The sequence below is a fragment of the Bradyrhizobium zhanjiangense genome, from assembly GCF_004114935.1.
Taxonomy (GTDB): Bacteria; Pseudomonadota; Alphaproteobacteria; order Rhizobiales; family Xanthobacteraceae; genus Bradyrhizobium; species Bradyrhizobium zhanjiangense.
On sequence record NZ_CP022221.1, the window covers coordinates 4,290,176 to 4,402,594 of the forward strand.

Below are 112,419 nucleotides of genomic sequence, written 5' to 3' on the forward strand. Positions count from 1 at the left end.
ACCCTGTTCGTGGCGATCTTCCCGGTGATCGGATTGCTCGCTGCAACCGTCATCCTGCCGGAGGTCTACGGCTACGAGAACGACTGACGAAGCGCGCCCCGGTCGCGGCGTCATCGCCGCGATCGGGGCCTATTTCGGGATGTCGCGCGCCGGCGGCTACGGGCTCAAGAAGACCGGGTCGATCCCGACTCCATGGCCGAGCAGGCCGATCGCCTGAAGCTGGGCGGAGTGGAGGTCGATTTCCACGATGGCGAACAGGGTAAACAACACCACTGCGGAGAAGATCAGCAGCGGATGGGCCGTCTCGGCCCGGCTCTCGTCGCCGCGAATCGGGCGACGCAGGGAGGAGCTCTGCGGCAATGCTTTCGATCGAATCTGCATGATGAACCTTCCTTGTCGGCATATCCGTCTGACCTGCGCGACAATGGAATTCTAGCCGCGGTGTCACCGCCGGCATTGATGCACCGCAAATAGCTTGCACTCGATTTCGAAAGCTGAGCCCGGCGTCTCTTACCGGATTGCCGCCGCCAACGCCGCGATCAGCGCGGGTGGCGTCACCAGCAGGCCGAGCTTGAGGAACAGCCAGGCGCCGACCTCGATCTTCTCGCGCCGGAGCGCGACCAGCCAGAGGATGGTGGCGAGCGAGCCGGTCACCGACAGATTGGGGCCGAGGTCGACGCCGATCAGGATGGCGCTGACAACAGGCACGGGCAGATGATCGCTGGCGGCGACCGAGCCGGCGACGAGGCCGACCGGAAGGTTGTTGGCGATGTTGTCGGCGAGCGCGGTGGCAATGCCGACGCTCCAGGCGGCCTGCGGGACGGATTGTGCCACCGCTTGGTGCAGCAGCCCGCTGAGCTGCGCGATCACACCGGTCTTCACCAGCGCCTCCACCATGACAAAGAGCCCGCCGACCAGCGGCAGCACGCTCCAGGACACGCCGCGCAGCACAGGCATAGGCGATTGACGGTTGATCAGCAGCACGGCGGCCGCCGTCGCGGTCCCGCAGACGAATGTCGGCAAGCCCAATTGCAGATCGAGCGCAGAGGCCCAGATCAGCACGATGCCGATGGCGCCGATGCCATAGGCGGTCAATCGCCCGCCGCGTCCGAGTTTCGGGTGAGGGACACTCTTTTCGATCGTTTCGTCCTTCAACTCGCGGTGCAGCGCAAGGCGCAATGCGACATAGGTGAGACCGATCGAGGCAAGTGACGGCAGCGCGAACTGACGCAGCCACGTTCCGAGATGCGGCATGTGCTTGCCGAACACCACGAGGTTGGCCGGATTGGAGATCGGCAGCACGAAGCTCGCGGCATTGGCAATGAAGGCGCAGACGAACAGATAAGGCAGCGGCTTGGCGCCGGCCGCGCGGGTTGCGGCGTAAACGGCGGGTGTCAGCACGATCGCGGTGGCATCATTCGAAAGCAGCACCGTCACCAGCGTGCCGACGAGGTAGATCAGCAGGAACAACCGCTGCGGAGAGCCGCGCGCATGCTCGACCGCAAAGGCGGCCAGATAGTCGAACAGGCCTTCGAGGCGGGCGAGCTCGGCGATCAGCATCATGCCGATCAGGAAGAGATAGACGTCGACACCCTTCTCGATGCCGGTGAGCGCATCCTGCCAAGGTAGGAATCCGAGCAGCACCAGTGCAACGGCGCCGATCAGGGCCCAGACCGCCTCCGGCAGGCGAAAGGGTCGGATGATGACGCCTGCGGTCGCGGCTACGATGATGCTCCAGGCCCAGATGGCGTCAGACGGCACGGTCAGTCCTCAAGGTGAACCAGATCTATTCGGCAGCGATAGCTGATGCGGGCGCCGGTGTCTTCCCCCGCAGGCACAGATCGCCATCTGCGCTTTGCCGCGTCTCCGGCAGAGCGAAGAAGCAGACCACGGCCCCGATTGCCGCCACGGTGCCGAGCGAGATAAATGCTGCGCTGTAACCTGCGCCGACCACGACCAGGCCGGCAAGCGTCGTCGACAGCGCCGCGCCGATGTTCTGGGCGGTGATGACCGCGCCCTGCGCGACGTTGAAGCGGCCGGTATTGCGCATGAGGTCGGCGACGATGACGGGAAAGATTGCGCCGAAAATGCCGGCTCCGACGCCGTCCAGAAGCTGCACGCCGACCAGCCAGAACGGATTGTCCGAGAGCGTATAGAGGACGCCGCGGATCGGCAGGATCAACAGTGCGGCAAGGAAGAAGCGCTTGTGGCCCCAGCGGTCGGCCTTCGCGCCTACCAGCATTGCGAACGGCACCATCACGACTTGCGCGGCGACGATGCAGGCCGACATCAGGCTGGTGCCCATGTTCTTGTCCTGCAGCGCGAGCTTCTGCCCGACCAGCGGCAGCATGGCCGCGTTGGACAGGTGAAACAGGATCACACAGATTGCGAAGACGAGCAGTGGGCAGCAGGTCAGGAGTACGCTGAGGCCCGAGGGCTGTTCGGGCTCCGTGCTGGCGTTGCTGTCGTGCAGACCGCGGGCGAGATCATGGTCGATGGCCCGTTCGGGGATTGCGACAATGCTGGCGAGGCTCGCAATCGCCATGGCGCCGAGCAGGTAGAACACGACGGTCGGGCCGAACCAATAGGCGAAGACGCCTGCCAGACCCGCCGCGACAGCGTTGCCGGCATGGTTGAAGGTCTCGTTGCGTCCGATCCGCCGGGTGAAGGCGGCATGACCGAAGATGCCGAGCGAGACGGCGGCGATTGCAGGCGGGAAGATGACAGCAGCAGCCTGGGCGATCCCCTGCGAGATCGCGACCAGCCCGAAGTTCGGAAACAACGGTAGCGATAGCGAGGCAAGCGTCACCAAAATCGCGGCTATCGCCATCGCGAGCCGCTTCGCCCGCGTTGCATCGACCAGCGCACCAGCCGGCGTCTGCGCCACGATGCCGGCGATCGTCGCGATCGACATCACGAGGCCGATGCGCGCCTCATCCCAGCGCTGCTCGGTGAGCAGATAGACCGCGAGATAGGGCCCCAGCCCATCGCGGACATCTGCGAGGAAGAAGTTGGCCGCATCCAGCGCGCGGCCGGCGCGCCTCGTCTGATCGGAGTTTGCGCTCGACATCGGGTCTCTCGGTCGAGGCTCAAAGTGGCCCCGGCAGCAACCATCGTGATGTCGGCCTGGTTCCGCGGATCACGTCGGGCTCCTCAAAACTTGACCGCGAGCAGCACCACGCCGCCGCCGATCATGGCGAAGATCACGGTCAGCGCGGCAAAGCAGGCGGAAAGGATCGCCCAGGTCTGCCAGGCGGAGAGGAGCGCGGGTTTCATGTCATCGATATCCGTTGATTAGGACGGCGCGCCCGAGCCGTCATTGCGAGCGCAGCGAAGCAATCCAGAGACTTTCCGCAGAGGTGGCCTGGTTTGCTTCGCTGCGCTCGCAATGACGGAATGCGCGGCAACGCGGTGCGCCCATCAAACTCACCTTACCACCGACAGCTTCTCCGTGATCGCCTTGCGCAGGATACGCGACAGCGATTCCACCGAATAGGGCTTCTGGATCAGCTCGAAACCGCGATGCGCATTCTCGGCGAGCACGTTGCTGTAGCCAGAGGTGAGCACGACGGGCAGGCCCGGATAGCGCTCGCGGATGATGCTGGCGAGCTCGACGCCGTTCATGCCGGGCATGATGACGTCGGAGAAGACGAGATCGACGGCGAATTCGTTTTCACCGAGGATGGTCAGGGCCGCATCGGCGCTGGCGACGCGGCGGACGACATAGCCGAGATCCTCCAGCAGCTCGGTGGAGAAGCGGCCGACCTCGTCGTTGTCCTCGACCACGAGCACGCGGTAGCCGCGCCCGGTGGCCGCGGCCTCGTGGGTCAGTGCCGCGGCTTCCTTGTCCGTCGCAGGGCTTTGTGCCTGCGGCAGATAGATGGTGAAGGTCGCGCCTTTGGCTTGCCTGCTCGTCACCGCAATGTCGCCCTCGGACTGTTTTGCGAAGCCGAAGGCCTGGCTGAGGCCGAGCCCGGTGCCCTTGCCGACCTCCTTGGTGGTGAAGAAGGGCTCGAAGATCAGGTCGAGATGCTCCGGCGCGATGCCGCAGCCGGTGTCGGTGACCGAGATGGCGACATAGTCGCCGCCGCGCGCCGATTGTGCGCGCAGGCTCGGAATCCCAAAGACCTTGCGGACGGCGATAGTGAGGCCGCCTTCGCCGTTCATGGCGTCGCGGGCGTTGACGGCGAGATTGATCAGCGCGCTTTCGAACTGCGCGATGTCGGCCACGGTGAAGCAGCCGGGATCCTCAACCTCGACCGCGATCTCGATGCGGCCTCCGACCAGCGGGCGGATCAGTTGCGCGACGCCCTCGACCTGGCTGCCGACATTGAAGATCTGCGGCTTCAGCGGCTGCCGCCGCGCGAACGCCAGCAGCTGTGCAGTCAGCTTGGAGGCCCGCTCGACCGTCTCGGAGATGGCGTCGACATAGCGGCGGCGGCGCTCCTCCGGCAGCTCACGGCGGCGCAGGAAGTCGGTCGCCGAACGGATAATGGTGAGGAGATTGTTGAAGTCGTGCGCGACGCCGCCGGTGAGCTGGCCGATCGCCTCCATCTTCTGCGACTGTCGCAGCGCTTCCTCGCCGCGCCGGCGCTCGGTGATGTCGACGGCCTCGGGCACGGCGCCGGTGATGTTGCCGTGGCGGTCGAGCACGGGGCGCATGCCGAAGTCGAAATCGCGCTCGCCGATGGGAAGGCGCAGCCGCATCTCCAGCCGCACGGCTTCGCCCTTGAGCACGGCATCGAAGGCGTCGCGCACCAGCGCGCTCATACCCTCCGTTGCGCTGAACCAGGGAGTCTCCCACAACGGCTTTCCGATGACGTCCGAGGAATTCGCCTTGATGCCGTCAAGCGCAGTCTTGTTGGCGTAAAGCAACTCGCCCCTGAGATTGACGAGGCCCTGATACTGGTTGCTGGTCTCCAGGATCGCACGCAGCCGCGCCTCGTTGGATTCGAGCTCGGCGGTGCGCTGGGCGATGCGCTCTTCCAAAGTCTCATTGAGTTGCCGGAGCTCGATCTCGGCCTGCTTGGCCGCGGTGATGTCGTGGGCGACGCCGATGAAGCCGATATGCTTGCCGGTCGGGTCCCAGCGCGGCTGCGATTCCGAGCGCAGCCAGCGCCATTCCCCTTTGGCATTCTTGTAGCGTGCTTCCAGCACGAACGGCTTTAGCGACGCTTCGCCCTGGACGGATTGTTGGAGCACATGCGGCAGGTCGTCCGGATGCAACACCTTGCGCCAGTCGAAGTCGATGGCCTGATCATAGGGCAGGCCGACGAAATCGACATAGGCCTGGTTGGCGAAGGAGCGCTTGCGGTCGAGCTTGGTCACCCAGATCGGCACCGGTGCGCTGTCGGCGATCAGCCGGAAGCGTTCCTCGCTCTCGCGCAGCGTCTCGCGCGCGAGCGCCTGGGCGGTGATGTCGATGTGGGCGCCGACGAGGCGGATGGCGCGGCCGTCCTTGTCGCGCTCGATCTTGGCAACGACCCGAATCCAGCGAGTCTCGCCGTCATTGGGGCGGATGATGCGGTATTCGGCGGTGTAGTCTTCGCTCGTTCCGGCGAGAGCCTCGAAGAAATGTTTGACGGTCGCGTCGCGATCCTCGGGATGGATGCGGTTGACCCAGTCCTCGTGCGTCTCGTCCGCGGCCTCCGGGGGCAACCCATGGATCATCAGATATTCGGGCGAGCGACGGTTCTTGAAGCCCTCACGGAAGTCGACCTCGACGCCGCCGACCTTGCCGATACGCTGGATGCGCGCGAGCTCGGCCTCGCGCTCCTGAAGCGCGCGATAGGCGTTGTCACGCTCGCGCGCGACGTCTTCGAGGTGCTGGCGCAGCCTTTCGGCAGCGATTGTCTCGGGCAAGGGTTTGTTCAAGGCATGGGCCGTTGTCATGCGGGTGCGCACGTGCCGGACCGATATTCACACAGACGGAGCGTGATGGCCATCGCTTAGAAGGGAATATGCAGGGAAGGGCGCGGATTCCGGCGGGTATGAACGAATGCCTCCACCGGCTATTTGTTCCTGACGTTGGAACGATGCGCCCTCTGTGCGCGTATCTGCGAGGCGCGACAACTCTGATTCCACAAGACTCCCTTTGCGAAGAGGCTAAATCTTGAAGCTCTTTGTCTGCCAGGCCTGCGGCAACGTCCTCTATTTCGAGAACCGCGCCTGCGAACGCTGCGGTCACCGCGTGGCCTTCCTGCCGGAGAAGGAGACGATGTCGGCCGTCGAGCCCGACGGCGAGGCCTGGAAGACGCTGACCGACAAGGGCGAAAGCCGCATGCTGTGCCGCAATGCCGAATACGATTCCTGCAACTGGCTGACGGATACGGGCGACGGCACGGGCTACTGCCGCGCCTGTCGTCACAACGGCATCGTGCCGGATCTGTCGGATCCGGCGCAGCTCGCCGGCTGGCGCGAGCTGGAGGTGGCAAAGCACCGCCTGTTTTATTCCCTGATCCGCTGGAAGCTGCCGCTCCAGACCCGGCAGGACAACCCTAAGCATGGGCTGATCTTCAATTTCCTCGCCGACGATCCGCACAGCGGAGAGAAGGTCATGACCGGTCATGACAACGGCCTGATCACGATCGCGCTCACCGAGGCCGACGACATCGAGCGCGAGCGGCGCCGGCTCGAGATGGGCGAGCCCTACCGGACGCTGCTCGGGCATTTCCGCCACGAGGTCGGACACTATTTCTGGGACGTGCTGGTGCGGGACGGCGGCAAGCTCGACCAATGCCGCGCCATGTTCGGCGACGATTCGGCCGATTACGGCCAGGCCTTGCAGCGCCATTATGCCGAAGGCGCGCCGCCGGACTGGCAGCAGAACTACGTCTCCGCCTACGCGACGACGCATCCGTGGGAGGACTTCGCCGAGACTTGGGCGCACTATCTCCACATCGTCGACACGCTGGAGATGACCGCCGAGTTCGGCATGGAGGTACGCCCCAAGGTCGACCGCGACGGGGAGCTGACGACGCGCATTCGTTTCAACCCCTACGAGGCCCGGGATGTGGAGGCGCTGGTCAGCGCATGGCTGCCCTTTACCTTCGCCATGAACAGCGTCAACCGCGCCATGGGCCTGCGCGACCTCTATCCTTTCATCCTGTCGCCCGCCGTGATCGCCAAACTGGGTTTTGTTCACAGCCTCGTGCGGGACGTAGCCAAGGCCGGGAAGCCGTAGGCGGTGCCAGGGCCCGCCGGCCCCGTTCCGCAAGCCCGTTCCGGTCTTGCGCTGGTACGCCAGAGGGGAGGGATTTAGACCGTTGCCTCCGGCCCATTTTGATGTACCACGGGAGCCACACGGCCCATTTCCCATAGGCCCCGACGGCCAGGAAAGGGTCCCCGCCCAAGGTCGAGACTCAAGAAAAGCATGTTCAAACGCATTCTGATCGCCAATCGCGGCGAAATCGCCTGCCGGGTCATCAAGACTGCCCGCCGGATGGGCGTTCAGACGGTTGCGGTCTATTCCGAGGCCGACCGCGATGCCCTCCATGTCGAGATGGCCGACGAGGCCGTGCTGATCGGCCCGCCGGCTGCGGCCGAGAGTTACCTGGTGATCGAGAAGATCGTGGACGCCTGCCGCAAGACCGGCGCCGAGGCCGTGCATCCCGGCTACGGCTTCCTGTCCGAGCGCGAGGCGTTTCCGCGCGCGCTGGAGGCGGCCGGCCTCGTCTTCATCGGCCCGAACCCCGGCGCGATCGCGGCGATGGGCGACAAGATCGAATCCAAGAAGGCGGCCGCCAAGGCCAAGGTCTCGACCGTGCCGGGCTATCTCGGCGTCATCGAGGACGACAAGCACGCGGTCCGCATCGCCGACGAGATCGGTTATCCCGTGATGATCAAGGCCTCCGCCGGCGGCGGCGGCAAGGGCATGCGTATCGCGAACTCCAAGGCGGAGGTCGCCGAAGGCTTCAACCTCGCCAAGGCCGAGGCCAAGGCCTCGTTCGGTGACGACCGCGTCTTCGTCGAGAAGTTCATCGTCGATCCCCGCCACATCGAGATTCAGGTGCTGGGCGACAAGCACGGCAACGTGATCCATCTCGGCGAGCGTGAATGCTCGATCCAGCGTCGCAACCAGAAGGTCATCGAGGAGGCGCCGTCGCCGCTGCTCGACGAGGAAACCCGCCGCAAGATGGGCGAGCAGGCCGTCGCGCTGGCCAAGGCCGTGCACTACGATTCCGCCGGCACCGTCGAGTTCGTCGCAGGGCAGGACAAGAGCTTCTACTTCCTGGAGATGAACACGCGTCTCCAGGTCGAGCATCCCGTCACCGAGCTCGTCACCGGCATCGATCTCGTCGAGCAGATGATCCGCGTTGCCGCCGGCGAGAAGCTCGCCATCGCGCAGAGGGACGTCACGCTCACCGGCTGGGCGGTGGAATCGCGCCTCTATGCCGAAGATCCGTTCCGCAACTTCCTCCCTTCGATCGGGCGCCTGGTGAAATACCGCCCGCCGGCGGAAGCCAGCAAGGATGGCATCACCGTGCGGAACGACACCGGCGTGCAGGAGGGCGGCGAGATCTCGATCCATTATGATCCGATGATCGCCAAGCTGGTCACGCATGCACCCTCGCGCGCCGCCGCGATCGAAGCGCAGGCGACCGCGCTGGACTCGTTCTATGTCGACGGCATCCGTCACAACATCCCGTTCCTGTCCGCGCTGATGCATCATCCGCGCTGGCGCGAAGGCCGGCTCTCGACCGGCTTCATCGCCGAGGAATTCCCGAAGGGCTTTGCGGTGCGCGTGCCGGAAGGCGAGGTCGCGCGGCGGATCGCTGCGGTCGGCGCCGCCATCGATCATGTGCTTGGCGAGCGCAAGCGGCAGATCTCGGGGCAGTTAGGCGGCCGCATCGTACAGCGCGAGCGTCGTCGCGCGGTCTGGCTCGATCACCAGGAGATCCTGCTCGAGGTCGGACGCGAGAGCGAGGCGATCGCGGTGAGCTTCATCGATGCCGAGGGCAAGGCCGGCAATGCGCATCTGTTGCAGTCGCCGTGGAAGCCCGGCGATCCGGTCTGGCAGGGCACCATCGACGGCCAGTTCATCGCGGTGCAGGCGCGGCCGATTGCCAACGGCATCCGCCTCGCGCATCAGGGCGTCGAGGTGCCGGTCTATGTCTGGACCGAGGCGGAAGCGGCCTCGGCACGCTTGATGCCGGTGACGACGGCCTCCGATACCGGCAAGAAGCTGCTCTGTCCGATGCCGGGCCTCGTGGTCTCGATCGCCGTGAACGAAGGGCAGGAGGTCAAGGCCGGCGAGACGCTCGCGGTGGTCGAAGCCATGAAGATGCAGAACGTGCTGCGCGCCGAGCAGGACGGCACCGTGAAGAAGATCCACGCCAGCGCCGGCGCCACGCTCGCGGTGGACGCGCTGATTTTGGAGTTTGCGTAAAGAGTGTGAGTCAAGCGGGCGGTCTGCCGCAACCACCGTCATTGCGAGGAGCGGGCGACAAAATTGCGAAGCAATTTTGCGCTGAAGCGACGAAGCAATCCAGTTTGTTTCCGCGGATACATTTCTGGATTGCTTCGCTTCGCTCGCAATGACGGGGTATGCTGCGGCCTCCGTGATTTAACCGAGACAGCACCATGGCCTTTCGTTCCCGCCGCGAGAAACTGCGATCGATCCTGTCGGGGGGGACTTGCGTCCGTCCCGGCTCGGTCTACGACGCCATCTCGATCCGCATTGCCGAGGACCTCGGCTTTCCGCTCGGCATGTTTGGCGGTTCGGTGGCCTCGCTCGCCGTGCTCGGCGATCCCGATGTCACGCTGATCACGCTCACCGAGCTTGCCGAGCAGATGCGGCGGATGTCGCGCGCCTCCGCGCTCCCCGTCCTCGTCGATGCCGATCACGGCTATGGCAATGCTCTGAACGTGCGCCGAACGGTGCAGGAGCTGGAGACAGCGGGGGCTGCCGGGCTCACCATCGAGGACACGCTGCTGCCGGCGGCGTTCGGCGAGGCGAAGACGCAGCTGATCCCGCTCGAGGAAGGCGTCGGCAAGATGAAGGCGGCGCTCGACGGCCGCAGCGATCCCTCGCTCGTGATCATGGGCCGCACTGGAGCTGCCTCGATCACTTCGATCGAAGATGCGATCCGGCGCGCCGTGGCCTATGAGGCCGCCGGTGTGGACGCGCTGTTCTTCACCGGCATCAAGTCGCGGGCGGAGCTTGCGGCCATCGCATCCGCCACGCACCTGCCGCTCGTGCTCGGCGGCGCTCCGGAGGAATTGAACGCGACCGACTATCTCGAGAGCCGACGCGTGCGCATCGCCCTCCAGGGGCATGCCCCGATCGCGGCCGCAACGCAGGCCGTGTACGAGGTTCAGAAAGCGTTGCGTGACGGCACGGCGCCGAAAGCGCTGAAGGGATTGCCCGCAGCGGAACTGACCAGCGGCGTCATGCGCGAGGCCGACGTGAGGGCGCGCAGCGCCAACTTTCTTGGGCTGAAAAAATGAGCAGGGCGATCCTCCAGGTCATGATCCGCGGTCGCGTCCAGGGCGTCGGCTACCGCGCCTGGGTCGAGTACCAGGCGACCACCAGCGGTCTCGAAGGCTGGGTCCGCAACCGCCGCGACGGCAGCGTCGAGGCGCTGTTCGCGGGCGCGCCCAAGCACGTCGCCGACATGGTGGCACTGTGCCGCCACGGCCCGCCGTCCTCACGCGTCGACAGCGTCACCAGCGAGACCGCCGGTGCGGATGAGCTGAACCTGCGCCGGGCAGGGGAGGCGTTTTCGGTGTTGCCGACGGTGTAGGTGTATCGACTCCCTCGCCCGCGCGCGGAGAGAGGCGAACGACGCCTTCACCGTGGCAGCTTGGCAATGGCCTCGCTCAGCTCGTGGATCTCATAGGGCTTGCGCAGGATCGGGAAATCGCCACGCACGCCTGCGGCGACCTCGCTATAGCCGGTGGCGAGCAGGATCGGCAGGCCGGGGCGGATCTGGCGCAGATGCTGGGCGAGGCTGAGCCCGTCCATCTTGCCGGGCATGACGATGTCCGAGAAGACGAAGTCGACGCCGTTCGTCTCGATCTCGCGCAATGCGGCTTCGGCATCAGCGACCCTGCGCACGCTGTAGCCGAGCTGTTCCAGCAGGCCGACGCTGACGGATGCGACCTCGGGATTGTCCTCGACCAGCAGCACCGTGCCGCTGCCGCGGAACGGTGATGCTCCCGCCGTCTCACGCGATGGCGCGTCGTCTGCGCGCGGCAGGAGGATGGTGAAGGTGGTCCCTTTGCCGAGCTCGCTTGCGACTTTGACCGTTCCCCCCGCCTGATGAGCAAAGCCGTGCACCTGGGAGAGGCCAAGGCCAGTGCCTTTTCCGATGGGCTTGGTCGTAAAGAACGGCTCGAAGATCTTGTCGAGGACATCATCGGGAATGCCAAGCCCGGTATCGGTGACGTTGATCGCGACGAACCTGCCGGCGAAGGGGTCCTCATGCAGCACGACGTTGTGCGCACCGATCGTCACCGTGCCGCCGTCGGGCAGCGCATCGCGGGCATTGATGACGAGATTGAGCAGCGCGGTCTCGAGTTCGGAGACGTCGGTCTTGATCGGCCAGAGATCGGGGCTGATGTCGAAGGCGAGGCGCACGGAGCTGCCGACGCCGGCATCGAGCACCTCGCGGATCGCGGCGATACGCTCGGCGAAGTCGATCGCCTGCGGATTGACGCTCTGTCGCCGCGCGAAGGTGAGCAGCTGGTTGGTCAGCGCCGCGCCGCGCTTGGCGGCGGTCTCGATGGCCGAGATCGCGCGCTGCAGCTTGGCCTCGTCCTTGGCCCCTCTCTTCAGCATGTGGAGGCTGCCGCTGATGATCATCAGGAGATTGTTGAAGTCGTGGGCGACCCCGCCGGTGAGCTGCCCGAGTGCATCGAACTTCTGGGCTTCGGCGAGCTGCTTCTGCATCGTTTCGAGCTTGATCTGCGTATTGCGGCGTTCGGTGATGTCGCGCGTGATCTTGGCGAAGCCGACCAGCTCGCCGTCCTCGTAGATCGGATCGATCACGACGCTGGCCCAGAAGAACGTGCCGTCCTTACGGACGCGCCAGCCTTCCTCCTCGTAGCGGCCCCTTTCCCGCGCGATGCCCAGAGCGCGCGCGGGCTTGCCATTGGCGCGGTCGGTCTCGGTGTAGAAACGGGAAAAATGCTGGCCGAGGATCTCCTCGGGCGCGTAGCCCTTGATGCGCTCGCCGCCGATGTTCCAGCTCGTGATGATCCCGGCGGGATCGAGCATATAGAGGGCGTAGTCCGCAACGCCTTCGACCAACAGCCGGAAACTGCGTTCGCTCTCGAACAAGTCTCTCTGTTGATTAGACTTTTTTACCATTCCGGACCCCGCCTCGACGGGGACAAACGCTGGGGGCGGCGGATTGGTTCCCGGGATCTGGGACATTTTTAGGCAAACATCAGGCGCCGTATGCAGATCGGCCACCACCCCCACGAGACGCCACGCGGCGCGCTCGAAGCGACCTTGTGAGCGTTCGCGGTCTCAAGCCGGCATGCTCCGGAAGGTCGCCGCCACCGCGCGCAGCGCCGCCAGCTTGGCGGGATCGCTGACCTTCGAATGTAGCATCACCTTCGAGCTGCCGAGTTTCGGCAGCTTCTGCGCCGGCCCGATGTCGATCAATCCGGGAGGTGCGATCCGCCGCGCCAGCGGTGCGATGGCGAGCCCGGCAAGCGCGGCCGCCACCACCGCGGCGACGCCGCCGCCGACAAAGCGTTCGCGCCAGGCGATGCCGGCTTTGTCGAGCGCGCGCACGGCGATGGCGCGGACGCCGCAGGGCGGGGCGAGCGTTGCGAGCGGCAGCGGCTCGCCCTTCGGCAGCGTGAGGCGGCGTGCGGCAAACCAGCCAAACTCGTCCTCGGCCAATTTTTCGCCGCCGCGGCGGCTGCCTTCTTGGCGGACGATCACGGCGTCGAGTTCTCCCGCGTCATAAGCATCCTGCATTTCGCGCGAGAAGCCGATGGTGACGGCGAGGGTGAGATTCGCAGACATCGCATGCAGTCGTTCGAGCAGCGGCACCAGCTCAGGGCCCGCGGCGTGGTCGGAGATGCCGAGGGAAAGCGACTGCGCGGTCGCCGCCTCACCCGACAGCGCGCGGTCATGCGCCGCGATCAGCGCGCGGGCGCGATCGAGGAACGCGGCGCCGTCGGCGGTGAGCCGGACCGCGCGCGGCGAACGCTCGACGAGACGTTTTCCCAGTAACGCCTCCAGCCGTTGCAGCTTGAGGCTGACCGCCGCCTGCGTCGTGCCGAGCGCTTCGGCGGCGCGCGTAAAGCTCTGGAGGTCGGCAACCAGCAGAAAAGCCTGAACGGTGGCGATGTCGAGCGTAGCTGTCATTATAAAGCTTTATCACTGGTATCAACAGGGATAAGATACCAAAATGATGAGGGGAGGTCTAGCTTCTCACCGACGCCGCGCAAATCGCGCGACATTCTTGGGAGAACCAGCATGCCCCTGATCACCGTATCCTACACCACGTCCCGCCAGTCGCCGTCGCTGAAGGCCGACATCGCGAACGCCGTGTCCGAGCTCACCGCAAAGATCCTGCACAAGGATCCCGAGGTGACCGCCATCATCGTGAAATCGGTCGATGCGGGCGACTGGTTCGCCGGCGGCAAGTCGCTCGCCGAGCAAAAGCTTGCGAGCTACTGGATCGACATCCACGTCAGCGAAGGCACCAACACCAAGGACGAGAAAGCTGCCTATCTCGCTGCCATGTTCAAGCGCATGGCCGAGATTTTGGGCCCGCTGCATCCCGAGACCTATCTGCACGTCGACGAGGTCAAGGGCGATGCCTATGGCTTTGGCGGCCTGACCCAGGAGCGGCGCTACATCGCCGGCAAGCTCGAGGTTTCGCTTAAGGCGGCGTGAGACAGGAAGCCGCGGGTGATGATCTCACCCGCGGCCCGAATTTCAGCTCGCCGCCCGGAACTGAACCTCGGAATTGTTCAGGAAGCACGTCTTGTCGAACAGCTTCAGGTCCAGCGGATTCGGCAGCCTGACATCGCTGAGATCGGGGCAGGGCTTGACTGAGGGATCATAGGATCGATCGATCTGTGCGATAAAGACGACGATCAATCCCCCGTCGCGTGCGAACGATTTCAGCGCGCGCACCTGAACGGAGAGGTCGGGGTTGTCCCGCCTCTGGTCGAGCAGTTGCAGATAGTCGATCACCACGACTGTGCCGCGGGGAGCTGCGGCCATTTGCTTCACGACGTAGTCGGCGCTGATGGCGTCTGAGCAATCGATCTCGAACAGTTTGTCGAACTGCACGGGGTCTACGCCGATCGCGCTGAGGCGGTCCAGAACGTCTTTCTCGGTATACTCGAGCGAGAAGAACGCAGCGCGATGGCCCGACCGCATGGCTTCGACGGCAAGCTCGAGGCTCATCAGTGTCTTACCTTGCCCGGGGCGCGCGCCGACCAGCACGAGGTCGCCCGGCCGGAATTGCGGAAACAGCCTGTTGGCCGGCGTCACCGCGGCAGCTTTCGCCGCCAGCATGCTCCAGGCGGAAAAGCCTTCCGCCGTGGCGATGCGGTCAAGCGCGGCGTGGAGCGGAATGCCTTGCTCGTGCGACAGGCGCTTTGCGTTTCGCTTCAGACGATAAATGGGTGCAGACAACTTCATCGAGAGAACCTCCCATTGCGAGCAGAAAGCGCAATCCCTCCTTATGCCTGGCGCTCGAACAGTCGGTCCGATGATCGAATCGCCCGGCATGACGTCTGCTTTCCCGGCGGAGGGGGGAGGCGTGGGCGGCACCAGAATCAAACATAGCCGATTCCGCGGCGAGCGGAGAACACGCGCGATCGGCCTCGAACAAATAAATGTTAGACTGCCGCTTCCGGCAGCAGCGCGCGGGTCGGGCCGAACAGCTCCTCGAACGCCTGCCGGAGCGCGATGTCGACATCGGCCATGGTTACGAGCTGGCCGAGATCGACCAGCGAGGTGACGCCGTAGCGGGGATCGGCGACGCCGCAGGGCACGATGCCGTCGAAGTGCGACAGCTCCGGCTCGACGTTGATGGCAATGCCATGGAATGACACCCAGCGCTTCAGTCGGACGCCGATCGCCGCGATCTTGTCCTCGTGCTCAGGCCCCTTGTCGGGCCGCTTCACCCAGACGCCGACCCGGTCCTCGCGCCGCTCGCCGCGGACGTTGAAGGCGGCCAGCGTGCGCAGAATCAGCTCCTCCAGGCTCGCGACATAGGCCCGGACGTCCGGCCGGCGGCGCTTGAGGTCGAGCATGACATAGGCCACCCGCTGGCCGGGGCCGTGGTAGGTGAGCTGGCCGCCCCGTCCAGTCGCAAAGGTCGGGAATCTGGGATCGAGCAGGTCGGATTCCTTGCCCGAGGTGCCGGAGGTGTAGAGCGGGGGATGTTCGAGCAGCCAGACCAACTCGGGAGCCTCGCCCGCGGCGATCGCCGCGACGCGGGCCTCCATGGCGGCCACCGCGTCCGGATAGGGCACCGGAGCGTCCGAGATAAGCCACGCGACGGGCTCGCCGCCGGCGGCGGAAAACGACGTCAAATCCAGCCCTTGACGCTGGTTTTGGCGGGGGCTTTTAGGCGAATTAACCATTAGCTAACCATAACGTGGTGATCATCACGGGAGCAAATACCAAGTCCTTTGGTTCAAAGTCCCAAGTTGCGGCGGTCCTGACAGTGCCCACTCTCGATAAAGTCACCGTGGATCTCATGGTCGTCCTCGGCACGACCACCATGCCGATCCATCAGGTATTACGTCTTTCCCGCGGCGCCATCATCGAGCTGGACGCAACCGAGGCCGACGAGGTCAAGGTCTTGGCCAACAATTTGCCGGTCGCCTCCGGCGTCGTGCTGGTCGATCGCAACCGGATCGCGGTCGAGGTCAAGCAGATGCTGCCGCGCACGCCGGGGACGCGGTAGCGCCCCGGGGACGCGGTCGCGGGCCGGGCACGCGGGAGCGTCCTGGGCGCCCGATAGGGCCGATCCCTGGGGAAGGGGCCGGAAACTTTCCTGCCAAGCTTGTGGAATTCGGGGCCCTTGCAGGCTTGTATCCCCCTGATGGATTTGTTAGATCGGCGGCCGCTGATCCGGCCAGCCTAACGACCTCAGGCCGGCATCTCCTAGCGCTCGTGGCGGAACTGGTAGACGCGCTGCCTTGAGGTGGCAGTGGGTAACACCGTGGGGGTTCGAGTCCCTCCGAGCGCACCAAGCGCGTAAGTCATTGAAATATATGATAGTTTCTTTTTGAAACTACTCGAAGAGCACTTATTCGCCGTCGTAACCCACTGGAAAGTGGTGCGCCGCCCTAAAGAGATAACCGCACGCAGCCTGAAGGCCGCATCGCGCTAAGGTATCCAGCCCTCTAGTTGCGGTCAGCCAGCTAAATCCTTCACAATTGTCTGGCCCATTTCATCACTGTTCTGACGAGCACTGGGATTCTAGTGCGCTCCATGCCGCGTCGTCCTGCCAAGATCACTCAAGGTGAAATTGCTCGCGTGATCCGCGCCGCCAAGGAAGCTGGCGCAGCGGAGGTGGTGATCGACGGTGAGGGGCAAATCCGTATTCCGCTATCATTGAACGGAGTGGCTTCGCCTCCATCACAGGAGTGCGACGACGGTCAAGCCTGGACGCCGTCCGTGCTCGCAAGAAAGAAACGGTGGTCATCTCGAGATGCCACGTCCTGGCCGGATATTCCAAAACAGCTACTCAGACTCGTCGGTCGAGCAGTTGGTAGAGGATGAGAAGGCAGAATGCCTGTGGGCGGAAAGACATCCCAGCCGATCGGCGCAGCAAGCTTGCGCTCTGGATTGTCCTTGTTCATTGCCTTCTGATGAAATCGGTTTTGGTGCGACACCCTTGCTGTAGACGCGAACGTCTGATCGACCATCCAACACCGCTTTGGATTTCCTTGGGCAAAACCTATATTATCGCCTTATGAGAACGGCCGCTAAGCTCGAACTCGATGCCGGCACCAAGACATTTGCCTCGGGCCTCCTGGCTGATTTGATAGACGCGCTGCGCCGCAGCCGTAAGGGCGACTTGGTGGCCTTGATCAGCGGCGATCCAAGCATCGGCCCCGACCTTGAGGCATGGTGTCGCTTCACCCGTAACAGTTTGGTTGACGTGGCGGTCGAACAAGGTCGCACCCGCTGGGTAGTTCGGTACGGAGAGGCTCCTGAAAGCGTCGAAGATCGGCCAGTCGGCTCTCGTCTATGGCTTTATACGAACTTCGACTGCAACCTAAGCTGCGATTACTGCTGCGTGCGCTCCTCACCCAAAGCTCCGCGGCGGGCTCTTGGTATCGAGCGCGTGCGCCGTATCGCTGTCGAGGCGGCCGAGCTCAGTGTGGGGGAAATCTTTGTGACCGGCGGCGAGCCATTCATGTTGCCAGATATCGGCGAGATCCTTGCCGCATGCGCGGCGGCGGCGCCGACCACGGTCCTCACCAACGGCATGCTGTTTGCCGGACGTCGGCTCGCAACGCTGCGCTCATTGCCGCGCGAGCGCGTAACATTTCAGATCAGCCTGGATAGTCCGACGCCGGAGCGCCACGACGGCCACCGTGGAAAGGGAACCTGGGCACGCGCCTTGAGAGGAGTTGAGCTGGCGTGCGCCGAAGGATTCCGGGTGCGATTGGCGGCGACGGTGTCAAGTGACGCGGAAGCCGAGGAATTCCGCAGCTTCCTGGATGCCCATCACGTCAGCGAGGAGAATCGCGTCATCCGGCGGATTGTCCTGCGAGGCTCCGCCACACAGGGCATTGCGTTGGCTAGGGCGGATCTGGTTCCTGAAGTAACGATTACTGCCGAAGGCGTGTTTTGGCATCCGGTCGGCGCAGAGGATAATGACCTGCTGGTCAGCCACGATATCTTTCCGCTCGCCGAATCCTTTGCAGCCGTGCGCCGTGCCTTTGATCGCGAAAATGAGCATCAGCGCCGGTTGGCAATGATCTTCAATTGCGCCTGATAGGGACGGAGCTCTCTATCGCTAAGCCGAGGGGCGCGTTAAGAAGCCTTGTTGCGCCGATGCTTCCCGCAATTCGGCGTAGGCTGCAAGCTGCGGCGCTATCCACTGGCGCAGCCCTTCGGCCTCGAGCACAGCGCGATGCGTCGGGTTTTCGTAGCTCATGGCGAATAGTGCTTTGGCAAAGTGCTGCTCCAACGCGGGGTCCAGATCGGATCGGGCAGTGAACATGCAGTGATTATATGGCGGCGAGGTCCAGATTTCGGTCAGCGCACCTTCCGGCACCAGACGCTCCGTACGCACCGCGTTCCAGAATGGGCTGCCGATTGCGCCGGCATCGGCGCGGCCGTCGAGCACCGCGCGAACGACGTTGGACTCGCTCGTCCCCGTGTCACCGTGCTTACCGAGGTCCGTGTTGAAGCGCAGCGTTCGGTAGTCTTCCCCCTCAATCAGTCCCTCGCGCTCTAGAAAATAAACCGGGAGGATTGCCGCATGGCCGCTGTCGCGGCTGCCGAGCGCCAGGGTCCGGTTCTTGAGATCGCCAAGCGTAGCGACCGGCCCACCGGTGACCGCAACGATCTTGGTCATCCAGCCGACGTCGGTGTCGCGCATCGCGATCGGGCGGCAGCGCTTGTCGCTCCAGGCATCGGCCTGGATATAGGCGAGGTTCGTGTTCCATGCGATGTCGATCCGCGGCAGCCGCTCGCCCGGCAAAGCCAGCAGCGCTGCGACCTGCGCCTCGTAGCTCTGAAACAATACGACCTCGACGGCGAGATGCGCCTCCTCGTGAAAGTAGCGTCGCATGCCCTCCCAGATACTGACCACCTTCGGATCGTATGCGACGGCACCTACCCAGATCGTCTGGCTCATGATTACTCCTCGCCTGTCACGCCTGATTTCAAATGCGATCAATCGCGATCCGAGCGCGGCCAGCAGGGCAACCCTGCTGCGCTCAGAACAGCGGTATTCCCAACACGGCCTTGCCGATGAATTCACGCAGAACATCGCCCGTCGGCGCCATGACCGCGCCTGCATGGGCATCGCGGAACAATCGCTCGATGGCCAGATGCTTGGAAAACGCAGCACCTCCGCACACCCGCATCGCCGCCGAAGTGACGCCGATAGCAACATCACCCGCCGACGCTTTGCACTCGAGCACGCGCAGCATGGTGGTATCTCGGGGGCGCTCGAGGTGACCGACGAGATCGTCGACGCGCGCGGCGAGCCCATCAGTGTCGATTTGCATTGTCGCAAGTTGCGCGCGAAGCGTCGGCAGGCCCTCGCCGAGGGTCTGGCCCAGATGCTCGAAGCGAGCGCTCTTGAGGTGAGCTGTGGTCCCCGCCACGGCGGCCCGGCAAAGGCCTAGCGCGACCGCCGATGTCCCGAGGTTGAACAGCGGAAGCACGATTTCCAGCATCGCCTTGAAGCCCGCTCCGTCGTCGGTCAGCTGAAGACTCGATCCGACCTCGGCGTCCTCAAGGATCATCGGCGCGGAAGCGTTGGCGCGCATCCCGAGACCATCCCAAGGGCCGGCGACCGACAGTCCAGGCGCACCAGCGGCGAAAAGGTAAAGGGTTGAATCGGTCGGACTCTTCCCTTCAGGAGCCAGCGCCGAGACAACATAGCTTTGCGCGTGACCGGCGCTCGTCACCCACGATTTCTTGGCCGTGATGCGCACATTGGTGCCACTACGGATCGCTCGCGACACAGGCGCCCAGAAGTGGCTGCGGGATCCGGCTTCGCTGAATGCCAGCGTGGTGAGGTGCTGACCGGCTGCAATATCTTTCAACGTCTGCACGACGGCTGCACCGGGACGGGCCGCGGCGATCGTCGCGGTGGCGCACATGTGCATCAAATAGACCATCGCGGCCGACGCGTCCGCTTCCGCAAGCGTCGCAATGATGGCAGCGAGGGTCCTTGGTCCGAGAGCCGAGCCGCCGACTTCGGTGGGCAGCATCATCCCCAGCAGTCCGGCCGAGCCGAGCGCCGCGACTGCCTCCGACGAAAATCGAGCATCCTTGTCGTTTTGTCGTGCCGCCGGCGCCAGTATGCGGTCGGCGATCTCCCTGGCCTGCGAAACTGCAGTCTCGTGGTCCATAACAGCCCTCCGTCGTGCTCGGTCGAACTGAACTAGCTGCAGGCGGCTGTATTGCACTGCAGCGGATGTTGTCGGGTCGGAACGCCCAGCGTGTGGCGCAACCGCTTCCGTATACTCGCTGTTGGTTTCTCCACGCCAAAGTACCCCCAAATTATTACGCCGCTCAAAGCGATCTGGTTACGTCACCCGGAGGATATTTTTTAGACGTCGGTCGCACCTTTTGCTTGTTCCGGCTGCGGCCGGCGGAGACAATCATCGCAGCAGGGGGCGGCGCTGGTCCGCTGTCGCGAAAAGCGCTGCGAGCGACCGGCGATTGCGTAAGGAGGTTTGCCTGGCGTGGCGGCAATTGATCGCGATCCCGGCCGATCGCCCGCGGCCCCGGCTCCTGCTATGAGCGTTGCGGCGATTGGGATCATCTGTAAGGCGCCGCAGCCTGGCCGCGCAAAGACCAGGCTTGCGACGGCTATTGGCGCGGTTGCCGCCTCGGAGCTCTCGGCTTGCTTTCTGCGTGACGTCGCCGACGCCATCGAGACGGTCCCGGAGAGCCTCGGCAGGCGCGGCTATGGTGTCTATGCGCCCGCGGGGGTCGAGCACATCATGCGGGAGCTGCTTCCCGCAACGTTCGGGCTTCTGCTGCAAGTCGGTGACGATCTCGGAGATGTGCTGTTCGGTGCCGCGCGCGATCTCCTCGACGGACACGACTGCGTTTTGCTCGTCAATGGCGACAGCCCAACCCTTCCTGCCCGTTTCCTGGTCCGGGCTATCGAAGCTCTTCGCGAGCCCGGCGACAGAATGGTGCTCGGGCCAGCAAGCGATGGCGGTTATTACCTCATTGGGTTAAAGCGCCCACATCGGCAGCTATTCACGCGCATCGCATGGGGGACGGAGACTGTAGCTCGCAGCACATGCGATCGCGCCGCCGAGATCGGACTTGCCACGATACTGCTGCCGGAATGGTACGATATCGACGACATTGAAGGGCTAACTTGGCTTAAGGACGAATTGGCCGGCAATTCGGCGCGCTTTCGCGGCGGTGGTCTGGCGCGGGCGAGCCGAGTTTTTCTCAAGGCTGCGCAGCGGATAGACCCATGAAGCCAATTGCGGGAACCATTGCGAGTCAATTCGGCGGACTGGCGCGCTCGGTCACCACAATGCCTCCGCTTCATCGGCTGGCCGGTATTGGCGTTATCCTGCTTGATCTCACTCTGGTGACCCCCTTTGCCTTCGAGGCAGCCGGTGATAATGCCTTCATTGCTCTGACCATTCTTGCAGGTCTGCTGACGATCTTCGCGACAAGTATTGCCGAACAGGCTCCACCCGATCGCGCGCTATGGCTCATTTTTGGATTGGCGATCGTTCTGAGAGCCTATGTGCTGGCGTTCGATCCCCTTCTGTCCAATGACATCTATCGCTATGTCTGGGATGGCAGGGTTCAGGCCGCAGGTATCAATCCGTACCGCTATTTCCCGGCTCATGAGGCATTGGCATCGCTGCGCGACGGGGCGATCTTGCCGCACATCAACCGGGCCGACTCTGCCGTCACCATCTATCCTCCCGTCGCGCAGTTTTTCTTCCTCGTTGTCACGCGGATTGGTGAAAGCGTGACGACGATGCGCCTCGCACTGTTGGGGTGCGAGGCCGTCACCGTCACGATGATCATGCTGCTGCTGCGGCGCATGCACCGCCCGGTGACGCGCGTGATCGCCTATCTCTGGCATCCGCTGCCGCTGTGGGAGATCGCCAACAGCGGCCACGTCGACGCGCTCATGGTCGCGCTGGTGCTGCTGGGCCTATGGATTGCCCTGACCGGCTCCGCTCTGCGCGGGGCCGCCGTGATCGCGTTATCGACGCTGGTGAAACCGTATGCGGCGCCGGTGCTCGCCGGGATCTGGCGGCCGTGGGACCCTAAAATGCCGCTCGTTGTGATCGCCGTCATCGCGCTTTGTTACCTTCCTTATCTGTCGGTCGGCTGGGGCGTTCTCGGGTTCCTGACCAAGGGCTATTTCAACCAAGAGGGGATCGTTGCCGGCAACGATATCTGGCTGTTGTCGCTCTGGCGGCTTGTGTTCGGCGAGCATGAGCGCGACGTTGCCGTCTACGTGGCACTGGCCGGACTGGTCCTCATGCTCAAGGGGCTCACGGTTGCCCGCAGCTCTGATCACAGCATCGCGTCGCGTGTTGCCGACATTAACATGCTGTTGCTTCTTGCTTTCCTGTTGTGGTCGCCCAACTACCCCTGGTATTTTCTGATTGTTGCGCCGTTTGCCGCCTTGTGCGGCTCCGCGCCCAGCTGGGTCGTTTCGATCGGAGCGCTGTTGCTATCCGAACAACTCGACTGGGACTTCTACATTCCAAGGGTGGTAAGCAAATCAATCCTGTTTGGAGGTCTTTTGCTGGCTTGGGCCTTCGTCGTCTGGAGGACCCGCATGCCGCGGACCATAGAGGCAAGGCTGTTGCAATGAGCCTTTCCCGCGACGCGCAAAACCCTCACGCGCCGTTCGACCCGCGCCGCTACCACGAGTCGGTCGCGGGCGAGCGCACCGAGGTCGCCCAGCGCCCGCCAGTCTGCCTTTATCTGGAGGTGACGAACCGCTGCAATCTTTTGTGCACCACTTGCCCGCGCACCTACGAGCAGCTCGAGCCGCCGGCGGACATGAGCTGGGACTTGTTCGTATCGATTGTCGATCAGGTCCCCGGTCTTGCGCGGGCGGTTCTGCACGGCGTCGGCGAGCCGATGCTGGTCGCTGAACTGCCCCGCATGGTCGGATACCTGAAGGATCGTGGCGTTTATGTCGTCTTCAACACAAATGGAACGGTTCTCAGTGAGCGCAACGGCCGTGCGCTGATCGACGCCTGCCTTGATGAACTGCGCGTCTCTCTCGACGCGTCAAATCGCGAGAGCTTCAAGGCGATCCGCGGCAGAGATTATTTCGGCCGCATCATCCGCAACGTGCGAGCATTTCGCGAACTACAGGAGCGGGAGGGCCACTCTAAGCCGCTGGTATCCTTCTGGCTGACCGGTCTGAGAGAGACTGTCGAGCAGCTTCCGGCCTTTGTGCAAATTGCGGCTGAGATCAGCGTCAAGGAAGTCTATCTGCAACGGCTCGTATTCTTCGATGAATCCGCCATTGGCAAGGCGCGGCCGGATCAGGCGCTGTTCGAGCGCCTGACGGAGGAGGAAGCGGCGTACCTGAAGCAGGCTGAGGAGCTCGCGCGCTCCCTTGGCATGACCTTCAGCGCATCGGGCGCAACGAGCGAGCCCAGCTTAAGCCTCAAGGGTGGCGGAGACCTTTCGCCATGGTCGCTCTGCCGGCGGCCATGGTCGCTGATGTACTTTACGGCCAATGGCCGCGCGCTGCCATGCTGTATCGCGCCGTTCTCGCAGCATGGCTATGACAACTACACCCTCGGTCATGCCCGGCAGCAGGCCCTGCGGGACATCTGGAATGGGCCCGCCTACCAGCACTTTCGGGCAGCGCTCTTGTCAGACGAGCCACCCAAGTGCTGCGCCAATTGCGGCCTGCGCTGGAGCCTGTGAGCCAGGTGATCAAGGAGAGCGAACAGAGCGAGCGCCGGCCGGTGGTTTCGGCGATCATTCCCTGCATTGATGAGGAAGCAGCCATCGGCGGGGTCGTGACGGCGGTGCTCGGCCAGAATGTAAGCGAGGTCATCGTGGTCGACGGGGTCTCGCGAGATCGTACGGTCGAGCGCGCTGAGGCCGCCGGAGCGCGCGTAATTGTCGAGCCGCGACGCGGCTACGGGCGCGCGATCCAGGCTGGCATCGCCGCTGTGCGCGATAACGCCGACATTCTGGTTTTCCTCGACGGCGACGGCAGCGATCCTGCGGAATTCATTCCTGATCTGGTATCGCCGATCATTGCTGGGCAAGCCGACTTCGTACTCGGCTCGCGTGTTCGCGGCCCACGTGAGCCCGGCAGCCTGGCACCACAGCAGGTCATCGCTGCCCACGTCGGCAGGTTTCTGCTGCGCTTCGTCTATGGCGCAAACTTCACGGATCTGTCGCCGTTTCGCGCTATCCGGCGGGATGCGCTCATACGTCTCAATATGAAGGAAGAGACATTTGGCTGGAATCTGGAGATGTTGATGCGGGTCGCCGCGGCGCGTGTACCGAAGCTTGAGATCGCTGTCGGACAGCGGCGCCGAATCGGCGGAGTGTCGAAGGTCTCCGGCAATCTCATCGCCGGCATCAAGGCAGCCTGGTCGATTTCGGCGACGTTTGTTCGTCTCGCGTTCGAGCTGCGAGACCACGGCAAGAGGAGCTAGTCAGTGCGTGCCGGCACGATCTTCACAGGCCCCGATATCCCGGGGAGACTTTCGATTTTCCTTATTCGGCGGGGAGAAGACAGCGAGGTATCCGCCATCGCCTGCGAGCTGATATGTGGCGATCTCGCGATAACCGACGGCGCTCGCTTCGCAACGCAACTGCTCAATTGGCGTGCCATGTTCGGAGGTCGGACGCTCAAGGTCGACAATTCCGATCCGCGCGCCCGGTTTCAAGGCAGGCGCGAGATTATAGAGAAAGGCATAGGGTTGGGCGATCTCGTGATACATGTGCACGAGGATGGCAGCATCCAGCGAGGAGGCGGGCAGGCGTGGGTCGTGCGGTTCGCCCAGCGCTAATGTGACGTTTGTCAGTCGAAGACGCTCGACGCGCTTGGCGAGCTCGATGAGGTAATCTCGGGTGACGTCCTCAGCAATGACGGAGCCTTTGGAGGCGAGGAGGGGCGAGAGCCGAACCGTGTGGTAGCCACGGCCGGCGCCGATATCACCGACTGTCATGCCGGGCTTCAACATAAGACGCCGAGCAATCTCGCCGGTCTCATCCAGGGAGTCACGGTGCCTCTCGTCGGAGCGGCCTGGGCTGACAATCGGCGCAACCGGGCGCTGGGGCGAGGGGAACTCCGATGCCGAGACCCCTGATGGGGCCAGATAACCGATATCGGCCGCGTACGCGCAAGTTGGGCCCAGCATCGCAAGAAGCGAGGCTGCGCGAAATAGAGCGATCAAATGCCCGCCATGCATCTCGTGCGGCTGGTCGGCTCTTGTGAGTTCACGAGGTTGGCTCAACGTCGTCACTCTCTCACTCACACGATCGCAACTACCCCGCCATGTGGAAAAACCTGCCGATTAATCCCTTCCCGTCGCGCACCGCAGGGATTTGGCGGCGCAACCAGGCATCAAGGCCGAGACTGCGGCCGGCGCCATCGAGTGTGAACAGGAACATCAGCATGGCCAAAAACATGTACGTCCACGGCCACTCGGACGAATTGCCATACAGGCCGAGCCAGAGCTGCAGCACATAGGCGATGGCCAGCACGCCCAGCAATCGCACCGCAAGCCCGAGCATCATCGACCCAGCGAATGCCAGCTCGGCAACAAAGACGATTGGCCCAAAGATGGACATGTTCGGGAGCACGACATCTTTCATGAAGCTGCGGTGAAACTCGAACGCCGCGTTGGTCGATTCCTGTTCGGTCCAGTATTGCAGACCGCCCGACAGAGGTAGCGGCAGCTTCCATAACATGCCCTGAAACCACATACAGCCGACCAGCACCCGAACCAGCCAGATTCCGAGATGTCGGCCGGTACGTTGCTCCGAATCCTCCTGCCAATTCCGCAAGGCCACTGCAATGCTGGCGAATAGCAGCGCCCAGAACAGCGCCAGGATCAGATAGCGCCAGTTTCCGAGACTGAGATAGTCGCCCGTCATCGCACTCAGGAAATGACCGATATCGATGAAGGGATTTGTGGGCATAGGCGCATGCTCCGGAGCAGTGCACAGTAACTCCACAGTGTCCGCGTCCGCAACTCCGTCTCGGCGTGCGCGGGTTCACTTCGCCGCGCTCTGTCCGTCGGAGCAACTGGCTGTAGCCAGCGCCTGAAACGCCTCATCCGCGAAGCCGAGACCAAGGGTGGCGATCCGCGTAGTCAGCGTCCAGCCGGAGATCAAGGCGCATATGAGGTTCGGCGTACTCCTGATAGTGGGCACGATAGCGGACCGCGCCAGAGGTCCAAGTTGGGGCCAAGTCCAGGTGCGGACGTTGTATCAGTGGCGTTTCGCGACGCGCTATGTGGATTGTCGGCGCGATGCTCTAAGCGTACCCTCAGTGCTCGTTCAAGGGGACGACGAAATGCGATCATCCGGGCAGATCGTTATCGAAGCGAAGCCTGAGGCTCTTTCCATCAACCCACAGAGCGCCGTCATCGTTGTCGATATGCAGAATGACTTGGCTCTGAGGGCGGGATGTTCGCGCTTGCGGGCGTCGACATTTCCGGCATCCGAAACGCCATTGCGCCCAAAGCTCGCGACTTGGCTGCAGCGCGGCATGCCGGCATCAGCATTATTTACTTGAAAATGGGTTTCCGACCGGATCTTTCGCGATCAGCCACTATTTTGTGATGGACTGGGCCGCGGTGTGGCCCGCCACGCCAAGGTGACTGAAGCATCGATCGCACTCAACTACACCACCGTGTTGAATATCGCCGTTCTCGCGCTAGCAACTGCGCTTGTCTGGAGATTTCTAAGGACCGGCGGTCCGGCAATGCTGCGCATGATGAACGAGCCAAGCCATCGGGCTACTTAGGGAGTGTGAGGCATGATGGATGGCATGATGAACATGATGGGTGGCATGGGTTGGGGGATGGGTCTGATCGGAGTACTCATCCTCATCCTTCTCATTCTCGGCATTGCGGCGCTCGTTAAATACCTCTCGGGACCGTAAGCAGTGCCACCGGGCGCAGATGGGGATCGAAAGCCAGCCTGTTACTGGCAGGATATCGGGCTCACAAACCCGTGAACCGCAGCGCCGGTTGATCTTGCGGCTCCTGCCGATGGCCTAGCTATTCTCGGCGCTGGTCGTTATCTTAGTCGTATGTCGGTGAAGCTCGGCCGCGTCATGAGATTGCTGCTGGCGCTCACGTTCATCGTGGGGCTGGTTCCGCATGGCATACGTGCTGCGCATGCTGACGTGAGCATGGTCATGGCTGCCGCGACCGACATGCCGATGAAAGGCAAATGTCAGGGCTGCGGCGACGATCAGAAGGCCATGACGGCCGCGGCATGCTCCGCCTTTTGCGGAAGTTTCGTGGCCTTGCCCGTCTTTGGACCGCTGTTTGAGCTGTCCTCGGTCGAGACGGCGCGAGATTGCTTCAGCCCAATTCTTGCGGGGCATACGATCCCGCCTGACCCGTATCCTCCCAGACCTGCCGTCCTGAACTAAAGGCGCATCGCTGGTCGCGATGTTGACCTTTGGCGCGCGATGCCCACCGCATCGACAGCGCATCGTGATGACGCACGTGGGCTCTTGGCCACGGGCATCGGATCAACGTCCAGGATCGGCTTTCATGCATTCCGATTTGAGTCCGACGATCAGTCGCCGCGCACTACTGCTAGGCGGTACCGCAGTTGCGGCCTCCGCCCTGTTCCCGGGAATACCGCGAGCCGCACCGGTAGAACCCAAGGTTATTGAGCTCTCCGCGGCGCTCGGTCGCGTGTCCCTCGTTGGCTCGCCTGACACGGAAACAAATGTCTGGTGTTACGGGAATCGCATCCCTGGTCCCGACATCCGGCTCCGCCAAGGCGAGTCCGTTCGGTTGGTGGTGCGAAACCAGTTACCGGAAGATACGACCGTCCACTGGCACGGCATACGTCTGCCGAATGCCATGGACGGCGTTCCCGGCCTGACGCAGCCGCCGATCAAGCCTGGCGAAGCCTTCACCTACGAATTCACGCCGCCCGACGCCGGCACGTTCTGGTATCACCCGCATGCCGACAGCCTGCAGCAACTCGGCCGTGGCCTGGCCGGTGCTCTGATTATTGAAGAGCCGGAACCCGTTCCGGTCGACCGCGACCTTGTTTGGGTGTTGAGCGACTGGCGGCTTAGATCCAACGCGCAGATCGCGCCCGGATTCGGCAACGGCATGGAAGCCGCCATGTCCGGGCGCGTCGGCAACACAGTCACGGTAAACGGCGTGGTCTCGGAAGAGGAGCCGGTACGGGCAGGGGAACGCGTTCGCCTCCGCCTCGTCAACACCTCGCTCGCGCGCATCATGGCCCTACGGTTCGAGGGCCACCGTCCGACAATCGTCGCGATCGACGGCCAGCCCTGCGAACCGCATGAGCCGGACAATGGGCGTCTGCTTCTTGCTCCCGCAATGCGCGTCGACCTTATCCTCGATATGCAGGGTGAACCGGGACGGCGATACCGCGTGGTCGACGATTTCTACGACGACCTGTCCTATTGGCTCACTCAACTCGCTTACAAAGACGAGCCGCCGCTCCGCGCGCATCCACTCGATTCACCGCTCCGTTTGCCGCGCAATCCGTTGCCAGAGCCGGACCTGACCAACGCCGAACTGCGCGAACTCCGGCTGCAGGGCGGCATGATGGGTGGCGGCGGCATGATGGGGATGGGCGGAATGATGGGCATGGACAACCAAGCCAACTGGTCCATCAATGGTCATTCGATGACAGGCGACGGTCACGCTGGGATGCCGCCGCTGTTTACGCTCCGGCGCGGACGAAGCTGCGTGCTGTCGATGCGCAACGAGACCGCTTGGTGGCATCCGATGCACCTCCACGGGCACAGTTTCCGCGTCCTGAGCCGCAACGGCGCACCGGTGCCGCACCGGCAGTGGGCCGATACCGTTCTCGTCCGGCCGAAAGAGACGGTCGAGATCGCTTTTGTCGCCGACAATCCCGGCGACTGGATGCTGCATTGCCATGTCACCGACCACCAGGTGTCGGGAATGATGACGGTGCTGCGCGTTGCATAACCAACCCGCTCTTGCAAAGGAGAAACTACATGAACAGGCGGACATTCTTCCTTGGTACTGCGCTAACGACGCTCCTGCTGCCGCTGCCGGTGGTTGCCGCGCCAACCCCAGCGACCTTGTACAAGAACCCGCAATGCAGTTGCTGCGAGGGGTATGCCGCATACCTGCGGCAGAACGGCTTTACCGTTGATGTGAAGCCCACTAACGACCTCGCCGAGATCAGCGAGAACGCCGGCGTGCCAGCGAAGTATCAGGGCTGTCACACGATGTTCGTTGGCAACTACGTGGTCGATGGGCATGTCCCGGTGGAGGTGGTCCGTAAGCTTCTGTCCGAGCGGCCGCCGATTGCGGGGATCACCCTTCCCGGGATGCCGACCGGCTCCCCCGGCATGACCGGCCCCAAGACGCAGAAATTCGTCATCTACGCCGTGACCAAGGATGGCAAGGCACCGACCGTCTACGCCACCGTGTAGCCAGTCGGTAGCGGGCGGCATCGCCCCACAAGCACGTTGGCCAACGATCGTCCCCAAACGGCTTGTGGATGCGATCCTGCCATCGATCGGAAAGGTTGAGCAGCAATGATGCTTGTCCCCTGTATCGGCCGGATTCAGTCCGCGATCGCTGTCGCAATCGCACTCGCAGCGGCCACTCAATTGGCCGTTGCTCAGGAGCCAGCGAAAAAGGTGGTCCTGCATAACAGCCCAAGACCTGTCGCCGCTGTTCAGTTCAGTGATGAGGAAGGCCGACCGCGAAGTCTGGCTGACTTCAAAGGAAAGGTCGTGGTCCTCAATCTCTGGGCCACCTGGTGCGTGCCCTGCCGAAAGGAAATGCCCGCGCTCGATCGGCTGCAAGCGGCCTTGGGCGGGGCCGAGCTCGAAGTTGTACCTCTCTCGGTGGATCGCGGCGGGCACGAAGCCGTCCGCAAGTTCTACTCCGAGGTCACCATTCGCAACCTTGCCGTTTACACCGACCCTTCCGGGCAGGCGTTGCATGCTGTAGGCGCGATCGGCTTGCCGACGACGCTCATTATCGATCGCGCTGGCCAGGAAGTCGGGCGCGCGCTTGGCCCGGCCGAGTGGGATTCCCCAGAAATCGCCGACACGCTCCGAGCCGTCATGACCAATACCGGCGATCGCTTCGCTCAGCGGCAAGACCCTGATCGATGGCACACGTCGCTCGGCCTGCTCCGGCGTGTGTTCGACTGGCTGATGTCGCCCATTAACGAAGTGATCCTCGATAGAGAAACAGCTGATGACTCCTCAGACGAAAATAAGAGCAGATGATATCTCTGCTGTACGCGCGTGGCGGCCCTGGCGTTATCTTGGGGAGCGGCGCGTACTGGTTGTCCTCGCGGTTATCGCCGTGATCGCCGGCAACCGCGTTCGGATGGAACTGGCTCGTGGCTGCCGGTATTGCGCCCGTCCTGCTGAGCGTACTGCCATGCTTGGTGATGTGCGGGCTCGGTCTGTGCATGAACCGCCTGATCGGCCGCTCTTGCACAACCTCCACATCACAAAGCGCAGCGAATGTCGGCTGGCAGGCAACGAATTCTCCGGTCTTTGACCAGGCAACGGCAGATGTCGCTCAGGGTCGGGGTCCAGACCGAAATCCTGGGGACGCCGCCGAAAGAACGCGCGGCGAGCCTGCGGAAATCGGAAACCGACGAAAGGAGACCGAACATGCAATCAACCGCTAGAACTCTGCTTGTATTCGCCGCGTTCTCGGTCGCCGCGATGACCATGGCTCCGGCTCTCTATGCCGACGATCACGCCTCGTCCAGCTCCACGACGATGGTCGGAATGATGGGGCGGGGGAGCGGAATGATGGAACGGATAGGGATGATGAACCATTGCGGCGCGATGATGGGCAGAGATGACAGCGGTGGCCGACCCAACGACCAGTGGCGCGCTCCTCGATCGCCGGATGCCAAGGCCAAACAGTAGCTGTCGATGAAGACACGAACCAGACGCCTGACCATCATAGCTCTTGTTGCGGCCGCCGGCGCGATCGCGCTGGCTGAGGCATGGTTTGTGGCGACTCCGTATCCGAAGGTCGTCACGTCTGGCACGGCAGCGATTGGCGGGCCGTTCACGCTGGTAACGACCGACGGCAAGACAGTGAGCGATGAGACCTACCGCGGCAAGTGGCTTCTGATCTACTTCGGCTACACCTTCTGCCCGGATGCGTGTCCGACCGCGCTCACCAACATGAGCGCGGCCTTGGAAAAGCTTGGCCCAAATGCCAGCGAGCTCCAACCGCTCTTTATCACGGTCGACCCCCAGCGCGACACCCCTGTCGTCATGACTGATTACCTGAAGTCATTTGATTCTCGCATTGTCGGCCTGACTGGAAACCAGGCGCAGATCGACGGCGTGCTGAAGGCATATCGCGTGTACGCCGAAGCGCAGAAATCCGAAGTGGATAACACCGATTATCCGGTCTCGCACAGCGCGTACCTCTATCTGATGGATCCACAGGGGCGATTCGCGAATGTGATCCAGAGCAGCGAAGGCGGCGAAGAGATTGCTGCTTGGCTGCGCAAGCAAATGACCCACAAGAACGGATAGGATGATTGATGAAACGACCATTCAAGCTGATCTTGAGCATCGCATTGGCTTTGATAGCCGGCGCTCAGGTTAACGGGCAGACCTCAAGCGCGAGTTCAGTCGTAGTCGAGCGCCCATGGGCGCGAGCAACGCCCGGAGGAGCGAAGACCGGCGCAGCCTACTTGACATTGATCAATAACGGCGAAGCCCGAGACCGGCACCCTCGACCAGTGGCTTAAGGACCCGCAACATTTCGTACCCGGCAATGAGATGACGTTCGCAGGGATCAAGAATGATCAGCAACGCGCTGATCTCCTCGCATTTCTCAGACAGGCCACCCAGCGGGGGCTTATCGCAATCGGCACAGCGGGACAGATTGCATCCAACTCTCATCCGGCGAGAAATTGCTTCAGTTTTCGTACTCAATGGTCCCTGTGTGGCGGTCGACTTTCAGGTTTTGCACAAGTGAATTGTCGACAGTAACGATCGCGGCACTAATACTCCCGCCGTCGGCACTGACGTTACCAATCTTCAGCCGCTTATTGTTGAGCCGCTCGAGCTGCACGCCGAGATAGCTTCGCACGTCCTCGACGGACAGGTTCATCATCGGGGTCACGTGCGATCCAAACATTCCGCCTGTGCCGCCGCGCGTCGTGTCGGAGCCCATCATTCCTTGCCCCATCATGTTGGACCCCATCATCCCTTGGCCCATGCCGCCCTGCATCATGCCGCCCATCATCGGACACATCATGCCTTGCTCCATGCCGCGTCGCATCATCCCGGAATCCATCATGCCTTGTCTCATCCCATGCTCGGGCATGTTGGAAGTTGTAGCCCTGGACGCGCTGCCTTCTTGCATCATGTCGGCACCCATGCCTTGCATTCCTTGAGCTATGGCGAGAGTTGAGCTCGAGGTTGCGATGCAGAGAACCAACGCCGCCCCCAAGCACAAATTAGTGGTGGTTTTCATGGTCGTTACTCCTGGTTGTTGAGGGCCTGCCTGATCTCGACCAGTAATCCGACGACGGGACGCACATTCTGCTGACATTTTACACCCGCGCGAAGCGCGAGCGGAATGCTTATGCAGATGCCGCTCCATAGTTTCAGGGACGCGACCGCAATTGCTGCAACGCGCTTGCGCCAAATGGAGGCGGCAATCCGGAGGTGAAGTCCGTCGGTCCAATCGTGCCGGACGGGCAGGGGCCGATGAACCAAGATTAAACTTGCCGTTCCGATCTCGTTCAGCTCGCCTCTTCGAAAATGTCCATCGGATCTCTTACGGTTCCGAGTCAGTTCACGCTTGCGGAGGACGATGATGGACGCGAACGAGCTTCAAAAGAAGAGCCTAAGACCGGTGTTGTGCCTCCTCGGCGCAGCCGCGCTACTTGTGACGTTGACGCACGCCGCGAGTGCCCATGATGAGGAAGGCTGGTACCGACCCCGCGAACACGATTGGCACTCCGGCTGGCACCACGATTGGCACTCCGGACCGCATTATGGTCAGCACAGCGGGTTCCATTGGGATCCGTACTATGGCTGGCACTATGGCAGGCACAACGGCCCGCACGAGGGGCGCCATGACGATTGGCACCGTGGCCCGCACCATGACTGGAATGGTGGCGATCACGATGACTAGGACATGATCCGCAGGCGCCTTGCGCCGCAAATGGATTGTGCCCAGCGAAAAAGGCTGATACGGCGACCGGATTTGGACATAAGGCGATATCCAAACGTGCGCGAATTAGGCCGAACGAGTGCGAATTGGGTAGGAGAGAATGATGCTACGTGTTGTCGCGAGCTTGGCTATTCTTGTGAGTGGTCTCATGGCCGGATCGGCCTACGCTCACCCGGCCCTCCAAGCCAGCAATCCCGGACAGGATGCCACGGTACCGCCTCCGAAAGAGGTTCGATTGACCTTCAGCGAGAATGTCATCCCTAAATTCTCAGGGCTGACAATCAAGGACAGCAGGGGCGCTCTCATCCAGACGGAAAGTCCATCCATCGATCCGAATGATAAGCGACAGCTTGTCGTTCCGATCGTCAAGTCGCTGTCTGCCGGAATTTACGACGTCGAGTGGCATGCTGTTTCAGCCGATACCCACAAGGTGAAGGGCCACTTCTCGTTCAAGGTTTCGCAATGATGCTGGAGGCGGGCCTCGTTGGCGCCCGCTTCGTTCATCTGGCCTGCGTCATTATTTCCTTCGGTGCTGCACTCTTCCCGCTCTATTCGTGCCTGAGCGCCGACAGCTCAGAGCGACTTGGGCGCCAACTGAATCCTATCCTGATCACGGCCGCGCTTGGCGCGCTCTTAAGCGGCCTTGCCTGGTTCGGCTTGACCGTGGCGAACATGTCCGGGGAGCTTGCAGACGCCGTGGATCGTGACACGTTGGCATCAGTGCTATGGGACACCGATTTCGGTCACGTATGGGCGGTGCGCGCACCGCTTATGATTCTCCTCGTTGCGGCGATCCAGTTGCCTGGCGTATCTCACTTGAACCGTCGTGCGATCGCAATTGTGACGTTTCTCGCAGCGATCCTCCTCGCGTCATTGGCCGGAATTGGGCACACCCAGGTCAACGAAGGGACCTCGGCACGCATTCACGTCACTAGCGACGTAGCGCACCTGCTTGCGGCTGGCGCTTGGCTGGGCGGTCTTTTACCTCTAAGTCTCTTTCTCGCTTCCAATCAGAAGGTCAGGGTACCGAATAGAGGAGTCGTGCGCGTCTTGTCGCGCTTCTCAGGAATGGGCTACGCTGCGGTAGCGGTCCTCCTTGCCTCCGGTTCGATCAATAGTTGGTTCCTCGTCGGCTCTCTGTCGCACTTGATCTCTACGACTTACGGTCAGTTGCTGTTGGTGAAATCGGGGCTGTTCGCTCTAATGGTGCTGTTGGCTGCCGCCAACCGGTTCTGGCTTGTTCCGGCTATGGCCCAATCGCCGACTGCGAACGGGTCCGAAAGCATGCTGGCAAAGCTTCGCGGTCACGTTCTTGGGGAGCAGGTGGTGGGCCTAGTCGTCGTAGGCGTCGTCAGCGTGTTGGGGACATTAGACCCCGCCATGCATGGTTCGTGAAGTTAATGCATCGTGGGGACGCCGATCGTGCAATCGCAACGAACCGTTGACGATCAAGGAAGCACCAAGCGTCCGATTCTGCTCCCATAATACTCAGTGAACCACAGCGCGCCATCCGGCCCGGTCGTGATGCTGTGGGTTTCGCTACCGTCCGAAGGAATCGCGAACTCGGTGACTGAACCGCTGGTCGTGATCCGACCGATTCTGTTGCCAACGATGCAGCGCGAAGCTTGCTGGCGAACGCAACTGGCTTCGGTAAACCACAAGGCACCATCCGGCCCCGTCGCGATGCCCCATGGCTGGGCATCAGGATTAGGAAGGGATTCGGTCATCTCGCCATCGGTGGTCATTCGCACGATTTTGCCACTAACCGACTCGGTGAACCACAGTGCGCCATCTGGTCCGCTCGTAATACCCCCGGGGCTACTATTCTCTGGGGAGATCGTGAACTCGGTGACCGCGCCCGTTGTAGTCATCCGCCCGACTTTGCCGCGAAAATATGTGAACCACAGCGCGCCGTCGGGCCCAGTTGCGATCGCGCCGCTCCTGGCGTTGGGAATCCTGAATTCGGTGACCTCGCCGGTCGTCGCGATCCGCCCGATTTTATCTCCAACCGCTTCGGTGAACCACAAGGCGCCATCTGGCCCGGTCGTGATGCCAAGTGGTCCCGTCGATCCAGGGATTGCGAATTCGGTCAGCTTTAGGTTTTCGACGGTGGCGGTCGTCGGAATGCGCCCGATCTTCTTCGCCGTGAACTCGGTGAACCACAGCGCGCCGTCAGGCCCCGTCGTGATGGAATGCAAAACGCCGCCGCCCTTGATCGGGAATTCGGTGATGTTGCCATCGATGGTCATTCGCCCGATCTTGCCCGCTGCCTCGGTGAACCAGAGCGCACCGTCTGGTCCAGTGGTGATTGCGGACGGACGGCTGGCGGGAGGCAGCATGAATTCAGTGAAGGTCTGGGCAGCAGCAGGCATAATTCCAACGGCCGCACCCAATCCAAGCGCAATTGCCAGCAACAATGAAGCGACCGCAAATCTCATGGCCTTCTCCACGTAGGGTGGGCCTTGCGCCGAAGCACGATCTCACGAACTCCGAAACTTAAGTCTAGCAGTCTTTCGGACGCCGTATCGCGTTAATTGCTGGCGCGCCGGAGAAGGGCGGAGCCGATGGCGCAAAGGCGACGCTTGCTGTCGTCGCCGCTACTCGCCCGGCGCGGTTAGCGGGAGCGCTTACCGCGGCGAGAAGGCCGGCGCACATGCCTCAAAAGAAGTTGACCTGGAGCTGAATTAGAACGTCTCAAATTGCACCGATCCGAAACCGGCGGTACGACCGTCCTCGGACCCAACTTCAATTTGGCATCCCGGTGAGCATGCTATCTTTACCGCCGCGTCTCGCAGTGCTTGCCACGCTGGTCGCTCTGGTATTCTGCGGCGCAGCGAGGGCCGAGACGAGCGATGTCGAAACCACGTGGCGACTGTTGGATTACATTGCGGTGGATTACGCCGGCGCCGTATCACATGGCTCGGTATTAAGCCCTTCCGAATATGCCGAGCAGAATGAGTTCGCGGCGACCGTTGCCGCAAAGATCGCTGCACTCCCACCTAAGCCGGAACGGCAAGCGCTTGCGACGGAAGCTGCCCGCCTGCAGCGCGCCATCGCAGACAAGTCTGACGCCGAGCAGGTAGCAGCTATAGCGCATGGCCTGGCGGCTGCGTTGCTGGCGACCTACCCCGTGCCGCTGGCGCCGAACAAGGTTCCGGACTTCGCACGCGGCGCCGCGTTGTTCGGTCAGAACTGCGCCGCCTGCCATGGAGACGCGGGCGACGGCCATGGACCAGATGCCGTCAAGCTTGATACGCCGCCCATAGCGTTCACGGACGCCGAGCGTGCTCGCCAGCGCAGCGTGTTCGCCCTCTATCAGGTGATCACCCAGGGACTTGATGGTGCGGCGATGCCGAGCTTCGACGGCCTTCCGACCGATGACCGTTGGGCGCTGGCCCTCTACGCCAGTCATTTCGCCTTCGTCGATGCCGCTGCGGCCGAAGGCGAGCGGCTGTGGAAGCAGGACGCCTCGCTTCATAGGCTCGTTCCCGATCTGAAGACGCTCGTCGGGACGACGCCCGCAGCGCTCGCGAGCAAGATCGGACAGGACAAGGCCGACGCTCTCATGGCCTATTTGCGTCGCCATCCAGAAACGGTCACGCAGCAGCAGACCGGATCCCTGTCGCTGGTGCGCGGCCGCTTGACCGAGAGCCTTGCCGCCTATCGTGCGGGGGACCGCCAGCATGCGGGCGAGCTGGCTTTGTCTGCCTATCTCGATGGGTTTGAGCCGGTCGAACCGGCGCTGGGGGCGCGCAATCGTGCGCTTCTGGAGCGGATCGAGGGCGCGATGGGCGACTACCGTGCCGCCATCCAGAGCGGAGAAAATGCCGATGCGCTCGCCGATCGCGTACAGGTCCTCGACGATCTTTTCGATGATGCAGAGGCGTCGCTTTCCCCCAATGCGGCAAGCGGCCTCTCAACGTTTCTCGGAGCGGCAACGATCCTGCTGCGCGAAGGACTGGAAGCGCTGCTGATCGTCGTTGCGATGATCGCCTTCCTCCGCAAGGCCGAGCGGATGGAGGTCATGCCCTACGTCCATGCGGGTTGGGTAGGCGCGCTCGTCGCCGGCTTCTTGACCTGGGTCGTTGCGACCTGGGTGGTCGGAATCAGCGGCGCGAGCCGGGAGCTGACGGAGGGATTCGGGTCGGTGATCGCCGCCGTCGTTCTGCTATCGGTTGGCATCTGGATGCACGGCAAGGCACAAGCCGATCAATGGCAGCGCTACATTCGCGAAAGGATGGCAAAGGCGTTGTCCGGTGGTTCGGCCTGGTTTCTGTTCGGGCTCGCTTTCATCGTGGTTTACCGCGAGGTATTCGAGACGATCCTCTTCTACGCGGCGCTATGGACCCAGGGAAACGGCGGCGTGATACTCGCAGGCGCGCTGAGCGCGTGCGCGGCGCTGGCGCTTATCGCGTGGGCGATGCTGCGCTATAGTCGCCGGCTGCCAATCGGCAAGTTCTTCACCTACAGTTCGTGGCTCATGGCGGTTCTGACGGTCGTGCTGGCTGGCAAGGGCATCGCAGCCCTGCAAGAGGCCGGCATCGTTAGCATCGCGCCGTTACGCTTGGTGCCACGCATCTCGTTGGTTGGTCTGTTCCCAACCACGCAAACGGTCGCGGCCCAGCTACTCATGATTGCGGCTCTGGCGATAGGCTTCGGCCTCAATCGTCGAAAGGTCGCATAGGATGAGGCCTGGCGGTGGCAGTGACCAGGATGACGAAGTCGGTTTTGCCCATTTCGATAAGCCGTTGAAATCACAGCAAATGCGACCGCCCTCCGACGCAGATCGCGCAACTGCCAAGGGCGCTCCGGCGGAGCGCCCCATCTTGTGCAGAACGGCGAAGACTAGGCGACCCTTGGGACAGGCAGCTCGGTGACTCCCGGCAACACCGTCTTGATGCGGATGTTGCGGAATTGCACCTTCGATCCATCGTGATGGTTTTGTAGCGCGATGTGGCCGCGAAGAGACCGGGACGTGGGATCCGTGAAGTCGTTCACGAGCACATCGTTAAGCGTCACTTTGATGCGGTTTCCGACCGCCTCAATCAGGAACCTGTTCCATTGCCACGGGCCTTTCGCAACATCGCTGCGGGTCGCGGCACTGATGTTGTAAATGGCGCCCGTGCTTCGCAGCGGATCGTTCTCCATATTCTTTTCGGAGTTGTATCCACGGGGATCGATTTGGATCTCGTAGCTTTGGTCGATTGCGGCCGTCCAATCGTTCGGATTCGAACTGTTCAGGTTGGGCACGCGGATGAAAACGCCGGAGTTGTCCGTGCGGTTGGCGTATTGCCATTCCAGCTCGAGCACGAAGTCGGAGAAGCTCTCGCGCGTGTACCAGAGCAATCCGGGCCCGCCGACGGACTCGAGAATGTCGAACACCTGCAGGAAGCTTCCGGACCCCGACATCTGCCAGTCTGCCAAGCTTCCTGCGTAGAGCGGCTTGAAACGCGCCAAAGGCGTCGGCGTCGATGCCGCAACGACGGCGGCGCTCGTCCGACGCGCGAGCGTAAGGCTGGTCAAAGACGGATTCGCCGAGCCGACGGTGGGGAACACAGCAGGGCCAGCAACATAGGCGTTGGAGATGTGATGGAATCGTCCGTTGGAGTCGGTGATCGATGTGGCCGGATCCTCGCCCATCCACAACGTGCCCGCTTCGTGATGCGTATTGCCCAACTGGTCCTTGGTGGCACCAAACGGATCGGCGGGCGGGGTGCTTTGCCAGCCGCCATTGTACAGGTACTGAACGTCGCCGGCGTTCTTGCCGAGGCGTCCGGCCAGGCTGACCGCCGCGCTGGCTAGTTTGCTCCAGGCCGCGTAGTCGTTTGGCGTCGGCGTGAAATTGACCCACGCGCGCGCGCTCATGCCGTCGTTTTGAAGCGGATCGGCCGCATTGGTGAGGTTCACGAAGCTCGTGACGCCGCCCGGGCCTGCGCTCTTGTCGCCGTCCATTTCACCGAGACCGCGAAAAACGATCGCCACCCAATCCGGGTCCTCGTTCGAAAGCAGGTTCCGCAACAGGTCGATGTCGGGCACCATAGTCCACATCGTTGCTTCCGGGTTCTGTCCTTTCTCTGCCGATGCGAGCACCTGGAAATGATACCGGCGTTTGCTGCCGTCCGGATTCGTGATCTCGCCGCGCACGATGGCTCCGCCCTGCTCAAGTGTGGTGACCGCTCCGAGCCCGAGCGCGCTGCGCTTGACGCGCACGGTCAGATTCGTGCGCAGATGCGCCATAAAGTTGGCGCCCATGCTGTACGCACCACGATTGATCGGGAACGACTCGATCGCCAGCCGTGTCGACTCGATCGTCCCCGCCGCCAGAATGACCTGGCAATCGGGACTGAGGTTTGTCGGAACGGAGAGCGATCGAAACTGACCATTGTAGGTGAGATCGATGCCCGTGACCTTGCCCCCGCTGTTCTGTAGCCGGATCACGTGGCACCGCGGAACGAGGAAGAATCGCCGCCGCGAATTATCGTTCAACGTCCAACGTTTCGCGATATCGTCGCGGATGCTCTCCAGCAGCATGGGTCCGCTGCTGAATTTGTCGAAGGAAAAGAGGCCGGGCCCCGGTGAGCCTGCCTGCACCGCGATCGGGGCCTCTTCGACGACATCGACGGTCACATTGGGAATGTTCGCGCCGCTCGCCACGCTTTGGAGCGCTGCATTGACCGCCGCATTGAGCGGACCCGAGAGGTAGTCCGCCTTGTCCTGAACGCCAATTTCGAACTCGACGTCCGGGTAGTTCGCTGTCAGAAAATCGCGCGCGCCTTTGGGCCACGCAGCCAGATCAGCCGGCGTGAGCCGCGGAGACCAGCCTCCCCAGAACAGCGATCGGCCTCCCGGGCAGTAGGCTAGCCCGGTGAACGGCTCGTTGCTGTGCCAAGGAATGCCCCAGACGCCATTGCGCCCACCCGGATCTTGATCGTTACGTGTGACCAGCGCGGTATCCGGCGCATTCAGCCCGAGATGCGGCATGTTCTGCACGTGCGTTGAAGCAAAATAGCCTCCCGCGTCGAGCAGGAGCACCCGGAGGTTCTGGTCGGCGCTGCCGCGATAGATCTTGTCGGCGACATAGGCGCCGAACATGCCTGCGCCGATGACAACTACATCAAACGGCTTGCCGCCGTTATTCGCTGCTTCGTCATAGGTGCTGCACACGTATCGGCCGAGCAGATCCCGCGTGAACTCGGTGTCTTGAATATCGACCGGAATGGAAGCGTCTTGCCGCAGAAAGGTGAGCATGGAGAGTTCCTTTCGAAGCGTTGAGATCGCCGCGGTGCGCGAGACGGTTTGGTCCGGCCGTGTCGCTTTCGATCGTTAGGCCGCGCCTCCGCAGCAAGGCAGAGGAGGCGCCTCAGGGGTCAAGCGAGACGCGCGACGAAGACCTGCCACACGCTTGGAGCGCGATCTTGGAGAAATGATACGACAAATTGCCGGCACGATTGGTGAGCCGGTTCACACATGAGTGCGATTTCAGCTCCGTGACCCCGCGGGTGATCTCGCAGGGCTGATAGACTTCGCGGCGGTTGCAGTGAGCTGCTCCACAGAAGCAGACCTAAGCGCCAGAACGACAGAAATGCTGCCAGTCGCCTGCGGGTGAAACTGCGACTTGGCCGGGAAGGCCGCTTGGGCGCATAGCGGCCTTGTGAGTGAGCCGCCGGTCAACCGAGAGCCAGACCGAAATGCGTTGCCGCTCGATCGCATCGTCAACGCGAGCGAACAAAGAGACACTCAGCGCCTGCGCTGGCTGCACGCCGGACCCGAGCAGCGTGATGTGGTCAGCTTCCGAAGCTATGACACAGTCGACATTCAGAGCTTCGCCTGCAGTCTATCCGCGACGCGGCGGGCGATCTCTGCCGGCGCGTCATCCGGGATCGGGAAGACTGAACTGACGTTGATCTCGCCGAGCACGTAACTGTCGCTCCCGTTGGAGCAAGGCGGGCCCAGCATGAAGTCTGCATCCCAGATCATCGGGAGATCGCTCCTCGGGATGTCCAGCAAGGAAGTCAGCTGCGGCGTCCACTCGTCTTCCATCAACCGGCGCAGGCCCTGGAAGCGCGGGTCGGCCTTGTTGGCATAGAGCCGCGGTCCGGCTTTCGCGCGCGCGGTCGGTTCGTCAACCAGGGCCTTGACCTTATGATAGCCGAAGCCCGCGCAGCGATCGCCTGCCATATAACAGCGGACCACCCCTTCGCTCAGGCGTGGCTGGAACGGCTGATCGATCACAGGACCGTCTTCGAAATACTCGATGCACCGCTTAAGAAACTCGTCCAATGCGATGTCCTCCGATCCTTCCTTGGTGGCATCAAGCACGCGTACCATCAGCCCGTCGGGTGGACTTGCCAGCGCCTCGACTTTCCAGACACCCTGGCCGCCATTACCGCGGTTGCGCTTGATCACGCGCGGACCTGCGGCGAGTCGCAAGGGCAACTCCACACTCATCTGCTCGAGCGTTCGATAGAGGGCCGTGTCACAGCCCCAGCTCATAATGCGGGTGCGATGGAGCACCTCTTTGGTGCCCATTTTGAGGATGACATCGGGATGGGCGCTCACCCAGACGCCGCGCGCCGCGACCTCGCGCAGCAGCGCGTCAAGATTGGCGCGGTTGCGCCCCTCGTGAATCGGATTGACCCAGACGAGCACGCCATCGAACGTGGCGAGCTGTGTTCGGACGGCGTCGAGGACATCGTCCTCATAGACCACCGGTTCCGCATCAACGCCGACATCGGCGAGCGCCGCGAATACGGCACTGAACCGGCTGGTCTCTGGCGAGGCACTGCGGCGCGCCGCTTCATCTCCGCGCCACAGGATGGCGGTGCGGCCGAGGCAAGCTGTGGGTTCAAGCATGGAAAACGTCTCCTGATTCATTGATCCATCGGCTTCAGTGTTGGTTATGCACAGAAGGTGCGGGCGGATCTGTCGTAACGCTAGACGACTAGGACCGCGCCCGAAGCCAACAGCAGCACCAATACAATCTTGCGGAATGCGGCCTCGCTGACACGGCCGAACAACTTGAGACCAAGCCAAGTGCCGGCGAACAGGGCCGGCAGTCCGATCAGAAAGAGCTTGATCGTCTCCGCGCTCAACGCACCTTTGGCGCCGATCCAAAGCGCACTCAGTAGGAACGTCGCCACCGCAACGGGTTGAAACACCGCACGCTGCACATCCTTGGGCCACCCGCGCAGTCCGCACCAGATTGTGACGAGGATTCCGGCGAGCCCAGTGATGCCGCCCAGCGCCCCGTTGAGGAATCCGACAACGGCATCGACTGCGGTGCCCGGCGATTTCAAGGGCTCGATCGCAGGACGAAACAGGGCATAAAGGCTATAGAGAACGAGAAACACGCCGACACCCGCGCGGACGTGGCCAGGATCGCCCCAGGTCAACATTGTTACCCCAACCGGCACGCCGGGTGCTGCACCAAGGATGAACGGCCAGAGCCGTCTCCAGTCCAGAGCACCACGTAATTTCCATACGGAGTATCCCTGCACGATCAGCCCAAAGGCGATGATCAAGCTGGCGGTTTGCACGGGAGTAAGGATGTAGAGCCAGATCGAGGCGGCGATCAGGCCAAATGCAAACCCGGAAAGGCCGGCAACGAGCGCACCGGCGAAGGTCGCAACGATGAAAAGCGGGAGTTCAAAAGACATCCCATCCATGTGTTCGCTCCAAAACAAAGCGAACAGCTCTTGCATGGGATGACCCACTTGACGGGGAGGCTGCTACATCCCCAGAGGCACACTAGTCCGAACGCCGAGAAAGCTCAATTGACGTTTTCAATGTGCGCGGTGAGCGACCTTTTGTCCCTGAAGGGTCGATTAGTTGATCTGCCTACAAGATGGCATCAGAGAGCAACGCTCGACATATCCCCTCAGGGGGGATAGGATATGTGCATGGCGAAAGAACACGTTCACGAAAGTCATCCGGAGATCGTCAAGCGGCTGAAGCGCGCCGAGGGGCACCTCCACAGAGTCATCGAGATGTTCGGCGAGGGGCGCGGCTGTCTCGATCTCGCTCAGCAGCTTCATGCGGTCGAGAAGGCCATCGGCGAGGCGAAGAGGGCGCTCATCCACGATCACGTGGATAATTGCCTCGACGCGGCAGCGAACGGCGGCTCGTCGAAATCCACGAAGACCGTGCTCGCCGAATTCAAGGCGATCTCGCGTTACCTCTGAGCGGCGGCGCGCCGCGCCGGTATTGAAGAGAAACGTATGTCCTTCCGACCGTTTATCCTGGTCGCGGTGTTCGCAGCGGGCGTCGCATCTGCCCTTTGGGCACCAGGCATGCCGGCCCTGCGGAAAGCCGTGGGAGTTGCCGCCGAGCAGCCGCGGCAGGAGGCCAAAACAGCGGAGGCCGAACGTCGGCCTGTCGTCCGGATGGACGACGAGCGAATTGCTCTCGCCAAAATCGAGCAGGTGCAGGTGGGACCGGGCAGCATCGCCAGGCGACTTTTGGTGCCCGGAACCGTTGCTCCAGACGCGGACCGGGTTGCGCACGTCTCGGTGAAGCTGTCCGGCACAGTTGCCGAGCTTCGCAAGAACATCGGCGATGTCGTCGCACAGGGCGAAATTCTGGCTTCGCTTGAGAGCCGCGAAGTTGCGGACGCCAAGAGCGAATATCTGGCCGCTCGACTTGCGAACGAACTGCAACAAGATCTCGCAGGACGAGACAAGCTATTGTGGGAAGGCCGCGCAGCGCCGGAGCTGCAATATATTCGTTCCCGCAATGCGGCAGCGCAGACCGCCATGCGCCTGGACATCGCCCGCCAAAAGCTGCTGGCGTTGGGCGTGCAGGAAAATGAAATTGCGGGGCTGCCGCAGGCGCCAGAGATCTCGCTGCGGAGCCAAAACGTTCGCGCGCCGATCTCGGGCCGGGTTGCCGCGCGCAGAGTCGAGCTCGGAACGGCAGTCGGCCGCGACAATCTTGAAACCGAGCTCTTTGTCATTGTCGATCTGAGCCGCGTATGGGTCGAACTGGCTGTCTCGTCCAGCGACCTGCCATTGGTGAAAGAGGGCCAAACTGTCCGGATCACGGGGCGGGGAATGCCGGAAACCGCTTTTGGCAAAATCGTGTTCGTGTCGCCGCTGCTTGAGAAGGAGACCCGCAGCGCGCGCGTCGTCGCAGCGCTGGACAATCCGGACGGCCGCTGGCGGCCAGGGTCCTTCGTTACTGCGGCGATTGCGCTGAATGATCACCGGGCAGATGTCGTGGTACCGATCGGCGCGCTTCAGACCGTGAATGGACGGAGGGTGGTCTTCATTCGCAGCAAGGATGGGTTCGAGGTGCGCGGCGTGATGCCCGGCCAGCGCGACGGGGAGGTCATTGAAATCGCCTCTGGCCTCGCTGCCGGTGAGACCATCGCCGTGTCAAACACGTTCTCGCTGAAGGCAGAGCTTTCGAAGCCCCGCGACGAGGACTGAGCAATGATCGCCTGGATTGTCGACTTCTCAGTTCGTCGGCGCTGGCTCGTGGTGCTGGTGACGCTGGTTGCCGCCGGCGCCGGCTTCTGGTCGATGACGAAATTGCCGATCGATGCCGTCCCCGACGTCACGAACGTGCAGGTCCAGGTCAACGCGACCGCCCCGGCCTTGACGCCAACTGAAATCGAAAAGCAGGTGACAGTCGCGCTCGAGACGGCGCTGGCGGGCACGCCAGGCCTGGAGTCGACGCGATCCTTCTCGCGCAACGGCTTTGCGCAGATCACGGCTGTATTCGCCGATCGCACCGATATCTACTTCGCGCGTCAGCAGGTTTCCGAACGGCTGAACGAAGCGAAAGGCAATCTTCCTCCCGCTGTCGACGTTCGCATGGGGCCGATCTCCACCGGCCTTGGTGAGATCTACTGGTGGGCGGTCGAGTATGCCAAGCCGGGCGAGATGGGACCAATCGAGGACGGCAAGCCCGGATGGCAGAGCGATGGCAGCTATCTCACGCCCGAAGGCGAGCGGTTGACGGATGACTTTCAGCGTACCGTCTATCTCCGTACGGTGCAGGACTGGATCATCCGCCCGCAAATGAAGACAGTGCCCGGCGTGGCCGGAGCGGATGCGATCGGCGGGTTCGTTAAACAGTTTCAGGCGCACCCCGATCCGCTCAGGCTGAACGCCTATGGGCTATCGTTCGGCCAGGTGATCGCCGCGATCGAGGCCAACAATGTTAGCCGCGGCGCCAACTTCATCGAGCAGAACGGCGAGGGCGTCGTGGTCCGCGCCAGTGGCCGGGTCGAGAACCTCGAGGACATCAGGCAGATTGTCGTGACGACGCGGGGAGGAATTCCCGTGCGCATCCAGGACGTCGCCAATGTCGAGATCGGGCGCGAGCTGCGGACCGGCAGTGCCAGCGTCGATGGGCAAGAAGTCGTGCTCGGAACAGCGCTTATGCTGATCGGCGGCAATAGCCGCACGGTGGCAGCCGCTGCCGACGCCAAGATCAAGCAGATTAGCCGCACGCTGCCGCCGGGCATCAAGGCGCGGACCGTGCTTAATCGCACGCAGTTGGTTGACGCCACCATTCGGACTGTTGCAACCAACCTCGCCGAAGGTGCGCTGCTGGTGATCGCAGTGCTCTTCCTGATGCTCGGCAATTTCCGTGCGGCGCTGATTACCGCTGGCGTCATCCCAGTCACGATGCTGTTGACGGTAACAGGCATGTTGGGGACCAAGCTCAGCGCGAACCTGATGAGCCTTGGCGCGCTCGACTTCGGCCTGATCGTCGATGGTGCCGTCATCATCACGGAGAACAGCCTGCGCCATCTGGCAGAACGCCAGCGCGAGCTCGGCCGGACCCTTAGGCCTGCCGAGCGCCTCAACACCGTGACAGTATCAGCGATCGAGATGATCAGACCCACGGTCTACGGCCAGCTCATCATCATCCTGGTCTATGTGCCGCTACTGACCTTCACTGGCGTCGAAGGCAAGACGTTCGAGCCGATGGCGTTGACTGTGATGATCGCGCTTGTTGCGGCCTTCGTTCTGTCACTGACCTTCGTGCCTGCGGCGATTGCGATCGCGATGACCAAGCCGGTGCGCGAACAGGAAAACCCAATTGTCCATTGGCTTAAGCAACTCTATGCGCCAGTCCTGGCGAAGGCAGTGGTGTCGCCGCGGCCGATCATGGCCACGGCGGTGGTTCTCTTCGTCGGTGCGGTGATCCTCTTTGGTCGACTTGGTCAAGAGTTCACGCCGACGCTTGACGAAAAGAACATCGTCATGGAGGTCAAGCGCGTGCCCAGCACGGCGCTGTCGCAGGCTCAAGCGATGCAGCTCATGATCGAGCGGACGATCAGCAAATTTCCGCAGGTCTCCTTCGTGTTCTCGCGCACGGGAACGCCCGATCTCGCTGCCGATCCGATGCCCCCGAGCGCCTCCGACACCTACATCATCGTCAAGCCGCAGAGCGAATGGCCGGATCCGTCGCTGTCGAAGGACGACCTGATTCGGCAGATCGAGGCAGAAGCGACCAAGTTGCCGGGCAACAAGGTCGGCTTCTCCCAACCCATCGAAATGCGGTTCAACGAGCTGATCGCGGGCGTCCGGGAAGATCTTGCCGTCAAGGTGTTCGGCGACGATTTCAGCGAAATGCAGCGGACCGCGCAGGAGATCGCCAATGTGCTGCGTCGTATCGAGGGCGCCGAAAGTGTCAAGGTCGAGGAAACGACTGGCCTTCCATTCCTTGAAATCCGCATCGACAAGGCCGAAATCGCCCGCCGCGGCCTCAACCTCGCAACCATCCAGGACTTGATCGAGACGGCCATTGGAGGCCGAGTGGCCGGGCTTGTCTTCGAAGGCGACCGCCGCTTCCAGATTGTGGTTCGGCTCGACGACAAGCTGCGTTCCGACATTACCGCTCTGGAGGCGCTTCCAGTGCCGTTACCGCACGCCGATCCGAATGCGCCGGCCCCCTCCGTTCCGCTGCGCACACTGGCATCCTTCGAGCAGACCGAGGGGCCCAACCAGATCAGCCGCGAAAACGGCAAGCGTCGGGTGGTGACGACGGCCGAGGTTCGCGGCCGGGACATCGGTTCGCTCGTCGCCGAAGCACAGGCCAAGGTCGCAGAACAGGTCAAGCTTCCCCCTGGGACTTATCTGGCCTGGGGAGGACAGTTCGAGAACTTCTCCGTCGCGCGGCAGCGGCTGATGGTCGTGGTGCCCGGCTGCTTCCTTCTCATCTTCCTGTTGCTGTTCGGCGCCTTGGGTTCCGCGCGGGATGCGCTTCTGGTCTTCAGCGCCGTGCCGCTCGCTCTGACCGGCGGTATTGTCACGCTATGGCTGCGTGGCATGCCGTTCTCGATCTCGGCTGCGGTTGGCTTCATCGCGTTGTCGGGTGTCGCCGTCCTGAACGGGCTCGTGATGTTGAGCCAGATCCGCAAACTGGTCGAGGACGGCGCCGAACTTCGGTCCGCGATCGAAGAAGGGGCGTTGATACGCTTCCGACCGGTGATCATGACTGCTTTGGTCGCATCGCTCGGCTTCGTCCCCATGGCGCTCGCCACGGGAACGGGCGCCGAGGTGCAGCGGCCGCTGGCCACTGTGATGATCGGTGGATTGCTCACGGCGACGCTGTTGACGCTCATCGTTCTGCCGGCGCTCTATGCCTATTTCGCGCGACGGCCATTGCGATTGAAGAGATCCGATCAGTTCCTCTCGCGACGCGCAGCCGAATAGACCAGAGGGCCTATCGAGCTTTGAGTCCTTGCCAACCGAACCTATCGCGATGACAACGGCAATACTACTGTCCTTCAGTCTCGCTCCCGGATATGCGGAGGAGTCCGGGTTATGCCGCATGTTGCCGCTACAGAGAGCTGTGAGCGGGAACCCGATCAAGCTGAAGTGAACAAACCGGCAAGTTGGCGAGCCTCGCTTCCGCTGGTTCCTAATTGACAAGCAATTCCGCTTTGCCAAGGTCGCCGCTATGGGGACGGCGATCTCCCCATGAGGCGACATGCCCAAGCATCGCGTCCGGATTTCTGAGAAGGACGCTGCATGCCAACCGTCAACGACGGGTTTTCGCCAGACCGTTCAGCGCCTCTGCTGGGCGTGAGAAACCTGACCAAGCGCTATGGAAGCGATGGCACCGCGATCGACGGTGTGACGTTCTCTGCTGTCGCGGGCGAAATCCTCGGCATCATCGGTCCAAATGGCGCCGGCAAGACGACGTTGCTGGAAGCCGTTGCCGGACTTCTACCGGTGAATTCAGGCGACGTCTTTTGGCGCGGAGAGCCGCTGCACGTGGGCCGTCGACGCGACGTCCTGTTCTACCTGCCTGATGGCGTCCGTCCGTACCAGGACCAATCGGCCCTGCAGGTCGTGTGGTTTGTCGGCAGTGTCTTTCGACGGTCAGAAGCAGACATCAAGTCGACCATCGAAGCGCTCGGGTTACAGCCGGTGCTTCGAAAGCGCGTCCACGCTCTGTCAAAGGGCTATGCCCGACGGCTGATGTTGACCATCGGACTGCTCGCGCCGCATGACCTGTTACTGATGGACGAACCATTTGACGGATTTGACCTGCGGCAAACGCGCCACGTGATGGATCTATTGCGTGACCAGACGGCGCGCGGACGCACGCTGATTCTCTCCATCCATCAATTGCCGGACGCGGAACGGGTCTGTGACCGTTTCATCCTACTCTCGGCAGGGCAGGTGCGCGGATCCGGAGGACTTGCTCAATTGCGTGCGCAGACTGGACTGCCGAGCGGCTCACTGGAGGATATCTTCCTTGCACTCACGTGAGGCATACCTGCGGCCGACCGCACCGATCGTTCCGCTGCTCGCAAAGGAGCTCCGCGAGGTCACGGCCGGGCGGGCACTTTGGACCATGTTGCTGCTGGTCTGTCCGCTCGTCGGATACTCTTTCGTCCAGGCAGTCTCGCTCTACAGCGAGTCAAGCGCCGCGGCACTCCAGTCGCCAGTCCTGGCGAGGAGCCTGTCTCCCCTCGATGGAATCCTCGTTCCGACATTCGGCTCATTCTATGTGGCTGTGACGTTGCTATTCCCTTTCGTGGCGATCCGCGTGCTGGGCCAGGAGAAGGAAAGTGGCGCTTTGCGCCTGCTGGTCCAATTGCCGTACCGACCCTCGACGCTGATCGCCGCAAAATTCTGCGCCGTACTGGCAGCCTGGTTCATGGTGAGCATTCCTGCGCTTTCCGCGCTGGCCGTGTGGGCTATGTTGGGTGGCCATCTGGCTGCGCTCGAGACGCTGAATCTTATATTGGGTCATTTGCTCTACGGTCTTCTGGCCGGCGCCATTGGGCTGCTCGCCGCGGTTATCGCCGACAATTCGGCTACTGCAGCCATCATCGCGCTCGCCGTCACGATAGGATCATGGGTGTTGGATTTCACGCTCGCGGGCCGCTCTGGTCTGTCGGCCTGGCTTGCGCAATTGTCGCTAACCCAAACGCTGCGTCCCTTTGAGCAGGGACTCCTTTCGGCCGGCCTCGTGCTAGGCATAGCGGCCGTCATTGGCGGGCTCGCTGCGCTGACAGTTGTCTGGCTCCCTCCCGGTACATCGGTGCGGACGAAAGTCATCCGCTCTGTGTCTTGTGTGCTTGTGATTGCCGTTGCGCTCACCGCCGCGGCGCAGATTAGGGCATCCGTCGATCTCAGCGAGGATCGTCGCAACTCCTTTTCGTCTGCAGACGAACGTTTGCTCGCATCGCTTCGGCGGCCCTTGGTCATCAAGGTCAATCTCGCTGCCGAGGACCCCCGCTATATCGATCTTCGACGCAACGTCCTCGCGAAGCTCGAGCGCGCCATGCCTGACGTCACCGTTGTTCTCGCAAGCGAGCGGTCGAGCGTTGCCAATCCATCAGACGCCTATGGTCAGATCGAATATGTCTACGGTGATCGAACCGACGTAAGCCGTTCCACCAGTCCGCGGGAGATACTGCCGCTACTATATGCGCTCGCGGGCACGCAGCCGCCGGCGCCTAGCGTCGGCGAAGAGTACCCCGGTTATCCCCTGGTCGTCAGCGCAGACGCGGTGCTGCTGTGGTTCTTCGGCGGATTGCCGCTCCTGATCGTGCTCGCGTGGCGACGGATTCGCCGGCTCCCTCCAGACAAAGGCTCTCTCGTTCATCAAGGAGTTAAGCCATGAGATCCTGCAAGAAACTCGGAATGATCATCCTCGCGGCAATCGGCTTTGCGGTGCCGGCATTGCCCTGTTTAGCCGCGGAGCCAATCAAGATTGACCTCTCGAATGAAACCGTCGGTGGGGAACCAAAGTCGCTGGTGCCAGTGGTGGGCTTCTGGAGGATCGAGCAGGACGGCGGCAAGAAGGTGCTCACTGTCGATGGTCGGCAGTGGAAGGAGGGGCAATCGTCGGCAGGTATCGCCGAGAAGGCACGGGCTCTCTACGGTGAACGTTACGCTGAGTTTCTTGATCGCGTGCAGGCCTACGCCTACTATCCCTACGCGGTCGCGCCAAAAATCGAAAATTTCAGCGATGGCGAGATTTCGGTGCGCTTTGAAGGGTTGTCCGGTCGTATCGACCAGGGCGCCGGCATCCTATTCAATCTCAAGCCAAACGGGGACTACCTGACAGTCCGCGCGAACTGTCTGGAGAATAACATCGTGCTGTGGAAGTTCGAGAACGGCAAGCGCTCTTCCGTCAAATGGGTACGCAATACGCCGACCGCGACACGGCAGTGGCATGACCTCAAGGTCCGCGTCAAAGGCACGAAGGTGGAAGGCTATCTCGATGGCAAGCTCTATCTGGAGCACACGCTGACCCAACCGGTCTCGGGCCGGATCGGGCTCTGGTCGAAGGCCGATAGCCACATGTATTTCGCGGACTACACAGTAGCCGCCGGCGGCAACTGAAAGGATGACAACGGGGAGATTCGTCAGAAAAGGAGATGGATGAACAGGAAATGGATTCTGGCAGGCAGCGGCGCGCTGTTCGGGGCGGGCTGGTTTCGCGTGCGCCCCCTCCGCGCGACGTAGAGGCGTTGCGTCCGCAGCTCCCCTCGAGCGATTCCGCTGCTTCGAAATGAATGTTTATCGGCATTGACAAGTTGTCGCAGCCGGCTCTATTTCTTGGGTATGGGGAAGCGATCTCCCCATGAGGCGACATGCCCAAGAATCGCGTCCGATTTCACCAAGGGCGCATCATGTCTGCCGTTATCCCAATCACATCCAACAAATTCCCAGATCTTACTAGCGCGCTGCCGCCGGTTGGCACTCTGTGCGCCCGGATGCCACCCAGGCCATGCGTCGGGAGGTTGCCATGACCTATGTCGTGAAGCCGTTGTCCTGCGACCCGAGCCGCATCCGTGGGATGTCGGAGCGGATGATTATCAGCCATTACGAGAACAACTATGGCGGCGCGGTCAAACGGTTGAATCTGATCGACGAAAAGCTTGCTGAACTCGACTACGCGAGCGCGCCGGGCTTCCTGATCAATGGGTTGAAGCGCGAGCAGCTTATCGCGACCAACTCGATGATCCTGCATGAAGTGTTCTTTGATGGTCTTGGCGATGAGAGCGAACCGGGCGCAAATCTGAAGGAAGACCTTGCTCGCGACTTCGGTTCGTATGACCGGTGGCGGGCCGAATTCATTGCCATGGGCAAGGCGCTTGGCGGTGGCTCCGGGTGGGTGCTGCTGACTTGGTCACCCCGCGACCGCAAGCTCGTGAATCAGTGGGCGTCGGATCACTGCCACACGCTGGCCGGTGGCACGCCGATACTCGCGCTCGATATGTACGAACACTCGTACCATATCGACTACGGCGCCAAGGCCGCGAACTACGTGGACGTGTTCATGGCGGCGATTAATTGGCCGGCCGTGCAACGTGCTTTTGACGGGATACAGAAATGAGGCACGGCCTACGATGCGTTCGGTGGATTCTCTGTTCGGCCGCGCTGGCTTTCATAGCTGACGCTCGCGCCGAAGATCAGTTCAGGATGCTGGACGGAAAGCAAATCCGCGCTCGCGTTGTCGGCCAGGACATCACGGATGGGGCCCATTGGTTCATGTATCTCCGGCTGGATGGCGCTCTCGTCGGTTCAGAATCGGGAAGCTCTTGGACCGGGAACTGGAAAATTCGGAACGACAAGCTGTGTATGACGACGCCAAGCAGCCCATCGCTCGCGTGCAATGAAGTCTGGATGTCAGGGGCGTACATCAGGATGCGCGCCAACAAGGATGAGGAGACATTCGACGCAAGGGTTATGGCGCACCAAGCCAAGCAATGAACAGTGCGGACTCGCGATGCTCTGAAGCTGGCAAAGGGTCTTCGAGCTGCCTTAGACATGACGGCCAGCATCAAGAAGTCGCAGAACTGATCGATCCCATCGGCCAGACGGTTGGCCCACGTGATCGTGCCCTCAGGAAAGGAAGATCGAATGCGAAATGTGCCTCTTATACTGTCTATATTGGCTGGTCTCTTTGCGCTGAACGCGACGGCGCAGGCTCAAACATCCTGCAAGGTATGCGCGGAGCAGCAAAAGGCGTGCATGAAGAACTACGCCGGACCTGCCTGCAAAACCGAGTACCAAATGTGCCTTAAGGCCTGCAAGAAGTGAACGAGGCTTAAGTTGCGCAGCTTACATACAAGGAGCTTCATCGCGGTACTTGCCGGCATTGGGAGCCTCGTTGCTCTCGATGCCGGATTTGTTGCCGCGGAAAATCTCAAGAAATTATCTGGCGCGCAAATACGAGCAAAATTGTCGGGCAAGGAAGTGACCGACGAGGTCCATTATCGTGATGTCTATGAACACGACGGGACCCTCCGAAGCTATTCGATGGGCAGCAAGAAGCGCGGCAAGTGGACCATTCAAGGGGATGACCTTTGCATCGATCTTCCGGAGCCCGACGGCGGCTGTTTCGAGGTGACCGCGGCGGGAAAGAACGTCGTCCTGACGCCGAAAGGACTTGGCTCGCCGTCGGACGGCATTGTCCAGGCGATCTCCGATCCGAAGTAGTGGTCACCAATAGCCGATTTCTTCGAAGGATTTGAAATGACAACAACCACTATCCCCGAGCGTGGCCGTATGGCGGAGCTTACACTCTACGTCCTGCGTCTCGGCTTTCTTGGCTTCGGCGGTCCGGTTGCGCTCGGCATCGTGGAAATGCCAACGTGCAGGGGGGCATCGTATCTCTCGCGGTGCTCTTCCGCTGGAAGGTAAGCAATCCCGCGCTGATTGCGGCAACTGCAGTCGTTGGGCTTATCGCCCATCCGCTGCTGCAACCTGCGTGGTTGATGGTGAAATAGCAGTTTCTGCAAAGGGCAAGGGGGCACCTCGATCAATGTAAGGCAAAGTGGAACTAACAGGCAGCCATGTCTTTACACTCTGAGACAATCTGACCGACAGGTGCGAATCGAATGGCAAGCGCAAAGGATTGAAGCGGTAGGCAGCCGCCCGGACAAAACTAAGTTCGCTCTGCGGTACACAACCTCTCGCATTGAGCCGTGAGTGCGCTCGGATGGCGAAGAATGGACAACAACAGAGCTTAAGACGGGAGCTCGGGCCGATAACGGCAACCCTCTTCACCGCCGGCATGATGGTTGGCATCGGTATCTTTGCCACGATCGGTGCTGCCACGGCAGCCGCAGGGAGCGGCATCCCGATTGCCATACTCCTCGGTGGCAGCGTTGCCCTTGCCACCGGTATCAGCGCCACACAATTGGGTGTGAACAATCCGACTGAAGGGGGCGCTTTCACATGGGCGCGCGATGTCCACCAGCCTACGCTTGGCTTCATCGCAGGCTGCGGGTATCTCGGGAAGAACCTCATCTCGATGAGTGTGATCGCGCTTGCCTTCGCCACCTACCTGGGACAGGTCATTCCGGGGATTCCTGTTCACTTCGTCGCGGCTGCTGGGGTGGTGGCCATCACCATTCTGAACCTGTTTGGAATCCAGCTGACGTCGCGGGTGCTCATCAGCCTTCTGCTCTTGGTCATCGCTGTGCTCTCGATCTACGGAGCATTCTCGCTACAGGCGATCGAGCAGGGCCATTTTGTACCAGTCTTAGGTGCTAATGGGCTTATGGGCATCGCCAGTGGCGCAGCTATCTTTTTTTGGACCTGGGATGGCTTTATGCGGATGGCCATCATGGCCGGGGAGGTCAAGGAACCGCGTCGCACCATTCCTGTCGCCATCATTGGAGGTGTAACAATCGCGGCAGTCATGTTTGTCGGCGCGGCAGCAGTCACTCTCGGCGTGCTCGGGGCAGATGAGGTCGGCGCGCAGGATACCCCTCTGCTTGGTGCCGCCTTGAAGGCAATCGGCCCGTGGGGCAAATGGGTCATCCTGGCCGGCGCGATCGTCGCTGCGCTTGCGGAGATCCTGGGCGATATGCTGAGTGCTTCGCGTGTCGTTCTGCCGATGGCAGAGGCCCACGAGCTCCCGAGCTGGCTGGGCAAAATTCACCAGCGTTCACGGACGCCTCGTCGTGCAGTCATCGGCCTTGGCCTGCTCAGTGCAAGCGCCGCTCTCATCTTTGATCTTCGGCCACTCATCGAAGTTGGTGGCTCCTTTATGCTCGTCTGGTATTTCATCACGCACTATGCTGCGCTGAATCTGCCGGTCCGGAAGCGCCACTATCCGGCGATCTTCTCGTGGTACGGCATCGTGGGCTGCATCGGATTGACCATAGCGATGCCTCACGCCGCAGTCCTCGCTGCGGTAGGAACCCTGACCATATTAACGCTGGCCCGTCTGGCGCTTCATCGTCTGCACCCGCAATGGCGGTCTGCCTGATCGTCGTCGGCTGAGACGCAAGGCGCTTACGCCAGTTGGCGCAGGGCTCGCGCGGCCGTCGTGTACCTGAGCAGCGGACCTTCCTCCGGATCATCACCTTGGAAATGAATCGCTGCGCCAGCCGGGATTCTGCGTGGCTTTCCGTAGTGCTTCACGGAAGCGGTCTCGACCACTTGTAAACGGGAGTCCTCTGCGAACGCGGTCAGAGCGGCCAGTTCGGCAGTGCTCGCGCCGCCGGAGCGCCAGGACGCCTCGAACACTCCGGATCGCCATTTTCCGGTCCCATCAATGCCTTGTCCAACATCATAGTTTCGGCGTGAGGCCAGGAAGCCCCGATATCTGGCGGCATTCCGATCGTATATTCGAGCTTGATCTACAGCCAGCCTTGCCTCCATCTCCATGGGAAGACTGTCGAGCGCCGACCAGTCGCCGCGAACGCAAATGATGTGCGAGCCGCCATAGACCCGAAGTCCATGATTATTGGTAACCGACCGTTGCGTGCCGTGATAGGCGATCGACCGGTCGCCGATCATCGTGCAACCGACGCTTCGGGTTACGACTTGACGCAGGTTGACCTCGAGCGACAGGCCGTGAGCTGCCAGCTTATCTGTCGGGAATTTCTCCAGGTAAGCTTCCAGTTCATCAATGTTCGTGATGACCGTCTGTCCATGACCTCCGTCGCCCAGCGGCTCCTTCACGCGAACCGGCCCTATCGCCAATAGCCGCTTGACCGCCAGCCTTGCACCGCCGACGTCAAATGCGGTGTAGCCCGGCAGAACCGCATCACGGACACCGTCTCCGAAGGCAAATGACCAGCCGCGCGGCCGGGCCGCGTGCTTTGCGACAAGGGGATGCGTGATGGCCTTCGTCTTGACGAAGGAATATGGCACCACGGCGCCGTAGAGCTGATGCGGAGACTGAATTCCGAGATCTCGCGCCTCGTCGAGCATGAGCGTGTCGCTGGGAACGAAGAAAAGACCAGCGGCCACATGCGTCTTCGGGCCGTATTCGCCTACAAATCGACAGCCTTTAAGGCGCGCGATGCTCTCAGCCACCACGGAAAGCGTGACCTTCTCGTGGGCGTACATCGGCGCGCCCAGACGAGGGAAGAGGCAGGCGACCGCGCAGATTCCGTGCTGTTCGCGCGCAATCTCACGAACCGCGGATGGCCGCGTTTGGCGCGATCGATGCTGAAGCAGATGAGGGAATGTGGGTCGGTCCATGCGCAACCACCTCGACAACCGAGCATTGGCCAGTGCTTGGACGGAACCGTCTGATGGGGAGACTGCACATCCCCATTCAGATAACGTAGATCACTGCAAGATGTGCCAAGGGTAAAAGGTAATATGCTCACTGTCAGCGCGCTGAAGCGCTTGCATATCGTGGTCTCGTTCGAACTCGCGGATGGAGAATGTATTGCGTTGCAGGGCCCGTCGGGCGTCGGCAAGAGTTTGCTGCTCCGCGCCATTGCCGATCTCGATCCGAACGAGGGCTCCGTCGAGCTGGACGGGATGTCGCGGGAAACGATGTCGGCCCCTGTTTGGCGCAGGCAGGTGACCTATGTAGCTGCCGAACCTGGCTGGTGGGCTGACACGGTGCAGGAGCACTTTACCGACTGGGATCTGGCCACTCCGTTGGTGGATCAGTTGGGGCTGCCAGCGAGTTGCGGAACCTGGCCCATCCGGAGACTTTCTACCGGCGAAAAGCAGCGCCTTGGCCTCGTACGGGCTCTGTTGCTGCATTCGCGGGTGCTTCTGTTGGACGAGCCCACGTCGGCGCTTGACGCGGCATCGACCGCATCCGTGGAAGCCCTGGTTGCCGCGCGTGTCTCGGCCGGAACAAGCGTCCTATGGAGCACTCACAACAGTGGCCAGGCTCGTCGCGTCGGATCTCGTCTGTTCGTGATGGCGAGCGGCGGCCACCTCGAGGAGCACTCGCTTTGAGTTACATCCAGCTGGCTTACAGCGACCTCATATTGCCTGCGCTCCTTGTTGTCATGAATGGCGCGCTCTCGCTCGCGCTGCACCTGAAGCTTGAACGACAGCTTGCCCTTGCGACCATGCGAATGGTGATCCAGCTCGTACTCGTTGGATATGTGCTGACGTTTCTGTTTGCCGTGGTCTCTCCGTTCTGGACGGCACTCGCCGCCTTCATCATGGTCTTGTTCGCATCGCGAGAAATCGTCGCCCGTCAGAAGTGACGGCTGGAGGGTCTTTGGACCTACGGCTTGGGGGCAGGCTGCACCCTGCTCGCCGCCGGTACCGTCACGACGTTTTCGCTGCTCTCGCAGCTCCGTCCCGAGCCCTGGTATCATCCACGCTACGCTCTGCCGCTGTTGGGAATGATCCTGGGCAACACCATGACTGGGGTCAGCCTGGGCTTGGATGTGCTCGTCAATGGCGTGGTGCGCGAACGAGCCGCGGTGGAATCCTGCCTCGCCTTGGGAGGTACCCGCTATCAGGCGCTCCTCCCGGTGATCCGCGATGCACTGCGAAGCGGCTTCATGCCGACCATCAACGGCATGGCTGCAATTGGCCTGGTCTCTCTACCAGGGATGATGACCGGCCAGATCCTCGCGGGCGTCGAGCCCGTCGATGCCGTCAAATACCAGCTACTGATCATGTTTCTGATTGCAGGCGGAACGGGTTTGGGCACGCTTGCGGCAGTCATCGGCGGCGGACGTTTGCTAACTGATCATCGACACCGATTGCGCCTGGATCGGATCGCCAGCGAAAAATTGCCGTAAGTCATCGCAAATCAATGAGATGGCGTAACACGTTCGGGATGGATTGCTCACATTCGAACAGATCGATGATGTCGTCGGCGGGGAGTCGGCGGGTCTCCAGCCGAGCATGAAAATGATCCAGGGCCTGACAATCAAAGCCCCAGTGGCCCAGCGCGCTCGGTGCGTTCGACAAGACTTCATGAGCGCGCTCGCGAGCACTTTCGGCATGAAGGCCAAAGCGGGCAACCTGTCCCATGTCGTAGATTCGCGTTTGCTCCGTCGCCCGTCCCAGCAAGCTCTCATCAAGAATCAATGCAAGCCACAGCAGAAAATATCCGTGATAGTCGATGCGATATGGAGTCATTTCGAGTGGCTTGAGTTCGAGGCGCAGGTTTTCCTTTGGATGAATAGAAATAGCCGGGGCAATGGTGCTGCGGTGATAGGTGCGCACAGATTTTCCGACCTTACCGCGCATCCGCCAAAGGTCACCGCGATATAACGGCGAGGCAACGGTGAGGGCGGTGAGGGCAGGGGCGTAATAATTCACCTTGCCATGTAGCTCGTGCAGGTCCAATCGTTCCGCCACGTCGGAGGGCACGCTGACATTGATATCCGGCCCGTACGTGGTCATTGCCTCCATGGCCCACTGCCAATGATCGTATCGCCGCTTGTTCTGCGGCCCTTCAAAATGGTCCTCAATCGGATGGAAGGAGAGGATTGCCGCACGGTATCCATGCTCGGACAGTGACCGCTGCATCCGGCCGTGAAGCGTAACGAATCCGTCGATGCACTCTTCGATTGAATTGCACACCGGAGTACGAATCTCGAGCCCCTTCGGCAACAATGCCGTGGGCACCAAATTCGGCCCGGGAAGCTGATAGCCCTCGACAACGAATGGCATTCTCTTGCGGTGAAGGGGGATGAGATCAAGTCCATTTTGATCAAAGTCTCGGACTTCAATTGTCTCCAGAATTGCATTGAGTTCTTCAAACCGAAGTTCGGGATGCCATAGCGGACGGCATGATGCATCCACCAGAAGGAACTCCGTTTCCAAGCCAAAGTGAAAACCTGAACGGTGGCGGGTCATTTGCTCTTGGCTCTGAAGCCATCACAAACCATCGATGCCGGAGCCACTCCTGCGGAGACTGCTGTTCGATAACGGTCGTTACAGGCCGGCCTTCCGCATGCCGCGATCAACTCGTTGTGAAGGGTGAGGGCCCTTTCGGAATGCACGCACCTGCATGAGGGAATTTTCGGCACTACCCGGTCATTCGATTAGGCCTTCGGAATTACATGACCTGGATTACGAGGACGAGGAACCGCCATCGGAACGGCGCATTGGAGTTTTGGCAGAGTGGGAGAGGTACGATGGGAGCAAGTTCAATGTGGTGCTCTCGTTTCCGCCTGGCTGCGCTAATTGCAGCCGTTGCGGTGGTCGGCCTCGTCGCGGCGACCTTTGACGTAAGGGGTGCCACGGATGACTTGTTGGCCCAAGCGCAGCAAGTCTTCCAGCCACTGCCCAAGGATATGGCGACACCGGAGTTCCCGATCGCGCCCGAGCGTGTTGAACTCGGTCGCACGTTGTTTTTTGATCCCCGCGTCTCAGTGGACGGCACCACGAGCTGCGCTCGCTGTCATCAGCCTTCCCTTTACGGAACGGATGGCTTGGCTAAACCGCACGGCGCACACGACAAGATCAATCCACGCAACGCGCCGACCATTCTCAATGCCGCCCTGCAGTTCAATGCACATTGGCGCGGCGACAGGAAGAACGTCGAGGATCAAGCGACACAGGCGTTGGTCGGCCCGACAAGCTTTGGCAACCTCGACTATGCGTCCGCAATGAACAGAATTAAGGGTATTCCCGGTTATCTGGGGATGTTCGAAAGGGCATTTCCGGGAGAAACAGATTCTGTAACGCCGGACAATTGGGGCAAGGCAATCGGCAGCTACGAGCGCGCGCTGGTCACGCCGTCTCGCTTCGACCAATATCTTTCTGGGGATGCTCGGGCCCTTTCAGCTACAGAACAGCGCGGCTTGAGAACCTTCCTCGAGACCGGCTGTACAGCCTGCCACAATGGCCCTGGTGTCGGAGGAGGCAGCTTCCAGAAATTCGGAATTGTCGAAGATTACTGGAATGAGACGAAGAGCGCCGAGATCGACAAGGGCCGCTTCGATGTGACCCATGACGAAGCCGACATGTACGTCTTCAAAGTGCCTGTTCTGCGCAACGTGGCCGTGACGCCGCCTTACTTCCACGACGGATCGGTCAACGCGCTACCTGAAGCGGTGCGGATTATGGCGAAGGTACAGTTGGGCAAGGATCTTGCGGAGCAAGATGTCGCGGACATCGTAGCTTTCCTGGGAAGTCTAACCGGAGAGTTGCCGGATCATTTTCGCAACGCCCCAGTGCTGCCCCCCAACGCCTTCGAAGCTGCAGGGGATCAAGCAACTGGGGAGGGCCGGTGAACGTCAGCCAGACCGCGGACCAACGGTGGATTGAGCAGGTAATTGGCGGAGCTCTCACCAGCTGACGTCGCCGTCTCACGATCACTTCTCTTCAAACTGGAACCCGGCGAGAACCAGGGTGCGCCCATGCTGCGGCCTGATCAACGCCGGCCCGCGGTCTTTCGGTACGAGCCTCAATGCTGCTTGCGATAGTCCGATCTTTCCATTCACTGGCGCGAGGGCTGCTTAGCAGGCGGGCCGCTCTTATTGCCCGGCAGTCCCTTAATGTTCGACGGGTCCTGCATCCGAACCGTCGGGTTCTCCTGGTTCGTCGTCGAGCTAGAACCAACGGTGTCTCCAGGCTTGACGGCAGGACCGCTCTTGTTTCCCGGTTGACCCGGTATTCCTGCGCCGGAGCTCTGTGCGCTCGGAGCACCGGAGACGTCGGGTTTGGTCGTCTGCGCCAACACCGCTGAAGACAGAACCGTCAGCAGAAGGGCGACGGCACTTATAAGCAACTTCATGGCGCTTACCTCCTTACGAAAGGATTGTGTCAGTGCGAACGTGCGCCTGCTCAGCGCGTTCCGACCCCGGGTGAATTTAAAGAGCCGCGCATCCGCGAGTGACGCCAGCGCCTCGGCTCGGCAGAATGGGAGTATTGTCCTAATCGAACGGACAGTGCACTGATATTGTTGTAAGTTCCTTCGAGTTTCAGCTTCGGAACTGACGTTTGGAGGAGATTATCGCGCCTATATCCTGGGGGCGGACGGCCACATTCAGCTTCGCGTCGAACTCCATTGCGCCGACGAAAAAACGGCAAGTGAACGAGCCAAGCAGCTCGCTGATGATCATGACGTCGAGCTTTGGGAAGGCGCACGCCTGATCCGCACGCGCATCCAACGAATGCACATTGGCGTCATCCGGGCGGCCGCCTGGCGTCCCGTCCGTCCGGATGCGATAGGGCGCGGCGCCCGTTGTCCGGTCGGGCGGGCCACGCCCTATCCAGATTCGCCCTTCACCTAGTCGTGAGTTGGGTCCGCTGTCTGCGCGGGTCTACATCAAGGGTGGGTTGATCGAGACGGTCTCTCGCACCACGAGCGCTACAGGAGCAGGCCGACAGTGCCAGTGCCCGACGGGGCCAGCGCCGACAGTGCCAGCGTCCTTGCGGCCAGAGAAAGCGAGCATCAACCTCCGCGCCCCACGCGGCGCAAGCGCTTGCGTCCGCGGCTCGGGCGCGGTTGGTTGATAGGCCGTTTTCGTCTGATGATCCTATAACCCTTCGCGAGCCTCTTGCGCGGTGGTGCGACGCGATGGCGCTTGAGCCGCGTGCACCATGCCAATGTGAGCTTATCATGAGCGAAAGCATCTCATCGGTATTGCTCGATGCGCACCGCGCAAGAAGGCAAGGTCTCAATGCCATCGCGCAGCGACAACGCGCTCGGCTTGGCGAGGCCGTCGCCTTCGCTCGCGCCAACTCGCCCTATTATCGCGAGCTCTATCAGGGTCTACCGGAGCGGATTGAGAGTTCGTCCGTGCTGCCGGTGGCTCATAAGCAAGAGCTGATGCGTCATTTTGACGACTGGGTCACCGATCGCGAGGTTAGTTTCGCGGCAGTGCGAGCGTTCGTCGATAACCCTGAGCTGATCGGGCAACGCCTCCTTGGCAAATATTCAGTGGCAACCACCTCGGGCACCACCGGGACACCTGGAATATTCCTGTTGGACGAGCACAATTGGACGGTCACACTCGCTTTTTCGCTGCGCATGATGATCGGCGCGCTTAGCGCCAGCGACATGTTTCGTCTCCTCGTCTGCGGCGGCCGCGCGGCGTCGGTGCTTGCGATGGGGGGCCATTACATCGGCGCAACCAGCTTTGCTGCAATCCACACAAAATCGTCGGCCCAACGATTCCGGGCGCTCCCGGCACAGGCGCCGTTGCAGAATCTGGTCGCCGAACTCAATCGGTTCTGCCCGGCTCTGCTCATCGGATACGCCAGCGTCATGGCACTCTTGGCCGCCGAGCAGGATGCCGGTCGCCTACATATTCGGCCGGCGCTGGTTCTTCCGACTTCGGAAGGGCTTTCGCCGGACGGATACGACCGGATCGCAAGGGCATTCCACGCCAAGGTCCGGACTATTTACGTCGCGACGGAATGCCTGTTCATGGCGATCGGCTGTGAATACGGTTGGCATCACGTCAACAGCGATTGGGCGATCCTCGAACCCGTCGATGCGAGCTATCGGCCGGTGCCGCCCGGTGAGGAGTCGCATACGGTCCTCGTGAGCAACCTCGCCAATCGCGTGCAGCCGATCCTCCGCTACGATCTGGGCGACCGCATCCTGCAACGACCTGATCCCTGTCCTTGCGGCAACCCGCTTCCGGCGATCCGCGTGCGGGGCCGTGCTGCCGACATCCTCACGTTTCCAACCGAATGCGGCGAGAAAGTCGCAGTGCCATCGCTCGCGCTTGAGATAGATCATGTACCTGGCGTGGAGTTGCTTCAGATCGTGCAGACTGCGCCAACACAATTGCGCGTTCGGCTCCATCCCGCAGCCGACGCGGACCCAAACCGGGTTTGGCGGGCGGTGCATTCCGAATTGACCAAGCTATTGAACGAGCATGGGCTTGGTCAGGTGTCTGTTGAGTTGGCCCCCGAACCACCAGTCGCATCTTCCGCCGGAAAATACCGCACCGTCATCCCACTGGTTCTGAGCGCTTGAAAATCTTGAGAGCTTCGGGCGGATCGCGCTGCTGCTGCCCTACACCCGCATGTTTGCATTGAACGCGAAGCAACGAGCTGCCCGCTGTAGGTGAACGGTTGGCGATGGCCTTGTCAGCGCAGGCCGGCGTGAATCGGGAATTACGGTGCGCTGGCACCCGGCTTGAAAAGCACCTATAGGCCCCGAACTGCACCTAATCTTTTGCCCATCTCGGCAAGACAGCTTCGCGCGTTCAAGCGAACGAGCTCGCCGCCAATGGCGCCGACTTCAAGCCACATCTTGATTTCGGTTCGGGCCGTAGTCTTCCGGTTTTGACACAAATTAACCTGGTGTGGTGAAAGCTAGATACACTTCTCTTGGTTGCGAAGACGAGTCTGCGATTGCGATGAAGCTGACTTCGGCTGGCAGCAATGCTGCCGGAATGTTCAGTGCCTCACACACGCAGACTTCATGACAATGCTGGGCGGGCCGCGTCGATTGGCCTGCCTTTGCTGAGGCAGGCGCAGCGACCAAAGCCCATTGGAGATCCAGTCGTGGTCCGCTTGCATGTCGAACGCTTCATTCGTAGCCGAACTGTCCGACGATCCCTGGCGCTCGGCATCATCGCTCTGAGCGGATGGGCCCTGTTGCCGTATGTGACCTACAGAATCGCTCCCTCCGCCTTCGTCAACGCCGAGCTCATGCGCGTGACTGCACCGATCGCGGGTCAGCTCGCGCCTGATCTTCCACGCAAAGGTGAATATTTCCAGCGCAACCGGGTCGTGTCGCTGGTCGAGGCGCGTTCGCCGGATCGCCGGCACCTCATGGACCTCGATCAGCAGCTTGCCGTGTCCAGCAAGCGCGCAGAGCTCGCACGTCGGCAACTTGAGGAAATCGCCGAGCTCGATCGCAAGCTCCGCGAGCGCAGCGAGGACTATCGTTTGGGAGCGGTCGCACGCCTGAGCCACGAGATCGGAGAAACGGAGGCCGAACGAGGCGGCTGTCTCGCCGAGGCGCGGCAGCGGAACGATGTCGCGGGCCGGATGGAGAAGCTCGTCAAGCTCGGCATCAGTTCACAGATCCGTTCTTCCGAAGCCCAGGCTTCCCAGGAGGCAACCGCAACGCGGTGCCAGATGGCCGATGAACGCCTGCAGCGGTTCAAGACGGAGTTGGCGGCGGCTGAGAAGGGCATTTATCTTCGTGGCGATGCCAATGACGTGCCCTATTCTCAGCAACAGCGCGAGCGACTTGTTCTCCGTCGCCAGGAGCTCGAGACGGACCTGTTGCAAAACAGCTCACGTTCCGCGCAGCTGGCTGCGGAAATCACAGAGGAGCGCGCTCGACTTGATCGCCTTCAACACTACGATCTATCGTTGCCTGCGGCCCATGTGGTCTGGTCGGTCGCGGCCAGCCCGGGCTCGATGGTCACGGAAGGGCAATCGGTCTTTGATTTTGCAGATTGCGAACGCCGATTCATCGTCGTTGAACTGCCCGAGCGCGATTTCGAGAAGATCAAGCCTGGAGATGCGGCGACTGTCCGCCTGATCGGGAGTCGAGAGTGGAAGACCGGCCAGATCCGGCAAGTTCGCGGCTCGGCGGCGTACGCCGATGATCGACTGCTCGCGGCTCGGGTGCCGCGACCTGATCCGGGCAACATTACTGTTGAGATCTCGTTGCCGCCTAACGAGACGGCCGCCGACCACAACGGCTCCTGCGATATCGGACGGTTGGCCGAAGTGCGCTTCGAGCGCAGCTCCGACGGCCTGCTTCGATTGGTCAGCTCGAAGCTGAAATGGCTGACTGCTCGGCTGGACCTCGACCAGTCGTCGCTGTGAGCTAGAAATTCCGTGCAGGTCATGACTCTGTCTTTCGCTCAGCTGTTCGCGCCGATGTTGGGCGTCTTTGCGGCTATGTACCTGTTGGCGCCAACCTTTGCAGTCACGCGCCTTTGGGCGCGTATCGCGATTTTTGTCGCGGTTTGGCTTGTCGTTGCCCGCTATCTCGAATGGCGCATCTTCACCACAGTGCTGCCGGCAAGCGGGACCTGGTATCAGGTCGGCTGGATCTGGCTCTGTCTCTTCGTCGAGCTCCTGACCTTCACGGATCAGTTCATTCTCTATCTGACCTTCCTTCGCAGGACCGATCGCCGCAGCGAGGCAGATCAGCACGAACGTCGGCTTCGCGGCCTGCCGGATGATGAGCTTGCCTCGGTCGACGTCTTCATTCCAACCTATGACGAGCCGTTCGAGGTACTGGAAAAGACGATCACGGGCGCACTATGTCTGGACTATCCAAACTTCCAGGTCTGGGTCCTGGATGATGGTCGCAGGCCCTGGCTGAAGGAACTCTGCGAGCGCAAGGGTGCCGGGTATCTCACCCGTTCCGACAATGTGAATGCGAAAGCAGGCAATATCAATCATGCGCTGACGATGACGCATGGCGAGTTCTTCGCGATCTTTGACGCGGACTTCGTGCCGCAGCGCAATTTCCTGGTGCGCACAATGGGCTTCTTCGCTGATCCAAAGATCGGAATCGTTCAGATCCCGCACGCCTTCTACAATGAGGACCCGATGCAGGCGAATCTCGGCCTGCACAGGGGACTGCCGGACGAACAACGGTTCTTCTTCGATAGCATCATGCCTGCGCGCGACGGCTGGGATGGTGCGTTTTGTTGTGGATCCAACTCCGTCACGCGTCGTGCAGCACTCCGCGCGGTAGGCGATTCCTTGCCGACCCAGTCCATTACGGAAGACATCCTGCTGACGCTGGTCCTGCTGCGCAAAGGATACGTCACCCGCTATCTTTGCGAACCGCTGGCAATTGGATTGGCACCGGAAAGCCTTGGCGCCTTTTTTGTGCAACGGCAACGCTGGGCGCGTGGCGCGATCCAGACCCTGTATCTCGCCGCCGGCCCGCTCGGCCCTGGACTGAGCTTGATGCATCGGCTCCTCTTCTTTCCGACGCATTGGCTCTCATTGGGCTTGCGGGCGCTCATGGTCGTGGTCGTTCCGATCGTGTTCATGTGGACCGGCCTCGCGCCTGTGGTCGACGTCACCCCTGAGTCGGTCTTCTATTACTTGTTCCCCGCGATCCTGGCGCTTAACGGTGGTATCTCCTGGTTCGCGCCGTACGCGCATTTTCCACTGGCTGCCCAGGTGTCGGCGACCATCCAGAGCTTCAAGATTCTACCGACGGTGCTCGGGACTCTCGTCAAGCCGAAGGGACATGCGTTCAGGGTGACGCCCAAGGGAGCCGCCGCGCGGTGCACAAGCTATGCCACGGAGATATTCTGGCCGTCGGCGGCCCTGATGGCGTTGACGGTTGTCGGCCTCGTTCTGAACACCATCCCGGAATGGCGGATTATCGATCATCCCGCCGCTTTACCGATGGTCGCCTTCTGGTCGGTCGTGAACATCGTCGTGCTGTTCTTCGTCTGCATGACCTCGCTACAGGCGCGGATGGGACGTTCCGAGGAACGCTTCGATGTCGACGAATCAGTCTTGATCCATACTGAGACCGGTGAGCTGCTTTCCGGGCGCATGAGCAACATCTCTCTTTCCGGCGCCGGCGTCCTGCTCGATTCCGGCATCGACTGTCCTGGTAGCGGAGAACCGCTACGCGTACACATCATGCAGGTCGGCTGGGTCGACGCGATGATCGTGCAACAAAGGGGTCAGCTCGTCGGGGTGCAGTTCAAATTGCCGCAGTCGCTCGAACGAGACCTGTTGATCCGCAAGCTCTTTACCGTCGCCCGCTTGAAGGAGAACAGTGTTATCGCATGGTCGGTGAACAGAACGATGCTCAAGAGCATCTGGTCAATGGCCGCGCCGTTGCCTCAGCTTGAGACAGGTGGCGCGAAACCCGCGGCGCCTTCGCCGGCTGAGCGTCTGCCGGCCGAGAGCCTGGTCATCCGGCCTCAACCGCGGATCGGCGATTTGGCACATCTCGCCGGAGCTCGAAGCCTGCATCCGACGAGTTTCACCAGAACCTTTCCTTAGCCGGGTCGGCGGCTCGGTACTCCAAGCCATCGGCTGAGCTGATGATGTTGATCCCTGTGCTCATCGACCTCCGCGAGCTGTCGATCGCACAAACCGGCTCTCGATGCGGTCAGCCGACTTCCATGTTCTGCCACAAACCTCAACCGGAAATGGGCAAGCCTGTCATAACCCCGAATCGTCCTGGGTCTCAGGGGTAGAGGGAACATCTCTTGTCCGATCATCGCAGCGATTTTCGCCAAGGGCGTCTGACGTTCTGGGCATCCGTATTTGTGGCGGTCGCCTGCGTGGCGATTGTCGCAGTCAGCGGCTGGCGGGAGTGGTCCTCGCGACAGGCGACGTTGAAGAGCTCCGAGACCGACATGGCCAATCTGGCCCGATCGCTGACGCAGCACGCGGACGACACCTTCGAGCTCACCGACACCGTTCTGAACGTGCTGGTCGGCCAGCTCGAACTGGAAGGAACTGGCCCTGCGGCAATTGCCAAGATTCAGACCTTCCTTTCCCGGCGCAAGGCCGCGAATCGAATCCGGGCGGTGTTCATCTATGACGAGACCGGACGCTGGCTCGCTACCAGCGAGCCCGTGGAGTTCGCCGGCCTCAACAACAGCGACCGCGAGTATTTTCAGCATCATCGTGCCGTGGCTGACCGGGGAACCTTCATTGGACATCCGGTGAGGAGTCGATCAGGCGGGCAATGGATCATCACAGCGTCGAGACGCTTCAATCATCCTGACGGCAGTTTTGCCGGCGTCGCCCTCACCACAATCAACGTTGATTACTTCCTGCAGTTTTATAGCGGGTTCGACGTTGGCCAGAATGGTTCAGTTGCGCTGGCGGCTGCAGACGGCATTGTCCTCGCACGTAGCCCGGACAACGGATACACAGGCCGCGATCTGTCTGGCGCCCCGCTTTTTAGGAATCTCCGCGAGCGGCCGGTTGCGGGCGCCTACTACTTCACGTCGCCTCTCGACGGGGTTCGGCGTCTGAGCTTTTATCAACGGAGCAGTCGCTATCCTGTTCTCGTGGTTGCCACCGAATCGGAAGACGATGTCTTGGCCCCCTGGCGCAGAGCCGCTCTGGGGCGCATGGCTGCAGTCCTGGGACTGGCAGGAGGGCTGGCGGTTGCGGGGCTCTTGCTGGTGCATCAGCTGCACCAGCGGCAAAAGATGGCCGCAGCTCTGGTCGCCAAGGAGGCGGATTTTCGCCTCCTCGCAGAGCAGTCGGGCGATATGGTGATGCGCATCGCGATCGATAGGCAGATCCTCTATGCGTCGCCGTCCAGCGCCCAGATTCTTGGCTGGGCTCCGAACGAGTTGGTGAATACGTCAGCTCTCGCCGGGATAAATCCCGCGGACCTGGCACGGGTCGAGCAAACCATCTCCGCGTTGATGGACGGCGAAGCCGAAGAGGCGAGAATCGCATATCGCACCCGTCATCGCGAAAAGATCGAGGTCTGGATCGAAACTGCGCTGCGCGTCACCAGGAGTGTGCAGAGCGGAGACATCAACGGCGTGGTGGCGATCTCGCGCGACATGACCGAACGTAAGGATCTTGAGGATAAGCTGTCGGCTCTCGCGATTTCGGATGGCCTGACGTCATTGGCAAACCGCAGGCACTTCGACGAGCGGCTGGCGGCGGAATGGGATCGGGCCAGGCGTGAAGGAACGCCTTTATCGCTGTTGCTGATCGACGTCGATCATTTCAAGAGCTTCAACGATCAGTACGGACATCAGGCCGGTGATGCGTGTCTTCGCTCAATCGCCAGGGTTCTGGCCGAGCAGGCCAGACGTCCGGCAGACGTGGCAGCCCGCTACGGTGGCGAGGAATTCGCCTTGCTGTTACCGAATACTGATGCAGGAGGGTGCGAGCAGGTCGGCGAGCAAATTCGGCAAGCGATCCAGGAACTCGGCATCCTGCACGCGTTCAACCCACCGTCCAAGCAGGTCACTGTGAGCATTGGCGGCGCAACGCACGTGGCGCTGACCGACAAAGCGGATTGCTCGTCACTGATAGCGGCTGCGGACAAGGCGCTCTATGTCGCCAAGGAGAGCGGACGCAACGGCCTCGTGATGTCAGGGCAAATCATCGCGTGGCCCGGCTCGATACGGGCTTGAAAGGGGCAGCAATCAGACCAGCGCCATCGCAGCACCCGCAGCGGCGCTGAACGCGACGACGACGAGCGGAGGAGCGCGCCAGGCGACCAGCAGGACGAAGCCGACGAGCGCGATGCCGAAGTCCCGTGGCGAATGCACGGTCGCGGTCCATACGGGATCGTAGAGTGCTGCCCCCAAGACGCCGACGACCGCGGCGTTGACACCCCGCATCATGGCCTGGGCGCCGGCGCGCTTGCGGAACGAATCCCAGAACGGCAAGGCTCCGAGCAGCACTAGTATCCCGGGCAGGAAGATGCCGACGAGGCCGAGAGCCGCGCCCGCGAGCCCATTCGGCTCGGCAGAAACCACCGTGCCCAGATAGCCCGCGAAGGTGAAGAGCGGGCCGGGGACGGCCTGAGCGGCACCATAGCCGGCGAGGAATGCGTCGTCGCTCAACCAGCCCGGCGCGACGAATGCTTCGCGCATCAGCGGGAGCACGACATGGCCGCCGCCGAAGACGAGCGCGCCCGTCGGCGAGAAGCTGAAGGAAAGCGATCACAGGAAAGAAGGATGAGGAGGTCACGCCACCTCTGAAACGATTCACTAACTCGCAAAATGTCGTGTCGTCTTTCGTGACGACGCCAGGCGTCGCCTATTCGGCGATATCACCTACAAAGGTCGACGGCGGCATAGTCGCGGAACCAAAGCCTTTGCGTTCGCATTGCCGTCGCTGAACTCGCCGCGGAAATGCCCGACTGGCGGCGTGTGGCCGAGCGCCTGACGGTGGAGGACGATGAGGGACAGTGCGTCGGAGATCGCCGAGATCAGGGATGGCGTTCACCTCTGCATCGACATGCAGAATATTTTCGCTCCTGGCGGGCTCTGGGCGACGCCGTGGATGGAGCGCGTCCTGCCGACGATCGCCTCGATTGCGGCGCGCCATCCGGCCAGAACGATCTTCACACGCTTCATCACGCCGCAGGATCCGGAAGACCGTCCGGGCCAGTGGCAGAGCTATTTCCAGCGCTGGCACCAGGCGACCCGAAGACATCTTCCGCCATCCGGGCTCGAACTCGTGCCGGCCTTGGCCGGGTTCGTTCCGCCGGCGGCCGTCATCGACAAGCCGGCCTATTCCGCATTCAGCAATCCCGGTCTTGCAAGCCTGTTGATCGGAAAGAACGTCGGCACGTTGGTGATCACCGGGGCCGAGACGGATGTTTGCGTGCTGTCGACGGTCCTGAGCGCCGTCGATCTCGGCTTCAGGGTCGTCATCGTCGAGGACGCGCTGTGCAGCTCGTCCGACGTCGGGCACGATGCGCTCATGACGATGTACCGCACTCGCTTTCACGGCCAGGTCGACCTCGTCACCGCGGAGGAGCTGGCGGAATTCTGGCGGGAGTAGATTCGCTGGACATTCCGACGCAGCGCGTCGGCCGATTCACATAGCCTAATGCACGGGTCATCCGGAGCGGCCAGACTATGCCGGCTGGAAAGGGGGCTGCGATGACGATGGATCGCATTGAACAAGCCTTTGTCGCGACCGCGATTACGGGTTTCCTGGTGATGATGGGAGCGATCATCTGGATGATGATGGACTAACGGCCGGGAAGGGTCCTGTCTTGCGCGTCGCGCTACCTTACGCCGCAGTTATCCTGTGCCTGGCGGTGACCGTCTGGATCGCCTTCGCGCATTTGTTCTGATCGTTGTCGGCTGCGATCTTCCGAGGCAGCGGTCTTGTGCGGATGCTGCCTGTCCCGGTGGGGCGGGTTGCGGCGCTCTTGCTCCAGCTCCTCGCGCAGGCGCTGAGCGCTCACGAGATGATCGCTGCTGCGCAGCAGCGCCATGGCCTCGCGCACCAGCTCCTGCGAATGGCTCAGGAGTTGCCTGTCGACGGCGGGATCGGGTGCGTAGATCATTGAACGTCACTCTCTGTTGCGAAGAAGTGGTTAGGAAGACGCGCCGCGCTGGCGTCATGCTCGCCGGTCGCCAATGAGCCTAGCCAGATTCCGTGCCATGGCCACGATATCGATCGGCTTCTCCCAGAGCGGCACGTCCTGGAATTCCGGCTCGATGCTGATCTTCTCGTACCCCGTCGTGAACACGAAGGGCACATCGCGCGCCCTGAGCTCCCTGGCGATCGGAAAGATCATCTGGGTCCGGATGTTGACGTCGAGCACCGCGGCATCCAGAACGCCGCCATTGTGCAGCATCGCGACTGCATCCTCGATGTGACCGACGGGACCGGCAATCTCTGCGCCGAGCTTGCGCAGGGCATTGCCGATGTCGTCGGCGAGGAAATATTCGTCCTCGACCACCAGGATGCGGCGCCCCGTCAGCGGCGTACCTGCAAGAAACGACGCGGGCGAAACTGACATTGATCCCCTCCCGGGAGCCCATCGATACGATTGGAACATAAGGCGGAGGACCGCCTTGGTCCAAACGAGGCAATCCGAGGCGGGTTCCATGAGCAACCGCGACATCATCGTCATCGGGGGCTCGGCCGGCGCCACCCAGCCCTTGAAGCAGATTCTGGGCCGCCTGCCGGCAGACTTGCCGGCCGCGATCTTTGTCGTCCTGCACATTCCTGCGCAGGGCATCGGGATCCTATCCACGGTCGCCAGCAATGCCGGCCCGCTTCCGGTGCGGCAGGCCAAAAACGGCATGAAGATCGAGCCCGGCCAGATTTATCTCGCCGCGCCCGACCACCACCTGCTGCTGTCCGGGGATCACATTTTCCTTGGGCGGGGGCCGCGCGAGAACCTGGTGCGGCCGGCGATCGATGCCCTGTTCCGCTCCGCCGCTCTCTATCACGGCCCGCGCGTGATCGGCGTGCTCCTGAGCGGCCTCTTGTCCGACGGCGCCGCCGGCCTCAACGCCATCAAGCGCTGCGGCGGGATGACGGTGGTGCAGGACCCCATGGACGCCATTTCCGATGAAATGCCGCGGCGCGCCATGGAGGCGACCACCATCGATCTCTGCGTTCCCGGCGCAACCATGGGCGACGTTCTCTCCGAATTGGTCAAGGAGCAGGCCGGAGTCCCGCTGCCGATCCCGCCCGAGATCAGGCTCGAGGTCGAGATTGCGGCCGGTGAACGCATCGGCAGTGACAATCTGATCTCGGTGGCCGATCCCGTTGCGCTGACCTGCCCGGCCTGCGGGGGAGTGCTTTCCGAGGTCAAGGAAGGTCGCCCAATGCGTTTCCGCTGCCAGGTTGGTCACGCCTTCACCGCGGATGTGCTCGCCAAGGAGCAGGAAGGGCGAGTCGATGAAGCCTTGCGGGTTGCGCTCCGCATCATCGAGGAACGGGCGGAACTGGTGCACCGCATGGCCGCCGACGGCCGGCGCAGCGGCCGGCCTGCGGTCGCCGAGATGTACGAAGCCAGGGCGGCCGAATACCGCGAATATGCCGACATGATCCGGCGCGTCGTGCTAAAATCGCTCGATCCTCCGGTTCACAAGCGGGAGGCTTGAGGGCTCTGCCATGGCCACCTCCCTTGCCGAATGGACCAAGCAGCTCCGTACCGAGCAGCGCCTGCTGGTGAAGGCCGATCGGGATATCGAGGAGGGCTCGCAGCGCATCCGCGATCAGGAAGATCGCGTGCGTGAGCTGACGGCGGAAGGCCACGACACGCGGCAGGCAGAACGGCTGGTTGATCTGCTCAAGGAGACCCTGGTCGAATGGGAGCGCCACCGCGTCTTGATCGAGCAGCGCGTCACTTACCTCCGGCGGCAGGTCGAGGCGGGTTAGCCGGCGGGTGGCTGATTGCCGGTCTCCTGAATTCTGCACTGAGCTCGAACATGTAGTCGAGCTATCGCTCCACGCGGCGGCGCCAGCGGTCGTTCTCGGCGAGCAGGCGGCGTGTGGTCGCGGTGGCGCGCTCGGCGCGCCCGATCAGGGTCGCGAGTTCCTCGGAGATTTGCATCGCGCGTTCCTGCGCTACCCGCCGAGTATGGATCTTCCGGCCGGGGCTGACAACGATCGGGCCAGGAATCGAAAAGGGCTTCGGGACATTTTTGCCTTTGATCTGTTGGGGTAATATCGATTTCTGCTATTTGCAGGAGCCGGGCGCCCATTGGTCCCGGTCAGCGAAAGAGAGCTACCAGAGCCATGAAGGAAGTCGGCGACCGGCCAGTCGATGGAGAGCGCCAGATCAAGGCCCCGCTGATCATCGGCGTCGGCGCCTCCCCCCGCGCCCTGGACAGCATCGAGCGCTTCTTTGGCAAGCTGATCATCGGCGCAGATCAGGCGATCGTGCTGGCACTTCAGCATCACGAGTCGTTCGACGAGCCACGGCTGCGCCGGATCGTGCAGGGATCCAACGGCGCCAAGGTCGCCGACATCAGTGACGGTCATGCGATCGAGGGCGGCACGATCTATCTGTGCCCGCTGGCGATGATCACCACGATTCAGGGCGACCGGTTCGCGATCCGCAGAGCCGAGCAGGCGCCCGGCGAGCGCGCCACAATCGACAGCTTCCTAGTGTCGCTGGCCGAAGAACGCGCCGAGCAATCCATCGGCGTCATCCTCGCCGGCACCGGCGGAGACGGCACGCTCGGCGCCGCGACGCTGAAGGACCACGGCGGTCTCGCCATCGCCGAGAAAGCCGCGGGCCCGGACGCGGCTGAGCACCTGCTCGACGGCAACACGCCTGCCGCGATCGCCGACTATGTACTGCCGCCGGAGGAGATCCCCGAGCACATCCAGGTCTACGCCCGTCATCTCAGGCGCCTGGATGAGAAGCAGGGCTTCGATGAGGTGCTGGCCGCGGCCGCGACCTCGCTGTCGCGCATCGCCGACATCCTGCGCAACAAGACCGGCAATGATTTCCACGGTTACAAGCAGAACACCTTCCTGCGCCGCGTGCAGCGCCGCATGCAGGTGGTCCAGATCGACGATATTCCGGCCTATGTCGATTTGCTGCGCAACGACAAGGATGAGGCGCAGCACCTCTTCAATGACCTCCTGATCGGCGTCACCGAGTTCTTCCGCGACAAGCGCGAATTCGAGGTGCTGGAGACCCAGATCATTCCGAAGATATTCGAGGGCAAGGGCGCGGGTCAGCAGGTTCGGGTCTGGGTGCTCGGCTGCGCCACCGGCGAGGAGGCTTACTCGATCGGCATTCTCCTGCGCGAATACATGGCGCGGATGGATTCGGTGCCGCAGGTGCAGATCTTCGCCACCGACATCGACGGCCGCGCGCTGGCGGCCGCGCGCGTCGGCCGTTATCGCACCAGCATCGAGGCCGACATGACCAGCGAGCGCCTGGCGCGCTGGTTCGTGCGCGAGGGCGACACCTATTGCGTGGTCAAGGAGCTGCGCGAGATGTGCATCTTCTCGCAGCACAACGTCATCAAGGACGCGCCGTTCTCCAAGCTCGACCTCGTCTCCTGCCGGAACCTTCTCATCTATCTCAATGCCGAATTGCAGAACCGCGTGATCCCGCTCTTTCATTTCGCGCTGCTGCCGGACCGCTTTCTCTTCCTCGGCAATTCCGAGAACGTGACGCGGCATCCGAAACTGTTTGCGCCGATCGATCGCCGCGCCCGCATCTTCAAGAAGCTGGAGACCGGAACGCGGCTGCCGCCGGAATTTCCGATCACGACCGCGGCGGGCAGGGCGCCGGTCGAAGTCCCGCCGGTGCGCTCCTTCGGCCCCGACGTCGGCCTGGAGCGCCGCGCCCAGCGCATCGCGGAGCGCTATGCGCCGGCCTATGTCATCACCGATGACAATTTCCAGATCCTGCACTTCTCCGGTCGCACCGGCCGCTACATCGAGCCGACGGCGGGCACCGCCACGCTCGACCTGCTCCAGCTCGTGCACCGCGATCTCCGCCTGGAACTCCGCACCGTGCTGAGCCGTGCGGCGGAGACCAACGAGCCTGCCCATGCCGAGCAAGTGCAGCTCGGCGTGAACGGCCACCGTGTCGTCGTCGACGTCACCGTCGAGCCGATCCAGGAGGGCGCCGGCGGCCACCGTAATTTCGTCGTTCTGTTCAAGGACGGCCCCATTCGCGCGATCGAGACCAACCAGAGCAATCCCAACGCCCTCGTGCGCACCGAGCATGTCGAGAGGCTCGAAAGCGAGCTGCGCGCGACGCGGGAGCGCCTGCAGGCGACCATCGAGGAGCTCGAAAGCACCAACGAGGAGCTGAAGTCCTCGAACGAGGAATACCAGTCGCTCAATGAGGAGCTTCAGTCCGCCAACGAGGAGCTCGAAACCTCGCGCGAGGAATTGCAGTCGGTCAACGAGGAGCTGACCACCGTCAATGGCGAGCTGGCGCATCGCGTTCAGGAGTTGACGCGCGCCACCAGCGACCTCAAGAATTTCCTCGAGAGCACGCAGATCGCGACCGTATTCCTCGACAACGATTTGCGCGTGATGAATTTCACGCCTGCGATCACCCAGGTCCTGCATCTGGTCGAGACCGACACGGGCCGCCCCATCGCCCACATCAAGGCGCGCATCCCGATCGAGGAGCTCTATGACGACATTCGCCGCGTGCTGCGAACGCTGGCGAGCGTCGAGCGCGAGCTGAGCGCGCCCGACAGCGGCACACGCTACATCGTCCGCATCCTGCCCTATCGCAGCATCGACAATTTTATTGCTGGCGTCGTCATCACCTTCATCGACGTCACCGCGATCACCCGGGCCGAGGAGCGGCAGCGCCTGCTGCTGGCCGAGCTTCAGCATCGCGTGCGCAACACGCTTGGCGTGGTGCGCTCGATCGCCCGCCGCTCGGCGGAAGCCAGCACGACCGTCGAGGAATATGCCTTCCATCTCGACGGCCGGCTGAACGCTTACGCCCGCACCCAGGCGCTGGTGACCCGCGATCCCGAGGGCGGCGTCGACCTCGAATATCTCGTGGTCGAGGAGTTGCTCGCCTACAATGCTCGCGAAGGCGAGCAGATGAGGGTTTCTGGCCCGAAGGTGCGCTTTCAGCCCAAAGCCGCGGAGACCTTCGCGCTCGCGCTCCACGAGCTTGCGACGAATGCGCTGAAATATGGCGCGCTGAGCCAGCCGACAGGCCGTATCGAGGTCTCATGGCGCGTCGATGAAAGCACCGAACCAACGCGGCTGGTGTTCGAATGGCGGGAGCGGGGTGGGCCGCAAGCGGCGCCGCCGCCGCGAAAAGGTTTTGGCACCGAGCTTCTCGAGCGTACGCTGGCCTTCGAGTTCAAGAGCCAGACCACGATGGCGTTCAATCCCGGGGGGCTGCAATGCACGATCATCATTCCCTTGAGCAAGCGCACTTTCCACACGCCGTCATTGGCTGACTGATGTCCTTGTCGATCGCCGATCGCAGCCTGTTGGAGCCGGCCGCTCGCCGGCTGAACGCGTTGAGGCCGTTGTCGGCAGAGGCGCGCGCCGCGCTTGACTATGCGATGCTCGAAGGGTTGCAGCGCGCCGGCTCCGGCGAGGACCTGATTTCGGAGGGCGATCCCGTCGACAGCGTCCGCGTCGTGCTGTCGGGCTGGCTCTGCCGCTACAAGACGCTCGAGGATGGAAGGCGCCAGATCGTCAACTTCATCTTCCCGGGCGAGAGCTGCGACGCGCATGCGTATCTGCTCGCGGTCATGGACCATTCCATCGCGACGCTGACGCCGGTGGTCTACGCTGAAATCAAGCGCGCGCGTTTCGAGAGCCTGATCGCGGGCGACCGGTCGCTTGCGGAAGCATTTTGGTGCGAGAGCCTCGTCAACAACGCGATCCAGCGCGAATGGGCCATCAATCTCGGCCGCCGCGTCGCGCTGGAGCGCGTCGCGCATCTGTTCTGCGAGATCTTCGAGCGGCTTCGTCCTGTCGGCATGATCGAGGGCAATTCCTGCATCATGCCGGTGACGCAGATGGATCTCGCCGATGCCACAGGCCTGTCCGTGGTTCATCTCAACCGCACCGTGCAGGAGCTGCGTGCGTCCGGCCTGATCGTGCTGCGCGAGCGGACGCTCACCATCAACGATCTCGGCGCGCTCAAGGACGCGGCGCTGTTCTCGCCGAGCTATCTGCAACTCTATCGGGGTGGATGACCAAAGATTGGCGTCAGGTGCTGCTTCGGGGGCTGGCGGCAGCGGCGCTGGTGAGGTGGGAGGTGAGGGCTTGCTACGTTGTCCGCCGGGGCGAGCCTCGCCCCTCATTGTCCTGACGTGCCTTGATCTCGGAGCGGACGCTTGCGCTTTCGTAGATCGACAGTCGAAGCTTCTCGCGCACATCGTCGAACTGCGTCCGAAGAATGTGGCGCTGCTTTCGAATTTCGCCGTTTTCTTCGAGCGCCAGTTGAGCGCGTGCGAACAGGGCGTCTGTCATTTCTAGATTATGATCGATCCCTCCGCTTTCGACCACCACCCAGGTTAATGTTCTTCGTTCTCTCTTCGGCGAAAGGCTCATAGCTCTTCCCACCGGAGCGAACTCAGCATATGTAAGTCGTGCTGACCAAACCAGCACGCCTCTCTGGCAGCGCGCTTGCGCTGAGAGCGGCTGGAGACGCGTCAACATTCCACGTTAGCGACGCAACCGCTCCCGATCGGGAACGTTAATCTCCCGCCGCAGTGAGGACTGCGAAACTGAGGAGTGACGAGAACGCAACGACGCGCTCCGCCCGGAAACAGGGAGAACGCCTGATGTCGATGCGGCATCGATTCAAGCAAACGGAATCGCTGGAAGCCCGGTTGGCCGCCGAAGCAGAGCGGCTACGCGAAGAAGCCAAATCGCTTCCGCCCGGCGCTGCGCGCGACGAGATGTTGCGCAAGGCGCGTCAGGCCGAAACGGGATCGCAGCTGAGTGAGTGGCTGAGGTCGCCAGGCTTGCAGCCGCCGGACTAATGCAGCCGCGATTGGAGCGTGCAGCACATCAGGCTGCACGCGCCGGGAACGGGTCAGATGTCGGCGCGCACCGATGCGCTGATGTCTTGGGCTGATGTCTTGGGCAGAAACCCAAAAAATGATCACTCCGTCCTGTTAACTTATTGAAATGCCGGAACCGGCTGACGCGGCGGAATCTACAATCTGCCCGGCTGGGCCGCCCTCAGCCGGCAATTTCCGCCCATCCGAATTGCTCGTGAAAGTACGATGACCGCCAAACGTAACCGCAGGAAACAGACCCAATCGCTCCAGGAGCGGTTGACGGCCTTTGCCGAAAGCGCCCGCGAGCGCGCGCGTAGCCTGCCGCCCGGCAACGAGCGCGACATGTTGCTGCGCCTCGCCAAGCAGAACGAAGTGACCTCGAACCTAACCGACTGGCTGAGCGCACCCGTCTACCCACGACGAGGACAATGAAGATGGGAAGCATGAAGCACTATCGCGCGTTCCAGATCGAGCCGGACGGGCGTGTGTTCGGATGCGTCAATCTCGTCTGCGACAATGACGAGCAGGCCAAGCGCGAAGCCGCCGCGCTCGTGCTGCTGCATCGCATCGAGCTGTGGCGGCTCGACCAGCGCATCGCGCGCTTCGATCTGCCCCAGGAGGTGGTGCGCCAGTAGAGTTATGGGAACCGCGCGCAGCGCCCCGGGTTGGTCGGACGGTACCGACTTCGCCAGGAGCCAGCATGACGGACGCCGACATTCGCAAGGGGATGCCGCCCGTCAGGTTGTCGCGCGAGGAGTTCGAGCGGCGTTACAGGAGCCAGTTCGTCGATCCCGCCTTTGCTCCGCTGCAACGCGAACTCGATGCCGTTGTCGGCGCTGCCTGGGACGCTTACAGCCATTCGCGCAAGGCGCCGCTGACGCGCAAGGCGGGCGCGGGCTTCGCCGATCCCGATTACGACATCGCCGTCGATTGGCTGGAGGCGCGCGCCGCCGTGCTTGCGGCGCAGCAACGGCATGACGATGCCGCCGAGACGCCGCGGATCCTGATCATCAACGGCTCGGCCCGCAGCGAGCACACCTGTCCCGGCGAGATGTCCAAGACCTGGCGCCTGGTCAAGCTGGCCGAGCCGGTCTTCATCGAAATGGGATTTGCCGTCGACATTCTCGATCTGTCACGGCTCGCCTCGGAGTTCGGCAAGAATATCCATCCCTGCAAATCCTGCGTTGCGACCGCGATGCCGCTCTGTCACTGGCCGTGCAGCTGCTATCCGAACTATTCGCTGGGGCAGACCGGCGATTGGATGAACGAGATCTACCCGCTGTGGGTCGCCGCTCACGGCATCCTGATCGTGGCGCCGGTGAACTGGTATCACGTGCCGGCCGGGCTCAAGGCGATGATGGACCGCTTGGTCTGCGCCGACGGTGGCAATCCCGATCCGACCTCGACCCACGGCAAGAAGGCCGCAGAAGCCAAGGCCATGGAGCTGAAGGGCTGGTCTTATCCGCGTCATCTCGCCGGCCGTCATTTCGGCATCGTCGTTCACGGCGATGCGGTTGGCGCCGAGGACGTGCGCCGCGCCTTGTCCGACTGGCTGACCGACATGCAGCTGATCTCGGCCGGCCGCTTCGCCGAGCTCGACGGCTATGTCGGCTACATGGAGCCATACGCCACCTCGCATCGCGAGCTCGATGAAGACGACAAATTCCAGCAGCAGGTGCAGAATGCAGCGCGCGCGCTCGGCAACGCGGTTCGACTGGCGCGGAGCGGGCGGCTCGAGGAGCCTGGCGCCCGTCTTGCGGACCCAAACCCCAAATGACCAGCGCAGCGACCGGAACCTGGAACGAAGCGCGTTGCCCCGCTTTGGTCGAGCGGAGTGGGGCGCGCGCGATTGGAGAGAACGGATGGCTCAGTCCGAAGACATGACCCGCTGCATCGGGCTCTGCATGAGCTGCTACCAGATCTGCCTCGGCACGGCGATGAACCACTGCCTCGAGTCCGGCGGCAAGCACGTGGAGCCGAAGCACTTCCGCCTGATGATGGCCTGCGCCGAGATGTGCCGGACGGCCGCGCATTTCATGCTGATCAACACGCCACATCACAAGCACACCTGCGGCGAATGCGCGGAAATCTGCGCCGAATGCGCCGAGGACTGCGAGCGGATCGGCGGCATGGACGAATGCGTCGCGATGTGCCGCTCGTGCGCCCAATCCTGCCGCGCGATGGCGGCCTGAAAGGACAAAGCCCATGCTGGAAGAGAAACTCAAGGAAGCCATCATCGGCGAGCTGCAAAGACAAGCTGCCGACCGGCCGCAAGCGCTCAAGGTTCAAGGCTCGGACGATGTGAAACGCTCGGAGGAGCTGACCGTCAACGGCAAGGTCGACCTTGGCGCCCTGGTCATGGTGATCGCGGGATCGGTGGCCGGCGGCCCTTAGCGCGGTCGTCGACCGGCCCGTTTAGCCGTATTCCTCCCCGATACCGTATTCCCGGTAGATCTCCAGCGGATCGAGGTCGGGAAACAGGCGACATTTGGCCTGGGCCAGGTGCAGGCTCACCGCCGCCGGCTCCTTGCCGTTCGAGAGCATCTTGCGGATGTCGTCCATATGCGCGTTCGGCCGGTGCTTTGGCTCGAGCTGTTCCAGCGCGACCAGCGCGGTCGCAAGCGCCTCGGTCAGAACCCAATCGTCGTGGCCCGTGATTCCCTTCTTCGACATCGGCAGACCCCACATGTGGCGGCGGTCGATAGTCTATCGCGACTTTCGCCAAATCGCCATTGAGCCGTTGCGGGCAAGCGGCGCGGGAATGGGGCGACGGCGTGCTCCGGCTTGCAATATGGCCGCGTGTGGCTAAAAGGCGGCGAGTTGCGGGGCGAAAGTATCTTTGTTGAAACAAACTTGGCGTAGACGGGCCTGTACGGCATCCAGGCCGGCTGCTCCGGTCTGGCCCCTGATCCCGTAGGCGCGACGATCCGGTTGCGCTACCCCTTCAAGGCTCGAGCCAGCATGGTTTTTCTTAGCTTCGTCTACCGCTTCATCACCAATTTCGCGTTCATGGCGGTGGTCTATTTCAGCCTGAACTTCATGGAGAAGTACCCTAACCGGGCGATCCTAGCGATCCTGGTGCTGGTCTATGCCGCCATGCGCGCAGCCTCGACGCTGCGCGCGTTCTATTTCTTCCAGAAGATCGAAAAGCTGGAGGCCGAGACGCGGCGGCTTCAGGCCCCGATCAATGATGGTTCGGGCGGAACTTCGGCACGCAAGCAAGTGGTCGCCGACGTTGCGCGGCTGCGGCGCGACGGCGAGCTCAAGTCCTATATGGACCTGTTCTTCCTGGCGCTGATCGTGCTGCTCTGCGTCGCCGCAATCATGCGGCAGTAGGACTTTAAGCGCGCTTCTTCAGGCTGGCGACCCCGGTCGGACGCGGCGCGGCGGCCTTGGGCGCCGTGGTATTGGCCTGCGCAGCGCGCTTCGGTGTGCCATGCGCGGCATGCGCCGTCCGCCGTCCCGGCGATTTGGCTGCCTTGCCCTTGGCCGGATGAGGCCTCTCGGCTGCCATGGCCAGCCGCGTCGCGGCGCGCCGTGAGGCGGTCGTCGACAGCAGCACCTCGACCGAGCCCTCGGGAATCGCAAACAGGTCGCGGTCCGGCACGGGCAGGATGGCCGCGACATTCGCCTGCGCCATGGTCCGGCGCGGCAGCAGCGGCTGATGCTCGGTCTGCGCATTGAGGTCGGCAACAGCGGGCGCCGGCAGCGTTCCGGTCTGCGCGAACACGAAATTCGGCACGCGCGGCCAGCGTGCGATCGGCGTCGTCTCGGTCGGCGGATGCAGCAGCCACTCCACTGGCGTCGTCGGCGTTGCCGGCCGATCGGCGGTCGCAGGCACCACATGGACGATGCGATAGCCGCGCGCCTTGAGGTCGCGAATGATCTTCGGCAGCGCCGCCACCGTGCGGGCCTGGATGTCGTGCAGCAGCAGGATGCCCTTGCCCTTGGCCTCCAGCCGCTGGATCGCGAGCTGATAGACCCGGTCGGACGAGACATGGCGCCAATCGTCGGCCGGGAAATCGGCGCTCCAGACCTGGATGCCGCGCGAGATCAGGTGGTTCTCGACGCCTTCGGCGCGCATCAGGCCGGGAATGCGGAAGAATGGCGCGAGCTTGGACGGATCGGTCATCGCGGCCGAGGTCCATTCGATGCCGCCATTGATCTCGGCCTCGGCCTTCTCGATCGGCATCCGGTCGAACGTCAGCGGATGGTCCATGCTATGGGTGCCGACGGTGTGGCCCGCCGCCACCAGCTTGCGCACCCCTTCCGGATTGGCCTTGGCCTGGTTGCCGATGATGAAGAAGGTGGCCTTGATGCACTCGTCGGCGAGGATCTGGAGCACTTGGTTGGAATATTTCGGCAGCGGACCGTCGTCGAAGGTAAGGACCACCTCATGGTCCTTCAGCGGCAGCGTCTCGCGATATTGCATGGTGCCGATCAGCGGATGCTCGCGCGGATCGACCACGAGGGTGCGGGAGGTCCCGAGCGCGTCCGGATGGCCGGGACAGTCGGCCGCGAGCGCCGCCGGCGAAGCGGTGGTCAGTAATCCCAACAACAGGCCCAGGGCGCTCCACGATCGCGTCCGCGAAACAACGCTACTTCCGATCATGAACCTTCGTCTGCCCCCATATGCGATGGCCGCCTTAATAGGTCGGAGACGTCTGGAAACCGGTTCAGGCGCAAAGAACCCTTTCCCATGACAGGTCCCCCGACCATTTGCATGGGCTAGCATGAACAGAGTGTTAACAGGGCCTAAATCACCCCATTTTGCGCCGGAGTGACATTCCGGCATCAATGCGTGTCGGCATGCTTCTGCGCGGGGCCGGCCGGCGCGATGTGAACAACCCGATAGCCGTTCTCCCTCAGATACCGCAGGAAGGCCGGCATGATCGCGGCCGTGCGCGCCTTGGGGTCGTGGAAGAGGATGATGCCCTTGCCGCTGGCGGCAAGGCGCTCGGTGACGAGCTTCAATTCCTGCTCCGGCGTCATCTCGTTCCAGTCGCTGGCCCAGAGGTCAGCCCCGAACACGACGATGCCGCGCGCCTGGAGCAGGTCGAGCTGTCCTGGTGTTGCCTCGAAATAGGGGAAGCGGAAGAACGGCGTCGATGGCGTCGTGGTCGACACCCCGTGCAGCGCCATCTCGTCGGCCGCGATGCCGCGGTCGATCTCGCTCTTCGCCTTGTCGAGCGGAAGCCGCGCCATGAACGGGTGCGAGAAGGTGTGGTGGCCGATGGTGTGGCCCTCGCTGGCGATGCGCTTGACCATGTCTGGATGCTGGGAGGCGTGCAGGCCGATCAGGAAGAAGGTCGCACGCACGCATTCCTGCGCCAGCGCCGCCAGCACCTTTGAGGTGGTCGGCGGATGCGGGCCGTCATCGAAGGTCAGCACGACCTCGCGATCGGCGAGCGGCAGCGTCTGCGGAAAGCTCTTCAAGCCGACGCGCGGGGTGGTCTTGGCGTCGACGCTCAGAACGCGCGCGGTGCCGAGCGCGTCCTTGCGCGGGCACTCGGCGGCTTCTGGCGAGGTTGCGCCGACGAGGCCGGCCAGCACCGCGCCCAGCGCCATCGAGGTCCATTCCGGCCGATGCATCTTTGTCATTGCGCTCGCAGTTCGCTTGTGGGTATTGCCTGAGCCGTCAGCCCAGACCATCTGATCCAACCTGTCAAACGGCGAGGCGCGCCATGGATGAACAAATGGACGTTGCCCCTCCCGCTGCGGATTCGGTACTCGAGCACGTGCCGATGCGCAATGAAGACGGCGAAATTCGGCACGAATTCGTCGAGGAGATCGCGCATGCGATCGAGGCCGCAGACTCCGCACAGCTGCGCGCGATCGTCGCCGAGCTGCACGAGGCCGACCTCGGCGACCTGATCGGCGCATTGCAGCCCGACGACCGGGTCCGCCTGGTCGAGTTGACCGGGCGCGACTTCGACTTCTCCGCGCTGAACGAGGTCGACGAGGCCGTGCGCGAGGAGATCCTCGAGGAACTGCCGCCGGAGACGGTCGCAGAAGGTGTCCGCGAGCTCGAATCCGACGATGCGGTCGAGCTCTTGGAAACCCTCGACGCCGAGGATCAGGAGGAAATTCTCGAGAAGCTGCCGCTGCGCGAGCGCGTCGCGCTCGAGCGCAGCCTGCTCTATCCGGAAAATTCTGCCGGCCGCCGGATGCAGACCGAGTTCATCGCGGTGCCCCAGGACTTCACCGTGGGCCAGGCGATCGACTACATGCGCGAGACGCCGGACCTGCCCGATCGCTTCTACGAGATCTACGTCGTCGACAAGGACCAGCACTGGCAGGGCGCAGTGCCGCTCGACGTGCTGCTGCGCGCACGCCGTCCGGTGCCGCTCACCGAGCTGACCGACGAGGATCGCCGCCGCGTCTCCGTCCTGGAGGACCAGGAGGAGGTGGCGCGCATGTTCGGCAAGTACAATCTCGTCGCAGCGCCCGTGCTCGACACCCAGGACCGCCTGGTCGGCGTCATCACCGTCGACGACGTCGTCGACGTCATCGAGGAGGAGGCCGACGAGGACCTCAAGGCGCTGGGCGGCGTCACCAGCGACGAAGAGCTGTCCGACACATTTCTCACCATTGCGCGCGGCCGCTTCAACTGGCTGCTGGTCAACCTCGCCACCGCGTTCCTGGCGTCCTCCGTGCTCGGCCTGTTCGAAGGACAACTCGAGAAGATGGTCGCGCTCGCCGTGCTGGCACCGATTGTGGCGAGCCAGGGCGGCAATGCCGCGACCCAGACCATGACGGTCGCGGTGCGGGCGCTCGCGACCCGCGAGCTCGGCTCCTTCAACGCCTGGCGCGTCGTGATCCGCGAGAGCCTGGTCGGCCTCGTCAACGGTCTTGCCTTTGCCGTGATCACGGGGATCGCGGCCGTGGCCTGGTTCAAGATCCCGGGCCTCGGCATCGTCATCGGGCTTGCAATCATCTGCAATCTCGTCGCCGGCGCGCTCGGCGGCATCCTGATCCCGATGGCGCTCGACCGTGTCAGGGCAGACCCGGCGGTGGCGTCCGGCACCTTCGTCACCACCGTGACCGACGTCGTCGGCTTCTTCTCCTTCCTCGGCATTGCGACGCTCTGGTTCGGGTTGAAGTAGGAGGCAGCCTCTCTCTCTTCGTCATTGCGAGCGTAGCGAAGCAATCCAGAAACCCTCCGCGGTGGCAGTCTGGATTGCTTCGTCGCAAGAGCTCCTCGCAATGACGGGGTGGGCACAGGGGCCCCCTCACTCAGCGCTGCGCCGCGTCCGGGGCACGAGACCTCGGTATCTTTAATCCGAACTTAAGCGACCTGCCGCATCATCGTCCGTGCTTGGGGGAATGAGCATGCGGTTGCGGCTGAAGGCGGACGGGCGGATCGTCGAATTGCGGGACGGGCAGGAATTTCCGGTCCGGCCGGCGGCCAATGCCGCGTCGGGCGACACCGGCCCGCTCGCGGTGCGCGATTTGCGCCGCCGCGCCCGTCTCACCCAGATGGAGTTCGCCGCAAAACTCGGCGTCCCCGTCGAGACCATCCGCAATTGGGAGCAGGGCAAGCGCGCCCCGCGGGGACCGGCCCGCGCGCTGCTCGCCGTGATCGCGCATGCGCCGGATACGGTGTTCCAAGCGCTCGCCAAGGTCTGATGACCAAGGCCTGACGCCAAGAGCTCGACGCGAACCTCACGTTAGTATTGCCCTGAATATCCGGCCGAACTGCCGCGGGCTTGCGTTGGCAGTGACATGGGCCGGGTCCATAATGACGCTAGGATGATTTGGGGCTGCCGCAACAGAGAGGATTCCTCATGCTGTTCGTCGAGGCCAATGGTGCAAGGATCCCGGCGATCGGGCTCGGCACCTGGGAATTGGACGGCCGGCCGGCCGCGCGCGTGGTCGAGCAGGCGCTACGGCTCGGCTATCGCCACATCGACACCGCGCAGGTCTATGACAACGAGCGTGAGGTCGGCGACGGCTTGCGGTCCTCGGGCGTGCGCCGCGACGACATCTTCCTCACCACGAAAGTCTGGACCAACCATTTCGCGCCCCACGATCTCGAACGCTCGGTCAAGGAGAGCCTCGCCCGCCTGCGGCTTCCCTCGGTCGACCTGTTGCTGCTGCACTGGCCCAATTCGCACGTGCCGCTGGCGGAGACGCTTGGAGCGCTATCGCATGCGAAGACGATGGGCCTCACCCGCCATATCGGCGTTTCCAATTTCACGGTGGCGCTGATCGAGCAGGCGGTGGCGTTATCGCCCGAGCCGCTCGCCTGCAACCAGGTCGAATATCATCCTTATCTCGACCAGGCGAAGGTGAGGGCGGCCTGCGACCAGCATGGTCTTGCCCTCGTCGCCTACAGTCCCATCGCCAAGGGTCGCATCAAGACCGACCAGACCCTCGCGGAGATCGGCCGCGCCCATCGCAAGACGCCGGCACAAGTGTGCCTGCGCTGGCTGGTGCAGCAGAATGTCGCTGCGATCCCGCGCACCTCGCGCGTCGAGCGCCTGTCGGAAAACATCGAGATCTTCGATTTCGAGCTGTCGGAGGACGAGATGAGCCGGATCGCCGCCCTGGCCCACCCCAAGGGCCGCCTGACCGATTTCGGCTTCGCGCCGAAATGGGATTGAGGGGGGCCTGGGGTATGCTAGGACCAGCGCGGCAACCCGAAGTCAGTCGATGGAACTGCGGAAGATCATACGGACGGACGTCGCGGCGTCGGCGATCGCGCATCTGACGCTGGTGGCGCTGATCATCCTGATCAGCGAGGTCCATCCGTTCCACGCCGCAGCGCCCGAGACTGTTTCGGTCGACATCGTCACGCCGGAGCAGGTCAAGGACGAGATCAAGGAGCAGGAGACGAAAGAGACGGCAAAGGAGAAACCGCCGGAGCCGACGCCCGACCTGAAACTGCCGAAGCTGGATTTCACCGACAAGTCGGATGCGGCGGCCAAGCAGCAGGCCGCGCCATCGCCATCACCGCAGGCGTCGCCCGAGCCGCAACGTTCCCTGCAACAGCAGCCTTCGCCTTCACCGAAGCCGCGCGAGGCCAACGCACAGCCGCAACAGCCTCCGCCGCAGGCCCCGCCTCAGCCGATGCCGCAATCGCCGCCACAGGCGATGCCGCAGCCGCCGATACAGCCGCCGTCGTCACAGGCGATGCAGCAGCCCCAGGCTGCGCCGCCACCGGCCTACCAGGCGCCGGAGCCTGACGTCACCGTCAAATACGGCGTCATGCTGGGCCTGCCGCCTGAATTGCCGACGGAGCTGCCGAAGGACACTCCCAAAGACGACGGCGGCGACGCCAAGGATTCGATCGCCGCCAAGCTTCCACCGGAAGTCATCGACGAGCTGCGCCGTCACCTGAAAAGCTGCGCCAAGCTCCCGGCCGGGGTCGCGCCGACCGACAACGTCCACATCAAGCTGCGTACGGTGCTCGCCACCGACGGCACGCTGGCGCGCGAGCCGATCCTGATGGCGGCCCCGCCATCCGCGAAGGGCGTGGCCCTGGTGAAGTCCGCAATGAGCGCGCTCCAGAACTGCCAGCCCTACAAGATGCTGCCGGCCGCCTTGTACGGGGAATGGAAGGTGTTGGATTTGCCGTTCAGCCCGCGGGATTTTGGTGGGTAGCATGTAGTTTTGTAGCCCGATGGAGCGCACGCTCCGGGCTGCGGGATTTTGTTGTGTCGCTCTCTGTCAATCCCAGTTCGCGAAAATATTCCACTTTACCGAAATTCGGATTTGTCGTATGTATCGCCCATCCCGGCTCACCCTTGAGGGGCGATCATGTGTCGTGATGATCGCTGAGCCGGGCTTGCGGTGGACGCGGCAGCGTCGGGCGCGAGATGTGCGGGTAGGGCGGATTGCTCTCCGTGAGCCCGAGGCTTCGTGCGGACGAACGGCGCTGTCAGGTTCGTCTCGCCAGTAAGTTTCCGGCTCCGTCGACAGGGTTGGAAAAACTGCGGCGCATAGCGAACCGTGCGTACGGCAAAACCGTGTGGTCCTGGCCGTCGTTGCTACGGTCAAGCCTTGGCGGATGCGGCATTGGCGTCAACCGGCGCGATGCCGGCGACTTTCGCTGGGGTGAGGGAGGCCAGAACGAACTCGGCTCCCGGGAGAGCGCGGCATAAGCCGTCCAACCACTGCGCAGGGAAGGCCGAGTGTTCGGCTTCACCTGTATGCCGCTGTGCAGTTTTCTGCGTGTGCCTTCGCACAGCGGACCGTGGGTGCCAGCCGGCACCCGGCCTTCCCTGCGCCCTCTTTCTTTGGGGGCGATGGAGAGAGCAAAGCTCGGGCGAAACGCGCCGCGAGAATGAGAAGGCGTGTCTGGCGCTGTCATCGCCCGCGAAGGCGGGCGATCCAGTATTCAAGAGACGGTCGTGATTGAACCGAGAGGCCGCGGCGTACTGGATTCCCCGCCTTCGCGGCGAATGACAGTGGCATTTGGAGGACGACGGCAGTGCCCCTTGCTCCGTCATTGCGAGGAGCCCTTGCGACGAAGCAATCCAGAGTCTTTCCGCGGAGGGATTCTGGATTGCTTCGCTGCGCTCGCAATGACGATGTGGAGAAAGCGTGGGCTGCACTTCACCGCACCGGCGCGGACAGCTCAATGACTGCGCTTCTGCTCCTCGCCATCAGCCACCACCTCCGGCGCCATCGCCGCCCAGGCGCTGGACGCGAACTGCCGTCGCCAGGTCACGACCACCACAGCCGCCGTGGTCACGAACAGCAGCCAGGGGCTGACGAACCAGCCGAGATAGCCGAGCGCGAAGAAGAAGGCGCGCTGGCCGCGGTTGAAATGGCGGCCGGCGGATTCGAACAGGCGCGAGGTGCGGATGACATGGGCTTCGGCCTCCGCCGTGTCGCGCTGGGAGGCCGGCGGCATGCCGCCGAACAGGATCGCGACGTAGTTGAACAGGCGATAGGCCCAGGCGAACTTGAAGAAGGCGTAGACGCAGATCAGCACGAGGCCGACGCATTTCAGCTCCCACAGTGCGGGCGAGGGGCTGAGGTCGATCGGCAGCTTGCTCAGGATGGTGATGGCATCGTTGGTGGCGTGCAGCAGCGCCAGCGCGCCGCCGAGTGCGAACAGGCTGGTGGAGGCGAAGAAGGCGGTGCCGTTCTGGAGCGAGGCCATGATCTGCATGTCGACCATGCGCGTGTCGCGGTCGAGCAGCTGGCGCACCCAGACCTCGCGGTAGCGGTTCATGCGCGCCGACAGGCTGTCGCGGCCATAGGCCGAATGCTCCAGCGTCAGCGCGTAGGCCAGCCATTCGATGATGAAGAAGCCGACGGCGGTGATGTCGACCCAGTGCCTGCTCATGTCCGTCTCCTCGCGGGCGGCAACGATTGCCACGCATGGCGAGGCGCGGCAACGATTGATTGGCGGCAGGCGATGGCGTTAAAAGCAGCTCGCTTCTGGACGTCTCGGGAAGGACTGATGACATGGCTGCGCTGAAACTCGCGATCGGCAACAAGAACTACTCGTCATGGTCGATGCGACCCTGGCTCGCGCTCCGCGCCAACGACATCCCGTTCGTGGAGACGCTCATCCCGCTCTACACCGACAATCCCGCCGACAAGGAGCAGATCCTGTCCTTCAGCCGCGCCGGCAAGGTGCCGGTGCTGGTCGACGGCGACATCACGGTGTGGGACTCGCTCAGCATCATCGAATACATCGCCGAGCGCTACCCGGAGAAAAAACTGTGGCCCGATGATGTCGCCTCGCGCGCTTATGCCCGTTCGGTATGCGCCGAGATGCATTCCGGCTTCATGGCCTTGCGCAACGAATGCGGCATGAACCTGCATCGTCCCGTACGTCCCGTGACGCTGTCGGCGGACGCCAAGGCCAATATCGCGCGCGTGCAGGAGATTTGGCGCGAGTGCCGGACCCGCTATGGCGCCAAGGGACCATTCCTGTTCGGCCGCTTCGGTGCGGCGGATGCGATGTACGCACCGGTCGTGCACCGCTTCCGTACCTACGCGATCGAGGTCACGTCCGAGACCAAGGCCTACATGGACACGATGCTGGCGCTTCCGGCGTTCCAGGAATGGACCCGGGACGGGCTCGCCGAAACGCTTCGCATCGAGAAGTTCGAGGACGCCTGATCGCTGGTCTGATCGGGACGCCGGCCGGCGGGCCGGCGGCGGTCAGGCCGGCGACCAGGGCCGTGGCGCAGGAGGCTGCGACACCAGCTGCGACACGCCACGCGAACGAGCGGCTCCCGCGGTCCATCGAGCTTGCAGGTTGTCCCGCTATCGTTATGAAATAGCGGCAGAATTTGCGCGATTGCCATGCCGGTTTGCGCTGGCCAAACCGGCGGGGCTCGTGCTATACGACGGCCCGGGTTTCCGGCCGGCCATCGCAGTGGGACACTGGGCGAGGCAGGCGCTGTTTGAGTAATGGAGAGGGTGTTGAAGCACAAATTCCCCGTGGGAACGCGCGTCTTGTTCACGGCCAGCAACGTCGCGCGTCCGGCTGCCAGCGGCGCGTATGAGATCATCCGTCTGCTGCCGACCGAAGGCGACGACTGCCAGTACCGGATCAAGAGCTCGACCGAAGCCTTCGAGCGCGTTGCCAAGGAAAGCCAGCTCGCGCTCTCCTGAAGGCCCGACGCTACCTGCGCATAGGCGCCTGCCGGGAAGTTGTGTCCTCTCGCCGTCAAAAGGCCCGCTTCACCTTCCCAAGGTGAGTGGGGGCAGTTGCCGACTCGCGGTGCTCGCTTTGACCATCCGCTCTTTGCTCGCGTGAGGGGACGTCGCGCATGAACTGGGCATGGGCCACTTCGCTCGACCAAATCTGGCACTCGCCGGCCTTCCCGATGTGGACGACGCTGGCGGCTGCCGGATTCTTCGGGCTGATCCTGCTGATCGCGCTGCCGCGCGCCGACCGGTCCGTGGCCAACGGCGCGCTGACCGTGATTACGCTGCTATCCATCGCGATCGCCGGAGCGGCCACCGTGCGCGTCTATGGTCCTGAGGGGCAGGCCACCCCGGCCGAGGTGCGCGCGCAAGGAACGGTGACAGCGAGCCTGCCCGCGCTGTCCTGTCTCGACGATCTCGCCGGCGATGCCGTGGCCGTTGGCTGCGAGAAGGCGCTGTTCGGCGCGCCTGATACAGCCGCTGCGGCCGTCTCCTACACCGCCGCCAGGATCGACCGGCTGACCGCGCTCGGCGAGGTCGCCACGGCCGAGAGGAGCCTGACGCTGGACATGAAGGTGCTGCGCAAATCGCTGGAGCGTGATCGCTACGGCCTCGTTGCGCATGTGCTGGTCGCGCGCGACGGCTGCACGGAGTTCGATTGCGCTGCGTTCCGCTCGCTGACCGACCAGCAGCAGGTCGCCGCCAATATGAATTCCCATCTCTACGACACGCTGGTCGCGCGCTATGCGCCGACCTGGAACGCGCCGGCAATGCCGGCCAGCGCCGCGCTTGCCGGCTTGCCGCCGTCGATGCCGACAGGCAAGCCGACCAATGCCGAGTTCCCGAGCGCCTCGTCGACGCCGCCGGTCAGCATCATGAATCCGGAGCCCACGGCGACGACGCGCCCGGCGGCACCGGCTGCAAACGCGGCAGCAGCGCCCGCGCCGCGCGCGCCGGCCGCGACCTCGGCGCAGGCCGCAGTTCCCGCGGCCCCCGCCGCCAAGAAGCCGCCGGCGCCGAAGGCTGCGCGTGCCCCAGCTGCCGCGCCAGTTCCGCTCGCGCCGCCGCCGGCCTCGGCGGCTGCGCCCGCGGCTGCGGATAACGAGTAGATCGGCATTCCAAATGCGCGGCTGCCCGGCTAATGCTGGGGCATGCCGCTACATCTGATCAAGCTCGCCGTCGGCTGCGACTCCGTCAAGGAATTGAAGGAGTGGGTCGCCGAACGGATGCAGGCCGCCAAGAAGAAGGGGCTGCCGCAACGTCACATCCACATCACTCGCATGGTGCCCAAGCGCGACGCCGAGATCCTGGCGGGCGGCTCGCTCTATTGGGTGATCAAGGGCGAGATCGCTGCGCGGGAGAAGATCATCGGCATCGAGCCGTTCCGCGACAAGGACGGCATCGGACGCTGCCGGATCGTGATGCAGCCGAAGGTGATCTCGGTGTCGCCGCGGCCGATGCGGCCGTTCCAGGGCTGGCGCTATCTCACCGATGATTCTGTGCCCGCCGATCTCGGCAAGTCAGCCGCCGGCTCGATCGCGGCGATGCCGGAGCCGATGCGGCGCGAGCTGCGCGATCTCGGCCTGCTCTAAACCGCGATATTGTCGATCAGCCGGGTCGTGCCGAGCCTGGCCGCGACCAGGATCCGCAAGGGGCCGTCCTTGCGCGAGGTGACCGGTGCCAGCGTCGCGGCATGGCGGGCTTCGAAATAGTCGAGCGCGAAACCGGCCGCCTTGATCATCTCGGCGCCGCCCGCCATCGCGGGCGCGATCGCTTCGCCGGCACGGATGCGCCCGGCGCTCTCCTTCATGGCGCGGTAAAGCGTGGTTGCGATCTGCCGCTCCTCGGCTGAGAGATAGACGTTGCGCGAGGACATCGCGAGCCCGTCGCGCTCGCGCACCGTGCGGGAACCGATGACCTTGACGCCGAGGTCGAGATCCCGCGCCATCTGCGTCACCACCCGCAACTGCTGAAAGTCCTTCTCGCCGAAGATTGCAAAGTCGGGCCGGCATTGCGTGAACAGCTTGCCGACGACGGTGGCGACACCGCCGAAGAAATGCGGCCGGAAGCGGTCCTCGAGCCCGGCCAGCGCCGGCCCCTCCGGCACGATGCGGGTGGCGAAGCCTTCCGGATACATGGCCTCGACGCCGGGGTGCCAGACCACATCGACATCCTCGGCCGCGAGCTTGGCGATGTCGGCCTTCCAGGTTCGCGGATAAGCGCCAAAGTCCTCCGTCGGAGCGAACTGAGTCGGATTGACGAAGATCGACACCACGACGCGGCTTGCGCGCCGCCTAGCGAGGCGAACCAGCGACACATGCCCGTCATGGAGCGCCCCCATGGTTGGGACCAGCGCGATCGTGGCCTTTCGCTTGCGAAGATTGTCGATGGCGCGCCGCAGGGTGGGGACCGTGCGGGCGATCAAGGGGCTTGGTGACATCAGGACTCGACGGGGTTGGGAATCAGTGCGGGTGAGGGCTGGCGTCCGGCTGGCTAACCTTAACAAGCCGCGATCGTGGACGCCATGCATCCGGATGCGGCACAGCATCCCGCGCAAGTCTGCGCATGACGTCGCGACACTTGCGGATCACAAACGAAAGCTCGCGTCGCGATTCATGATGAAGAACGGCGCGCTGCAATTTGCATGACCTGTCACGCATTTCACTTGACCGCAAACGCGGTCAACTCGAAGATATTCGTTAGGGGTGTTGAGGATCGCTATGCTTGTGCAGGCTAGCCAAGGCCAATCCGGCTCGGCGCATGTCGTCGTGCTCGGCAACGAGAAGGGCGGCTCCGGCAAATCGACCACCGCCCTGCACATCGCGGTTGCGCTTCTGAAGGCCGGCCAACGCGTCGCCACCATCGACCTCGACTGCCGACAGCAGAGCTTTACCCGCTACATCAGCAACCGCGCCGCCTGGGCGCGCCGCACCAAGCTCGACCTCGAGCTGCCGGTGCATCGCTGCATCAAGCTCGGCGAGACCATGCAGATCGCCGAGAACGAGAATTCCGAGTTCCAGCAATTCATGGAGGCGGTCTCGGCGGTCGAAAGCAATTTCGACTTCATCGTCATCGATACGCCCGGCACCGACAGCTACCTGATGCGGCTGGCGCATTCGATGGCAGACACGCTGGTGACGCCGATCAACGACAGCTTCCTCGACTTCGACGTGCTGGGCACCGTCGATCCCGCCAACTACGCGGTCACGGGGCAGAGCCATTACGCCGAGATGGTGCGCGATGTCAGGCGCAAGCGCCGCCAGCTCGACGGCGCGACCACCGACTGGATCGTCGTGCGCAACCGCCTGTCCATGCTCGGCTCCCGCAACAAGCAGCTTGTCGCCGAGGGGCTGAAGGATTTGTCGCTCCGGCTCGGCTTCCGCTATGTCGACGGCTTCGCCGAACGCGTTGTCTATCGCGAATTCTTCCCGCGCGGCCTGACCGCCCTCGACGAGATCGACGAGGCGACGCTCGGCATGCGCCCCAATCTCGGCCATCTCACCGCCCGGGAGGAAGTGACGAGCCTGCTCCGCCAGCTCAAGCTGCCGCTCGACGAGCGCGGCCGCCGCCGCGCCGCCAACCGCGCCGAGTGGTTCAGCCAGGTCGACAAGCCGCTTGAGGTCCACGACATCCTCGGCGCCTAAGGCAGCGGTATATCGCTACTTGCAGTCAATCCCAGCGGCCGCTTTGTCGCGGGAACTCAACCCGCGTTCCGCCGTTTTCATCCTGCACTTACCTGTGAAATCGAACCCAATCGCCACTGGTTGCGTCGAATAGTGGCCTGCACCTAAAGTGGCCGTATGAGGACAGGGTGCCCAACAAACGTGTGCGACGCACAATGAAAGGGCTGCCGGTTCACAACATTTAGCCTTCCTGTCACGCTGCTGTGACATATATTAGCGAACAGGCGACAAGGGGACGAAGAGCCCCGGAAGAACACGATTTTCAACAGGGATCAGGCCGCAAGAGCCTGCGGCTGAGGACAAAAATGAAGCGTGGAATTGCCGTTCTGGTTTCAGTCAGTGCCCTCTGCGGCATCGCCTATTTCACGGCGAGCAAGTGGGCCATCAAGCACGAGACCATCACCTTCTACGACACTTCGCGCGACAATCGCCCGGTGCCGGTCGACATCGCGGTGCGCCGCGACAAGGAAATGCAGGCCAATGCCGGCATGATCACGCTGCCGGTCGCCGTGATCAATCACGGCAATACGGTCAAGAATACCGAGTACGGTTTCCTCGCCAACATCTTCGCTGCGCGCGGCTACATGGTCGTCAGCCCGCAGCATGATTTGCCGACCGATCCTCCGATGGTGACCAAGCCGGGCGAGCTCTATGTCGGCCGGCTGCCGCAGATCCTGCGCGGCGTTGCCAACATTCATCTTGCCGTGCAGGAAATGAAGAAGGTCCAGCCGAACGCCGACTACGACAAGGTGACCATGGTCGGTCATTCCATGGGCGGCGACATCTCGATGTATTTTGCCAAGCAGTATCCGGACGAGGTCAAGAAGGTTGTCACCCTCGACAATCTGCGGGTTCCCTTCGTCACTGCCGGCAAGTTCAAGATCCTGTCGTTCCGCTCCACCGATCCGCAGTTCAAGACCGATGCGGGCGTGATCCCCACGGACGAGGAGTGCGAGAAGGCGGGCATTCAGGTCGTGAAGACCGAATTCCAGCATAATGACATGCGGGACACCGGTCCGGACGTTGCCAAGAACTCGATCCAGGGCATGCTCGACAAGTTCCTGAGCGCGACTGACAGCGAGATTGCGCCAGTCGACACGCAGTCGTCCCCGCCCAAGATTCTCGAGCCCGGTCCGGTCGCATTGATGGCGCCTGCCAAGAGCTGACGCCTCTCTCATCATCGGCACCGATTTCAAAGCCTCCGCCGGCGTAAGCTCGCGGAGGCTTTGCACATTGACCGGGCTCTGTGTGCGCACCACATTAATCGCCCACGCATGGTTGAGCAGCGATGTCGGGCGAACCCATCAAGCCGCGCGGTGATGCCGTCTCGACGAAGGCCGGCGGCGCGGTGTCGCAGGCCGGGACGTCGACCTCGGCGGACATTGCCGCCTTCGTCACCAAGGCGCGTGCGCTGTCACCGCATGCGCCCGGCGCGAAGGGACGGCTGATCTTCGCGCTGGATGCGACGATGAGCCGGCAGCCGACCTGGGACATGGCCTGCGCGCTCCAGGCCGACATGTTTCGCGAGACTGCGGCGCTCGGCAGTCTCGACATCCGGCTCGTGTACTATCGCGGCTTCAACGAATGCCGCGCGACGGCGTGGATCTCCGACAGTGCCAGGCTTGCGACGCTGATGAGCAAGATCGATTGCCGCGGCGGCGACACCCAGATTAGCAAGGTGCTGAGCGAGGCCCGGCGCCAGGCGGTCGCCTCCGGCGTGCGGGCCGTCGTCTTCGTCGGCGATGCCATGGAGGAGAAGGCCGACGAACTCTGCGCCAAGGCCGGCGAGCTCGGCATGCTCAAGGTGCCTGTGTTCGTGTTTCAGGAAGGCCATGACGCGGTGGCCGAGCGGACCTTTCGCGAGATCGCGCGCCTGACCGGCGGTGCCTGGTGCCGGTTCGATCCGGGCGCGGCGGCGCAGTTGCGCGAGCTGTTGCGGGCAGCGGCGGCTTACGCTGCCGGCGGCCGCGAAGCGCTGCTACAACTGGCGAAGAGCGCGAGCGGCGCAGCAAAGCTGATCGGACAGATGAAGTAACGCTTCAAGCTGGCTGCGACCCGCTGCGGCCGTGGACGCGATGCATTTTTCCGGGAGGGCGACTATATTATTCCGGCCATGACCCTGATTGCCGGCGCTGTCGCTGTTATCACGCTCTATCTGCTGCTCCAGACGTTCCGCTCTGCCAATCCGGCGGCGTTGGCGCGCGCTATCAAGTTCGGTGGCGGCGTGGTGGCGCTGGCGGCCGCAGCGTTCACGGGTCTGCGGGGCGAATTGGTGGTCGCGATTCCGCTCGGAATCTTCGGCGCCGGGCTGCTCGGCTGGACACCCCTGGCCAACGCCGGCTTCGGCAATGTCGGAGGGCTGTTCGGCGGCGGCGCGACGCGCCCGTCCGGACAGGCCTCGCGGGTGCGCTCGCAATTCCTGGACATGCGGCTTGACCACGACACCGGCCAGTTGACAGGCCAGATCGTTGCCGGACCTCATGCCGGGCGCGACCTCGGCGAGTTTGATCTCGCCGGCCTGCTGGCGATGGTGCCGGCGTTCGACGCCGAGAGTGTGGCCTTACTTGAAAGCTATCTGGACCGCCGGTTTCCCGCTTGGCGTCAGGACGCGCAGCGCGATGCGGCAGGGCGGCAGCGCCGCGCGGCGACGAGCGGCAAAATGACGACGGAGGAAGCCTATCAGATCCTTGGCTTGCAGCCGGGCGCGGGGCGCGACGACATCAGCAGGGCTCACAAGTCCCTGATGAAGAAACTCCATCCCGACCAGGGGGGCTCGACGTATCTCGCTGCCCGTGTAAACGAGGCCAAGGATACTCTGCTTCGTACGCATAACGGCTAACTCCGGCACCACGCCACAAACGCCCGTACCGCGTGAGCTCCGCTTGCTCCGTTTGCCGTCGCCCGATGCCCGCCATTGTCGGCGTGGTCGATCCCTTGAGGAAAATCTTAACCGTAAATCCTTGACGAGAGGTTGTCGCGGAACTGGCTTCTGCTCACCGCACGTTCGAAAACAAAAATGCCCGCGCAAGAGCGCGGGCATTTGTTCGGAAGAGGGTGGGGGAGATCAGTTGCGCACGGTGATGCAGGAGATCTCGGCGCGCTTCAGGGTACGGCAGACGGCTTCGGCCTGGTCGCGCTCGAGCCCGGCGAAGCGGGCACGGTAGAGCTTGCGATTGTCCTTCGCGACGACCGGTTCGGTGAACGGATCGGCCTTGCTGAGCAGGCCGCGGGCCGAACTGCGGGCGGCGTCGATGCGGTGCTGGGCTTCGGTCTCGCTCTCGAGCGCGCCGACCTGGACGATCCAGCCGCTGTGGGTGACGGCCGGCTTGGTCGTGGCGCTCATCTGGATCGGCTGCGGCGCCGGATCGGCGGAAGCAAGCTTCGGAGTGGCCGGGGTAGGCGCGGCGGCGCTTGCGGCCGGCAGCACCCCGAGGATGCCGTTGCCGGTGCCAAAGCCCGCCGGCTGCCGCGGCAGCTCGGTGCGGGCGATCTCGGCCTTCGGCGCCTCCGGTTGGGTCGCGACCTCGGGCTTGTTGATGAGATCGGCCCGGGCGACGACGGCGCCGGAGGTCTCCGCGACGTCGGACCGGGACGGAATGGTGTTCGTGACTGGCGGCGATACCTGGGCCGGGGCGGCGGAGGCGACCTTCACGGCGCCGGCCTTGACCTGCACCGTCTTGACCCGCACCGGCTTCATCGGCTCGGATGAGCCGGGGATGATGGACAGCGGCTGGCTCGAGATCACGCCGTTGGTGAGCGGCGCCGGCTCGATCTTGGATTCAGTCGGCCTGGCTTCGGGCTTCGGCTGAGACGGCGGCATCGCGGCAGTTGCAGCGGCCAGCGTCGACAGACGCGCGGCAAGGCGGGACGGGGCGGCCTCGGGAGCAGGGGCGGCCGCGGCCTGAACCTGCGCCACGGGGCGTGCCGGGGTATCGGATGCGTCGGCGACGTCGGCATTGGCGTCGGCGCCGTTGCGCTCGGTGACGGCAACGACGGTATGGGTGGTCGCGCCCTTCTCGAGATTCTCCGCGAGCAGGTTGCGCATGATGGCATCGCGCGAGCCGCCGCTGCGGCCGCCGAGCACAACGCCGATCAGGTGGCGATTGCCGCGGCGCATCGAGCTGACGAGGTTGAAGCCGGAGGCGCGGGTGTAGCCGGTCTTGATGCCGTCCACGCCCTCGACATTGCCGAGCAGGTGATTGTGGTTCCGGATCGACTGTCCACGCCAGTTGAACGAGGCGGTCGCGAAGTAGCGGTAGTAGCGCGGGAAGCGCTCCTGGATGGCGCGGCCGAGCGTGGCCTGGTCGCGTGCCGTCGTTACCTGCTCGTCGTTCGGCAGGCCCGAGGCGTTGCGGTAGACCGTCTTGGACATGCCGAGCGAGCGTGCCTTGCGCGTCATCATCTGCGCGAAATCGTCCTCGTCGCCGCCGATCGCTTCCGCGATCACCACGGCGGCGTCATTGGCGGAGCGCGTCACGAGGCCCTTGATCGCGTCCTCGACGCGGATGGTCTGGCCAGGGCGGAGGTTGAGCTTGGTCGGATCCTGGTCGGCGGCATGCTGAGACACCGGCATCTCGGTGTCGAGCTTCAGCTTGCCGGACTCGAGGCGCTCGAACAGCAAATAGAGCGTCATGATCTTGGTGAGCGAGGCGGGGTGGCGCAGTCCGTCGGGGCTGGTCGACTGCAGCACCGCGCCGGAATTGCCGTCGACGATGATGGACGCGAATTTCGGGCTGGAGCTCTCGGACACATCGCGCTGCACCCGGTGGTGCGCGTAATGGCGCCGGTGGCGCCGCGCTTCGGCAGCATCGGTGGTGAAGATGACTGCGGTGGTGACCGTAAGCAGCCCGAAAACGCCAACCCGCGCCAAGCGCGAGGAAGACAAGTTGTTACGAAGCATGGAACCCCGTCCCCGTTTCTGACTTGATCACCGGCTCGTGAGGCGAAATTGTGCCCAATGGACCCGAGATCATTACCTGCTCAGGCTGTCCCTCCGCTGGTGTTCGCCGCGGGAAACGTTGGGCCTGAGCCGCTGTTCTGGCTAAGGTGATGTTCTCAAACGGCTTTTGACCGCTTGCGGAAGTGAACACGTCCAGGGAATCAGGGTAGGGGGCCGCGGTTTCCAAAAGCTTAAGGAACCCTTGCGGGAAACCCCGGGAATCTCAGCGATTTGGATCTAGTTTTGTGCGTCGCACAAGATTCTTGACTTTTTTGTGCGTTGCACTAATTGTGGGCAGAGTCAGGGAGCCGGGGCTTCCCGACGAGAGCCAGGGAAAAAGGATTCCGACATGTTCAAGGTTGAAGACTTTCAGAACTACGGGAAAGAGCAGTTCGAGCAGTGCGTCGCCTCCGCGACGTCGGTGCAGCACGGCCTCCAGGCGATCGCGAGCGCTTATGGCGACTACACCAAGAAGTCGTTCGAAGACACCAAGTCCTTCGTCGAGAAGCTCTCCGGCGTGAAGTCGCTGGACAAGGCCATGGAAGCGCAAACCGATTTCGCCCGTTCCGCCTACGAGACCTTCGTTGCTGAATCGCAGAAGATCGCCGGCCTCTACAGCGACCTCGCCAAGCAGGCGTTCAAGCCGGTCGAGACCATCGTGTCGAAGTTCACCCCGGCTGCGAACTAACGCTTTCTGGAAGTCCTGGAATGAAAAAAGCCCGGCATCAGCCGGGCTTTTTGTTTGCGCGAGATGAATTCGTCAGAGTGCCGCATCGATCGTGACGCTTGCCGACCTGCCGTTGTCGCAAAGCTGGAGACGTCGAACGCGACACGGCCCGATCTCGCGCCACGCACTCGAGCCCTTGGTAAATTGGACCGTAGAAAACCGGAGATGTGCCGTGCGCGAAACGTCGCGGCCGCATGGGACGGTCGGGTTCCTGGTCAACACGTTCCAAATGGGCGCCACGGAAAATTTTGTCAAACCGGTCCGGATTGACTAACCTTGGTGAGGATCACCGGGCCGGGAATCGGGACCGCCGCGGCAGCATCGGCTGGACCGTTGCATGCTTGCGGCGAGCCGGGGGCAGGGCCATATTGCTATCGACCGATCCGGTTTGGACCGGATCGGTCGGAGGCGGCGATTCAGAAAGGCGGCGCGCCTGTGCGAGGCTCCGAAGTGCTGAGCTGCGCCGCAGACCGTCATTCGCTTCCGTGGGGAATTTGAACGCCTGTGCCATGCCGCAACTGACTTCCAGACTCGACCTGTCCGCGGTCACCGCCGCCTACGCTCCCCGGATGAGCAACGATGAGAACCGTTCGGGCGGCCCTTCCGGGCCGAACACCTCGGTCATCACCAAGGTCAAGCCCAAGACCAAACGGCCGAACCTGTATCGTGTGCTGATCCTGAACGACGACTACACGCCGATGGAATTCGTCGTTCACGTGCTGGAGAAGTTCTTCCAGAAGGACGTCGAGGCGGCGACCAAGATCATGCTGCACGTCCATCATCACGGCATCGGGGAGTGCGGCGTGTTCACCTACGAGATCGCGGAGACCAAGGTGACACAGGTGATGGATTTCGCCCGCAAGCACCAGCATCCGCTGCAATGCGTGATGGAAAAGAAGTAAGACGCCTTACGGCGCGTTGAAGCCGGCTCCCTTGGTAGTGGCGGTGTGATCGTCGCCTGAGGTCTGCGCGCGACATCCCTTGCAGCCGGCAGCAACGGAATTTTGTGCCGGCGCCGATCCCGCCCAAATCGGAACGGGTTTTGCATCGAGAATACCGTAATCGAGAATACCGGAGGTGCGCAGCCGCCAGAGTCGCGGAACCGGTCTTTTGCCGCGATCTTGTATAACTATATGTGACAAAGGTTGTTGTTGCCTGACCGGGCGATGACGATCATGATGGTGGGGGCCATAGAGGACGCGAATGCCGACTTTTTCCCAAAGCCTTGAACAATCCCTGCATCGTGCGCTGGCGATCGCAAACGAGCGTCATCACCAATACGCGACGCTCGAGCATCTTTTGCTCTCTTTGATCGACGACTCCGATGCAGCCGCCGTCATGCGCGCCTGTAGTGTCGATCTCGACAAGCTCCGCACGAGCCTCGTCAACTATCTTGAAACCGAATTCGAGAATCTGGTGACGGATGGCGCCGACGACGCCAAGCCGACCGCCGGTTTCCAGCGCGTGATCCAGCGCGCGGTGATCCACGTGCAATCGTCCGGTCGCGAAGAGGTGACCGGCGCCAACGTGCTGATCGCGATCTTCGCCGAGCGCGAGAGCCATGCCGCGTATTTCCTGCAGGAGCAGGACATGACGCGCTATGACGCGGTCAACTATATCAGCCACGGCATCGCCAAACGACCGGGCGTCTCCGAGGCGCGGCCCGTGCGCGGCGTCGACGAGGAGACGGAGACCAAGGGCAACGAGGACGCCAAGAAGAAGGGCGAGGCGCTCGAGACCTATTGCGTCAACCTCAACAAGAAGGCGCGCGACGGCAAGATCGATCCGGTGATCGGACGCAACTCCGAGATCAACCGCGCGATCCAGGTGCTGTGCCGCCGGCAGAAGAACAACCCGCTGTTCGTGGGCGAAGCCGGCGTCGGCAAGACCGCGATCGCGGAGGGTCTCGCCAAGCGCATCGTCGATAGCGAGGTGCCGGAGGTGCTGGCGGCTGCGACGGTGTTCTCGCTCGACATGGGTACGCTGCTTGCCGGCACGCGCTATCGTGGCGACTTCGAAGAGCGTCTGAAGCAGGTGCTGAAGGAGCTCGAGGCGCATCCCAACGCCATCCTGTTCATCGACGAGATCCACACTGTGATCGGTGCGGGCGCGACGTCGGGTGGGGCGATGGACGCCTCGAACCTGCTCAAGCCGGCGCTGGCCTCAGGCACGATCCGCTGCATGGGCTCGACGACCTACAAGGAATATCGTCAGCACTTCGAGAAGGACCGCGCGCTGGTGCGGCGCTTCCAGAAGATCGACATCAATGAGCCGACGGTCGAGGACGCCATCGCGATCCTCAAGGGTCTCAAGCCGTATTTCGAGGACTACCACCGGCTGAAATATACCAACGAGGCGATCGAGGCCGCCGTCCAGCTCTCCTCGCGCTACATCCACGACCGCAAACTGCCGGACAAGGCGATCGACGTGATCGACGAGTCAGGTGCGGCGCAGATGCTGGTCTCCGAGAACAAGCGCAAGAAGACCATCGGCATCAAGGAGATCGAGACCACGATCGCCTCGATGGCGCGGATTCCGCCGAAGAGCGTGTCGAAGGACGATGCCGAGGTGCTCAAGCATCTCGAGCAGACCCTGAAGCGCACCGTGTTCGGCCAGGACAAGGCGATCGAGTCGCTCGCCGCCTCGATCAAGCTGGCACGCGCGGGCCTGCGCGAGCCGGAGAAGCCGATCGGCTGCTACCTGTTCTCCGGACCCACCGGCGTCGGCAAGACCGAGGTCGCCAAGCAACTCGCGGCCGCGCTGGGCGTCGAGCTCCTGCGCTTCGACATGTCCGAATATATGGAGCGGCACACCGTGTCGCGCCTGATCGGCGCGCCTCCCGGCTATGTCGGCTTCGACCAGGGCGGCCTGCTCACCGATGGCGTCGACCAGCATCCGCATTGCGTGGTACTGCTCGACGAAATCGAGAAGGCGCATCCAGACCTCTACAACGTGTTGCTCCAGATCATGGATCACGGCCGGCTCACCGACCACAACGGCAAGCAGGTTAACTTCCGCAACGTGATCCTGATCATGACCACCAATGCGGGCGCAGCGGATCTCGCCAAGCAGGCGTTCGGGTTCACCCGCTCCAAGCGCGAAGGCGACGACCACGAGGCGATCAACCGGCAGTTCGCGCCGGAATTCCGCAATCGCCTCGATGCCATCGTCTCGTTCGGCCATCTCAGCGTCGAGGTGATTGGCACGGTCGTGGAGAAGTTCGTGCTTCAGCTCGAGGCGCAGCTCGGCGATCGCGACGTCACAATCGAGCTGTCCGAGGAGGCCAAGGCCTGGCTGATCCAGCACGGCTATGACGAGCAGATGGGCGCACGTCCCATGGCCCGCGTGATCCAGGAGCACATCAAGAAGCCGCTGGCCGACGAGGTGCTGTTCGGCAAGCTGAAGGGCGGCGGCCACGTTCGCGTCGTTCTGGTCAAGGACGAGGCCGACGAGACCAAGGAGAAGATTGGCTTCGAGTTCGTCGAGGGCCCGGTCACGCCGAAGCAGGAGAAGCTGCCCGGCGCCCGCAAGCGCCCGCCGGGCAAGTCCAAGCCGGGCGGTCCCGGCGGCTCCAAGGGGCCGACCTCGAAAGGACCGCTGGTCAAGGTCTGATCGGGTGTCATGAAAAAAGAAAAGGCCGGCTGAAAAGCCGGCCTTTTTGTTGCTCGCATCATCGTAGCGGCTTCATTCCCCCCGCAGGCGCTGATCGTCCTGCACGCGGACTTGCTCGGCGCCGCGCGCGCCCGCGGGCGACAGCCGTAGCATGCTCAGCACCGCGCCGCAGAGTGCAAAGCCGACACCGGCGAGCAGCGCCAATCGGGTTCCGTCGATCGGATAGCGGCCGAGCAACAGCGCCACCAGCGCCGCGCCGGTGGTCTGGCCGAGCAGGCGTGCCGTGCCCAGCATGCCGCTGGCGCCGCCGGCGCGCTCGCGCGGGGCCGCCGCAATCATGGTGCGGTTGTTGGGGGTCTGGAACAGGCCGAAGCCGGCGCCGGCCAGTGCCATGCGCCAGATCACGTCGAACGGCGTCGGGCTAGCGGGCAGCAAGGCGAGCGCACCGAGGCCGCAGGCGAACAGCGTGAGCCCGATGCCGCCGAGCAGGCCGGCCGGATAATGCTCGACTAGGCGGCCGGCGAGGGGCGCCGCGAAAGCCACCGCGATCGGCCAGGGTGTGATCAAGAGGCCCATATGCACGGCCGAATAGCCGAAGCGGCTCTGGAGATAGAAGGGGATGGCGACGAAGGCCAGCATCTGCCCGCAGAACGATGCGATCGAGGTCGCAATCGACAGCGCGAACACGGGGATGCGTAACAGGTCGACCGGCAAGAGCGGCGAGGTCATGTGGGTTTCGCGATAGATCAGCAGCGCGACGGCGATGATGGCGATGGCGAACTGCACGAGGCAGGTGATCGCGGCCTCCCCATGACCGACGCTATCGACGGCGGCGATGCCGACGCCGAACGTGATCGCCGATAGCCCCGCGCTCTGCCAATCGAAGGAACGGCTCGCTCGCTTGGTGTGCGGCAGGCTGCGCAAGCCGATCAGCAATGTCGCCGCACCGAGCGGCACGTTGATGGCGAACAGCCAGGGCCAGCTTCCGACCGCGAGGATGCCGGCGGCGAGCGTCGGTCCGACCGCGGCCGAGAAGGCGACCACGAGCGCGTTGAGCCCGATGCCGCGGCCGAGCTGGCTGCGCGGATAGGTGAAACGCACCAGCGCCGCGTTGACGCTCATGATGCCGGCCGCGCCAAAGCCCTGGATGATACGCGCGATCGTCAGCAGCGGCAGCGTATGTGCCAGCGCGCACAACGCGGATGCGAGCGTGAACAGCGCGAGCCCGACCAGATAGACGCGGCGATAGCCGACGATCTCGCCGAGCGAAGCCAGCGGCAGCAGCGAGATCGTGATCGCGAGCTGGTAGCCGTTGACGATCCAGATCGAGAAGGCCGGGCTCGCATCAAGGTCGGCCGCAATCGTCGGCAGCGCCACGTTGGCGATGGCGCTGTCGACCACGGCCATGATGATGCCCAGCGCAATGGTCAGCACCGCCTGGCTGCGTTGTGGCTGCGGCAAGCCGTCGGCATGCTCGATCGGGGCGGACGACATGATGGAGGCGCGGTTGATTCGAGCCGTAATTCATCTCCGAATAGGAAATTGCCCGATCGACAGCAACCCGTCAGGACACCGACAGTTCCCCCGCCGGAGCCGGGCTTCCGCCATGAAAAGACAGGGGTCGGAACGCGTTTTCACGAAAGCTCAACAGCGCGCAGTCATGGCAATTGACCGGCTTCTACACCGCCGGCGGATTGCGGTCAGTGAACGTCGTGCGCTGGTGCCAATAGGGATAGGGCAGTGTCACCTTGCTCGCGGCATCGAGCTTTGCGACCTGGTCCTTGGTCAGCGACCAGCCGACCGCTCCGAGATTTTCGCGCAGCTGCGTCTCGTTGCGCGCGCCGATGATCAGGGTCGAGACGGTCGGACGCTGCAGCAGCCAGTTGAGCGCGATCTGCGAGACGCTCTTGCACGTCTCCTTCGCGACCTCGTCGATGGCATCGACGACCCGATAGACGTGCTCGTCCGGCACGGGCGGGCCGAAATCGGCGGTCTGGGGCAGGCGGCTGACGTCCGGCTTGGGCTGACCCCGGCGGATCTTGCCGGTGAGGCGGCCCCATCCGAGTGGCGACCAGACCACGGCACCTAACCCCTGGTCAAGGCTGAGCGGCATCAACTCCCATTCGTAGTCGCGCCCGATTAGTGAATAATAGGTCTGGTTGGCGACGTAGCGCGGGAAGCCATGCTTGTCGGCGACGGCGAGCGACTTCATCAGGTGCCAGCCCGAAAAATTCGAGACGCCGACGTAGCGGATCTTGCCGGCACGCACGAGCACGTCGAGGGTCGCGAGCACCTCTTCAGGTGGGGTGAAGGCGTCGAATCCATGGAGTTGGAATAGGTCGATGTAGTCGGTGCCGAGCCGGCTCAGCGAACCGTCGATGGCTGCGAGCAGATGCTGGCGTGATGATCCGATGTCGTTGGCCCCGTCGCCGAAGCGGAAGCTTGCCTTGGTCGAGACCAGGACCTTGTCGCGGCGTCCCTTGATGGCTTCGCCGAGAACGCGCTCGGATTCGCCGAGCGAATAGACATTCGCGGTATCGAACATCGACACGCCGGCATCGAGGCAGATATCGAGAAGCCGCCGCGCTTCGGTCGCGTCCGTCGTGCCCCACGCGGCGAGGCGGCCGACGCCGCCGAAGGTGCCGGTCCCAAGACTCAAGGCAGGCACCATGAGGCCTGACCGGCCCAAGCGTCGGTATTCCATCGATATGCTCCTCGGCTGGTCGCTGATTGATCACTGCGGCCTGGTGGCGAGGATAATGCAAGCAGGCGCCGCGTCCTATCACGCGCTCACATACCGGCCTTGCTTGGGAATGGCCTAATCGTGCAGGCGCATGTCATCGAACGCTGCATCGGCAACGCGCGAGCCGGGTGTCTTCACCAAAGATTGAGCTTGGAGCCTTGTTGCGGGCGAGGGCAAGCACGCGGGTTCGCTGTCGCGCGCTTGCCGCGGCAGCAGCGTCAGGCTCCAGCCCACCAGGACCAGCACTGCGAGCCGGATCGCGATCACACCCAGCAACAGCTCCGTTCCGCTTATGGTGGCGTGAGTCCTCATGCGTGCCAGCTTGATGCAGGTCACGAGGCAAGACAATTTGGAATTGGCGAGCATGGCCTTCGCTGGAAGCGAAGGCTCGAGCTGACAGCTGATTGCAAGGGACGTCAGTGCCGCAACTGGCTCTGCCGGAAGTCGCGCGGCGACATCCCGAAATGCTCGCGGAAGACACGACCGAAATGCGAGAGGTCGTTGAAACCCCAGGCGAAGGCGATCTCGCTGATGTGGCGATGGGCGAGCACGGGCGAGGCGAGGTCGCGCCGGCATTGGGCAAGACGTTCGGCCAGCACGTGGCGCTGGAACGAGATGTCCTCGTCCGCGAGGAGATCGTTGACGTAGCGCGGCGAGATGCCGAGCGCGGCCGCGGTCTCCGCGAGCGAGAGCTCGGGATCGGCGAGATGCGCGCGGATGTGCGCTTTCAGCCGGTAGAGCAGGGCGGAGCGATGGGTCGAGGATGGCAGCGATGTCTTGCCGAGCCGTTCGCCCAGCGCCATCGCAAGGAGATCGACTGCCTGCTCCGACAGCGCGACCGCGTTGTTCGGATCCAACCGGTCCGCGCTCTGGCAGAGCCTGATAATAAAATCATAGGCGAGCCGTTCGAGCGGTGCGTCAGCGCCGAACGCGATCGCGGTCAGCGCCTCGGTGCCGCCGAGCCGGCGCTGCAGCATCTCACGCGGCACCTTGAAGATGGTCTGCGTGAAGGTGTGGTTGAACTTCAGCTCATAGGGCCGCGTGGTGTCATACAGGGCGAACTCGCCGGGATGGATCACGGTCTCGCGGCCATCCTGCACCACGCCGCCGTCGCCGCGATTGCCGAGCGCGACCAGGACGAAATCCTGATCAGAGCGCGCGATGCGCGAGGGCGTGCGGAACACGTGCTGGCGCTCGGAGCAGACCTCGGAGCACACGGCCCTGCCGAGCGAAGCCTGCGTGACCGAGCCGTGAAAGGCGCTGCCGAGGTCAGACTTGCAGTCGAGCCCGACGAAGACGTCGCAGACGATGTCCTGCCAGAGAGCAAGCCGCCGGTAGCCGGGGCTGCCGTCCGTCGTGAACTGGACTGGCATCTGAGGAGCCTCCCTTTCACATCCTGCAAAATCGTCTGTTGGCGGATCCAGCCTGCCCAGAGGCAAATCCCATACCGGTCGGTGGCCGCGTCCAGTCGAGTTTTTGTTCCGCCGTGGTCGAGCGCCCGGCCGCCCGGCTTGGCTCAATAGACTGCATCGGACGTGGCTTCCGATCAACCGGCAATGGAGGCGGGAATGGGCATCGAACATCCGAGATATAAGGTAGCAGTGGTGCAGGCGGCGCCGGCCTGGCTCGACCTCGACGCCTCGATCGACAAGTCGATCGCGCTGATCAGAGAGGCCGCGGAGAACGGCGCCAAGCTGATCGCCTTTCCCGAGGCGTTCATCCCCGGTTACCCCTGGCATATCTGGATGGACTCGCCGGCCTGGGCGATCGGCCGCGGCTTCGTGCAGCGCTATTTCGACAATTCATTGTCCTATGACAGCCCGCAGGCCGAAAAGCTGCGCGAGGCCGTGCGCAAGGCAAAGCTCACCGCCGTGATCGGCCTGTCCGAACGCGACGGTGGCAGCCTCTATCTGGCGCAATGGCTGATCGGACCCGACGGCGAGACCATCGCAAAGCGCCGCAAGCTGCGGCCGACCCATGCCGAGCGCACGGTCTATGGCGAAGGAGATGGCAGCGACCTCGCCGTGCATGCCAGACCCGACATCGGCCGTCTCGGCGCGCTGTGCTGCTGGGAGCATCTCCAGCCGCTGTCGAAATACGCGATGTACGCCCAGAACGAACAGGTGCACGTCGCGGCCTGGCCGAGCTTCTCGCTCTACGATCCCTTTGCGCCGGCACTCGGGGCCGAGGTGAACAATGCGGCTTCGCGCGTCTATGCGGTGGAAGGCTCCTGCTTCGTGCTCGCGCCTTGCGCGACGGTGTCGCAAGGAATGATCGACGAACTGTGCGACCGGCCCGACAAGCATGCGCTGCTGCATGCCGGCGGCGGCTTTGCCGCGATCTACGGCCCCGACGGCAGCCAGATCGGCGAGAAGCTGGCGCCGGACCAGGAGGGCCTCCTGATTGCCGAGATCGACCTCGGCGCCATCGGCATCGCCAAGAACGCCGCCGATCCCGCCGGGCACTATTCGCGGCCCGACGTGACGCGGCTCCTGCTCAACAACAAGCCGTACAAGCGGGTCGAGCAATTTGCGCTGCCGGTTGACACCGTCGAGCCGAAGGACATCGCCGCGGCGGCGAGCTGATCGTCGGCGTCGAGGGGAGGGCACGATCATGGAATCCGCAATTCCTCTGCATCTCGAGGCCCCGCGCACGCGCCACAAGCGCGTGCCGGACGACTATCAGCCGCCATATCCGTCGTTCGTGGCGCGCTACAAGCCTGCCGTCGGCCGCGTCGTGATGGCCTATTGCGGCGTGCAATATCGCGGTGAGGCGCCGGCAGCGACGGGTGCGTTGAAAGAAATCGCAGGGCTCTTCGCTGCGGAGAACGGTCCATCACATTGGGACCGCGCGCATTATGTCGATCGGTCCGGCCATGAGAACGTCGTCTCGGTCGCTTATTGGGACGACATTGCGCGCTTCGATGCCTGGTTCGCACCGGCGCGAGAGGCCTGGACCGGACGACAGCGAGACGGCATCGGCACCTTCATCGAGGTGCTGAGGCCCATTGTGGCGCGGCACGAGACGCTGTTCTCCTCGCCTGACCGGCCCGAGGGGGTTGCCGCAATCGCCGGCGGCATGAGCGGCGAGGTGCAGGAGCACGCTTATTGGGGCGGCATGCGCGACCGTATCCCGCTGTCTCAGACCGATGCGATGGCGCCCGGCGGCGCACCGGAGCTGATCCGCGACGGCGCGCGGCTGCGCGTCGTGGCGCACGACAATCTCTGCCTGATCCGCTCCGGGCAGGACTGGAGCGATACCGAAGCGTCCGAGCGCAAGCTCTATCTCGACGACGTCGAGCCGGTGCTGCGCGAGGGCATGGACTTCCTGCGCGACGACGGCCTCGGCATCGGCTGCTACGCCAACCGCTACATGCGCGTGCTCGCGGCTGACGGCAGCGTCAGCGAAAAGTCCTATGGCCAGAGCTGGTGGAAGAGTCTCGCTGCGCTCGAACGCTGGGCGGAGTCTCATCCGACCCATGTCAAGATCTTCGGTGCGGCGATGAAATATCTGTCGACGCTCGGGCCGTCAGCCAAGCTGCGGCTCTATCACGAGGTGACGGTGGCCGCTGCCGACGAGCAGTTCTTCGAATATCTGAACTGCCATCCGAAGACGGGCATGCTGGCGGCGGTGGAGACTGTCGGCGCCTGACAGGCTAGGTCACGCAATGGCCGAGCAGCTCGGGATGTGCGGCGCAGATGTGGTGCGCGCCGGCCTCCTTTAGCTCGGCCTCGCTGCCATAGCCGTAGAGCACGCCGATGGCGGTCATGCCGTTGGTGCGGGCACCGACCACGTCATGGCTGCGATCGCCGATCATGATGGCGCGCTGCGGATCGACGCTGGCCTGGTCGAGCGCATAGCGGAGCAGGTCGCGCTTGTCGACGCGGGTGCCGTCGAGCTCGGAGCCGAACACGCGTTCGAAATACGGTTTCAGGCCGAAATGATCGACGATGCGCGTGGCGTAGACCGCAGGCTTGCTGGTCGCCACGAACATGCGCTGACGTGTCGCTGCGAGCGTCGACAATGTGTCCGTAATTCCGCTGTAAGCCTCGTTCTCGAACAGGCCGATGTCGCTGAAGCGCTCGCGATAGAGCAGGAGCGCGCGGTCAGCGAGTTCATCGGTCCCGGTGAGCCTCTTGAGGCTGGCATGCAGCGGAGGGCCGATGCACCAGGTCAGTTCGTCCTCGCTCGGCACCGAAACGCCGAGCCGTTCCAGCGCGTACTGGATCGAGCGGGTGATCCCGGGCTTCGGGTTGGTCAGCGTGCCGTCGAGATCAAAAAAGATTGTCACCATCGGAGCGGGACCTGCGTTGATACTGCCGCTCGTTGCTAGTTGGCTGGGGTTCCAAGTCAAGGTCCGAATTGTCCGATAGCGTCAATGCCATGCGAATAGCTCGGGTTATCGCTGTCTTGTGCCAGGCCCTCGTGCTGTCGCCGGCGCTGGCGGAGGAGGCGCCTCCGCCCGTCGTGCCTCCGAATGCCGAGGAACCCGCGAAGCCGGCGGAGAAACCGAAGGACGCCCGCGAGAGCGACACGCGGGAGTCGCTCTGCCTGATCATTGAGGCGGCGGCGCGCGAGGCCAATCTGCCGCTGGAGTTTTTCGCCCGCGTGATCTGGCAGGAAAGCCGCTTCCAGTCCGACGCGGTCGGACCGGTGACCCGCAACGGCGAGCACGCACAAGGGATCGCGCAGTTCATGCCGAGCACTGCAAGCGAGCGCGGGCTGCTCAATCCGTTCAATCCGGTGCAGGCATTGCCGAAGTCGGCGGAGTTCTTGAACGAGCTGCGCAACCAGTTCGGTAATCTCGGCCTTGCGGCGGCCGCCTACAACGCAGGTCCGCGCAGGGTGCAGGAATGGCTCGCTGGCACGGGACCGATGCCGGAGCAGACCCGCAACTACGTCTTCGCCATCACTGGCACGAGCGTCGATGCCTGGGCCAAGGCAGGCAGCGCCGGCAAGGGCCCGCCGAGTTCACCGCCGACGAGCTGCCGCGATCTCATGGCGTTGCTCAAGCGTGCGCCCAACCCGTTCGTGGCCGAACTCGAGCAGCATGTCGAGCTTGCCGCCGCAAAGGTCTGGGGCGTGCAGCTCGCCGCCGGCTTCGACCGCAACAGGGCGCTGGCGATGTATTCCCGCGCGGTCACGCGGCTGAGCGCGGTGATCGGCGACCGCGATCCGAGCTTGCTGAGCTCAGTGATGCGCAGCCGCGGCACACGCGCCTTCTATCAGGTGCGCATCGGTGCCGACACGCGCGCCGAGGCGGATGATCTGTGCAATCGTATCCGCAAAGCGGGCGGTGCGTGCTTCGTGCTGAAGAACCGCGGTGTGAGTGGGTAGGGCTTGTCATTCCGGGGCGCGCCTCTTGGCGCGAGCCCGGAATCCATCGGGCCGCAGAGATCGTGGTGAAATGGATTCCGGGCTCGCGACTTTGTCGCGCCCCGGAATGACGTCGGCGGGTGCCCCGCGCCACGTGCGCATGCCAGCCCCGCCGCGGGCTTTCTTGACGTGCGTCGCCGTATCGCCCGTTATGAGGCACGATTCCTCTCCTCGACCAAACCTCCCGTGGCGCTTCCTCCGCTCGATTCACCTCAATGGCAAAGCTCCTGGCGCGCCTTTGCGTGGGGGCTGTGCTCGATCACGCAGACGATCCTCACCATCGTGCTGTTCGTGACCTATCTCGGCATCGGCGCGCTCGCCCACGACACCCATTTCAGCCTGCTCTGGGCGCTCGCCTCGACGTTGTTCGTCTGGGCCGGTCCCGCGCAGATCATCCTGATCACCACGCTCGGCTCGGGTGCCACCATCATCCAGTCGGCGATCGCGGTCACCGTCAGCGCCATCCGCCTGTTTCCGATGGTGGTCTCGGTGCTGCCGTTGATGCGCACGCCGACGACGAAACGGCGCGAGCTGATCTTCGCTGCGCATCTCACCGCGGTGACGCTGTGGGTCGAATGCCACCGCTTCCTGCCGCTTGTGCCGCGCGAGCGGCGCATCGCCTTCGTCCACGGGCTCGGCTGTGGCTTAGTCTCGGTGTGCCTCTGCGCCAACACGGTTGGCTATTTCCTCGCCGCCAATCTGACGCAGACGCTTGGCGCGGCGATTCTGCTGCTGACTCCGCTGTCTTTCCTGTTCTCGACCGCACGCAATAGCCGCGAGGTCGCTGATGTCGTCGCATTGACGCTCGGAATCTTGCTCTATCCGCTGGCGGCGAAAATGAACTCGGGCCTCGACATCCTCGTTAGCGGCGTCGTGGCTGGCACGATCGCCTATGGCGTGCATTGGTGGCGGGAGGTGCGCGCATGAGCTTTTCGCAGCTCATCGGCGAATGGCATGCGCTCGCCGTGCTCTTCGTCGCCGGCGTCGTTCCCAACCAGATCTGGCGCATGCTGGGTCTGTGGTTCGGCGGCGGTATCGATGAGGGCTCCGAACTGCTGGTCTGGGTGCGGGCGGTCGCGACCGCGATCCTGGCCGGCGTCATCGCCCAGATCGTGGTCGAGCCGCCAGGGGCGCTTGCCAGCGTGCCGGATATCTTGCGCTATG

At 63.0% G+C, this 112,419-nt stretch carries 107 protein-coding genes, 1 tRNA gene and 2 pseudogenes (2 of these 110 only partly in view); 72 read left to right on the forward strand and 38 right to left on the reverse strand.

Features of this window, described 5'->3' with window-relative positions; genetic code table 11:
• A protein-coding gene (locus XH85_RS20395) for an MFS transporter (RefSeq protein WP_128933218.1) crosses the window boundary here: on the forward strand, window positions 1–87 show its final stretch. It extends 1,278 nt beyond the left edge of the window; the window shows 87 of its 1,365 coding nt (coding positions 1,279–1,365); its start codon lies off the left edge, out of view; it ends in the stop codon at window positions 85–87.
• 69 nt (window positions 88–156) lie between these two features.
• On the opposite strand, the gene XH85_RS20400 is transcribed toward XH85_RS20395, so the two are convergent.
• From XH85_RS20400 to XH85_RS20420, 5 genes are all read right to left on the reverse strand, one after another.
• Window positions 157–381 carry a hypothetical protein gene (locus XH85_RS20400; RefSeq protein WP_164940580.1) on the reverse strand — a complete coding sequence of 75 codons (225 nt, stop codon included), beginning with the start codon at window positions 379–381 and terminating at the stop codon, window positions 157–159.
• Between the two features lie 129 nt (window positions 382–510).
• Window positions 511–1,761: an arsenic transporter gene (locus tag XH85_RS20405; protein WP_128933220.1), complete on the reverse strand. Its 1,251-nt coding sequence runs from the start codon at window positions 1,759–1,761 to the stop codon at window positions 511–513.
• Window positions 1,762–1,786: 25 nt separating this feature from the next.
• Window positions 1,787–3,070 carry an MFS transporter gene (locus XH85_RS20410; RefSeq protein ID WP_128933221.1) on the reverse strand — a complete coding sequence of 428 codons (1,284 nt, stop codon included), beginning with the start codon at window positions 3,068–3,070 and terminating at the stop codon, window positions 1,787–1,789.
• An 83-nt stretch (window positions 3,071–3,153) separates the two neighbouring features.
• Window positions 3,154–3,276 carry a hypothetical protein gene (locus tag XH85_RS20415; RefSeq protein WP_420837900.1) on the reverse strand — a complete coding sequence of 41 codons (123 nt, stop codon included), beginning with the start codon at window positions 3,274–3,276 and terminating at the stop codon, window positions 3,154–3,156.
• Between the two features lie 150 nt (window positions 3,277–3,426).
• The gene (locus tag XH85_RS20420; RefSeq protein WP_128933222.1) at window positions 3,427–5,904 is read right to left on the reverse strand and encodes a PAS domain-containing hybrid sensor histidine kinase/response regulator; all 2,478 of its coding nucleotides are present in this window, start codon (window positions 5,902–5,904) and stop codon (window positions 3,427–3,429) included.
• A 208-nt stretch (window positions 5,905–6,112) separates the two neighbouring features.
• Here XH85_RS20420 and XH85_RS20425 point away from each other — a divergent pair, with 208 nt between their 5' ends.
• From XH85_RS20425 to XH85_RS20440, 4 genes are all read left to right on the forward strand, one after another.
• Window positions 6,113–7,183 carry a zinc-binding metallopeptidase family protein gene (locus XH85_RS20425; RefSeq protein WP_128933223.1) on the forward strand — a complete coding sequence of 357 codons (1,071 nt, stop codon included), beginning with the start codon at window positions 6,113–6,115 and terminating at the stop codon, window positions 7,181–7,183.
• A gap of 189 nt (window positions 7,184–7,372) precedes the next feature.
• Window positions 7,373–9,388: an acetyl-CoA carboxylase biotin carboxylase subunit gene (locus tag XH85_RS20430; protein WP_128933224.1), complete on the forward strand. Its 2,016-nt coding sequence runs from the start codon at window positions 7,373–7,375 to the stop codon at window positions 9,386–9,388.
• A 194-nt stretch (window positions 9,389–9,582) separates the two neighbouring features.
• The gene (locus XH85_RS20435) at window positions 9,583–10,449 is read left to right on the forward strand and encodes an isocitrate lyase/PEP mutase family protein (RefSeq protein WP_128933225.1); all 867 of its coding nucleotides are present in this window, start codon (window positions 9,583–9,585) and stop codon (window positions 10,447–10,449) included.
• Window positions 10,446–10,745, forward strand: a complete 300-nt coding sequence (locus tag XH85_RS20440) for an acylphosphatase (RefSeq protein WP_091889695.1) — start codon at window positions 10,446–10,448, stop codon at window positions 10,743–10,745. Before XH85_RS20435 ends, XH85_RS20440 begins: the two co-directional genes overlap by 4 nt.
• 47 nt (window positions 10,746–10,792) lie before the next feature.
• Here the strand turns inward: XH85_RS20440 and XH85_RS20445 are convergent, their stop codons facing one another.
• On the reverse strand, window positions 10,793–12,313 hold the full coding sequence (locus tag XH85_RS20445; protein ID WP_128933226.1) for a PAS domain-containing sensor histidine kinase: 1,521 nt from the start codon (window positions 12,311–12,313) through the stop codon (window positions 10,793–10,795).
• Window positions 12,314–12,475: 162 nt separating this feature from the next.
• Window positions 12,476–13,327: a LysR family transcriptional regulator gene (locus XH85_RS20450; protein ID WP_128933227.1), complete on the reverse strand. Its 852-nt coding sequence runs from the start codon at window positions 13,325–13,327 to the stop codon at window positions 12,476–12,478.
• A 111-nt stretch (window positions 13,328–13,438) separates the two neighbouring features.
• Between XH85_RS20450 and XH85_RS20455 the strand changes: the two genes are divergently transcribed.
• The gene (locus tag XH85_RS20455) at window positions 13,439–13,861 is read left to right on the forward strand and encodes a tautomerase family protein (protein WP_128933228.1); all 423 of its coding nucleotides are present in this window, start codon (window positions 13,439–13,441) and stop codon (window positions 13,859–13,861) included.
• A gap of 42 nt (window positions 13,862–13,903) precedes the next feature.
• Here the strand turns inward: XH85_RS20455 and XH85_RS20460 are convergent, their stop codons facing one another.
• Complete coding sequence (locus XH85_RS20460) at window positions 13,904–14,617, reverse strand: DNA helicase (RefSeq protein ID WP_164940030.1); 714 nt, start codon at window positions 14,615–14,617, stop codon at window positions 13,904–13,906.
• Window positions 14,618–14,817: 200 nt separating this feature from the next.
• A complete protein-coding gene (lipB, locus tag XH85_RS20465; protein WP_128933229.1) occupies window positions 14,818–15,567 on the reverse strand; it encodes a lipoyl(octanoyl) transferase LipB in 750 nt (249 codons plus the stop codon).
• A gap of 83 nt (window positions 15,568–15,650) precedes the next feature.
• On the opposite strand from lipB, the gene XH85_RS20470 reads away from it, so the two are divergent.
• From XH85_RS20470 to XH85_RS20480, 3 genes are all read left to right on the forward strand, one after another.
• Window positions 15,651–15,893: a FliM/FliN family flagellar motor switch protein gene (locus XH85_RS20470; protein WP_011088012.1), complete on the forward strand. Its 243-nt coding sequence runs from the start codon at window positions 15,651–15,653 to the stop codon at window positions 15,891–15,893.
• 203 nt (window positions 15,894–16,096) lie between these two features.
• Window positions 16,097–16,181: transfer RNA gene (locus XH85_RS20475), tRNA-Leu, on the forward strand.
• A 726-nt stretch (window positions 16,182–16,907) separates the two neighbouring features.
• Window positions 16,908–17,939: an Rv1681 family radical SAM protein gene (locus tag XH85_RS20480; RefSeq protein ID WP_128933230.1), complete on the forward strand. Its 1,032-nt coding sequence runs from the start codon at window positions 16,908–16,910 to the stop codon at window positions 17,937–17,939.
• A 21-nt stretch (window positions 17,940–17,960) separates the two neighbouring features.
• Here the strand turns inward: XH85_RS20480 and XH85_RS20485 are convergent, their stop codons facing one another.
• A complete protein-coding gene (locus XH85_RS20485; RefSeq protein WP_128933231.1) occupies window positions 17,961–18,806 on the reverse strand; it encodes a phosphate/phosphite/phosphonate ABC transporter substrate-binding protein in 846 nt (281 codons plus the stop codon).
• Between the two features lie 82 nt (window positions 18,807–18,888).
• On the reverse strand, window positions 18,889–20,091 hold the full coding sequence (locus tag XH85_RS20490) for an acyl-CoA dehydrogenase family protein (protein ID WP_208758133.1): 1,203 nt from the start codon (window positions 20,089–20,091) through the stop codon (window positions 18,889–18,891).
• A 333-nt stretch (window positions 20,092–20,424) separates the two neighbouring features.
• Here XH85_RS20490 and XH85_RS20495 point away from each other — a divergent pair, with 333 nt between their 5' ends.
• The 4 genes from XH85_RS20495 to XH85_RS20510 are packed head-to-tail and all read left to right on the forward strand — an operon-like array spanning window position 20,425 to window position 24,318.
• A complete protein-coding gene (locus XH85_RS20495) occupies window positions 20,425–21,126 on the forward strand; it encodes a TIGR04282 family arsenosugar biosynthesis glycosyltransferase (RefSeq protein WP_128955626.1) in 702 nt (233 codons plus the stop codon).
• Window positions 21,123–22,496: an MptA/MptB family glycosyltransferase gene (locus tag XH85_RS20500; protein WP_128933233.1), complete on the forward strand. Its 1,374-nt coding sequence runs from the start codon at window positions 21,123–21,125 to the stop codon at window positions 22,494–22,496. Before XH85_RS20495 ends, XH85_RS20500 begins: the two co-directional genes overlap by 4 nt.
• Complete coding sequence (locus XH85_RS20505) at window positions 22,493–23,572, forward strand: radical SAM/SPASM domain-containing protein (RefSeq protein ID WP_128933234.1); 1,080 nt, start codon at window positions 22,493–22,495, stop codon at window positions 23,570–23,572. Before XH85_RS20500 ends, XH85_RS20505 begins: the two co-directional genes overlap by 4 nt.
• Window positions 23,536–24,318: a glycosyltransferase family 2 protein gene (locus tag XH85_RS20510; protein ID WP_208758134.1), complete on the forward strand. Its 783-nt coding sequence runs from the start codon at window positions 23,536–23,538 to the stop codon at window positions 24,316–24,318. Before XH85_RS20505 ends, XH85_RS20510 begins: the two co-directional genes overlap by 37 nt.
• On the opposite strand, the gene XH85_RS20515 is transcribed toward XH85_RS20510, so the two are convergent.
• Both XH85_RS20515 and XH85_RS20520 read right to left on the reverse strand, forming a co-directional pair.
• Window positions 24,319–25,026 (reverse strand): class I SAM-dependent methyltransferase, encoded by a 708-nt coding sequence (locus XH85_RS20515; RefSeq protein ID WP_420837913.1) that lies wholly within the window; start codon window positions 25,024–25,026, stop codon window positions 24,319–24,321.
• A gap of 127 nt (window positions 25,027–25,153) precedes the next feature.
• Window positions 25,154–25,810: a DoxX family protein gene (locus XH85_RS20520; RefSeq protein ID WP_128933235.1), complete on the reverse strand. Its 657-nt coding sequence runs from the start codon at window positions 25,808–25,810 to the stop codon at window positions 25,154–25,156.
• A 489-nt stretch (window positions 25,811–26,299) separates the two neighbouring features.
• On the opposite strand from XH85_RS20520, the gene XH85_RS45230 reads away from it, so the two are divergent.
• The 8 genes from XH85_RS45230 to XH85_RS20555 all read left to right on the forward strand — a co-directional run bounded on the left by XH85_RS45230 (window position 26,300) and on the right by XH85_RS20555 (window position 31,397).
• Window positions 26,300–26,455 carry a hypothetical protein gene (locus XH85_RS45230; protein ID WP_164940795.1) on the forward strand — a complete coding sequence of 52 codons (156 nt, stop codon included), beginning with the start codon at window positions 26,300–26,302 and terminating at the stop codon, window positions 26,453–26,455.
• A gap of 196 nt (window positions 26,456–26,651) precedes the next feature.
• Complete coding sequence (locus tag XH85_RS47400) at window positions 26,652–26,777, forward strand: hypothetical protein (protein ID WP_256477618.1); 126 nt, start codon at window positions 26,652–26,654, stop codon at window positions 26,775–26,777.
• A 150-nt stretch (window positions 26,778–26,927) separates the two neighbouring features.
• On the forward strand, window positions 26,928–27,275 hold the full coding sequence (locus XH85_RS20530) for a hypothetical protein (RefSeq protein WP_128933236.1): 348 nt from the start codon (window positions 26,928–26,930) through the stop codon (window positions 27,273–27,275).
• A 124-nt stretch (window positions 27,276–27,399) separates the two neighbouring features.
• Window positions 27,400–28,830, forward strand: a complete 1,431-nt coding sequence (locus tag XH85_RS20535; RefSeq protein WP_128933237.1) for a multicopper oxidase family protein — start codon at window positions 27,400–27,402, stop codon at window positions 28,828–28,830.
• A gap of 29 nt (window positions 28,831–28,859) precedes the next feature.
• Window positions 28,860–29,303 (forward strand): DUF411 domain-containing protein, encoded by a 444-nt coding sequence (locus XH85_RS20540; RefSeq protein WP_128933238.1) that lies wholly within the window; start codon window positions 28,860–28,862, stop codon window positions 29,301–29,303.
• Between the two features lie 105 nt (window positions 29,304–29,408).
• The gene (locus XH85_RS20545; RefSeq protein ID WP_208758135.1) at window positions 29,409–30,113 is read left to right on the forward strand and encodes a TlpA family protein disulfide reductase; all 705 of its coding nucleotides are present in this window, start codon (window positions 29,409–29,411) and stop codon (window positions 30,111–30,113) included.
• A gap of 294 nt (window positions 30,114–30,407) precedes the next feature.
• On the forward strand, window positions 30,408–30,773 hold the full coding sequence (locus XH85_RS20550) for a hypothetical protein (protein WP_164940796.1): 366 nt from the start codon (window positions 30,408–30,410) through the stop codon (window positions 30,771–30,773).
• A 6-nt stretch (window positions 30,774–30,779) separates the two neighbouring features.
• Window positions 30,780–31,397: an SCO family protein gene (locus tag XH85_RS20555; protein ID WP_128933240.1), complete on the forward strand. Its 618-nt coding sequence runs from the start codon at window positions 30,780–30,782 to the stop codon at window positions 31,395–31,397.
• Between the two features lie 388 nt (window positions 31,398–31,785).
• Here the strand turns inward: XH85_RS20555 and XH85_RS20570 are convergent, their stop codons facing one another.
• A complete protein-coding gene (locus XH85_RS20570) occupies window positions 31,786–32,346 on the reverse strand; it encodes a hypothetical protein (RefSeq protein WP_128933242.1) in 561 nt (186 codons plus the stop codon).
• Between the two features lie 805 nt (window positions 32,347–33,151).
• Between XH85_RS20570 and copC the strand changes: the two genes are divergently transcribed.
• Window positions 33,152–33,517: a copper homeostasis periplasmic binding protein CopC gene (gene copC, locus XH85_RS20575; RefSeq protein WP_128933243.1), complete on the forward strand. Its 366-nt coding sequence runs from the start codon at window positions 33,152–33,154 to the stop codon at window positions 33,515–33,517.
• Window positions 33,514–34,446 carry a copper homeostasis membrane protein CopD gene (gene copD, locus XH85_RS20580; protein ID WP_245474168.1) on the forward strand — a complete coding sequence of 311 codons (933 nt, stop codon included), beginning with the start codon at window positions 33,514–33,516 and terminating at the stop codon, window positions 34,444–34,446. Before copC ends, copD begins: the two co-directional genes overlap by 4 nt.
• Before the next feature lie 53 nt (window positions 34,447–34,499).
• On the opposite strand, the gene XH85_RS20585 is transcribed toward copD, so the two are convergent.
• On the reverse strand, window positions 34,500–35,489 hold the full coding sequence (locus XH85_RS20585; protein WP_208758136.1) for a Vgb family protein: 990 nt from the start codon (window positions 35,487–35,489) through the stop codon (window positions 34,500–34,502).
• A 356-nt stretch (window positions 35,490–35,845) separates the two neighbouring features.
• On the opposite strand from XH85_RS20585, the gene XH85_RS20590 reads away from it, so the two are divergent.
• On the forward strand, window positions 35,846–37,735 hold the full coding sequence (locus XH85_RS20590) for a cytochrome c/FTR1 family iron permease (RefSeq protein WP_245474170.1): 1,890 nt from the start codon (window positions 35,846–35,848) through the stop codon (window positions 37,733–37,735).
• 161 nt (window positions 37,736–37,896) lie between these two features.
• On the opposite strand, the gene XH85_RS20595 is transcribed toward XH85_RS20590, so the two are convergent.
• The 3 genes from XH85_RS20595 to XH85_RS20605 all read right to left on the reverse strand — a co-directional run bounded on the left by XH85_RS20595 (window position 37,897) and on the right by XH85_RS20605 (window position 42,752).
• Window positions 37,897–40,299, reverse strand: coding sequence for a 3-keto-alpha-glucoside-1,2-lyase-like domain-containing protein (locus XH85_RS20595; protein ID WP_128933244.1), 2,403 nt, complete (start codon window positions 40,297–40,299; stop codon window positions 37,897–37,899).
• A 567-nt stretch (window positions 40,300–40,866) separates the two neighbouring features.
• Complete coding sequence (locus XH85_RS20600; protein WP_245474173.1) at window positions 40,867–41,925, reverse strand: Cj0069 family protein; 1,059 nt, start codon at window positions 41,923–41,925, stop codon at window positions 40,867–40,869.
• A gap of 59 nt (window positions 41,926–41,984) precedes the next feature.
• Complete coding sequence (locus tag XH85_RS20605; protein ID WP_245473318.1) at window positions 41,985–42,752, reverse strand: sulfite exporter TauE/SafE family protein; 768 nt, start codon at window positions 42,750–42,752, stop codon at window positions 41,985–41,987.
• 198 nt (window positions 42,753–42,950) lie between these two features.
• Between XH85_RS20605 and XH85_RS20610 the strand changes: the two genes are divergently transcribed.
• The 7 genes from XH85_RS20610 to XH85_RS20640 all read left to right on the forward strand — a co-directional run bounded on the left by XH85_RS20610 (window position 42,951) and on the right by XH85_RS20640 (window position 51,870).
• Window positions 42,951–43,232: a metal-sensing transcriptional repressor gene (locus tag XH85_RS20610; protein WP_091889643.1), complete on the forward strand. Its 282-nt coding sequence runs from the start codon at window positions 42,951–42,953 to the stop codon at window positions 43,230–43,232.
• 36 nt (window positions 43,233–43,268) lie between these two features.
• Window positions 43,269–44,477 (forward strand): efflux RND transporter periplasmic adaptor subunit, encoded by a 1,209-nt coding sequence (locus tag XH85_RS20615; RefSeq protein ID WP_128933245.1) that lies wholly within the window; start codon window positions 43,269–43,271, stop codon window positions 44,475–44,477.
• A 3-nt stretch (window positions 44,478–44,480) separates the two neighbouring features.
• Window positions 44,481–47,720 (forward strand): efflux RND transporter permease subunit, encoded by a 3,240-nt coding sequence (locus tag XH85_RS20620; protein ID WP_128933246.1) that lies wholly within the window; start codon window positions 44,481–44,483, stop codon window positions 47,718–47,720.
• A gap of 318 nt (window positions 47,721–48,038) precedes the next feature.
• Entirely contained in the window at window positions 48,039–48,785 is a 747-nt protein-coding gene (locus tag XH85_RS20625) for an ABC transporter ATP-binding protein (RefSeq protein ID WP_164940797.1), read from the forward strand.
• Window positions 48,727–50,148, forward strand: a complete 1,422-nt coding sequence (locus XH85_RS20630; protein ID WP_276486194.1) for an ABC transporter permease subunit — start codon at window positions 48,727–48,729, stop codon at window positions 50,146–50,148. The genes XH85_RS20625 and XH85_RS20630 overlap by 59 nt, the downstream gene beginning before the upstream one ends.
• Window positions 50,149–50,168: 20 nt before the next feature.
• Entirely contained in the window at window positions 50,169–50,873 is a 705-nt protein-coding gene (locus XH85_RS20635; protein ID WP_245473322.1) for a LamG domain-containing protein, read from the forward strand.
• A gap of 406 nt (window positions 50,874–51,279) precedes the next feature.
• Window positions 51,280–51,870, forward strand: a complete 591-nt coding sequence (locus XH85_RS20640) for a superoxide dismutase (RefSeq protein ID WP_128933248.1) — start codon at window positions 51,280–51,282, stop codon at window positions 51,868–51,870.
• An 8-nt stretch (window positions 51,871–51,878) separates the two neighbouring features.
• Here XH85_RS20640 and XH85_RS45235 read toward each other — a convergent pair whose 3' ends face one another.
• Window positions 51,879–52,019, reverse strand: coding sequence for a hypothetical protein (locus XH85_RS45235; RefSeq protein WP_164940798.1), 141 nt, complete (start codon window positions 52,017–52,019; stop codon window positions 51,879–51,881).
• A 699-nt stretch (window positions 52,020–52,718) separates the two neighbouring features.
• On the opposite strand from XH85_RS45235, the gene XH85_RS20655 reads away from it, so the two are divergent.
• Together XH85_RS20655 and XH85_RS20660 are read left to right on the forward strand one after the other, a co-directional pair.
• On the forward strand, window positions 52,719–52,976 hold the full coding sequence (locus tag XH85_RS20655; protein ID WP_128933251.1) for a hypothetical protein: 258 nt from the start codon (window positions 52,719–52,721) through the stop codon (window positions 52,974–52,976).
• A 502-nt stretch (window positions 52,977–53,478) separates the two neighbouring features.
• Window positions 53,479–54,756: an APC family permease gene (locus XH85_RS20660; RefSeq protein ID WP_128933252.1), complete on the forward strand. Its 1,278-nt coding sequence runs from the start codon at window positions 53,479–53,481 to the stop codon at window positions 54,754–54,756.
• A 26-nt stretch (window positions 54,757–54,782) separates the two neighbouring features.
• On the opposite strand, the gene XH85_RS20665 is transcribed toward XH85_RS20660, so the two are convergent.
• A complete protein-coding gene (locus tag XH85_RS20665; RefSeq protein ID WP_164940799.1) occupies window positions 54,783–55,844 on the reverse strand; it encodes a DUF3182 family protein in 1,062 nt (353 codons plus the stop codon).
• A 258-nt stretch (window positions 55,845–56,102) separates the two neighbouring features.
• On the opposite strand from XH85_RS20665, the gene XH85_RS20670 reads away from it, so the two are divergent.
• A complete protein-coding gene (locus XH85_RS20670; RefSeq protein WP_128933254.1) occupies window positions 56,103–56,699 on the forward strand; it encodes an ABC transporter ATP-binding protein in 597 nt (198 codons plus the stop codon).
• A pseudogene (locus tag XH85_RS20675) lies at window positions 56,696–57,502 on the forward strand (ABC transporter permease). Before XH85_RS20670 ends, XH85_RS20675 begins: the two are co-directional and overlap by 4 nt.
• A 1-nt stretch (window position 57,503) precedes the next feature.
• On the opposite strand, the gene XH85_RS20680 reads toward XH85_RS20675, so the two are convergent.
• Window positions 57,504–58,568 carry a glutamate-cysteine ligase family protein gene (locus tag XH85_RS20680; protein ID WP_128933255.1) on the reverse strand — a complete coding sequence of 355 codons (1,065 nt, stop codon included), beginning with the start codon at window positions 58,566–58,568 and terminating at the stop codon, window positions 57,504–57,506.
• Window positions 58,569–58,849: 281 nt separating this feature from the next.
• Here XH85_RS20680 and XH85_RS20685 point away from each other — a divergent pair, with 281 nt between their 5' ends.
• On the forward strand, window positions 58,850–59,950 hold the full coding sequence (locus tag XH85_RS20685) for a cytochrome-c peroxidase (protein WP_245474177.1): 1,101 nt from the start codon (window positions 58,850–58,852) through the stop codon (window positions 59,948–59,950).
• 206 nt (window positions 59,951–60,156) lie between these two features.
• On the opposite strand, the gene XH85_RS46760 is transcribed toward XH85_RS20685, so the two are convergent.
• Together XH85_RS46760 and XH85_RS20695 are read right to left on the reverse strand one after the other, a co-directional pair.
• The gene (locus XH85_RS46760) at window positions 60,157–60,453 is read right to left on the reverse strand and encodes a hypothetical protein (protein ID WP_128933256.1); all 297 of its coding nucleotides are present in this window, start codon (window positions 60,451–60,453) and stop codon (window positions 60,157–60,159) included.
• A gap of 187 nt (window positions 60,454–60,640) precedes the next feature.
• The gene (locus XH85_RS20695) at window positions 60,641–60,838 is read right to left on the reverse strand and encodes a hypothetical protein (protein ID WP_128933257.1); all 198 of its coding nucleotides are present in this window, start codon (window positions 60,836–60,838) and stop codon (window positions 60,641–60,643) included.
• Window positions 60,839–61,281: 443 nt separating this feature from the next.
• Here XH85_RS20695 and XH85_RS20700 point away from each other — a divergent pair, with 443 nt between their 5' ends.
• From XH85_RS20700 to XH85_RS20715, 4 genes are all read left to right on the forward strand, one after another.
• On the forward strand, window positions 61,282–62,649 hold the full coding sequence (locus XH85_RS20700; protein ID WP_128933258.1) for a phenylacetate--CoA ligase family protein: 1,368 nt from the start codon (window positions 61,282–61,284) through the stop codon (window positions 62,647–62,649).
• Between the two features lie 533 nt (window positions 62,650–63,182).
• Entirely contained in the window at window positions 63,183–64,463 is a 1,281-nt protein-coding gene (locus XH85_RS20705) for an HlyD family secretion protein (protein WP_244551175.1), read from the forward strand.
• A 21-nt stretch (window positions 64,464–64,484) separates the two neighbouring features.
• Complete coding sequence (locus XH85_RS20710; protein WP_245474260.1) at window positions 64,485–66,626, forward strand: glycosyltransferase; 2,142 nt, start codon at window positions 64,485–64,487, stop codon at window positions 66,624–66,626.
• 209 nt (window positions 66,627–66,835) lie between these two features.
• Window positions 66,836–68,740, forward strand: a complete 1,905-nt coding sequence (locus XH85_RS20715) for a sensor domain-containing diguanylate cyclase (protein WP_164940801.1) — start codon at window positions 66,836–66,838, stop codon at window positions 68,738–68,740.
• 12 nt (window positions 68,741–68,752) lie between these two features.
• Here XH85_RS20715 and XH85_RS20720 read toward each other — a convergent pair.
• Window positions 68,753–69,262: pseudogene (locus tag XH85_RS20720) on the reverse strand (chromate transporter); the annotation flags it as partial.
• Between the two features lie 250 nt (window positions 69,263–69,512).
• Here XH85_RS20720 and XH85_RS20725 point away from each other — a divergent pair.
• Window positions 69,513–70,121, forward strand: a complete 609-nt coding sequence (locus XH85_RS20725; protein ID WP_128933260.1) for a cysteine hydrolase family protein — start codon at window positions 69,513–69,515, stop codon at window positions 70,119–70,121.
• Window positions 70,122–70,350: 229 nt separating this feature from the next.
• On the opposite strand, the gene XH85_RS20730 is transcribed toward XH85_RS20725, so the two are convergent.
• Both XH85_RS20730 and XH85_RS20735 read right to left on the reverse strand, forming a co-directional pair.
• Window positions 70,351–70,635: a hypothetical protein gene (locus XH85_RS20730; RefSeq protein WP_128933261.1), complete on the reverse strand. Its 285-nt coding sequence runs from the start codon at window positions 70,633–70,635 to the stop codon at window positions 70,351–70,353.
• 54 nt (window positions 70,636–70,689) lie between these two features.
• Window positions 70,690–71,094 carry a response regulator gene (locus tag XH85_RS20735; protein WP_128933262.1) on the reverse strand — a complete coding sequence of 135 codons (405 nt, stop codon included), beginning with the start codon at window positions 71,092–71,094 and terminating at the stop codon, window positions 70,690–70,692.
• An 88-nt stretch (window positions 71,095–71,182) separates the two neighbouring features.
• Between XH85_RS20735 and XH85_RS20740 the strand changes: the two genes are divergently transcribed.
• The 4 genes from XH85_RS20740 to XH85_RS20755 all read left to right on the forward strand — a co-directional run bounded on the left by XH85_RS20740 (window position 71,183) and on the right by XH85_RS20755 (window position 76,744).
• On the forward strand, window positions 71,183–72,190 hold the full coding sequence (locus XH85_RS20740) for a chemotaxis protein CheB (RefSeq protein WP_128933263.1): 1,008 nt from the start codon (window positions 71,183–71,185) through the stop codon (window positions 72,188–72,190).
• 10 nt (window positions 72,191–72,200) lie between these two features.
• Window positions 72,201–72,467: a hypothetical protein gene (locus XH85_RS20745; RefSeq protein WP_128933264.1), complete on the forward strand. Its 267-nt coding sequence runs from the start codon at window positions 72,201–72,203 to the stop codon at window positions 72,465–72,467.
• A 360-nt stretch (window positions 72,468–72,827) separates the two neighbouring features.
• A complete protein-coding gene (locus tag XH85_RS20750; protein WP_128933265.1) occupies window positions 72,828–75,998 on the forward strand; it encodes a CheR family methyltransferase in 3,171 nt (1,056 codons plus the stop codon).
• On the forward strand, window positions 75,998–76,744 hold the full coding sequence (locus XH85_RS20755) for a Crp/Fnr family transcriptional regulator (RefSeq protein ID WP_128933266.1): 747 nt from the start codon (window positions 75,998–76,000) through the stop codon (window positions 76,742–76,744). Before XH85_RS20750 ends, XH85_RS20755 begins: the two co-directional genes overlap by 1 nt.
• 73 nt (window positions 76,745–76,817) lie before the next feature.
• On the opposite strand, the gene XH85_RS20760 is transcribed toward XH85_RS20755, so the two are convergent.
• The gene (locus XH85_RS20760; protein ID WP_245474180.1) at window positions 76,818–77,102 is read right to left on the reverse strand and encodes a hypothetical protein; all 285 of its coding nucleotides are present in this window, start codon (window positions 77,100–77,102) and stop codon (window positions 76,818–76,820) included.
• 233 nt (window positions 77,103–77,335) lie between these two features.
• Here XH85_RS20760 and XH85_RS20765 point away from each other — a divergent pair, with 233 nt between their 5' ends.
• From XH85_RS20765 to XH85_RS20790, 6 genes are all read left to right on the forward strand, one after another.
• Entirely contained in the window at window positions 77,336–77,536 is a 201-nt protein-coding gene (locus XH85_RS20765) for a hypothetical protein (RefSeq protein ID WP_128933267.1), read from the forward strand.
• Window positions 77,537–77,782: 246 nt separating this feature from the next.
• Window positions 77,783–77,989, forward strand: coding sequence for a hypothetical protein (locus XH85_RS20770; RefSeq protein WP_128933268.1), 207 nt, complete (start codon window positions 77,783–77,785; stop codon window positions 77,987–77,989).
• A 2-nt stretch (window positions 77,990–77,991) separates the two neighbouring features.
• Entirely contained in the window at window positions 77,992–78,192 is a 201-nt protein-coding gene (locus XH85_RS20775; RefSeq protein ID WP_128933269.1) for a hypothetical protein, read from the forward strand.
• A gap of 65 nt (window positions 78,193–78,257) precedes the next feature.
• Window positions 78,258–79,334 (forward strand): flavodoxin family protein, encoded by a 1,077-nt coding sequence (locus tag XH85_RS20780; protein WP_128933270.1) that lies wholly within the window; start codon window positions 78,258–78,260, stop codon window positions 79,332–79,334.
• 85 nt (window positions 79,335–79,419) lie between these two features.
• Window positions 79,420–79,749 carry a four-helix bundle copper-binding protein gene (locus XH85_RS20785; protein ID WP_128933271.1) on the forward strand — a complete coding sequence of 110 codons (330 nt, stop codon included), beginning with the start codon at window positions 79,420–79,422 and terminating at the stop codon, window positions 79,747–79,749.
• Window positions 79,750–79,762: 13 nt separating this feature from the next.
• Window positions 79,763–79,951, forward strand: a complete 189-nt coding sequence (locus XH85_RS20790; protein ID WP_091889590.1) for a hypothetical protein — start codon at window positions 79,763–79,765, stop codon at window positions 79,949–79,951.
• A 21-nt stretch (window positions 79,952–79,972) separates the two neighbouring features.
• On the opposite strand, the gene XH85_RS45240 is transcribed toward XH85_RS20790, so the two are convergent.
• On the reverse strand, window positions 79,973–80,230 hold the full coding sequence (locus tag XH85_RS45240) for a hypothetical protein (protein WP_164940018.1): 258 nt from the start codon (window positions 80,228–80,230) through the stop codon (window positions 79,973–79,975).
• Window positions 80,231–80,518: 288 nt separating this feature from the next.
• On the opposite strand from XH85_RS45240, the gene XH85_RS20800 reads away from it, so the two are divergent.
• Complete coding sequence (locus XH85_RS20800) at window positions 80,519–80,893, forward strand: hypothetical protein (RefSeq protein ID WP_091889588.1); 375 nt, start codon at window positions 80,519–80,521, stop codon at window positions 80,891–80,893.
• A 4-nt stretch (window positions 80,894–80,897) separates the two neighbouring features.
• Here the strand turns inward: XH85_RS20800 and XH85_RS20805 are convergent, their stop codons facing one another.
• Both XH85_RS20805 and XH85_RS20810 read right to left on the reverse strand, forming a co-directional pair.
• Complete coding sequence (locus XH85_RS20805) at window positions 80,898–82,169, reverse strand: polysaccharide deacetylase family protein (protein ID WP_128933272.1); 1,272 nt, start codon at window positions 82,167–82,169, stop codon at window positions 80,898–80,900.
• Between the two features lie 182 nt (window positions 82,170–82,351).
• Entirely contained in the window at window positions 82,352–83,125 is a 774-nt protein-coding gene (locus XH85_RS20810; RefSeq protein WP_128937363.1) for a polysaccharide deacetylase family protein, read from the reverse strand.
• A gap of 116 nt (window positions 83,126–83,241) precedes the next feature.
• Between XH85_RS20810 and mgtE the strand changes: the two genes are divergently transcribed.
• From mgtE to XH85_RS20830, 4 genes are all read left to right on the forward strand, one after another.
• Entirely contained in the window at window positions 83,242–84,663 is a 1,422-nt protein-coding gene (mgtE, locus tag XH85_RS20815) for a magnesium transporter (RefSeq protein ID WP_091889584.1), read from the forward strand.
• A gap of 220 nt (window positions 84,664–84,883) precedes the next feature.
• Window positions 84,884–85,186 (forward strand): helix-turn-helix domain-containing protein, encoded by a 303-nt coding sequence (locus XH85_RS20820; protein ID WP_091889582.1) that lies wholly within the window; start codon window positions 84,884–84,886, stop codon window positions 85,184–85,186.
• Between the two features lie 158 nt (window positions 85,187–85,344).
• Window positions 85,345–86,163, forward strand: coding sequence for an aldo/keto reductase (locus XH85_RS20825; RefSeq protein ID WP_128933273.1), 819 nt, complete (start codon window positions 85,345–85,347; stop codon window positions 86,161–86,163).
• Window positions 86,164–86,212: 49 nt separating this feature from the next.
• Complete coding sequence (locus XH85_RS20830; RefSeq protein WP_128933274.1) at window positions 86,213–87,163, forward strand: hypothetical protein; 951 nt, start codon at window positions 86,213–86,215, stop codon at window positions 87,161–87,163.
• 976 nt (window positions 87,164–88,139) lie between these two features.
• On the opposite strand, the gene XH85_RS20840 is transcribed toward XH85_RS20830, so the two are convergent.
• Window positions 88,140–88,856, reverse strand: coding sequence for a DUF599 domain-containing protein (locus tag XH85_RS20840; RefSeq protein ID WP_128933275.1), 717 nt, complete (start codon window positions 88,854–88,856; stop codon window positions 88,140–88,142).
• 122 nt (window positions 88,857–88,978) lie between these two features.
• On the opposite strand from XH85_RS20840, the gene XH85_RS20845 reads away from it, so the two are divergent.
• The 4 genes from XH85_RS20845 (at window position 88,979) to XH85_RS20860 (ending at window position 91,767) form a co-directional block, all read left to right on the forward strand.
• Window positions 88,979–89,641, forward strand: coding sequence for a glutathione S-transferase family protein (locus XH85_RS20845; protein WP_128933276.1), 663 nt, complete (start codon window positions 88,979–88,981; stop codon window positions 89,639–89,641).
• Between the two features lie 294 nt (window positions 89,642–89,935).
• Complete coding sequence (locus XH85_RS20850) at window positions 89,936–90,139, forward strand: hypothetical protein (protein ID WP_128926196.1); 204 nt, start codon at window positions 89,936–89,938, stop codon at window positions 90,137–90,139.
• Window positions 90,140–90,297: 158 nt separating this feature from the next.
• Window positions 90,298–91,284, forward strand: a complete 987-nt coding sequence (locus XH85_RS20855) for a hypothetical protein (protein WP_128933277.1) — start codon at window positions 90,298–90,300, stop codon at window positions 91,282–91,284.
• Window positions 91,285–91,326: 42 nt separating this feature from the next.
• Window positions 91,327–91,767 (forward strand): DUF1489 family protein, encoded by a 441-nt coding sequence (locus XH85_RS20860; protein WP_128933278.1) that lies wholly within the window; start codon window positions 91,327–91,329, stop codon window positions 91,765–91,767.
• Here the strand turns inward: XH85_RS20860 and panC are convergent.
• Window positions 91,764–92,615, reverse strand: a complete 852-nt coding sequence (gene panC / locus XH85_RS20865; protein ID WP_128933279.1) for a pantoate--beta-alanine ligase — start codon at window positions 92,613–92,615, stop codon at window positions 91,764–91,766. The two genes, XH85_RS20860 and panC, sit on opposite strands and share 4 nt — an antisense overlap.
• Window positions 92,616–92,895: 280 nt before the next feature.
• Here panC and XH85_RS20870 point away from each other — a divergent pair, with 280 nt between their 5' ends.
• The 4 genes from XH85_RS20870 to XH85_RS20885 all read left to right on the forward strand — a co-directional run bounded on the left by XH85_RS20870 (window position 92,896) and on the right by XH85_RS20885 (window position 96,697).
• Window positions 92,896–93,819, forward strand: a complete 924-nt coding sequence (locus tag XH85_RS20870) for a division plane positioning ATPase MipZ (protein ID WP_128933280.1) — start codon at window positions 92,896–92,898, stop codon at window positions 93,817–93,819.
• Between the two features lie 344 nt (window positions 93,820–94,163).
• The gene (locus XH85_RS20875; protein WP_128933281.1) at window positions 94,164–95,024 is read left to right on the forward strand and encodes an alpha/beta fold hydrolase; all 861 of its coding nucleotides are present in this window, start codon (window positions 94,164–94,166) and stop codon (window positions 95,022–95,024) included.
• Window positions 95,025–95,146: 122 nt separating this feature from the next.
• A complete protein-coding gene (locus XH85_RS20880; RefSeq protein WP_128933282.1) occupies window positions 95,147–95,893 on the forward strand; it encodes a vWA domain-containing protein in 747 nt (248 codons plus the stop codon).
• A gap of 78 nt (window positions 95,894–95,971) precedes the next feature.
• The gene (locus XH85_RS20885; RefSeq protein WP_128933283.1) at window positions 95,972–96,697 is read left to right on the forward strand and encodes a DnaJ domain-containing protein; all 726 of its coding nucleotides are present in this window, start codon (window positions 95,972–95,974) and stop codon (window positions 96,695–96,697) included.
• A gap of 225 nt (window positions 96,698–96,922) precedes the next feature.
• On the opposite strand, the gene XH85_RS20890 is transcribed toward XH85_RS20885, so the two are convergent.
• Window positions 96,923–98,758, reverse strand: coding sequence for a D-alanyl-D-alanine carboxypeptidase (locus XH85_RS20890; RefSeq protein WP_128933284.1), 1,836 nt, complete (start codon window positions 98,756–98,758; stop codon window positions 96,923–96,925).
• Between the two features lie 388 nt (window positions 98,759–99,146).
• Here XH85_RS20890 and XH85_RS20895 point away from each other — a divergent pair, with 388 nt between their 5' ends.
• The 3 genes from XH85_RS20895 to clpA all read left to right on the forward strand — a co-directional run bounded on the left by XH85_RS20895 (window position 99,147) and on the right by clpA (window position 103,136).
• Window positions 99,147–99,485 carry a phasin family protein gene (locus XH85_RS20895; protein WP_024341049.1) on the forward strand — a complete coding sequence of 113 codons (339 nt, stop codon included), beginning with the start codon at window positions 99,147–99,149 and terminating at the stop codon, window positions 99,483–99,485.
• Between the two features lie 608 nt (window positions 99,486–100,093).
• Entirely contained in the window at window positions 100,094–100,426 is a 333-nt protein-coding gene (clpS, locus tag XH85_RS20900; RefSeq protein WP_164934959.1) for an ATP-dependent Clp protease adapter ClpS, read from the forward strand.
• A gap of 301 nt (window positions 100,427–100,727) precedes the next feature.
• Window positions 100,728–103,136, forward strand: coding sequence for an ATP-dependent Clp protease ATP-binding subunit ClpA (gene clpA, locus XH85_RS20905; protein WP_128933285.1), 2,409 nt, complete (start codon window positions 100,728–100,730; stop codon window positions 103,134–103,136).
• A gap of 72 nt (window positions 103,137–103,208) precedes the next feature.
• On the opposite strand, the gene XH85_RS20910 is transcribed toward clpA, so the two are convergent.
• From XH85_RS20910 to XH85_RS20925, 4 genes are all read right to left on the reverse strand, one after another.
• Window positions 103,209–104,630, reverse strand: coding sequence for an MFS transporter (locus tag XH85_RS20910; RefSeq protein ID WP_128933286.1), 1,422 nt, complete (start codon window positions 104,628–104,630; stop codon window positions 103,209–103,211).
• 184 nt (window positions 104,631–104,814) lie between these two features.
• Window positions 104,815–105,840 (reverse strand): aldo/keto reductase, encoded by a 1,026-nt coding sequence (locus XH85_RS20915; RefSeq protein ID WP_128933287.1) that lies wholly within the window; start codon window positions 105,838–105,840, stop codon window positions 104,815–104,817.
• Window positions 105,841–105,954: 114 nt separating this feature from the next.
• Window positions 105,955–106,245 (reverse strand): hypothetical protein, encoded by a 291-nt coding sequence (locus XH85_RS20920; RefSeq protein WP_245474182.1) that lies wholly within the window; start codon window positions 106,243–106,245, stop codon window positions 105,955–105,957.
• A gap of 50 nt (window positions 106,246–106,295) precedes the next feature.
• Window positions 106,296–107,252: an AraC-like ligand-binding domain-containing protein gene (locus XH85_RS20925; protein ID WP_128933288.1), complete on the reverse strand. Its 957-nt coding sequence runs from the start codon at window positions 107,250–107,252 to the stop codon at window positions 106,296–106,298.
• Between the two features lie 195 nt (window positions 107,253–107,447).
• Here XH85_RS20925 and XH85_RS20930 point away from each other — a divergent pair, with 195 nt between their 5' ends.
• Together XH85_RS20930 and XH85_RS20935 are read left to right on the forward strand one after the other, a co-directional pair.
• Window positions 107,448–108,464, forward strand: coding sequence for a carbon-nitrogen hydrolase family protein (locus XH85_RS20930; RefSeq protein WP_128933289.1), 1,017 nt, complete (start codon window positions 107,448–107,450; stop codon window positions 108,462–108,464).
• A 28-nt stretch (window positions 108,465–108,492) separates the two neighbouring features.
• Window positions 108,493–109,530 carry a phenylacetaldoxime dehydratase family protein gene (locus XH85_RS20935; RefSeq protein WP_128933290.1) on the forward strand — a complete coding sequence of 346 codons (1,038 nt, stop codon included), beginning with the start codon at window positions 108,493–108,495 and terminating at the stop codon, window positions 109,528–109,530.
• 4 nt (window positions 109,531–109,534) lie between these two features.
• On the opposite strand, the gene XH85_RS20940 is transcribed toward XH85_RS20935, so the two are convergent.
• Window positions 109,535–110,173: an HAD family hydrolase gene (locus tag XH85_RS20940; RefSeq protein WP_128933291.1), complete on the reverse strand. Its 639-nt coding sequence runs from the start codon at window positions 110,171–110,173 to the stop codon at window positions 109,535–109,537.
• Between the two features lie 89 nt (window positions 110,174–110,262).
• On the opposite strand from XH85_RS20940, the gene XH85_RS20945 reads away from it, so the two are divergent.
• The 3 genes from XH85_RS20945 to XH85_RS20955 form a co-directional block, all read left to right on the forward strand.
• Window positions 110,263–111,216 carry a lytic transglycosylase domain-containing protein gene (locus tag XH85_RS20945; RefSeq protein WP_128933292.1) on the forward strand — a complete coding sequence of 318 codons (954 nt, stop codon included), beginning with the start codon at window positions 110,263–110,265 and terminating at the stop codon, window positions 111,214–111,216.
• 225 nt (window positions 111,217–111,441) lie between these two features.
• Window positions 111,442–112,182 (forward strand): AzlC family ABC transporter permease, encoded by a 741-nt coding sequence (locus tag XH85_RS20950; RefSeq protein ID WP_128937365.1) that lies wholly within the window; start codon window positions 111,442–111,444, stop codon window positions 112,180–112,182.
• Window positions 112,179–112,419 carry the 5' portion of an AzlD domain-containing protein gene (locus XH85_RS20955; protein WP_128933293.1) on the forward strand. Its footprint extends 110 nt past the window's final position, so 241 of the gene's 351 nt are visible here — the first part of the coding sequence; it begins with the start codon at window positions 112,179–112,181; its stop codon lies off the right edge, out of view. The genes XH85_RS20950 and XH85_RS20955 overlap by 4 nt, the downstream gene beginning before the upstream one ends.

Bases quoted from the DNA above. Each gene is read 5' to 3' on its own strand.
- XH85_RS20400 (WP_164940580.1), bottom strand. From the start codon at position 381: ATGCAGATTCGATCGAAAGCATTGCCGCAGAGCTCCTCCCTGCGTCGC.
- XH85_RS20410 (WP_128933221.1), bottom strand. From the start codon at position 3,070: ATGTCGAGCGCAAACTCCGATCAGACGAGGCGCGCCGGCCGCGCGCTG.
- XH85_RS20415 (WP_420837900.1), bottom strand. From the start codon at position 3,276: ATGAAACCCGCGCTCCTCTCCGCCTGGCAGACCTGGGCGATCCTTTCC.
- XH85_RS20430 (WP_128933224.1), top strand. From the start codon at position 7,373: ATGTTCAAACGCATTCTGATCGCCAATCGCGGCGAAATCGCCTGCCGG.
- XH85_RS20435 (WP_128933225.1), top strand. From the start codon at position 9,583: ATGGCCTTTCGTTCCCGCCGCGAGAAACTGCGATCGATCCTGTCGGGG.
- XH85_RS20440 (WP_091889695.1), top strand. From the start codon at position 10,446: ATGAGCAGGGCGATCCTCCAGGTCATGATCCGCGGTCGCGTCCAGGGC.
- XH85_RS20445 (WP_128933226.1), bottom strand. From the start codon at position 12,313: ATGGTAAAAAAGTCTAATCAACAGAGAGACTTGTTCGAGAGCGAACGC.
- XH85_RS20450 (WP_128933227.1), bottom strand. From the start codon at position 13,327: ATGACAGCTACGCTCGACATCGCCACCGTTCAGGCTTTTCTGCTGGTT.
- XH85_RS20455 (WP_128933228.1), top strand. From the start codon at position 13,439: ATGCCCCTGATCACCGTATCCTACACCACGTCCCGCCAGTCGCCGTCG.
- XH85_RS20460 (WP_164940030.1), bottom strand. From the start codon at position 14,617: ATGAAGTTGTCTGCACCCATTTATCGTCTGAAGCGAAACGCAAAGCGC.
- lipB (WP_128933229.1), bottom strand. From the start codon at position 15,567: ATGGTTAATTCGCCTAAAAGCCCCCGCCAAAACCAGCGTCAAGGGCTG.
- XH85_RS20480 (WP_128933230.1), top strand. From the start codon at position 16,908: ATGAGAACGGCCGCTAAGCTCGAACTCGATGCCGGCACCAAGACATTT.
- XH85_RS20485 (WP_128933231.1), bottom strand. From the start codon at position 18,806: ATGAGCCAGACGATCTGGGTAGGTGCCGTCGCATACGATCCGAAGGTG.
- XH85_RS20495 (WP_128955626.1), top strand. From the start codon at position 20,425: ATGAGCGTTGCGGCGATTGGGATCATCTGTAAGGCGCCGCAGCCTGGC.
- XH85_RS20500 (WP_128933233.1), top strand. From the start codon at position 21,123: ATGAAGCCAATTGCGGGAACCATTGCGAGTCAATTCGGCGGACTGGCG.
- XH85_RS20505 (WP_128933234.1), top strand. From the start codon at position 22,493: ATGAGCCTTTCCCGCGACGCGCAAAACCCTCACGCGCCGTTCGACCCG.
- XH85_RS20515 (WP_420837913.1), bottom strand. From the start codon at position 25,026: ATGCTGGGCCCAACTTGCGCGTACGCGGCCGATATCGGTTATCTGGCC.
- XH85_RS20520 (WP_128933235.1), bottom strand. From the start codon at position 25,810: ATGCCCACAAATCCCTTCATCGATATCGGTCATTTCCTGAGTGCGATG.
- XH85_RS45230 (WP_164940795.1), top strand. From the start codon at position 26,300: ATGTTCGCGCTTGCGGGCGTCGACATTTCCGGCATCCGAAACGCCATT.
- XH85_RS47400 (WP_256477618.1), top strand. From the start codon at position 26,652: ATGATGGATGGCATGATGAACATGATGGGTGGCATGGGTTGGGGGATG.
- XH85_RS20530 (WP_128933236.1), top strand. From the start codon at position 26,928: ATGTCGGTGAAGCTCGGCCGCGTCATGAGATTGCTGCTGGCGCTCACG.
- XH85_RS20535 (WP_128933237.1), top strand. From the start codon at position 27,400: ATGCATTCCGATTTGAGTCCGACGATCAGTCGCCGCGCACTACTGCTA.
- XH85_RS20540 (WP_128933238.1), top strand. From the start codon at position 28,860: ATGAACAGGCGGACATTCTTCCTTGGTACTGCGCTAACGACGCTCCTG.
- XH85_RS20545 (WP_208758135.1), top strand. From the start codon at position 29,409: ATGATGCTTGTCCCCTGTATCGGCCGGATTCAGTCCGCGATCGCTGTC.
- XH85_RS20550 (WP_164940796.1), top strand. From the start codon at position 30,408: ATGTCGCTCAGGGTCGGGGTCCAGACCGAAATCCTGGGGACGCCGCCG.
- XH85_RS20555 (WP_128933240.1), top strand. From the start codon at position 30,780: ATGAAGACACGAACCAGACGCCTGACCATCATAGCTCTTGTTGCGGCC.
- XH85_RS20570 (WP_128933242.1), bottom strand. From the start codon at position 32,346: ATGAAAACCACCACTAATTTGTGCTTGGGGGCGGCGTTGGTTCTCTGC.
- copC (WP_128933243.1), top strand. From the start codon at position 33,152: ATGATGCTACGTGTTGTCGCGAGCTTGGCTATTCTTGTGAGTGGTCTC.
- copD (WP_245474168.1), top strand. From the start codon at position 33,514: ATGATGCTGGAGGCGGGCCTCGTTGGCGCCCGCTTCGTTCATCTGGCC.
- XH85_RS20585 (WP_208758136.1), bottom strand. From the start codon at position 35,489: ATGAGATTTGCGGTCGCTTCATTGTTGCTGGCAATTGCGCTTGGATTG.
- XH85_RS20595 (WP_128933244.1), bottom strand. From the start codon at position 40,299: ATGCTCACCTTTCTGCGGCAAGACGCTTCCATTCCGGTCGATATTCAA.
- XH85_RS20600 (WP_245474173.1), bottom strand. From the start codon at position 41,925: ATGAATCAGGAGACGTTTTCCATGCTTGAACCCACAGCTTGCCTCGGC.
- XH85_RS20605 (WP_245473318.1), bottom strand. From the start codon at position 42,752: ATGCAAGAGCTGTTCGCTTTGTTTTGGAGCGAACACATGGATGGGATG.
- XH85_RS20610 (WP_091889643.1), top strand. From the start codon at position 42,951: ATGGCGAAAGAACACGTTCACGAAAGTCATCCGGAGATCGTCAAGCGG.
- XH85_RS20615 (WP_128933245.1), top strand. From the start codon at position 43,269: ATGTCCTTCCGACCGTTTATCCTGGTCGCGGTGTTCGCAGCGGGCGTC.
- XH85_RS20620 (WP_128933246.1), top strand. From the start codon at position 44,481: ATGATCGCCTGGATTGTCGACTTCTCAGTTCGTCGGCGCTGGCTCGTG.
- XH85_RS20625 (WP_164940797.1), top strand. From the start codon at position 48,039: ATGCCAACCGTCAACGACGGGTTTTCGCCAGACCGTTCAGCGCCTCTG.
- XH85_RS20635 (WP_245473322.1), top strand. From the start codon at position 50,169: ATGATCATCCTCGCGGCAATCGGCTTTGCGGTGCCGGCATTGCCCTGT.
- XH85_RS20640 (WP_128933248.1), top strand. From the start codon at position 51,280: ATGACCTATGTCGTGAAGCCGTTGTCCTGCGACCCGAGCCGCATCCGT.
- XH85_RS45235 (WP_164940798.1), bottom strand. From the start codon at position 52,019: ATGGGCCCCATCCGTGATGTCCTGGCCGACAACGCGAGCGCGGATTTG.
- XH85_RS20660 (WP_128933252.1), top strand. From the start codon at position 53,479: ATGGCGAAGAATGGACAACAACAGAGCTTAAGACGGGAGCTCGGGCCG.
- XH85_RS20665 (WP_164940799.1), bottom strand. From the start codon at position 55,844: ATGTACGCCCACGAGAAGGTCACGCTTTCCGTGGTGGCTGAGAGCATC.
- XH85_RS20670 (WP_128933254.1), top strand. From the start codon at position 56,103: ATGCTCACTGTCAGCGCGCTGAAGCGCTTGCATATCGTGGTCTCGTTC.
- XH85_RS20680 (WP_128933255.1), bottom strand. From the start codon at position 58,568: ATGACCCGCCACCGTTCAGGTTTTCACTTTGGCTTGGAAACGGAGTTC.
- XH85_RS20685 (WP_245474177.1), top strand. From the start codon at position 58,850: ATGGGAGCAAGTTCAATGTGGTGCTCTCGTTTCCGCCTGGCTGCGCTA.
- XH85_RS46760 (WP_128933256.1), bottom strand. From the start codon at position 60,453: ATGAAGTTGCTTATAAGTGCCGTCGCCCTTCTGCTGACGGTTCTGTCT.
- XH85_RS20700 (WP_128933258.1), top strand. From the start codon at position 61,282: ATGAGCGAAAGCATCTCATCGGTATTGCTCGATGCGCACCGCGCAAGA.
- XH85_RS20710 (WP_245474260.1), top strand. From the start codon at position 64,485: ATGACTCTGTCTTTCGCTCAGCTGTTCGCGCCGATGTTGGGCGTCTTT.
- XH85_RS20725 (WP_128933260.1), top strand. From the start codon at position 69,513: ATGAGGGACAGTGCGTCGGAGATCGCCGAGATCAGGGATGGCGTTCAC.
- XH85_RS20730 (WP_128933261.1), bottom strand. From the start codon at position 70,635: ATGATCTACGCACCCGATCCCGCCGTCGACAGGCAACTCCTGAGCCAT.
- XH85_RS20735 (WP_128933262.1), bottom strand. From the start codon at position 71,094: ATGTCAGTTTCGCCCGCGTCGTTTCTTGCAGGTACGCCGCTGACGGGG.
- XH85_RS20740 (WP_128933263.1), top strand. From the start codon at position 71,183: ATGAGCAACCGCGACATCATCGTCATCGGGGGCTCGGCCGGCGCCACC.
- XH85_RS20745 (WP_128933264.1), top strand. From the start codon at position 72,201: ATGGCCACCTCCCTTGCCGAATGGACCAAGCAGCTCCGTACCGAGCAG.
- XH85_RS20750 (WP_128933265.1), top strand. From the start codon at position 72,828: ATGAAGGAAGTCGGCGACCGGCCAGTCGATGGAGAGCGCCAGATCAAG.
- XH85_RS20755 (WP_128933266.1), top strand. From the start codon at position 75,998: ATGTCCTTGTCGATCGCCGATCGCAGCCTGTTGGAGCCGGCCGCTCGC.
- XH85_RS20760 (WP_245474180.1), bottom strand. From the start codon at position 77,102: ATGAGCCTTTCGCCGAAGAGAGAACGAAGAACATTAACCTGGGTGGTG.
- XH85_RS20765 (WP_128933267.1), top strand. From the start codon at position 77,336: ATGTCGATGCGGCATCGATTCAAGCAAACGGAATCGCTGGAAGCCCGG.
- XH85_RS20770 (WP_128933268.1), top strand. From the start codon at position 77,783: ATGACCGCCAAACGTAACCGCAGGAAACAGACCCAATCGCTCCAGGAG.
- XH85_RS20775 (WP_128933269.1), top strand. From the start codon at position 77,992: ATGGGAAGCATGAAGCACTATCGCGCGTTCCAGATCGAGCCGGACGGG.
- XH85_RS20780 (WP_128933270.1), top strand. From the start codon at position 78,258: ATGACGGACGCCGACATTCGCAAGGGGATGCCGCCCGTCAGGTTGTCG.
- XH85_RS20785 (WP_128933271.1), top strand. From the start codon at position 79,420: ATGGCTCAGTCCGAAGACATGACCCGCTGCATCGGGCTCTGCATGAGC.
- XH85_RS20790 (WP_091889590.1), top strand. From the start codon at position 79,763: ATGCTGGAAGAGAAACTCAAGGAAGCCATCATCGGCGAGCTGCAAAGA.
- XH85_RS45240 (WP_164940018.1), bottom strand. From the start codon at position 80,230: ATGTCGAAGAAGGGAATCACGGGCCACGACGATTGGGTTCTGACCGAG.
- XH85_RS20800 (WP_091889588.1), top strand. From the start codon at position 80,519: ATGGTTTTTCTTAGCTTCGTCTACCGCTTCATCACCAATTTCGCGTTC.
- XH85_RS20805 (WP_128933272.1), bottom strand. From the start codon at position 82,169: ATGATCGGAAGTAGCGTTGTTTCGCGGACGCGATCGTGGAGCGCCCTG.
- XH85_RS20810 (WP_128937363.1), bottom strand. From the start codon at position 83,125: ATGGCGCTGGGCGCGGTGCTGGCCGGCCTCGTCGGCGCAACCTCGCCA.
- mgtE (WP_091889584.1), top strand. From the start codon at position 83,242: ATGGATGAACAAATGGACGTTGCCCCTCCCGCTGCGGATTCGGTACTC.
- XH85_RS20820 (WP_091889582.1), top strand. From the start codon at position 84,884: ATGAGCATGCGGTTGCGGCTGAAGGCGGACGGGCGGATCGTCGAATTG.
- XH85_RS20825 (WP_128933273.1), top strand. From the start codon at position 85,345: ATGCTGTTCGTCGAGGCCAATGGTGCAAGGATCCCGGCGATCGGGCTC.
- XH85_RS20830 (WP_128933274.1), top strand. From the start codon at position 86,213: ATGGAACTGCGGAAGATCATACGGACGGACGTCGCGGCGTCGGCGATC.
- XH85_RS20840 (WP_128933275.1), bottom strand. From the start codon at position 88,856: ATGAGCAGGCACTGGGTCGACATCACCGCCGTCGGCTTCTTCATCATC.
- XH85_RS20845 (WP_128933276.1), top strand. From the start codon at position 88,979: ATGGCTGCGCTGAAACTCGCGATCGGCAACAAGAACTACTCGTCATGG.
- XH85_RS20850 (WP_128926196.1), top strand. From the start codon at position 89,936: ATGGAGAGGGTGTTGAAGCACAAATTCCCCGTGGGAACGCGCGTCTTG.
- XH85_RS20855 (WP_128933277.1), top strand. From the start codon at position 90,298: ATGAACTGGGCATGGGCCACTTCGCTCGACCAAATCTGGCACTCGCCG.
- XH85_RS20860 (WP_128933278.1), top strand. From the start codon at position 91,327: ATGCCGCTACATCTGATCAAGCTCGCCGTCGGCTGCGACTCCGTCAAG.
- panC (WP_128933279.1), bottom strand. From the start codon at position 92,615: ATGTCACCAAGCCCCTTGATCGCCCGCACGGTCCCCACCCTGCGGCGC.
- XH85_RS20870 (WP_128933280.1), top strand. From the start codon at position 92,896: ATGCTTGTGCAGGCTAGCCAAGGCCAATCCGGCTCGGCGCATGTCGTC.
- XH85_RS20875 (WP_128933281.1), top strand. From the start codon at position 94,164: ATGAAGCGTGGAATTGCCGTTCTGGTTTCAGTCAGTGCCCTCTGCGGC.
- XH85_RS20880 (WP_128933282.1), top strand. From the start codon at position 95,147: ATGTCGGGCGAACCCATCAAGCCGCGCGGTGATGCCGTCTCGACGAAG.
- XH85_RS20885 (WP_128933283.1), top strand. From the start codon at position 95,972: ATGACCCTGATTGCCGGCGCTGTCGCTGTTATCACGCTCTATCTGCTG.
- XH85_RS20890 (WP_128933284.1), bottom strand. From the start codon at position 98,758: ATGCTTCGTAACAACTTGTCTTCCTCGCGCTTGGCGCGGGTTGGCGTT.
- XH85_RS20895 (WP_024341049.1), top strand. From the start codon at position 99,147: ATGTTCAAGGTTGAAGACTTTCAGAACTACGGGAAAGAGCAGTTCGAG.
- clpS (WP_164934959.1), top strand. From the start codon at position 100,094: ATGAGCAACGATGAGAACCGTTCGGGCGGCCCTTCCGGGCCGAACACC.
- clpA (WP_128933285.1), top strand. From the start codon at position 100,728: ATGCCGACTTTTTCCCAAAGCCTTGAACAATCCCTGCATCGTGCGCTG.
- XH85_RS20910 (WP_128933286.1), bottom strand. From the start codon at position 104,630: ATGTCGTCCGCCCCGATCGAGCATGCCGACGGCTTGCCGCAGCCACAA.
- XH85_RS20915 (WP_128933287.1), bottom strand. From the start codon at position 105,840: ATGGAATACCGACGCTTGGGCCGGTCAGGCCTCATGGTGCCTGCCTTG.
- XH85_RS20920 (WP_245474182.1), bottom strand. From the start codon at position 106,245: ATGCTCGCCAATTCCAAATTGTCTTGCCTCGTGACCTGCATCAAGCTG.
- XH85_RS20925 (WP_128933288.1), bottom strand. From the start codon at position 107,252: ATGCCAGTCCAGTTCACGACGGACGGCAGCCCCGGCTACCGGCGGCTT.
- XH85_RS20930 (WP_128933289.1), top strand. From the start codon at position 107,448: ATGGGCATCGAACATCCGAGATATAAGGTAGCAGTGGTGCAGGCGGCG.
- XH85_RS20935 (WP_128933290.1), top strand. From the start codon at position 108,493: ATGGAATCCGCAATTCCTCTGCATCTCGAGGCCCCGCGCACGCGCCAC.
- XH85_RS20940 (WP_128933291.1), bottom strand. From the start codon at position 110,173: ATGGTGACAATCTTTTTTGATCTCGACGGCACGCTGACCAACCCGAAG.
- XH85_RS20945 (WP_128933292.1), top strand. From the start codon at position 110,263: ATGCGAATAGCTCGGGTTATCGCTGTCTTGTGCCAGGCCCTCGTGCTG.